Source organism: Shewanella scandinavica (assembly GCF_031932065.1).
Classification (GTDB): domain Bacteria; phylum Pseudomonadota; class Gammaproteobacteria; order Enterobacterales; family Shewanellaceae; genus Shewanella; species Shewanella baltica.
Map to the genome: position 1 here is coordinate 115,344 of NZ_JAUOES010000002.1, position 115,343 is coordinate 230,686.

96 protein-coding genes (2 of these 96 cut by a window edge) are annotated in these 115,343 nt (G+C 46.6%); 54 read left to right on the plus strand and 42 right to left on the minus strand.

Annotated elements, in window-relative coordinates; all coding sequences use genetic code 11:
* The 5 genes from Q4Q50_RS02015 to Q4Q50_RS02035 all read left to right on the plus strand — a co-directional run.
* Nucleotides 1-357: the final stretch of a DEAD/DEAH box helicase gene (locus tag Q4Q50_RS02015; protein WP_311898108.1), read on the plus strand. 927 nt of this gene lie to the left of the window's left edge; the window shows 357 of its 1,284 coding nt (coding positions 928-1,284); its start codon lies off the left edge, out of view; it ends in the stop codon at nucleotides 355-357.
* Nucleotides 358-429: 72 nt separating this feature from the next.
* The gene (locus Q4Q50_RS02020) at nucleotides 430-900 is read left to right on the plus strand and encodes a phosphatase domain-containing protein (RefSeq protein ID WP_311898110.1); all 471 of its coding nucleotides are present in this window, start codon (nucleotides 430-432) and stop codon (nucleotides 898-900) included.
* A 140-nt stretch (nucleotides 901-1,040) separates the two neighbouring features.
* Nucleotides 1,041-1,937: a chemotaxis protein CheV gene (locus Q4Q50_RS02025; protein WP_106650974.1), complete on the plus strand. Its 897-nt coding sequence runs from the start codon at nucleotides 1,041-1,043 to the stop codon at nucleotides 1,935-1,937.
* Nucleotides 1,938-2,111: 174 nt separating this feature from the next.
* Nucleotides 2,112-3,338, plus strand: coding sequence for a serine/threonine transporter SstT (gene sstT / locus Q4Q50_RS02030; protein WP_006082286.1), 1,227 nt, complete (start codon nucleotides 2,112-2,114; stop codon nucleotides 3,336-3,338).
* Between the two features lie 75 nt (nucleotides 3,339-3,413).
* On the plus strand, nucleotides 3,414-3,938 hold the full coding sequence (locus Q4Q50_RS02035; protein ID WP_311898128.1) for a CIA30 family protein: 525 nt from the start codon (nucleotides 3,414-3,416) through the stop codon (nucleotides 3,936-3,938).
* A gap of 207 nt (nucleotides 3,939-4,145) precedes the next feature.
* Here Q4Q50_RS02035 and Q4Q50_RS02040 read toward each other — a convergent pair whose 3' ends face one another.
* Entirely contained in the window at nucleotides 4,146-5,525 is a 1,380-nt protein-coding gene (locus tag Q4Q50_RS02040) for a Gfo/Idh/MocA family oxidoreductase (protein WP_311898129.1), read from the minus strand.
* 586 nt (nucleotides 5,526-6,111) lie between these two features.
* Here Q4Q50_RS02040 and Q4Q50_RS02045 point away from each other — a divergent pair.
* The 3 genes from Q4Q50_RS02045 to Q4Q50_RS02055 all read left to right on the plus strand — a co-directional run bounded on the left by Q4Q50_RS02045 (nucleotide 6,112) and on the right by Q4Q50_RS02055 (nucleotide 8,048).
* Nucleotides 6,112-6,606 (plus strand): DUF4279 domain-containing protein, encoded by a 495-nt coding sequence (locus Q4Q50_RS02045; RefSeq protein WP_311898132.1) that lies wholly within the window; start codon nucleotides 6,112-6,114, stop codon nucleotides 6,604-6,606.
* A 143-nt stretch (nucleotides 6,607-6,749) separates the two neighbouring features.
* Nucleotides 6,750-7,217 carry a DUF3617 domain-containing protein gene (locus Q4Q50_RS02050; protein ID WP_311898134.1) on the plus strand — a complete coding sequence of 156 codons (468 nt, stop codon included), beginning with the start codon at nucleotides 6,750-6,752 and terminating at the stop codon, nucleotides 7,215-7,217.
* Nucleotides 7,218-7,607: 390 nt separating this feature from the next.
* Entirely contained in the window at nucleotides 7,608-8,048 is a 441-nt protein-coding gene (locus tag Q4Q50_RS02055; RefSeq protein ID WP_106650969.1) for a hypothetical protein, read from the plus strand.
* 98 nt (nucleotides 8,049-8,146) lie between these two features.
* Here the strand turns inward: Q4Q50_RS02055 and Q4Q50_RS02060 are convergent, their stop codons facing one another.
* Together Q4Q50_RS02060 and Q4Q50_RS02065 are read right to left on the minus strand one after the other, a co-directional pair.
* Complete coding sequence (locus Q4Q50_RS02060; RefSeq protein ID WP_006085500.1) at nucleotides 8,147-8,818, minus strand: RluA family pseudouridine synthase; 672 nt, start codon at nucleotides 8,816-8,818, stop codon at nucleotides 8,147-8,149.
* A gap of 75 nt (nucleotides 8,819-8,893) precedes the next feature.
* On the minus strand, nucleotides 8,894-9,517 hold the full coding sequence (locus Q4Q50_RS02065) for an acyl carrier protein phosphodiesterase (protein ID WP_311898137.1): 624 nt from the start codon (nucleotides 9,515-9,517) through the stop codon (nucleotides 8,894-8,896).
* Between the two features lie 106 nt (nucleotides 9,518-9,623).
* Here Q4Q50_RS02065 and Q4Q50_RS02070 point away from each other — a divergent pair, with 106 nt between their 5' ends.
* From Q4Q50_RS02070 to Q4Q50_RS02115, 10 genes are all read left to right on the plus strand, one after another.
* Nucleotides 9,624-9,848: a hypothetical protein gene (locus tag Q4Q50_RS02070; protein WP_106650967.1), complete on the plus strand. Its 225-nt coding sequence runs from the start codon at nucleotides 9,624-9,626 to the stop codon at nucleotides 9,846-9,848.
* A gap of 63 nt (nucleotides 9,849-9,911) precedes the next feature.
* A complete protein-coding gene (gene queA / locus Q4Q50_RS02075) occupies nucleotides 9,912-10,949 on the plus strand; it encodes a tRNA preQ1(34) S-adenosylmethionine ribosyltransferase-isomerase QueA (RefSeq protein WP_311890726.1) in 1,038 nt (345 codons plus the stop codon).
* A gap of 162 nt (nucleotides 10,950-11,111) precedes the next feature.
* Nucleotides 11,112-12,236, plus strand: a complete 1,125-nt coding sequence (tgt, locus tag Q4Q50_RS02080; protein ID WP_106650965.1) for a tRNA guanosine(34) transglycosylase Tgt — start codon at nucleotides 11,112-11,114, stop codon at nucleotides 12,234-12,236.
* Between the two features lie 26 nt (nucleotides 12,237-12,262).
* Nucleotides 12,263-12,595: a preprotein translocase subunit YajC gene (gene yajC / locus Q4Q50_RS02085; protein WP_311898139.1), complete on the plus strand. Its 333-nt coding sequence runs from the start codon at nucleotides 12,263-12,265 to the stop codon at nucleotides 12,593-12,595.
* Nucleotides 12,596-12,612: 17 nt separating this feature from the next.
* Nucleotides 12,613-14,463 (plus strand): protein translocase subunit SecD, encoded by a 1,851-nt coding sequence (gene secD / locus Q4Q50_RS02090; RefSeq protein WP_311890727.1) that lies wholly within the window; start codon nucleotides 12,613-12,615, stop codon nucleotides 14,461-14,463.
* Nucleotides 14,464-14,475: 12 nt separating this feature from the next.
* A complete protein-coding gene (gene secF / locus Q4Q50_RS02095) occupies nucleotides 14,476-15,423 on the plus strand; it encodes a protein translocase subunit SecF (RefSeq protein ID WP_012587306.1) in 948 nt (315 codons plus the stop codon).
* Between the two features lie 234 nt (nucleotides 15,424-15,657).
* A complete protein-coding gene (locus Q4Q50_RS02100) occupies nucleotides 15,658-15,975 on the plus strand; it encodes a putative signal transducing protein (protein ID WP_006082273.1) in 318 nt (105 codons plus the stop codon).
* Nucleotides 15,976-16,103: 128 nt separating this feature from the next.
* On the plus strand, nucleotides 16,104-16,463 hold the full coding sequence (locus Q4Q50_RS02105) for a rhodanese-like domain-containing protein (protein ID WP_107404231.1): 360 nt from the start codon (nucleotides 16,104-16,106) through the stop codon (nucleotides 16,461-16,463).
* Nucleotides 16,464-16,482: 19 nt separating this feature from the next.
* Nucleotides 16,483-17,394 carry a precorrin-2 dehydrogenase/sirohydrochlorin ferrochelatase family protein gene (locus Q4Q50_RS02110; protein WP_311898143.1) on the plus strand — a complete coding sequence of 304 codons (912 nt, stop codon included), beginning with the start codon at nucleotides 16,483-16,485 and terminating at the stop codon, nucleotides 17,392-17,394.
* A 159-nt stretch (nucleotides 17,395-17,553) separates the two neighbouring features.
* Entirely contained in the window at nucleotides 17,554-18,096 is a 543-nt protein-coding gene (locus tag Q4Q50_RS02115; RefSeq protein ID WP_311898145.1) for a YaeQ family protein, read from the plus strand.
* 83 nt (nucleotides 18,097-18,179) lie between these two features.
* On the opposite strand, the gene Q4Q50_RS02120 is transcribed toward Q4Q50_RS02115, so the two are convergent.
* Nucleotides 18,180-20,639, minus strand: coding sequence for a S8 family serine peptidase (locus Q4Q50_RS02120; protein WP_311898147.1), 2,460 nt, complete (start codon nucleotides 20,637-20,639; stop codon nucleotides 18,180-18,182).
* Nucleotides 20,640-21,653: 1,014 nt separating this feature from the next.
* Between Q4Q50_RS02120 and Q4Q50_RS02125 the strand changes: the two genes are divergently transcribed.
* Nucleotides 21,654-22,145 (plus strand): GNAT family N-acetyltransferase, encoded by a 492-nt coding sequence (locus tag Q4Q50_RS02125; RefSeq protein ID WP_311898149.1) that lies wholly within the window; start codon nucleotides 21,654-21,656, stop codon nucleotides 22,143-22,145.
* A gap of 339 nt (nucleotides 22,146-22,484) precedes the next feature.
* Here the strand turns inward: Q4Q50_RS02125 and Q4Q50_RS02130 are convergent, their stop codons facing one another.
* The 16 genes from Q4Q50_RS02130 to Q4Q50_RS02205 all read right to left on the minus strand — a co-directional run bounded on the left by Q4Q50_RS02130 (nucleotide 22,485) and on the right by Q4Q50_RS02205 (nucleotide 41,073).
* Complete coding sequence (locus tag Q4Q50_RS02130; RefSeq protein WP_012089611.1) at nucleotides 22,485-22,901, minus strand: rhodanese-like domain-containing protein; 417 nt, start codon at nucleotides 22,899-22,901, stop codon at nucleotides 22,485-22,487.
* Nucleotides 22,902-23,005: 104 nt separating this feature from the next.
* The gene (locus tag Q4Q50_RS02135) at nucleotides 23,006-23,218 is read right to left on the minus strand and encodes a YgaP family membrane protein (RefSeq protein WP_006082265.1); all 213 of its coding nucleotides are present in this window, start codon (nucleotides 23,216-23,218) and stop codon (nucleotides 23,006-23,008) included.
* A gap of 43 nt (nucleotides 23,219-23,261) precedes the next feature.
* Entirely contained in the window at nucleotides 23,262-26,510 is a 3,249-nt protein-coding gene (locus tag Q4Q50_RS02140) for an efflux RND transporter permease subunit (RefSeq protein WP_311898151.1), read from the minus strand.
* A gap of 35 nt (nucleotides 26,511-26,545) precedes the next feature.
* Nucleotides 26,546-27,559 carry an efflux RND transporter periplasmic adaptor subunit gene (locus Q4Q50_RS02145; protein WP_311898153.1) on the minus strand — a complete coding sequence of 338 codons (1,014 nt, stop codon included), beginning with the start codon at nucleotides 27,557-27,559 and terminating at the stop codon, nucleotides 26,546-26,548.
* A 171-nt stretch (nucleotides 27,560-27,730) separates the two neighbouring features.
* Nucleotides 27,731-28,447, minus strand: coding sequence for an SIMPL domain-containing protein (locus tag Q4Q50_RS02150; RefSeq protein ID WP_006082262.1), 717 nt, complete (start codon nucleotides 28,445-28,447; stop codon nucleotides 27,731-27,733).
* Nucleotides 28,448-28,593: 146 nt separating this feature from the next.
* Nucleotides 28,594-28,980 (minus strand): VOC family protein, encoded by a 387-nt coding sequence (locus tag Q4Q50_RS02155; protein ID WP_006082260.1) that lies wholly within the window; start codon nucleotides 28,978-28,980, stop codon nucleotides 28,594-28,596.
* Between the two features lie 102 nt (nucleotides 28,981-29,082).
* The gene (locus Q4Q50_RS02160; protein WP_311898156.1) at nucleotides 29,083-30,378 is read right to left on the minus strand and encodes an OmpP1/FadL family transporter; all 1,296 of its coding nucleotides are present in this window, start codon (nucleotides 30,376-30,378) and stop codon (nucleotides 29,083-29,085) included.
* A gap of 353 nt (nucleotides 30,379-30,731) precedes the next feature.
* Nucleotides 30,732-32,183: a sodium/proline symporter PutP gene (gene putP / locus Q4Q50_RS02165; protein ID WP_011847196.1), complete on the minus strand. Its 1,452-nt coding sequence runs from the start codon at nucleotides 32,181-32,183 to the stop codon at nucleotides 30,732-30,734.
* A gap of 157 nt (nucleotides 32,184-32,340) precedes the next feature.
* Nucleotides 32,341-33,045, minus strand: coding sequence for a DUF3379 domain-containing protein (locus Q4Q50_RS02170; protein ID WP_311898158.1), 705 nt, complete (start codon nucleotides 33,043-33,045; stop codon nucleotides 32,341-32,343).
* The gene (locus Q4Q50_RS02175; protein ID WP_006085483.1) at nucleotides 33,038-33,601 is read right to left on the minus strand and encodes a sigma-70 family RNA polymerase sigma factor; all 564 of its coding nucleotides are present in this window, start codon (nucleotides 33,599-33,601) and stop codon (nucleotides 33,038-33,040) included. The genes Q4Q50_RS02170 and Q4Q50_RS02175 overlap by 8 nt, the downstream gene beginning before the upstream one ends.
* A gap of 72 nt (nucleotides 33,602-33,673) precedes the next feature.
* On the minus strand, nucleotides 33,674-35,383 hold the full coding sequence (locus Q4Q50_RS02180) for a BatD family protein (protein ID WP_311898160.1): 1,710 nt from the start codon (nucleotides 35,381-35,383) through the stop codon (nucleotides 33,674-33,676).
* Nucleotides 35,377-37,467: a vWA domain-containing protein gene (locus Q4Q50_RS02185; RefSeq protein ID WP_311898162.1), complete on the minus strand. Its 2,091-nt coding sequence runs from the start codon at nucleotides 37,465-37,467 to the stop codon at nucleotides 35,377-35,379. The genes Q4Q50_RS02180 and Q4Q50_RS02185 overlap by 7 nt, the downstream gene beginning before the upstream one ends.
* The gene (locus Q4Q50_RS02190; protein ID WP_259480894.1) at nucleotides 37,464-38,486 is read right to left on the minus strand and encodes a vWA domain-containing protein; all 1,023 of its coding nucleotides are present in this window, start codon (nucleotides 38,484-38,486) and stop codon (nucleotides 37,464-37,466) included. Before Q4Q50_RS02190 ends, Q4Q50_RS02185 begins: the two co-directional genes overlap by 4 nt.
* Nucleotides 38,480-39,136, minus strand: coding sequence for a DUF4381 domain-containing protein (locus Q4Q50_RS02195; RefSeq protein WP_311898165.1), 657 nt, complete (start codon nucleotides 39,134-39,136; stop codon nucleotides 38,480-38,482). Before Q4Q50_RS02195 ends, Q4Q50_RS02190 begins: the two co-directional genes overlap by 7 nt.
* Before the next feature lie 2 nt (nucleotides 39,137-39,138).
* Entirely contained in the window at nucleotides 39,139-40,092 is a 954-nt protein-coding gene (locus tag Q4Q50_RS02200) for a DUF58 domain-containing protein (RefSeq protein WP_006085478.1), read from the minus strand.
* 24 nt (nucleotides 40,093-40,116) lie between these two features.
* Nucleotides 40,117-41,073 (minus strand): AAA family ATPase, encoded by a 957-nt coding sequence (locus Q4Q50_RS02205; protein ID WP_006082248.1) that lies wholly within the window; start codon nucleotides 41,071-41,073, stop codon nucleotides 40,117-40,119.
* A 262-nt stretch (nucleotides 41,074-41,335) separates the two neighbouring features.
* Here Q4Q50_RS02205 and fadI point away from each other — a divergent pair, with 262 nt between their 5' ends.
* The 3 genes from fadI to Q4Q50_RS02220 all read left to right on the plus strand — a co-directional run bounded on the left by fadI (nucleotide 41,336) and on the right by Q4Q50_RS02220 (nucleotide 45,424).
* A complete protein-coding gene (gene fadI, locus Q4Q50_RS02210) occupies nucleotides 41,336-42,646 on the plus strand; it encodes an acetyl-CoA C-acyltransferase FadI (protein WP_311898168.1) in 1,311 nt (436 codons plus the stop codon).
* Between the two features lie 5 nt (nucleotides 42,647-42,651).
* Nucleotides 42,652-44,772 carry a fatty acid oxidation complex subunit alpha FadJ gene (fadJ, locus tag Q4Q50_RS02215; RefSeq protein WP_311898170.1) on the plus strand — a complete coding sequence of 707 codons (2,121 nt, stop codon included), beginning with the start codon at nucleotides 42,652-42,654 and terminating at the stop codon, nucleotides 44,770-44,772.
* A gap of 451 nt (nucleotides 44,773-45,223) precedes the next feature.
* Nucleotides 45,224-45,424, plus strand: coding sequence for a hypothetical protein (locus tag Q4Q50_RS02220; RefSeq protein WP_311898172.1), 201 nt, complete (start codon nucleotides 45,224-45,226; stop codon nucleotides 45,422-45,424).
* Between the two features lie 282 nt (nucleotides 45,425-45,706).
* Here the strand turns inward: Q4Q50_RS02220 and Q4Q50_RS02225 are convergent, their stop codons facing one another.
* The 3 genes from Q4Q50_RS02225 to Q4Q50_RS02235 all read right to left on the minus strand — a co-directional run bounded on the left by Q4Q50_RS02225 (nucleotide 45,707) and on the right by Q4Q50_RS02235 (nucleotide 53,724).
* Nucleotides 45,707-46,309: a hypothetical protein gene (locus Q4Q50_RS02225; protein ID WP_311898174.1), complete on the minus strand. Its 603-nt coding sequence runs from the start codon at nucleotides 46,307-46,309 to the stop codon at nucleotides 45,707-45,709.
* Between the two features lie 109 nt (nucleotides 46,310-46,418).
* Nucleotides 46,419-50,651, minus strand: coding sequence for an EAL domain-containing protein (locus Q4Q50_RS02230; RefSeq protein ID WP_311898175.1), 4,233 nt, complete (start codon nucleotides 50,649-50,651; stop codon nucleotides 46,419-46,421).
* Between the two features lie 283 nt (nucleotides 50,652-50,934).
* Nucleotides 50,935-53,724: an insulinase family protein gene (locus tag Q4Q50_RS02235; protein ID WP_311898177.1), complete on the minus strand. Its 2,790-nt coding sequence runs from the start codon at nucleotides 53,722-53,724 to the stop codon at nucleotides 50,935-50,937.
* Between the two features lie 169 nt (nucleotides 53,725-53,893).
* On the opposite strand from Q4Q50_RS02235, the gene sixA reads away from it, so the two are divergent.
* Nucleotides 53,894-54,364 carry a phosphohistidine phosphatase SixA gene (gene sixA, locus Q4Q50_RS02240; RefSeq protein ID WP_006082236.1) on the plus strand — a complete coding sequence of 157 codons (471 nt, stop codon included), beginning with the start codon at nucleotides 53,894-53,896 and terminating at the stop codon, nucleotides 54,362-54,364.
* Between the two features lie 114 nt (nucleotides 54,365-54,478).
* On the opposite strand, the gene smrB is transcribed toward sixA, so the two are convergent.
* Complete coding sequence (gene smrB, locus Q4Q50_RS02245; protein ID WP_261272875.1) at nucleotides 54,479-55,009, minus strand: endonuclease SmrB; 531 nt, start codon at nucleotides 55,007-55,009, stop codon at nucleotides 54,479-54,481.
* A gap of 80 nt (nucleotides 55,010-55,089) precedes the next feature.
* On the opposite strand from smrB, the gene prmB reads away from it, so the two are divergent.
* The 6 genes from prmB to Q4Q50_RS02275 all read left to right on the plus strand — a co-directional run bounded on the left by prmB (nucleotide 55,090) and on the right by Q4Q50_RS02275 (nucleotide 60,837).
* Nucleotides 55,090-56,034: a 50S ribosomal protein L3 N(5)-glutamine methyltransferase gene (gene prmB, locus Q4Q50_RS02250; RefSeq protein ID WP_006082234.1), complete on the plus strand. Its 945-nt coding sequence runs from the start codon at nucleotides 55,090-55,092 to the stop codon at nucleotides 56,032-56,034.
* A 124-nt stretch (nucleotides 56,035-56,158) separates the two neighbouring features.
* The gene (gene aroC / locus Q4Q50_RS02255) at nucleotides 56,159-57,253 is read left to right on the plus strand and encodes a chorismate synthase (RefSeq protein ID WP_006082233.1); all 1,095 of its coding nucleotides are present in this window, start codon (nucleotides 56,159-56,161) and stop codon (nucleotides 57,251-57,253) included.
* 104 nt (nucleotides 57,254-57,357) lie between these two features.
* Nucleotides 57,358-58,533: an MFS transporter gene (locus Q4Q50_RS02260; protein WP_311898183.1), complete on the plus strand. Its 1,176-nt coding sequence runs from the start codon at nucleotides 57,358-57,360 to the stop codon at nucleotides 58,531-58,533.
* 99 nt (nucleotides 58,534-58,632) lie between these two features.
* Complete coding sequence (locus Q4Q50_RS02265) at nucleotides 58,633-59,811, plus strand: ATP-NAD kinase family protein (RefSeq protein WP_311898184.1); 1,179 nt, start codon at nucleotides 58,633-58,635, stop codon at nucleotides 59,809-59,811.
* Between the two features lie 5 nt (nucleotides 59,812-59,816).
* Nucleotides 59,817-60,101, plus strand: coding sequence for a YfcL family protein (locus Q4Q50_RS02270; protein WP_311898186.1), 285 nt, complete (start codon nucleotides 59,817-59,819; stop codon nucleotides 60,099-60,101).
* Nucleotides 60,091-60,837 carry an RNA methyltransferase gene (locus Q4Q50_RS02275; RefSeq protein WP_311898188.1) on the plus strand — a complete coding sequence of 249 codons (747 nt, stop codon included), beginning with the start codon at nucleotides 60,091-60,093 and terminating at the stop codon, nucleotides 60,835-60,837. Before Q4Q50_RS02270 ends, Q4Q50_RS02275 begins: the two co-directional genes overlap by 11 nt.
* 78 nt (nucleotides 60,838-60,915) lie before the next feature.
* Here Q4Q50_RS02275 and mnmC1 read toward each other — a convergent pair whose 3' ends face one another.
* Nucleotides 60,916-62,967 carry an FAD-dependent 5-carboxymethylaminomethyl-2-thiouridine(34) oxidoreductase MnmC1 gene (gene mnmC1 / locus Q4Q50_RS02280; RefSeq protein WP_311898190.1) on the minus strand — a complete coding sequence of 684 codons (2,052 nt, stop codon included), beginning with the start codon at nucleotides 62,965-62,967 and terminating at the stop codon, nucleotides 60,916-60,918.
* Nucleotides 62,968-63,105: 138 nt separating this feature from the next.
* On the opposite strand from mnmC1, the gene fabB reads away from it, so the two are divergent.
* From fabB to purF, 9 genes are all read left to right on the plus strand, one after another.
* Nucleotides 63,106-64,317 carry a beta-ketoacyl-ACP synthase I gene (fabB, locus tag Q4Q50_RS02285; RefSeq protein ID WP_037391053.1) on the plus strand — a complete coding sequence of 404 codons (1,212 nt, stop codon included), beginning with the start codon at nucleotides 63,106-63,108 and terminating at the stop codon, nucleotides 64,315-64,317.
* Nucleotides 64,318-64,477: 160 nt separating this feature from the next.
* On the plus strand, nucleotides 64,478-65,608 hold the full coding sequence (locus Q4Q50_RS02290; RefSeq protein WP_071939567.1) for a 4-phosphoerythronate dehydrogenase: 1,131 nt from the start codon (nucleotides 64,478-64,480) through the stop codon (nucleotides 65,606-65,608).
* Nucleotides 65,609-65,610: 2 nt separating this feature from the next.
* Nucleotides 65,611-66,627, plus strand: a complete 1,017-nt coding sequence (locus Q4Q50_RS02295; protein WP_006085463.1) for an aspartate-semialdehyde dehydrogenase — start codon at nucleotides 65,611-65,613, stop codon at nucleotides 66,625-66,627.
* A gap of 178 nt (nucleotides 66,628-66,805) precedes the next feature.
* Nucleotides 66,806-70,258 carry a FimV/HubP family polar landmark protein gene (locus Q4Q50_RS02300; protein ID WP_311898194.1) on the plus strand — a complete coding sequence of 1,151 codons (3,453 nt, stop codon included), beginning with the start codon at nucleotides 66,806-66,808 and terminating at the stop codon, nucleotides 70,256-70,258.
* A gap of 102 nt (nucleotides 70,259-70,360) precedes the next feature.
* Nucleotides 70,361-71,146, plus strand: a complete 786-nt coding sequence (gene truA / locus Q4Q50_RS02305; protein WP_006085461.1) for a tRNA pseudouridine(38-40) synthase TruA — start codon at nucleotides 70,361-70,363, stop codon at nucleotides 71,144-71,146.
* Nucleotides 71,147-71,359: 213 nt separating this feature from the next.
* Nucleotides 71,360-72,631, plus strand: a complete 1,272-nt coding sequence (gene folC, locus Q4Q50_RS02310; protein WP_311898195.1) for a bifunctional tetrahydrofolate synthase/dihydrofolate synthase — start codon at nucleotides 71,360-71,362, stop codon at nucleotides 72,629-72,631.
* Nucleotides 72,624-73,391: a cell division protein DedD gene (gene dedD, locus Q4Q50_RS02315; protein ID WP_311898196.1), complete on the plus strand. Its 768-nt coding sequence runs from the start codon at nucleotides 72,624-72,626 to the stop codon at nucleotides 73,389-73,391. Before folC ends, dedD begins: the two co-directional genes overlap by 8 nt.
* Nucleotides 73,392-73,506: 115 nt before the next feature.
* Nucleotides 73,507-73,995 carry a CvpA family protein gene (locus Q4Q50_RS02320; protein WP_006082220.1) on the plus strand — a complete coding sequence of 163 codons (489 nt, stop codon included), beginning with the start codon at nucleotides 73,507-73,509 and terminating at the stop codon, nucleotides 73,993-73,995.
* A 57-nt stretch (nucleotides 73,996-74,052) separates the two neighbouring features.
* The gene (gene purF, locus Q4Q50_RS02325; protein ID WP_006085457.1) at nucleotides 74,053-75,567 is read left to right on the plus strand and encodes an amidophosphoribosyltransferase; all 1,515 of its coding nucleotides are present in this window, start codon (nucleotides 74,053-74,055) and stop codon (nucleotides 75,565-75,567) included.
* A gap of 208 nt (nucleotides 75,568-75,775) precedes the next feature.
* On the opposite strand, the gene Q4Q50_RS02330 is transcribed toward purF, so the two are convergent.
* The gene (locus Q4Q50_RS02330; RefSeq protein WP_311898198.1) at nucleotides 75,776-76,063 is read right to left on the minus strand and encodes a hypothetical protein; all 288 of its coding nucleotides are present in this window, start codon (nucleotides 76,061-76,063) and stop codon (nucleotides 75,776-75,778) included.
* Nucleotides 76,064-76,229: 166 nt separating this feature from the next.
* Between Q4Q50_RS02330 and Q4Q50_RS02335 the strand changes: the two genes are divergently transcribed.
* Nucleotides 76,230-78,356 carry a DNA topoisomerase III gene (locus Q4Q50_RS02335; RefSeq protein ID WP_311898199.1) on the plus strand — a complete coding sequence of 709 codons (2,127 nt, stop codon included), beginning with the start codon at nucleotides 76,230-76,232 and terminating at the stop codon, nucleotides 78,354-78,356.
* Between the two features lie 248 nt (nucleotides 78,357-78,604).
* Nucleotides 78,605-79,774, plus strand: coding sequence for a porin (locus Q4Q50_RS02340; RefSeq protein ID WP_311890754.1), 1,170 nt, complete (start codon nucleotides 78,605-78,607; stop codon nucleotides 79,772-79,774).
* A 114-nt stretch (nucleotides 79,775-79,888) separates the two neighbouring features.
* Here Q4Q50_RS02340 and Q4Q50_RS02345 read toward each other — a convergent pair whose 3' ends face one another.
* Nucleotides 79,889-81,415: a sigma-54 interaction domain-containing protein gene (locus tag Q4Q50_RS02345; protein WP_311898200.1), complete on the minus strand. Its 1,527-nt coding sequence runs from the start codon at nucleotides 81,413-81,415 to the stop codon at nucleotides 79,889-79,891.
* A gap of 165 nt (nucleotides 81,416-81,580) precedes the next feature.
* Here Q4Q50_RS02345 and Q4Q50_RS02350 point away from each other — a divergent pair, with 165 nt between their 5' ends.
* Genes Q4Q50_RS02350 through Q4Q50_RS02360 form a run of 3 tightly spaced genes read left to right on the plus strand, consistent with a single transcriptional unit; the run spans nucleotide 81,581 to nucleotide 85,238 of the window.
* A complete protein-coding gene (locus tag Q4Q50_RS02350; RefSeq protein WP_311898201.1) occupies nucleotides 81,581-83,134 on the plus strand; it encodes a flavocytochrome c in 1,554 nt (517 codons plus the stop codon).
* A 40-nt stretch (nucleotides 83,135-83,174) separates the two neighbouring features.
* Nucleotides 83,175-84,812, plus strand: coding sequence for an HAL/PAL/TAL family ammonia-lyase (locus tag Q4Q50_RS02355; RefSeq protein WP_261272891.1), 1,638 nt, complete (start codon nucleotides 83,175-83,177; stop codon nucleotides 84,810-84,812).
* Nucleotides 84,813-84,854: 42 nt separating this feature from the next.
* Complete coding sequence (locus Q4Q50_RS02360; RefSeq protein WP_311898203.1) at nucleotides 84,855-85,238, plus strand: cytochrome c3 family protein; 384 nt, start codon at nucleotides 84,855-84,857, stop codon at nucleotides 85,236-85,238.
* Between the two features lie 214 nt (nucleotides 85,239-85,452).
* On the opposite strand, the gene Q4Q50_RS02365 is transcribed toward Q4Q50_RS02360, so the two are convergent.
* Nucleotides 85,453-86,742: an alpha/beta fold hydrolase gene (locus Q4Q50_RS02365; protein ID WP_259212802.1), complete on the minus strand. Its 1,290-nt coding sequence runs from the start codon at nucleotides 86,740-86,742 to the stop codon at nucleotides 85,453-85,455.
* 255 nt (nucleotides 86,743-86,997) lie between these two features.
* Between Q4Q50_RS02365 and Q4Q50_RS02370 the strand changes: the two genes are divergently transcribed.
* The 11 genes from Q4Q50_RS02370 (at nucleotide 86,998) to Q4Q50_RS02420 (ending at nucleotide 99,007) form a co-directional block, all read left to right on the plus strand.
* A complete protein-coding gene (locus Q4Q50_RS02370) occupies nucleotides 86,998-87,642 on the plus strand; it encodes an MBL fold metallo-hydrolase (RefSeq protein WP_311898205.1) in 645 nt (214 codons plus the stop codon).
* A gap of 146 nt (nucleotides 87,643-87,788) precedes the next feature.
* Nucleotides 87,789-89,528, plus strand: coding sequence for a methyl-accepting chemotaxis protein (locus Q4Q50_RS02375; RefSeq protein ID WP_311898207.1), 1,740 nt, complete (start codon nucleotides 87,789-87,791; stop codon nucleotides 89,526-89,528).
* A 387-nt stretch (nucleotides 89,529-89,915) separates the two neighbouring features.
* Nucleotides 89,916-90,932: an XdhC family protein gene (locus tag Q4Q50_RS02380; RefSeq protein WP_107948164.1), complete on the plus strand. Its 1,017-nt coding sequence runs from the start codon at nucleotides 89,916-89,918 to the stop codon at nucleotides 90,930-90,932.
* Nucleotides 90,932-91,684 carry a nucleotidyltransferase family protein gene (locus Q4Q50_RS02385; protein ID WP_311898210.1) on the plus strand — a complete coding sequence of 251 codons (753 nt, stop codon included), beginning with the start codon at nucleotides 90,932-90,934 and terminating at the stop codon, nucleotides 91,682-91,684. Before Q4Q50_RS02380 ends, Q4Q50_RS02385 begins: the two co-directional genes overlap by 1 nt.
* A 3-nt stretch (nucleotides 91,685-91,687) precedes the next feature.
* Complete coding sequence (locus Q4Q50_RS02390) at nucleotides 91,688-92,206, plus strand: (2Fe-2S)-binding protein (protein ID WP_107948160.1); 519 nt, start codon at nucleotides 91,688-91,690, stop codon at nucleotides 92,204-92,206.
* Between the two features lies 1 nt (nucleotide 92,207).
* Complete coding sequence (locus Q4Q50_RS02395; RefSeq protein ID WP_311898212.1) at nucleotides 92,208-94,454, plus strand: xanthine dehydrogenase family protein molybdopterin-binding subunit; 2,247 nt, start codon at nucleotides 92,208-92,210, stop codon at nucleotides 94,452-94,454.
* Between the two features lie 211 nt (nucleotides 94,455-94,665).
* Nucleotides 94,666-95,157 carry a DUF1097 domain-containing protein gene (locus tag Q4Q50_RS02400; protein WP_126491661.1) on the plus strand — a complete coding sequence of 164 codons (492 nt, stop codon included), beginning with the start codon at nucleotides 94,666-94,668 and terminating at the stop codon, nucleotides 95,155-95,157.
* A 104-nt stretch (nucleotides 95,158-95,261) separates the two neighbouring features.
* Nucleotides 95,262-96,716, plus strand: coding sequence for a methyl-accepting chemotaxis protein (locus Q4Q50_RS02405; RefSeq protein WP_311898215.1), 1,455 nt, complete (start codon nucleotides 95,262-95,264; stop codon nucleotides 96,714-96,716).
* A gap of 777 nt (nucleotides 96,717-97,493) precedes the next feature.
* Nucleotides 97,494-97,850, plus strand: coding sequence for a DUF2750 domain-containing protein (locus tag Q4Q50_RS02410; RefSeq protein ID WP_259583333.1), 357 nt, complete (start codon nucleotides 97,494-97,496; stop codon nucleotides 97,848-97,850).
* Nucleotides 97,851-97,960: 110 nt separating this feature from the next.
* Entirely contained in the window at nucleotides 97,961-98,332 is a 372-nt protein-coding gene (locus tag Q4Q50_RS02415; RefSeq protein WP_259583334.1) for a nuclear transport factor 2 family protein, read from the plus strand.
* Nucleotides 98,333-98,434: 102 nt separating this feature from the next.
* The gene (locus Q4Q50_RS02420; RefSeq protein WP_311898218.1) at nucleotides 98,435-99,007 is read left to right on the plus strand and encodes a hypothetical protein; all 573 of its coding nucleotides are present in this window, start codon (nucleotides 98,435-98,437) and stop codon (nucleotides 99,005-99,007) included.
* 649 nt (nucleotides 99,008-99,656) lie between these two features.
* On the opposite strand, the gene xthA is transcribed toward Q4Q50_RS02420, so the two are convergent.
* The 14 genes from xthA to trpD form a co-directional block, all read right to left on the minus strand.
* Nucleotides 99,657-100,469, minus strand: a complete 813-nt coding sequence (gene xthA / locus Q4Q50_RS02425) for an exodeoxyribonuclease III (RefSeq protein WP_006085442.1) — start codon at nucleotides 100,467-100,469, stop codon at nucleotides 99,657-99,659.
* Nucleotides 100,469-100,768, minus strand: a complete 300-nt coding sequence (locus Q4Q50_RS02430; protein ID WP_006082200.1) for a YciI family protein — start codon at nucleotides 100,766-100,768, stop codon at nucleotides 100,469-100,471. Before Q4Q50_RS02430 ends, xthA begins: the two co-directional genes overlap by 1 nt.
* Nucleotides 100,768-101,313, minus strand: coding sequence for a septation protein A (locus Q4Q50_RS02435; RefSeq protein WP_259579262.1), 546 nt, complete (start codon nucleotides 101,311-101,313; stop codon nucleotides 100,768-100,770). The genes Q4Q50_RS02430 and Q4Q50_RS02435 overlap by 1 nt, the downstream gene beginning before the upstream one ends.
* A 120-nt stretch (nucleotides 101,314-101,433) precedes the next feature.
* On the minus strand, nucleotides 101,434-102,576 hold the full coding sequence (locus tag Q4Q50_RS02440) for an IucA/IucC family C-terminal-domain containing protein (RefSeq protein ID WP_311898220.1): 1,143 nt from the start codon (nucleotides 102,574-102,576) through the stop codon (nucleotides 101,434-101,436).
* Between the two features lie 141 nt (nucleotides 102,577-102,717).
* Nucleotides 102,718-104,961: a TonB-dependent siderophore receptor gene (locus Q4Q50_RS02445; protein ID WP_311898222.1), complete on the minus strand. Its 2,244-nt coding sequence runs from the start codon at nucleotides 104,959-104,961 to the stop codon at nucleotides 102,718-102,720.
* A gap of 78 nt (nucleotides 104,962-105,039) precedes the next feature.
* Entirely contained in the window at nucleotides 105,040-106,965 is a 1,926-nt protein-coding gene (locus tag Q4Q50_RS02450; RefSeq protein WP_311898223.1) for an IucA/IucC family protein, read from the minus strand.
* Between the two features lie 9 nt (nucleotides 106,966-106,974).
* Nucleotides 106,975-107,640: a GNAT family N-acetyltransferase gene (locus Q4Q50_RS02455; RefSeq protein ID WP_311898225.1), complete on the minus strand. Its 666-nt coding sequence runs from the start codon at nucleotides 107,638-107,640 to the stop codon at nucleotides 106,975-106,977.
* On the minus strand, nucleotides 107,640-109,145 hold the full coding sequence (locus Q4Q50_RS02460) for a lysine N(6)-hydroxylase/L-ornithine N(5)-oxygenase family protein (protein WP_259583340.1): 1,506 nt from the start codon (nucleotides 109,143-109,145) through the stop codon (nucleotides 107,640-107,642). Before Q4Q50_RS02460 ends, Q4Q50_RS02455 begins: the two co-directional genes overlap by 1 nt.
* An 829-nt stretch (nucleotides 109,146-109,974) precedes the next feature.
* Nucleotides 109,975-110,259, minus strand: coding sequence for a DUF2798 domain-containing protein (locus Q4Q50_RS02465; RefSeq protein ID WP_006082193.1), 285 nt, complete (start codon nucleotides 110,257-110,259; stop codon nucleotides 109,975-109,977).
* Nucleotides 110,260-110,495: 236 nt separating this feature from the next.
* On the minus strand, nucleotides 110,496-110,906 hold the full coding sequence (locus Q4Q50_RS02470; RefSeq protein ID WP_311898226.1) for a glycerate kinase: 411 nt from the start codon (nucleotides 110,904-110,906) through the stop codon (nucleotides 110,496-110,498).
* A gap of 366 nt (nucleotides 110,907-111,272) precedes the next feature.
* The gene (gene trpA / locus Q4Q50_RS02475; protein ID WP_115334332.1) at nucleotides 111,273-112,109 is read right to left on the minus strand and encodes a tryptophan synthase subunit alpha; all 837 of its coding nucleotides are present in this window, start codon (nucleotides 112,107-112,109) and stop codon (nucleotides 111,273-111,275) included.
* Between the two features lie 5 nt (nucleotides 112,110-112,114).
* Complete coding sequence (gene trpB / locus Q4Q50_RS02480; protein WP_012089560.1) at nucleotides 112,115-113,305, minus strand: tryptophan synthase subunit beta; 1,191 nt, start codon at nucleotides 113,303-113,305, stop codon at nucleotides 112,115-112,117.
* 196 nt (nucleotides 113,306-113,501) lie between these two features.
* The gene (trpCF, locus tag Q4Q50_RS02485) at nucleotides 113,502-114,989 is read right to left on the minus strand and encodes a bifunctional indole-3-glycerol-phosphate synthase TrpC/phosphoribosylanthranilate isomerase TrpF (RefSeq protein WP_311898229.1); all 1,488 of its coding nucleotides are present in this window, start codon (nucleotides 114,987-114,989) and stop codon (nucleotides 113,502-113,504) included.
* A 4-nt stretch (nucleotides 114,990-114,993) separates the two neighbouring features.
* On the minus strand, nucleotides 114,994-115,343 hold the end of the coding sequence (gene trpD / locus Q4Q50_RS02490; RefSeq protein WP_311898231.1) for an anthranilate phosphoribosyltransferase. It continues 724 nt past the right edge of the window; 350 of the gene's 1,074 nt are visible here — the last part of the coding sequence; its start codon lies beyond the right edge, outside the window; it ends in the stop codon at nucleotides 114,994-114,996.

Consider the following 115,343-nt stretch of genomic DNA (forward strand, 5'->3'; position numbering starts at 1 on the left):
ACTGACATTGCCGCCCGTGGTATCGATATCGATAAACTGCCTGTGGTGATCAACTTTGATTTACCAAGAAGCCCTGCGGATTATATGCATCGTATTGGCCGTAGTGGCCGCGCCGGTGAAGCAGGCTTAGCTGTGACCTTGATTTCCCATGAGGATTATCACCACTTTGGCGTGATAGAGAAAAAGAACAAGCTTAAGTTAGTGCGTGAGCAAATTGTCGGTTTTGAAGCCGATGATGAAATGCCAGTCGAACTGTTAGAACAAGCTAAACCTGTCGCCAAGCCCGAAGGTATGGGTAAAAAAAAGCGTAAACAGTTGCCGGCTGCCAATGCTGAATTTTGGGGCAAAAAATCTTAAGTTGTTGGAAACAAGCTATTCTTAGCTTATCTCTGGCGTTCCTTGTCATCTCACTTGTCGTAGGTAAGGTTTATGCAACACTTATTCTGGTTAGTTGAAGGTAAAGTCGCAGGGCGCAGTGGTCCCAATAAAGATCCTTGGGATTTGCAGGTGCTTAAAGAGGCCGGTATTGGTGCTATTTTGTCGGTCAATGGGGGCGAAGGCTGTGAGCCTAGCACCTTTAAAAAGCTCGATTTACGTTACGAATGTATTCCCTTTTCGCGCAATGTGCCGCCCCAAGATGGGGATGTGGCGATTTGTGTCGCTCAATTGCCCAAGGCATTAGCTTTTATCCAACAGTGTGAAGCCGATGGCTTACCTGTGGTGATCCATTGCCGTTCTGGTAAGGATCGCACCAGTCTTATCATGGCCTATTACTTAATGGTCAATGGTGCTGCGCCATTACACGCTGTCAGCCAAGTACGCAGTATTCGCGATATCGCCTTTACTGCCGATGGCTGGGATCAATTCGCCTTTGACGTTTTGTACGCATTACAAGAATAAGCCTTTTTTAGGCGACTTAGAGTCGAACCTATTCATTAATAGGCATAATAGTTTCATTCGTTTGACCTTAGTCATCAAATTTTTACTGTGTTAAGGTTAAGCTATCCGCAGGTTGGTTTTAGTGAGTTATCTATCTAATTATGAAAAGTAAGGCAAGTCAGTCACAGGGATTACTACTGTTTCGGTTATCACAGACTCAAGTGTTTGCCTTAGGCACGTTGAAAGTGCGTGAGCTGGTGCCGTACACACGCCTCAGCAAAATCCCCCAATCTCATCCGACGATTCTGGGGGCTTCAACTATCCGTGGTCATACGATTCCTATCATAGATATGGCGGCGGCGATTGGTTATCGGCCGATTGCTCCTGAAGAGCGGGAAAAGTGCTACATCATCATCACGGATTGTCAGCGGATGATCATTGGTTTCTTGGTGCGCGGTATCGATAAGATTATTGAATGTAACTGGCGTGATATTGAAGCTCCTTCGTCTAGTTTAGGGAAAAATGCCTATTTAACGGGCGTGACACGTTTTGAGGACCAACTGGTACAGTTACTTGACGTTGAACTGTTATTGTCGAAAATCTTCCCCGATGATCCACAGACGAATCGGGCTATTTTGACTGACGTACAACGTGAAAAACTTAAACCTATGAATATCCTTTTAGTGGATGATTCTAAGGTGGCGCGTAAGCAGTTATCCGACGCCCTTGATATGATTAACATTCCTTATCGAGTCACCGCCGACGGTAAAGAAGCGCTAGTTATGATGGAGCAAGCGGCATTGGAACATCACCCGATAGATATTTTGGTGAGTGATATCGAGATGCCGGGACTGGATGGTTACGAATTGGCTTTTGAAGTGCGTGATAATCCACTGACTGCCAAGGCCTACATCATTTTACACACTTCTTTATCCAGCGAAATTAGCGTGAGTCAGGCCCATCAAGTTGGGGCGAATGAAGCACTAACTAAGTTCGATGCCCACGAGTTAATCGACGCTATGTTACGGGGCGCCGATCTCGCCTTAGACAAGCGCTAATCTGGCGCTTGTTAGTTTTTTGTATGCTTTTTGCGGGGCTAGGGTAATTTAGTTAGCTTATTTCCCCGCAAAACTAGACAAGTCCAGTCACATCCTATAAAAACCTTATTGGCCTCATTTCCGAAGGTGCGCGTTGGGGATCTCAACCGAAATATAATAACGATAGGTTAAACCATGAAACAAGAATCATCATTGTTAGCTAAGTTGGCTAATGGCAGTCTCGTAATACAAATCTTTTTGGGGATCATTGCTGGTGTGGTCTTAGCCAGTTTTTCACCGAGTAGCGCGAAAGATATCGCCTTCTTAGGCAGTTTATTCGTTGGGGCATTGAAAGCGATCGCTCCCATCTTAGTATTTATCTTAGTGGCGTCATCGATCGCCAACCAAAAGAAGAATACCCAAACCAATATGCGTCCCATTGTGGTGCTGTACTTATTCGGCACTTTTGCGGCCGCATTAACCGCAGTGCTCCTGAGTTCGATTTTCCCGACTAATTTAGTCTTAGTTGCCGGCGTGGAAGGCACCAGCCCACCACAGGGCATTGGTGAAGTCATCCATACCTTGTTATTCAAACTGGTTGATAATCCGGTGAATGCGTTAATGACGGGCAACTATATTGGTATTCTCGCTTGGGGTGTGGGCTTAGGTTTAGCCTTACATCATGCTACCGATTCGACTAAACAAGTGTTTGCCGATATGAGCCACGGTATTTCACAAATGGTGCGCTTTATTATCCGTTTAGCGCCTATCGGTATTTTTGGTCTCGTTGCGGCGACATTTGCCGAAACCGGTTTTGCGGCGATTGCAGGCTATGCCCAGTTATTGGCCGTGCTATTAGGTGCGATGGCTATTATTGCTTTAGTCGTTAATCCATTGATTGTGTACGTGAAGATTAAACGTAATCCGTATCCGCTGGTATTTCAATGCTTGCGTGAAAGTGGTGTGACGGCGTTTTTTACTCGCTCGAGCGCGGCAAACATTCCGGTGAATATGGCGCTGTGTGAAAAGTTAAAGCTGCATGAAGACACTTATTCCGTTTCTATTCCCTTAGGTGCCACCATCAACATGGGCGGCGCGGCGATCACTATTACCGTATTGACCTTAGCTGCGGCGCATACCTTAGGCATTCAAGTCGATTTACTGACCGCATTACTACTGAGTGTTGTTGCTGCTGTTTCAGCTTGCGGCGCATCGGGTGTGGCGGGTGGTTCATTATTATTGATCCCACTGGCTTGTAGTTTGTTTGGTATTTCTAACGATGTTGCCATGCAAGTGGTCGCTGTTGGCTTTATTATTGGTGTGGTTCAAGATGCAGCCGAAACCGCATTAAATAGTTCAACCGACGTTATCTTTACCGCTGCCGCTTGTGAAGCCGCTGAGAATAAAGCTAAACTGAGTTAACGAGTGCTGTTATTCGTATCGAAAAGTATTATGGAAGCAGTCACTTAGGTGGCTGCTTTTTTTATGGGAGTCGTTATGATCTTTTTTGATTTTAGCCTGCTAGATGCTGCAAAGCCCTGGTATGGAATAAATGACACTGTGATGGGCGGTTTGTCCCGCAGTAAAATGACGGTTTCACCTTTAGGTTATGGTGAGTTTAGTGGCCATGTGTCGCTGGCAAATGGCGGCGGGTTTGCCTCAGTGCGCTGTGAGTTTAGCCCCATAGATGTCAGTGAATTTACTGGGATTTACCTCGAACTCGATGGCGACCGAACTAAAGACTATAAAGTGAATTTAAAGGATGTCGACACACCGCAAAGTACGGTATATCAAGCGCCTATGCCCACGCCAACTCACCAAACCTTTGGTGTGAGTAGTGCCAGAGTATTGAATTGGCAGCGGATTGAAATTCCCTTCAGTGATTTCAAGCCCCAATGTCGGGGTAAACCCATTTCCCGTCCGAATATAGTATTGAGTCAGTTGTGCAGCTTAGGGTTAGTGATTGGTGCCCAGCAAAGTGGCGACTTTTCATTGAAAATCAGAGAAATCGGCTACTACTAGCGTTTGTAGTGAGTTTCTTATGGTGAATTTATTGTCGCGAGTTTCTTACCGCTAAGTGCTTATGGTAGATGGCTTGTTGCTAATGGCGCGGGTCATCTCAAGGCTTAATTGAATAAGAATAAGAAAAAGAAAAAGAAAAAGGATAAGGCCGAGGCACTTATCCTTATGGTGGCGGTGCCAAATAGTGAACTTGGCGAAAGCCGCTGCTTAAGCGCCGACAATCCCTAATGGTTTGGCGGTTTGCCACGCGCCGCGGGTAAAATCAGGGAAGGTGACTGAGTTACTGCGGTCATTGAGTGAATGTTCACTTAAGATATTCACCACCGACCAAGATGCACCATCGTACACATCCTGATCTAAAGCTTCACCATTGCGTAGGCAATAAATCATGCGCCATAGCATCACAAAGTCCATGCCGCCGTGGCCGCCGTTAATTTCAGCCTCTTTGCCTATGCGCTGCCACAATGGGTGATCGTATTTGTCGTACCACTTTTGCATATCCATATCCCACTCGTGATAACTTTGACCAAAGCCACCATTTTCGACGGCGATCCGGTTCGGAAAGCCGGCAAACACGCCATTCGTCCCTTGGATCAAATTATGGCGACTGTAAGGTCTTGGGGTTGTCGTGTCATGCTGGACCATGATGGTTCGGCCCTTAACGGTTTTAATCAGACTAGTGTTGATATCCCCATTGATGTACTTGAGCTGATTACGCTCATGATCGGCGGGAAATTCACGTTTAGCATAGAGCGCACGGCCAAGAGCAGGGGAACTCATCGAGGTTAGATAATCGAATCGGTCACCGCGGTTAATGTTCATATACTGGGATACAGGCCCTAAACCGTGGGTTGGGTATAAGTTGCCGTTACGTTTGGTATGCCAGTAAGTGCGCCATGAGCCTGTCTTATGATCGATCTCCTTCATCTGCCAGCGTAGCTCATGGATATAAGCGGCTTCGCCGTGAAGTAGCTCACCAAATACGCCTTGGCGCACCATGTTGAGCACCATCAGTTCTTCGCGGCCGTAGTTGACGTTCTCCATCATCATGCAGTTTTTCTGAGTGCGCTCAGCGGTATCGACAACTTGCCAGCACTCCTCAACCGTGAGCGCCATTGGCACCTCAACAAAGGCATGTTTGCCGCTCTCCATGGTTTCGATTGCCATAGGCGCGTGCCATTCCCACGGGGTCGAAATAATCACAATATCGATATCATCACGGCTCAGCAGATCGCGATAGCTCAGATCATTACCTGTATAGATAGCCGGTGTTGGTCGATTTTGTTTAACGATATGATCCACGGCCCTGTCGACTACCGCTTGATGGGTATCACAAATGGCTTTGAGTTCAACGCCCTCTAGATGACAGAATTGCTCGACATGGCTAAAACCCCGCTCGCCAACACCGATAAAGCCGACTCGAACCACGTCCATCTTAGGTGCTATGAGTCCGATAACGGATTTACCCACTTGCGGTTTAGGGGCGACGCTACTGGCGTAGGCATTGAGAGCAATATTGGCAGTAACGAGTCCTGCAGTAGCGGCACCTGCGGCCTTAAGAAAATTACGACGATGAATGTTATGCATAGCGCTTCCTGCTTTATTTTTGTTTTGTAGGGATATTGAAATATCACTTGGTCTTATTTGTACGGTAATTCATTTATGGGTTATATCAGAAACCCCATTCAAATTGGCAATAAAGATGTAACAAGCTCCTATAAGTCCATTTAGTATGAAACGCGTAACATTGTTGGCTTGATGTAAAATTAAAAAAAAACAATTGCTTGAGTTATTTTTGTTGCGAGTTCATCAATATGATCAAAGCAAACTAAAAAACGAAATTGGACAATATGTGGAGCATATTCATACCAAAGGATTGAGTTTTAGATTTGTAGAAATAACGCTACATCCCCCCTTGTGCTTAACTCTTCATCAAGAGTCGTAGAAACTGGAAGAGATACAATCGTATCTAAATTGCTTGTTAGTGCTTTCTGTCAATACACGTGCGTGTTATCTCAAACATCTAAATCTAAAAATATTTAAAATTAAACACTGAGAGGTTACCGTTTTAGGATAATAGGTCTGGAAAACGCGCATGCGTGTCTTTCTGATGGATTCTTGTATATGAAAAGCGGTATAAAGCTGATAACTTCCAGTTAATACAGGTAGTTAAGTGTGCACGTTTTTATTTTTCTATGGACGCCAACGCTACGCTGCATTGGTGTTTTTTAGCTCAGCATTAGGGCCTTTTATGGGTGCATTTGAATATTCACAAGCCACTCTTCGGATCTTCGGGGATGATTTGATACCTGAAGACGTATCAAATTTACTTGGTGGTACAGCAACTAAAAGTAAAAAGAAAGGTGATGAAGATGTCAGCAAAATCAGCGGAAAAGTGCGGATTGCCAAAACGGGTAGCTGGGATTTTCAGGCTAAAAAGAGAGAGCCAGAAGACCTAAACGCGCAGATTGAAGCAATTTTATCCCAGCTAACAAGTGACTTAGCGATATGGGAAAAGCTTTACCAAAGCTACAAAGTTGACATGTTCTGCGGCTTGTTTATGGGCAATTGGAATGATGGTTTGAGCTTGTCACCTGAAATCATGCTGGCACTTGGTCAACGTGGAATTGTTTTAAGTTTAGATGTTTATAGTGGGTCGGACTATTAAGATGGTTGTCGCCTCTAAAAACAAATGTTAACGCCAGCAAAAGTGCTGGCTGCGACGTCAACCCGCTGCACGGCTTTGCGTGCTAAATTTGGGCGCTAGGCACTAAAACCTTACTTGTTTTTCATTAATTAAAGGAATAATAAATGACCCACCTAATTACTAAAGTGATGTTAACTGGACTCATAGTGGCATCAACTCATCTTCACGCTGAAAACTACGACTTCAAACCGGGTTTATGGGAAACCATTTGGAAATCCGAAATAGTAGAAATAGACGCACCTCCTGAAATGGAGAAAATGATGCGGAGCATGTCCAAAAGGCCTGATTACACGGAAACTGAATGCATAAATGACATCGCCTCTGCATTTGATTTGGAGCCTGAAGAAAATGAAGGCGAAGAATGTCAAACCAACAGCAATTGGATCAGTGCTAACAAAATGGTGTTTGAAACATCATGCACTAGTCCTGATGGTGCATCTAAAACAGTGGGTGAAATGCATTTCAATGGGAAAACGTCCACTTCTAAGCTTGAAGTGACAATCTCTGAAGAGGCAATGAAAATCAAGTCGAAACTCGTTGGCAATGGAAAATATATTGGCGCTTGTGACTAAGTGCCATACAAGCTCTTCAACTTAACGCATAACGGTTAATAAGGATATTATGAGGACTGTTAGTAATATAAAAGGGATTTATTGAACTTTCGCTGGCATTGCCAGTTGGTCTGTATTGTGTATGGCTGCCGTTCCATTGTATCGACGTTTAAACAGCGTGGCGCTCTCATTCAACTCGCTAGATAAGTCTTTTAGCTGCCTTTACTTTAGCGATAAGTAAATAGTGATAAAGATCGCGTTTTTATTTGTAGATTGAGCTACACTGCCGATTAATTAGTCAAAGGTATTTATCTTTTATATTTTAAACATTTAGCAAATTTAAGTTAACCATAAAGTTACATTTGACGGGCGGTTTGAAGTAATTTGCTGTAGTGGGGAGTAAAGCGTTAAATGGGTTCTATGCTTAATGTACTACCACAACTGACATTCACTTTAGGTGATTGGGTATTGCATAAGGATATCAGGATGTCTGGGATTGAAAAACGCCGTCGCCTTCATTGGCGGGAGACAGATATGCAAAATCGTGAAATTATTGGTCGTTGGTTAGATGGGCGTCCTTTATTGGGTGACAAAATTACCCTCTATAAAGAAGACGGAAAATATTTTTTAGAAACTTGGTTTAGCGATGGCTGCCATAGTTTAGATGAAGTCTATATGTCGCCAACCGCTGAAGGCCATAAGCTGGAAGATGTGGGCGGTAATTTCTTTGGTGAATTCTTTATCGTGACACAGTCGCAGCAATTACAATTTTGTAATGAGCAGGGCTGTTATTTCCAAGCGGATAAATTAGCCGCCGATGCCGATTTTGCGCAAGGCATACGCGTCGCCTAAAAGGCAACAATCGAATCCGTAAATAACTAAGGTCGCATTTTAGCTCAGTGCTAAGTCGCGACCTTTTGCTTTTATGGGGTTGCAGCTATTGGATTGAGTTATTCGCTAAAGGGATGTTTGCTGCTAAAAAACAGCGGTTTAGCCGAATAGGGATGAGTCAGACTTAAGCTTTGTGCATGTAAGCATAAACGCGGCGCGGCTTTGATAACCTCGGCATCACCGTAAAACTCATCACCTAAAATCGCATGTCCTAGGGCGAGCATATGCACACGTAATTGATGAGTACGGCCGGTTTCTGGCGAAAGCTCGACTAAGGTGCTGTTTTCTCTGCGTTCTAGTACACGGTAGTAGGTGAGTGCGCTTTTACCGCCAGTTTCTCCTGCTTGCAGTGTCTTTTGATAGGGTGGATGCTCAGTGTCTGGTGCAATCGCGAGGTCAATCATGCCCTGTTCCTGCGGCACATGTCCCATCACTTCGGCAATATAGACTTTCTTACTCTGCCTATCTTGAAACTGCGTTTTTAAATGCGACTCGGCTTTTTTATTACGGGCGAACACCATAATGCCCGAGGTTGCGCAGTCGAGCCGATGCACTAAAATCGTTTCTGGATAAAGGGTTTGTAAGCGGGTTAATGCGCAATCGAAGGTGTGAGCCGCTCGACCCGGATTCGACAATAAGCCCGAAGGTTTATTGATGATAATCAGATCTCTATCTTTATAGCGGATGTCTAGCCAAGGAACTGCTGGGGGCTGGTAATCAAATATCTGCATTTTGTCCTCATTTTTGCGCGGCCATACTAGCAAAATTTACGCAGGCACACAGCATAATCTCATGCTCGCTTATTCCTAGAGGGAGGAAGGCAAATATTCTGCAGGTGTTTTACGGCTCAAGATACGGGTATAAGCCATCAGCTGCGGATAAAAAGTGCGGAATGCGGTTTCGATTTCGATCTGCATTTTATTGACGACTTTATGGGCATCTTTAAACAGTGCGGCTTGCGGATGCTGTTTTGCCACTTGTGCTAAGGCGTGTTGTAAGCCTTTTTCTGTGGTGTAGCTGCCGAGCCAATCGGCGCTGCGCATGGCGGGCAAGAGCTTAGCAAGTGCTTCTGGATGGTACGGGTCTAAACCTTGGACGGCGAAAGTATCTAACGCATCATAGGCCTTGCGGCTGAATTCATCTAAAGGTTGGTGATGATATTCTTCCCAATAATAAGCTAAATAGTGATCGAAACTCACGGCCATGAGTTCTGCTGCTATGCTTCTTAAAGGCGCAGGGAAAGCTTCCATTAATTCAATTGTGAGTTCGTGGCTGCTGCAGAGATTATTAATCTCTTGGTTTAACCATAGCGCTTGGCGTAACTCAATTGGAGCTTGTGCAATTGGCGCTTGAATATAGTTACCCGCCACATTGGCGGCAAGATGCGTTTTACTGATGTCGGCGAGATGTAAGTGTGTAAGAAAGTTCATATTTTGTACTTGGTTAACCACGTCGGTTCACGGTATCATGCGCAAGCGCGCTTAGGAAAGCACGGAAGCTAAAAATGCAGTATTTTTTCACTTTTTAGGATCATGGATGATGTGGAACTGGTTTATAAAGATGCTTGGTCGAGACGAGCAGCCCAAACGTAAAAAAGTGTTAGTGGATATTCCCTTCGAACAACACCGCTTTAGCATGGATGATTTCAGCCGTTCGCGGCTTAAATTCGATGCCGATGACAATTTGCCCCAAGATGGCGTTAAACCTATTAGCGTCAAACCTATGGTTCCTGAGCAAGAAGTGGACGCTGGCAATAAGTAATCTTGATATTCTTGGCCTCTAACCATAGACTAGCCGCCGTTCTAAGCTACCTAGAGGCCAATCATGCGCGTTGCAGACTTTTCTTTCGATCTCCCCGATGAGCTGATCGCTCGTTATCCTATGGCGCAGCGTAATGCATCACGTCTGTTAACCTTAGACGGCAATTCTGGCGCCTTAGGCGACAAACAATTTACCGATCTGCTGGGGATGATTAATCCCGGCGATTTAATGGTGTTCAACAATACCCGAGTGATCCCCGCGCGTATGTTTGGCCAAAAGGCCAGCGGCGGTAAGTTAGAAATTTTAGTTGAGCGTATGCTCGATGATAAGCGCATCCTCGCCCACGTTCGCAGCTCTAAATCGCCGAAAGTCGATTCGTTAATTCTGCTCGACGGTGGCTATCAAATGAAGATGGTCGCCCGTCACGATACCTTATTTGAACTCGAGTTGTTATCCGAGTTGACCATTCTAGAGGTGCTCGAAGCCGTAGGGCATATGCCGCTACCGCCTTATATCGACAGACCCGATGAAGATGCCGACAAAGAGCGTTATCAAACCGTGTATAACCAAAACCCAGGCGCCGTTGCCGCGCCAACGGCGGGGTTACATTTTGACGATGCCATGCTCGATGCATTAAAGGCCAAGGGTGTGAATGTCGCGTTTGTGACTTTGCATGTAGGCGCGGGCACCTTTCAACCCGTGCGCGTCGATACCATTCTTGAGCACAAGATGCATTCAGAGTGGGCCAATGTGCCGCAGGATGTGGTTGATTTAATCGCGCAAACCAAAGCGGCGGGTAAACGTGTCGTGGCCGTCGGCACAACATCTGTACGTTCCTTAGAAAGTGCGGCGCGCGCCAGCCAAGGTGAACTCAAAGCCTTTAGCGGCGATACCGATATCTTTATTTATCCTGGTTATCAATTCCAAGTGGTCGATGCCATGGTGACGAACTTTCATCTGCCCGAATCGACTCTCATCATGTTAGTCAGCGCATTTGCCGGTTTTGATCATGTTATGGCGGCGTATCAACATGCTATCGCGCAAAAATATCGCTTTTTTAGCTATGGTGATGCCATGTTTGTGACGAAAAAAGCCCACTAGACCAAGATTTTGTTTTAAAATAGCCGCCCAAAGTGAGTATGGGCGGCAACTTTTTTTCGTCAAAAGGTTGAACCTTTTAACGCTGTCCCCATCTCTATTGTTAATCAAAATGGCATTAGCCATTAAAAATGTAGTCAGACTGTTTATCTGGCGAGGTGAATTATGAAATTTGAATTAGACACTACCGACGGCCGTGCGCGCCGTGGTCGGTTGATTTTTGACCGTGGCACAGTAGAAACCCCCGCATTTATGCCTGTTGGAACCTACGGCACAGTTAAAGGTATGACGCCAGAAGAAGTACGTGCTACAGGCGCGGACATTTTGCTCGGTAACACTTTCCATTTATGGTTGCGCCCAGGCGAAGAAATCATGCGAAAGCACGGTGACTTGCATGATTTTATGAACTGGCAGCGTCCGATTTTAACGGATTCGGGTGGTTTCCAAGTATTCAGTCTTGGCGATATCCGTAAGATCACCGAAGAAGGTGTGCATTTCCGTTCACCAATCAATGGCGAGAAAATCTTCTTAGATCCTGAAAAATCAATGCAAATCCAAGATGCATTGGGCAGCGATGTGGTGATGATTTTTGACGAATGTACGCCGTATCCCGCGACTGAAGATGAAGCGCGTAAGTCAATGCAGATGTCGCTGCGTTGGGCCAAACGTTCGCGTGATGAATTTGACCGTTTAGAGAACCCTAACTCTCTATTCGGCATTATTCAGGGCGGTGTGTATGAAGATTTACGCGACGAAAGCTTAAAAGGCTTAGTCGATATCGGTTTCGACGGTTATGCCGTCGGTGGTTTGGCCGTAGGAGAGCCTAAAGCAGATATGCATCGTATTCTTGAGCATATTTGCCCGCAAATACCTGCTGACAAACCTCGCTATCTGATGGGGGTCGGTAAACCAGAAGATTTAGTTGAAGGGGTACGTCGTGGTGTTGACATGTTTGACTGTGTAATGCCAACCCGTAATGCCCGCAACGGTCATCTGTTTACGAGTGAAGGTGTGATCAAAATACGCAATGCGCGTCATAGAGATGACACGTCACCACTCGATACTAAGTGTGATTGTTATACCTGTAAAAATTATTCACGGGCGTACCTTTACCACTTAGATCGTTGTAATGAGATTCTGGGTGCGCGTTTAAACACCATTCACAACTTGAGATACTATCAAATGTTAATGGAAGGTTTGCGCGGTGCGATTGAGACGGGTACATTAGACGCCTTTGTGGCGGACTTCTATACCAGTCAAGGTCGCGAAGTACCAGAGTTAGTCGATTGATTTTTTGCTAATAAGAAGAGAAAACTATGTTTATTTCAAATGCATATGCAAGCGCTGCCGGCGCACCACAAGGTGGCGGCACGATGGAACTGATTTTCATGCTGGCGATTTTCGGCCTGATTTTCTATTTCATGATTTTCCGTCCGCAATCAAAACGCGTTAAAGAGCACAAAAATCTGATGTATTCACTTGGCAAAGGTGATGAAGTGCTGACCAGTGGTGGGATTTTAGGCAAGATTGCAAAAATCAGCGACGAAAGCGATTACGTGTTACTGAGCTTAAACGACACAACACAAATCACGATCAAAAAAGACTATATTGCAGCTGTATTGCCTAAGGGCTCTATCCAGTCGTTGTAAGCCAAGAGGGCTCAGGCGTGTTAAATAAATACCCAATGTGGAAAAACATTATGGTGATGCTCGTCATTGCCATAGGTTGTTTCTATGCCGTACCGAACCTATTTGGTGAAGATCATGCGGTGCAAGTGGTGGCGACTCGAGGTGCTGAAGTCACGGCATCAACCCAAGCCAGTGTGAACGAGCTGTTAGCCAGTAAGGGCATTGCGGTAAAGCGCTCTGAGCTTGAAAAAGGTCAGTTGTTGGTCCGTGTGCAAAATGCGGATCAACAGCTACTTGCGAAAGAAGTGATTGCTGACAGCTTAGGCGACAAGTTTACTGTGGCGCTCAACTTAGCCCCAGCGACACCTAAGTGGCTTGAGTCAATGGGCGGTAGCCCAATGAAACTCGGTCTTGACCTTCGCGGCGGTGTGCATTTCTTGATGGAAGTGGACATGGGCGAAGCGATTCGCAAAATGGAAGAGGCTAAAATTGCCGATTTCCGTTCGCAATTACGTGAAGAAAAAATCCGTTACGCGGGCATTCGCAATAATGCTCAAGGAATCGAGATTAAATTCCGTGATGGCGAAAGTTTAGCCAGTGCCGAACGTTTCCTAAAATCTCGCAGCAACGATATGGTGTTCACCGATGTGAGCAAGGGCGAAGATTTTGCCCTGCAAGCTGTGATGAGTGACGTGTATCTTAAGCAGATTAAAGAAGAAGCACTGCAACAAAACATTACTACCATTCGTAACCGTGTAAACGAGTTAGGTGTGGCAGAGCCTGTAGTACAACGTCAAGGCGCCGAGCGCATTATCGTTGAGCTGCCAGGTGTGCAAGATACGGCTCGCGCCAAGGAAATCTTAGGTGCAACCGCATCGATTGAATTCCACATGGTCGATGACAAAGCCGATCCTAATGCTGCGCAATCTGGCCGTTTACCAGCGGGTTCTGAAGTGTACCAGCGCCGCGAAGGTGGCACTGTGATATTGAAGAAAGAAGTGATGTTGACCGGTGATCATATCACGGGCGCACAACCTAGCTTTGACCAGTACAGTCGTCCACAAGTTAGCATCAACCTTGATGCGAAAGGCGGCACCATTTTCTCTGACGTGACCAAAGACAACATAGGCAAGCCTATGGCGACATTGTTCATCGAATATAAAGACAGTGGTGAGCGCAATGCCGACGGCAGCGTTAAGATGCAGAAAATCCAAGAAGTGATTTCTGTTGCGACCATTCAAGCGCGTTTAGGCCGTAACTTTGTGATCACTGGCTTAAGCCATGGTGAAGCACAAAACCTCGCGCTATTACTGCGTGCTGGTGCCTTGATTGCCCCAGTGTCGATTGTTGAAGAACGTACCATTGGTCCAAGCTTAGGTGCTGAGAATATTCAAAACGGTGTGCAAGCTATGGTCTGGGGTATGGCGGTTGTCTTACTCTTTATGCTGGTTTACTACCGTGGCTTTGGTCTTATCGCCAACATAGCGCTAACCGCAAACTTAGTCATGGTGGTGGGCGTAATGTCTATGATCCCTGGCGCAGTGTTAACCCTACCGGGTATTGCCGGTATGGTGTTGACTGTGGGTATGGCTGTTGACGGTAACGTGCTGATCTATGAGCGTATCCGTGAAGAATTACGTGCGGGCCGTAGCGTCCAGCAGGCCATCCATGAAGGCTATGGCAATGCATTCTCCACCATCGCCGATGCGAACATCACCACTTTCCTAACGGCGCTGATTTTGTTTGCCGTAGGTACAGGCGCTGTTAAAGGCTTCGCGGTGACCTTGATGATAGGTATTGCGACTTCCATGTTTACCGCAATCGTGGGTACTCGCTCAATCGTTAACGCGATTTGGGGTGGTAAGCGCGTGAAGACTCTGTCTATCTAAGGGGAAGTGACAATGCTTGAAATTTTATCTTTAAAACATACGGTAAACTTCCTCCGTCATGCACTGCCTATCAGTATTATGTCGGCTGTATTGGTGCTGGGCTCGCTGGTTTCGCTCGCGACCAATGGCATCAACTGGGGTCTTGATTTCACTGGCGGTACCGTCGTTGAAATGGAGTTCACTAATCCGGTCGATTTAAACGCTCTGCGGGTGCAACTGACGACGCCTGATTCTGAAGGCGCGATTGTGCAAAACTTCGGTTCTAGCCGTGACGTATTAGTACGTTTACAGGTAAAAGAAGGCGTTAAGAGTGACGTGCAAGTTAAGTCTGTCATGGAAGCTGCGCAGAAAGTTGATCCACAGGTTCAGCAGAAGCGTGTTGAGTTCGTTGGCCCACAAGTGGGTAAAGAACTGGCTGAGCAAGGCGGTTTAGCAGTATTAGTTGCGCTTATCTGTATCATGATTTATGTGTCATTCCGTTTCGAATGGCGCCTAGCATTTGGTTCAGTGGCGGCACTGGCGCATGACGTGATCGTGACTTTAGGCGTGTTTTCGGTATTCCAATTGGAATTTGACTTGACCGTACTGGCGGGTCTATTGACTGTTGTGGGTTACTCACTCAACGATACTATCGTGGTATTTGACCGTATCCGTGAAAACTTCCTTAAGATGCGTAAAAGCGACCCTGAAGAAGTGGTTAACGTTTCCATTACTCAAACCATGAGCCGTACAATCATCACTACAGGTACAACCTTAGTGGTGGTCGTGGCCTTGTTCCTTAAGGGCGGCACTATGATCCATGGCTTTGCGACTGCATTGCTGATGGGTATTTTTGTGGGTACTTATTCTTCTATCTATGTGGCGAGTTTCTTGGCCATTAAACTGGGTATCAATCGTGAACACATGATGCCAGTTGAGATTGAGAAAGAAGGCGCAGACCAACCTCCTATGATGCCTTAAAGGTTACATTCGAGTTAAAAAGCCACCGACGAGGTGGCTTTTTTTTACCTCATTTTTGAGGTGGATCTGACATTCTGCTAGCAAACTCACAAAGTTATAGTCAGTTATGCTGTAAAAATGGAATGTTAATTAAATTAACAACTGGTGTAAAAATCAGCGCTCGACAGGCTCGGCTATTTAGCAGTAGGATGTCGGCAACCCATATTCCAGAGAGTTGTAGCCGTAGGATGTCGCATGGAAGAACGTAAAGTGTTAGTTGCTGGTGGTAATTTATTGCAAGCCCACACATGGAAAGGTTTATTAGAGGCCTGTGGTATTCATGTTGAGCTCAGAGGTGAAGCGCTATTGGGCGGGATTGGTGAGCTTCCTACAGGGATGCAAAACGTCGAGTTATGGGTGGGCGAGTCCCAACATGCGTCGGCGCAAGTGCAACTGAATGCGTTGGATGTCGAAAGCCCACAGTGGCAATGTGTGCAGTGCCATGAAACCAATGAAGGCAGTTTTGAGCTGTGCTGGCAATGCAGCTCTGAGCGCAGCGAAAGCCACAATTAGCCTTGGATAGGCAATCACCTTCGCTTTGTGCTGTGGCTGAAAGATTGCGTCTACTGGATGAGAAGATTACACTTTGCTGATAAGCTGACATTCATCATGTCATTCAATATCTTATCTAGGAGTCAGTGATGCCGCATCCCAGTGCTTTTTCCGCCCTTGTTGACGCAATTCTGCCTAACATCACCGAAGTGACCATTGAAGCCTATCAGGCTGATGATAGCTGGCATCTTGTGGATGTGCGTGAGGATCGCGAGTGGCTGCAGGATCATTTACCCCAAGCGAAACATTTAAGTCGGGGTATTTTAGAGCGTGATATCGAAGCACGTTTCCCCGATAAACATACCCCCATATTACTCTATTGCGCAGGTGGTGCGCGCTCAGCCTTGGCGGCCCATAATCTGCAACTCATGGGTTACACCTGCGTTGCCTCTTTGATTGGTGGCTATAAAGGCTGGGTACAGCGTCAACTGCCAGTCGTGCAGGATTAAGCGTTCAGGATCTCATCTAATGCAATATTTCCCCTTGTTTGTCGATACGGTTAACTTAAATGTCTTGCTGGTGGGGGCGGGTGATGTGGCGAGCCGTAAGCTGGCGCTGCTAACACGTACCGAAGCCAGTATCCATGTGATAGCCCCTGAGGTGAATCCTGAAGTGCAGCGTTATGCCGATACGGGTCGTATTCTGCTATCCCAGCGTGAAGTGGTCCACGCCGATATTCAAAATTATGATCTGGTGTATTTAGCCACGGCAAACGACAGTCTTAATGCCGAGTTGGCGACTCTAGCCACCGCGCGTGGTATTTGGGTTAATGCCGTTGATAATCCGGCATTTTGCCGTTTTATCACCCCTTCGATTGTCGATAGAGGCCGTTTAGTGGTCGCGATCAGCACTGCGGGCGCGGCACCGGTATTTGCACGCACGATTCGCTCGCGCTTAGAATCCAGCCTACCGCAATCACTCAAGCCTTTATTCGACTTTGTCGCCGATAGACGCGTCGAAGTGCAAGACAAGCTCGATTCAACCTCGAAACGTCGCTTATTTTGGGAGCGTTTTTTCGATACCAATGGCGACCGTTTCGATAGTCGTACCGCCGAGCATTACCATAATGCGTTTAATCATTTAGTTAGCCGCGGCGAAATCCTTTTGCTGGATGATGCAACCTCTGTGGACTTACTGCCGCTCGCTGCCATGCCGTTACTGCAGCGCCTCGATTGGATCTATAGCCAAGGGGAGTTGAGCGACGAATTGGCAGAATTAGTGCGTCGAGACGCCAATCGTGGTGAGTTACCCGCACTCAGTGAATTGAGCCAGCAGTACGAGCAGGGCACTCGCATGTTGCTAGTGGCTGATACGCAAAAAATCAGTCAGTTGAAGGCGCATTTCCCCATGGCTAAGCATCTGCGACCCGGCGCGATTTAATTTCTTATCGATTCAGCCTTCTGTCCGATTGCACTTTCTGTTCGATTTGATGGACGTATCTTATTGTTCGTTTGAGCTAATGCCGAGTCTCAGGTAGACTCGGCAGCCTTATTTTAGGATTTCGCTGTTTCAGGATTTCACTCTGCATTTAGGATGACTATGGCCCTCAAAGCGACCGTGTTTAAGGTCAATTTACAGATAGCCGATATGGATCGGAATTATTACCAAGACCATCAATTGACGCTTGCCCAGCATCCTTCCGAAACCGATGGCCGCATGATGGTGCGTTTACTGGCGTTTATTGTGAATGCCAGCGAAACCTTAAGTTTCAGTAAAGGTTTGTGCGTCGATGACGAGCCAGAGCTGTGGGACAAAACCCTATCAGGCGAAATTGATCTGTGGGTTGAGTTTGGTCAGGCCGATGAGAAATGGCTGCGAAAGGCCAGTGGCCGTGCCAAAGTTGTGCAGTTATTTACCTATGGTGGCCGCAGTGTACCCATTTGGTGGAAACAGAATCAGCAGGCGTTAGAGCGTTACCAGAATTTAACCGTGTGGAATATTGCCGAAGAGTCGGTCACGGCGATGGAAGCCTTTGTTGGGCGCAATATGGCATTGCAGATTTCTATCAGCGAAGGCCAAATTTGGCTATCGGATAATGAGACCAGCGTGTTGATCGAACCTGAAATCCTCAAAGATATTTAACGTATCTTGTAAAAAAAGAGCCTGCGATTGCAGGCTCTTTTCATTTATTACTTTCATTTCTCAGTAAGCGTATCGATTTGGATTTATTGGAAGCTCAGCTCCCAGCTATCAATATAACCCACATCACCACGGCCACTGTCTACGGCTTTCAACTTCCATATGCCGTTCGAATTCGCACCCGTCATATCAGCGGTATAGCTCTTGTTGATATTGGCAGCACCTGCCCCTGTGTTGCTATGCAATGTAACTGTTTTACCAGAAGGGCTGATCAGCTGTACTTTCAAGTCACCAATGTAAGGGTGGACTATGTTCACTACCGCAGTCACAGTGCCTGAATCACCGGTGCGAGTGACTGTGATTGGGCTAGTGATCCCTGCTGCTTTGTTATCAGGGATGTTGTAGTTATCAGTGTTGCTATAGCTTGCAGGCGTAGTCGGTGGAGTACCGCCGCTAGATGCTGTGTAGCTTGCTGTTAATGACACACCAGTGAAGGCCGAGTAGCCTTTCAGCATGGCGTAGTAAGTGCCTGATTGGATATTGGTGATTGGGCAAGACTCGCTATTGCCACTTTTATACGGACGGCAATCATAGTTAGCTGTAGTTGGCGCTGCACCATATTGCACATACAAGTCCGCATCACCTGTACCACCGTTCATTACAAAGCCTAAGTTAGTTGCGCCTTGTGGTACGTCAAAGGAGAAGTGCAGTTCTTCACTCGCTGCGCCGCCTAAGCCTGTTTTAGCCACACCGTTAACTAACACGCCATCGGTTGGTGTTGGATCAACCGGACCCGTTGGGCCAGTACAAGAGGCATCTAAGAAGGTTTTCGCGGCAACTGCATTGACTAAACCGTAACCATAGTAGTTGTCACGACCCGCAGTACCAAGATCTTCTGCGGTCATTTTCAATGCGTTACGAACTTGCGCGGCACTACACTCTGGGTGATAGCTCCAGACTAAGGTTGCAACACCTGACACATGTGGCGTCGCCATCGAAGTACCGTTGTAGTACTCGTAATCTTTATTGCCTTGGTTGCTGACTGTTGCTGTCGCGCCCAATTGATTACGCAGTGCTAAACCTGTTGCGCGATCCACAGACACGGAAACCATATTGATTTCACTGTTTGCATCGACAAGGAAGGGGTTTTGTAAGCCCGGTAATGCCGCGTTACTGTAAACAATCGCCGCACTGGCACCGGCATTTTTACAGGCTTTAGCCGCATTGATTTCTGGGTAACTTGTGCCTTGATTGCCAACACGTTCCACTAAACAGATTTTATTGGTCATGTTGCCGCAGTTGAAGCTAGTTCCGCTGACGCTACATTCGGCAAGTGTGGCTGTCGCTGTGCCATTGTATGGCGCAGGCACATAGCTGCCGCCCGATGAAATGAGGCGATTATGTGGCACGACACCTGAATCAAAGTAAGACTGACCACCGATAGTGATATCGGCTAAACGGCCTTCGCCACGGGTAACCGTCGACAGAATCGCTTCACCTGGGCCAGATATTTCCACTTGGTTGGTGTATTGGGAAAATGCCGAGTGATCTTTATGATTATCCACAGAGGCGACTGACATCACGCCATCGTAGGATGCTGGATAGCTGTGAGCACTATTGCCATCGTTACCTGCAGCGGCAATCAAGAGCACACCATTGTTATAATGTGCAGCCAGAGCGTTACGCTCAGTGGTGCTGGAACCCGCGCCACCTAAACTCATAGTGACAACGTTAGCGCCGTTGGCAACACAAGTATCTACTGCGGCCACTAAGGATGAAGAGTAACCCCAGCCCGATTCGTTAAACACTTTTACGACATGAATATTGGCAGTTTGATTTGGCATTACGCCGATCACGCCGTCATTGTTAGCAATCGCCGCAATCGTGCCAGCAACGTGAGTGCCGTGGGCGTTGTTGTTGCCCGGCTCAAACCAGTTGCCTGTACCTGAGTTATTGGTACCCGTGACATTGTTGCCACCCAATTCGCTGTGGCTACGGTCGTAGCCAGAATCGATAATACAAATCGTGCGGTTGCCCGCTTGGCTATCGCTTAACTGAGTCGCCCCCACAAAGGTTTGGCCCCAGGGAGTGCTTTCACTCAGTAAGTGACGCGGCATGTCTTCTTCAACATATTCCACATCGGCGCGTTTCTTTAAGGTATTGATGCCGTTAGCATCGAGTTTGACCGAGTAGCTGTTACTGCGGCCGATACGCTTCATTTCTTTCGCTTGCACTTTATTCAATGCAGTGTGCTGTGAACTGATTTCCGCCATTTGTGGCTGATAATTCATCGTGCTTGGCAGCGTATCAGTTGTCGCGTCACTCGCTTGCTGATCACTCATTGATTGCACATTACTGGCCGACATAATGGCCGCTGCATCGGCGTTTTTAAATTTCACAATGTAACGCTTTGGCAGTGGAGAGGTTTGTGCTTGTAATTCTGCGGCAAAACCTGGGGCTTGTGGTGCTGCTTGTACACCGGCTGAGATCGCAATAGCTAAGCTTGAAAGGCTTAACGCTATTTTAGTGGTTCTGTTGATTGTCATGTTCTTCTTCCATGGTCAATTTAGTGTTAATCATTATTATTTTATGTTTCATAAGAATAACTACGACTCAGATGCTACTCGGTTAGTGAATTTATCTGCGACTAAAGTATTTGTAAATCAATTGTTAATGGTATGGCTGCTTGTAAAAATCTAGATTTTATAAGCAGTTAATGTGAATATAAATTCAAAATGTAACGAGTTGTAACCAAATTCTATTCAAATTTTTGTTTTTTTATGTGGTAAAAATGAATAAGCAAATGCGAATTTACGGTCAATATGAGTACTTTATATTGATTTGTTTGTTTCCATGGTATTGAAATTTATACATATATTTTTTTGTGATTACAAATAACTAAATTTAGCTTTAAAGTTTAAGGATAATAATGAGATTTTCTCAAGTGATTGATTATGCGAAATTGTTGCAAAATCCTGTCAAGGGAGTGGCGGTTGCCAATTCATTGACGACGGTTAAGCCATTCACGCTAATTTGTTGACGTGTTTTTTGAAGGGGAATGTGAGCGGCAAAACGAGAAGTGAAAGCATGCGATGTGGCTGATAACGGAAAATACTGAGTGTTACATTATCCAAAATAGCGGTTCAGGATATGAGCTACCATTGCGAACTCGTACATGCTTCAATTATGTTTGTGAGGCTAATTATGTCGGTAACTTTCAATTAAAAATTTTAAATAATCTTATTTATTTTTCATCGTTAGAACAGTCTAAAAATATATTCATTTAAATAATCATAACGCCCATTAGTGTGGCGCTTTACTTCTAATAATCTGCATGTATAAGCTTGAATTTTTAGCATTTTTATAAAATTTAACATATAAGCATTTTGCCTAATAGCGTGTCTATTGGATGGGTGGTAAGTTAAATTAATTCATGAGGTTAAGTGTTTTCTTGTGGCATGGTTTAAGCGAGTGAGTGCACGAATTTAAGGCTGTGCACTATAAATCCTAAATTGGAGTAAATAAAAATTATAAAAAATATAACATCTAAGCGGATCGTATTGATATCTTCTTCAGCTGATCATCTTCATATAGAGCTTGAAACACCACAGTTACTTGCGGAAAAATTAAATGCAATTGTTTCAAATGCTTGGCCTAGTGGTGAATACGATTGTGATGCAATGGCGTTTTTCCTTGCTTGCTATGAAAATGGCGGTGAAGCAGCAAAAGGTTGGTATGGCTGGTATGCAGTTGATATTAATCCTGTGTCAGGAGAGAGAACGCTAGTTGGCTCTGGTGGTTACTTTGGACCTCCAGATAGTCATGGTATGGTTGAAATTGGTTATTCAGTGCTACCTGAGTGGCAGCGTCGTGGCTATGCTACTGAAATTGTTAATACACTCGTTTCCCATGCTTACTCTTTTGAAAAAACAAAGAACATTATTGCTCATACTTTAGCGGAAAATGAAGCATCAAAAAGGGTTTTGATTTCCAATGGTTTTAGTGAGACTGGCGTTAATGAAGGTCATCTACGTTTTGAACATGTTAGATAGTTAATTTTTTGCTATACATCGGCTCATTTATGTTACTTGTGTAGCAGCGAAAACGATTATTAATTTTTATCTGAATCGATTTACGCTAATAAGACACTTCAATATCTCGCCATTCACCCGCTATCTTAGAAGTCTAATGTTGGGGTGGATAAAAAGCTTTTTATATAAAGCAATGTTGATTGATAGGCTATTGCTTAAAGTAAGCTTATTCACTTAGACAATAAAAAAGCGCCTTAGGGCGCTTTTAGCCGTTAAACCTTGAATGACTAGAGCGAGGTGACAGTGCTTAAGTGATTAACGCTTGCTTCCCCGCACTAGAGCCTATTCGATGGCTGTGAATTACTTAGCGGGCGTTTTTTGCGCTTCAACTAAGGTGGAGTAACCGCCACCATTATAGGTTTGAGTGTATCCAGCAGCGACTAAGGCTTCGGTTGCGACACTGCTACGGCGACCACTGCGGCAATACAAGACAACAGGGGCATCTTTGGCGATGCCGCGCTTAGCAAACTCCTCTGCCACTTGCTCAAAGGGAATATTTACCGCATTGGCTAGATGACCTTCGGCAAACTCCTCAGGCGTTCTGACATCGAGCACCATAGCGCCAGCGGCAATTTTATCCCATGCGATTACAGGATCTTGGTTGGTGGCGCTGGCCATCATGGGCATTAGTAGCAGTGGCATGAGTACCAGCGACTGCAGGCTTAACAGGGCTAAGCGCATTAGGCTTTGGCCACGGATTACTAGGTTGTGGGTCACTTTATCTCTCCTTGACGATCTTTTGGGCAAGCTTGTTTTAGCCAAGCGGTTACTTGCTTACCTAACTCTTAAGTCTTAACTATTAAGTAGTGACTTTGTGTGGCTTAGCTTTGCTTGGCAATTTCAGCCTCTGATTTTACACCCAATTTGCGTAAAACCATGGCGGCAGGGCAAAAACCAGTAAAAGCACTTTGGAACAGGTTAGCGCCAACAAATGCGGTTAACCACAGAAAGTTGTGGTGCACATAGGCGGTTAACACCAGTGACAGTAACACCATAAATCCGGCAAAAGCCATAATGCTGCGTTCTAATGACATACCTTACTCCTTGAGGCAGCCTAGGCGACTGCCTTTGTTGTGGTTAGTTTTGTGTTTGTGTCTGTATCTGAATAGTATTCATGCGGTTTTTCATTGCTGTGTAGTACAGCACTGGGATAACAACTAAGGTCAGTATGGTCGAGATAAAAATACCAAAGATAAGACTGATCGCTAAGCCATTGAAAATCGGATCATCAAGGATAAACAGCGCCCCTATCATGGCCGCTAATGCGGTGAGCATAATGGGTTTGGCCCGCACGGCACCCGAGTGGATCACTGCCCGCTCAAAGGGCACGCCGGATGCAGTTTCTTGATTGATAAAATCGACCAATAATATCGAGTTACGCACAATAATCCCCGCCAGCGCTATCATGCCTATCATGGACGTCGCGGTGAATTGCGCTCCGAGCAGGGCATGGCCTGGCATTACACCAATCACAGTTAATGGGATTGGCGCCATGATGATGAGCGGCACGAGATACGATCTAAACTGCGCCACTACCAAGAGATAAATGGCGATCATGCCGACCGCATAGGCGATGCCCATGTCTCTAAAGGTTTCGTAGGTGATTTTCCACTCGCCATCCCACAACACGGCGACCGAGTCTAGCCCTGTGGGTTGGTGAATATAATGTTGATCAAACCCTAAGCCATCGGCGCCATCAATTTTGCCCGCCATGTCGAACATGCCGTAGAGTGGGCTGTCCAGTGGCCCCGACATATCGGCGACGACCATGATCATAGGGATCATATTCTTATGGATAATCGGTGCATCGATTTTGCCGCGTTTGATGGTAACTAGCTCAGAGACAGGCACAGATTGCCCCGTTTGGCTCAGTAACTTCATATTCAGCACTTGCTCTAAATCGACTTTCGCACCTTCGTTTAATTGCAGGCGGATCGGTATCGGTTGTTTTTGCTGGGCTTGATGTAAATAACTCACATCTTTGCCGCCAACGGAGGTGGCAATCAAGTCGACAATATTGCTGTAGGGCACGGCCATCAGGCTGGCTTTACTGCGGTCGATCATCACTTGCCATTTTTGCTGGGCAGCGGGCAAGAAAATATCGATATCGACCACATCTTTGGTTTCATGGAACAGCGCCTGCATCTCGTAAGCGGCTTGCTCGCGGATTGCGGGGCTTGGGCCATACACTTCGGCAACCAGCGGCGACCACACTGGCGGTCCAGGTGGCACTTCAACTACTTTGATATTGGCTTGATATTGCTCGCCAATTTGCTGCAGATCGTCTCGCACCGATACCGCTATGCTGTGGCTGTCGCGTTTGCGGTGTTTTTTATCGACTAGGTTCACTTGAATGTCGCCAAGCTCTTGGCTGTGACGCAGGAAGTAGTGGCGCACTAAGCCGTTAAAGTTCATAGGCGCGTTAGTGCCCGCATACAATTGCAGATGATCGACTTCAGGGACGGTTGTTAGGTAGCGACTCAAATCCTGCAATACTCTTTGTGTTTGCTCTACGGGAGTGCCTTCTGGCATGTCAACCATCACTTGAAACTCGGACTTATTATCGAAGGGCAGCATTTTAAGCACCACGAGCTGACCCACGGGGAGCGCGACGGCGATACCGATCAACACAAATACGCCGGCAGCCAGTCCCACTCTTGCCTTGCGGGAATTTTTACCCAGCAGGAAAGGACCAATTAAGTGAGTAAAGAGGCGCACCATCTTAGTTTCAGCTTCATCCTCGTGTGAGGCTTGGGCGCTATCGTGCTTGTCATTGTGTTTCAGCAGTTTACGACTGAGCCAAGGAGTGACCACAAATGCCACTACGAGGGAAATTAACATGCCCATACTGGCGTTGATGGGAATCGGGCTCATGTAAGGCCCCATTAAGCCTGACACAAAGGCCATCGGCAGCAGTGCCGCGATAACAGTGAACGTCGCCAGAATCGTCGGGCCACCGACTTCATCGACCGCCACAGGGATAAGCTCACTAAAGGACTTTTTGCCGAGCGCCATGTGCCGGTGGATGTTTTCAACCACGACTATGGCATCGTCGACCAAGATGCCGATAGAGAAAATCAAGGCGAACAAGGACACGCGGTTTAGGGTAAATCCCCACGCCCAAGAGGCGAAAAGGGTGATCGCCAGCGTGATAATAATGGCCACACCTACGACTAAGGATTCGCGTGCGCCCATGGTTAAAAAGACCAGTACGACTACGGCGCTGGTGGCAAAAATCAGTTTTAAAATAAGGGTGTTAGATTTATCCGCCGCGGTTTCGCCATAGTTACGTGACACTGTGACTTCGACATTCGCGGGGATCAATACATTGTCGACCTTAGCAATCCGCTCAATCACACTGTCGGCGATATCGACGGCATTTTGTCCCGCTTGTTTACCGATAGCGATAGTGACGGCGGGATAAATATCGGTTTTATCTGCGTGCCAAACGCTCTGTTTAGGAATATCACTCTTCAAGCTGATTTCGGCAATATCCGCCAAATAAATCGGAATATGCTTGCCTTGTTTATCTTGATAGACACTGACAACTAGTTGTTTGAGATCGTCTATGGATTGTAAAAATTGCCCAGCCTGAACTTTAATCTCTTGATTACCTTGCACTAAGGATGCAGGCATAGAGACCATATTATTGTCATTTAGACTCTGTCTTAACTTGTCGTAGGTCAGATTAAAGCTGTTCATCTTGGCGGGATCGATACGTATGTTGGCCACCATGTCGTGCTGACCTACGGTATAGATTTCGCGGGTACCGGGAATGCGCTTAATTTCGGTTTCTAATCCAAGGGCGACATGGGTCAGTTGCTCGGCAGAGACTTGTCTGTCCTTTGACCACAAGGTCAAACTGACAATGGGCACATCATCGATGCCGCGGGGTTTAATTAGCGGATCGCCCACCCCTGCGCCTCTTGGCAATTTATCCATATTGGAATAAATCTGGTTGTACAGGCTGACGATGGCATCATTGCGCGCGACGCCGACCTTAAAGATGACGATAATCAGCGCGCCATCGGGTTGGGAGAACGAGTACAGAGTATCTATGCCTTTGATTTCGGAGATCACTTGTTCCGCTGGCAAGGTGACTAAGTTTTCAACTTCGGTAGGTGTCGCGCCGGGAAAAGGAATAAACACGTCGGCAAAGGTGACATCAATCTGTGGCTCTTCTTCCTTTGGCGTCACCAAAATAGCAAATAAGCCGAGTAAGAGTCCGAGAAGCGCTAATAGCGGCGTGATGGCGCTATTTTGGAAGGCGGCGGCAATTCGTCCGGAAATCCCAAGTGTGGTTTGTGGTACTGGAGCATGTTTCATAAAACAACCTCGACAAAGCTTAAGTCGCTGGGAATTTATTGCTTTTTGCTGAGCAACACTTGGTAGGCATCAAGGGCAACCTTGTCACCCGACTTCAGGCCCGCCAGCACTTCGACCTCGCCATCTATGGGACTAGCGACACGGACTTGGGTGAGTACAAATTCTTCGCCTTTTTTAAGGTAAACGCTGCTCAGTTCGTTCATTGTCAGTAGCGCTGAGGTGGGCAATTGAATTTTTTCTCGCTCGCCATTTTTAAATGAAGCCTTTGCCCAACTGCCGGGTTGAAGATTGGCTTCATTTTCTGGCAGATTAATGCGTACTTGATAACTGTGGCTGACGGGATCGGCGAAACTAAAAATCGTGAGGTCGGTTGAGGTTAACTCACGGCCATCACTTAAACGGACGAGAAATTCAGGGGCATTTTTAAGTTGGTTAATGTAACGCTGTGGCACTTGGGTAATGGCGCGCATTTGACTCGCGGAAAACCCTGAAAGTAGCGCTTGTCCTGGGCTCACGGTTTCGCCCAGTTCGACAAAACGCTCTGTGACTACACCACTAAAAGGCGCTGAAACGACAGTGTATTTTAAGGATTCGCTGGCTTTGATAACGCGGGCTTGTGCTGCACTGACGGCCTGTTCTGTTGCTTTAGCATTGGCGGTGGCTTCATCCATCGCGCCCTTAGAAATCGCGCCTTGGGGGAATAATTCTTTATAACGTTTATATTGCGCCTGTGCTTCGACATTCAAGGCTTTGGCTTTAGCTAAATCGGCCTCAAAGCTCGCCAGTTCAGCGCCTTGCTCTTTACTGGTGATCTCCAGTAGCGCAGCTCCCTCTGGGACAACATCGTTAACATCGTAGTTGAGTTTGACAATACGGCCAGAGGTTTGCGCTGACACAGTCGCCGCTTTTACTGCTTCTATGGTGGCATCTAAGTTGACCCAGTTGGCGTAGGGTTTAGTTAAGACTTCGATGGTTTCGACTGAGGCAGCCTGAACTTGAGTACTGGCAAGCGCCAGCAGTAAGAAAAGAACGCGAGAAATTGACGTCATAATTTATATCATCCCAGATGCAATTCATGAGTAAATTCTAATGGAGTTGTTTTCAATAGGCAATCAATATTTATTAGAAAAATTTAATATAGTGTATTTTCCTAATTTAGGAATAAGGCCCATAAGTGCCTTATTCCCATAGTTTCAGTGAGTTCCGACTAAGCCTAATATTTAGTCATTTAAATAGTAGGTGAGTGTGGACACAATGCGAATTTGTTTAATGTAAGGCGTGCTGTTATCGCGATCCGAAATAGTAAACTGGCCTTGACTGGCGGTTTTAATTTTTCCGAGGCGAGAATCTGAATCCTTAGCAAATTTTTCCGCCACTTCACGGGCATTTTGAGTGGCTTCTTGCACCATCACAGGCTTGACTGAGTTGAGATCGGTAAACAGGAATTCGGTGCGATTATCATACTCTTGGCTGGCGATCGCTATGCCTTCCTTCACTAAGCTAATCATCTGCTTACGGGTATTGAGCATTAAATCAATTTGCGGGGTATAAACCGACAAATTCACCTTTGCCGAGTAACGGTATCTGACATTGGGATCGACATAACCTTGGGCTTGGCGATCTTCAATTGAAGGTAATGAAATCGTAATTTCGCTATCGCTAAAGCCTTGTTCCTTTAAAAACGCCACAACGCGGTCGGTTTTTTGCTGAACCGTCTCGTAGAGTTTAGGCAGATTATTATCGACCTCAGTGAAATTGATTGGCCAAATCGCTACATTGGCTTTGACTTCTTTTTCCGCTAAGCCCTTGACTGTCACTGTGCGTTCCATAGCTTTCATCTGCAATAACGCTGTGCTCGCTGTCTGACCAACATACACAAGCCCAGCACAAAGGAAACCGCCCAGCAGCAGGGCAGGAAGGATGTTATTTTTTTCCATAAAAAGAATCTCTTGATTAGATAAACTCAGCCTACGATACCCAATAAACCTAAGTCATGCACTGGGTTTATTCGGGATAGATACCGCTTAAGATTTGAGGGAGACAAGTTGGCGATATCAGCTTGATGTCGCTTTATTGAGACGGGCTATTTTTCCGGAGGAATAACACTTGGCTGCCATAATTCGACTTTATTGCCGTCGGGATCGATAAACCAACCAAAGCGGCCAAACTCTGAATCTTCAATGCCACCCACGAGCTGACCGCCACCTTGTTCGACCTGCATGAGCGCCTGCGCCAGATCATCAACGATAAAATTGAACATAAAGCTCTTATCTGAAGGCTCAAAATAGTCAGTGCTATGGGCGAAGGGCGTCCAAACATGGTAGCCGAGTGTCGCTTTATCTGTGTGATAAAACGCGGCGCCGCCCCAGTTTTCAATGGGGACCTGAAGATGGGTTTTATACCAAGTTGCCAAGGTAACGGGATCTGCACTTTTAAAGAAAATTCCACCGAGTCCAATGACTTTAGCCATAGCCGTAGCTGCGTTTACAGGAGTATGAATTAACTTTAGGCAATAAATGCTTAAGATACAAAAAAGCCGCAAAAAATGCGGCTTTTGGGTTAAGCGTTTAGCTTAGAACTGGTAGCTGTATTGAACTGAGTAGTACATACCACTTGACTCAGTAATTGCATTAACAGGACCTGTGATAGCACTGTTTTCGATCAGGTGAACTTTTTCACCTTTAATATAAGCGATACCAAAGTCAACGGTGTTTTGTGGGTTGATGTGGTAGCTCATACCCGCTGTATACCAGTTACGGTCAGAGTCAGGGAATGAAATTGAGCTAATTTCGTCCACAACACCTTGGTCATGCATATAACCTGCACGAACGGTGAATTGTTCGTTGATAGTATAAGTACCACCTAGGCTGAATAACCATGAATCTTTCCATTGGTATTCTTTCAGAGCAACATCACCTACGGCTTGAGTCACTCCAACAGCTGCAATCGTGGCTGTACCATCTTTAGCCGTGATTTGATCAAAGTTGCCCCACTGTGTGTGCTGCGCAGTATAGTGCAGAGCAAACTTAGGGGTGATTTGATGGAAACCTGCAACTTGGAAGATATCCGCTAGTGGAACATCTAAGCTATCAAAATTGGTCGCAACCGGAACAGTACCTACACCAGGAATGGTTGTCATCGAGACGGTATTGATATCACCTTCAACATTCACTGTCGGGCTGAAACGATAGCTGATACCGAAACGGTTATCTTTATCTAGCTCAATAGTGGCACCCACTATACCACCGAAGGCCCAGCCGTCAGCGTCGACGTCAACCAAAGGCGTAGTGCCCATGTTACGGGTTAAACGACCTTCACCGTAGATGGCATCCACACCCGCACCGATACTGAACATTTCATTAATACGGTATGAAAGGCTGGCGTTAAAGTTAACCGTTGTGACTTCTGTTTCGCCGAGTAAATCATAAGGTGCTGGTGAGTTTGCAGGTAAACTCTTTGAAAGTGAGCTGGCATCGGTACCGGTACCAAAGTTAGAAAACGCAGCAAAGCCCACGGCGAACTTATCGTCGATTGGGTGGATGTAGAAAATATTAGGGATAATTTTAGAGCTACCCGCATCATCGATGCTGCCTAAGTCAACGGCACCACCGGCAAAGTTAACGTCTTTAACATCAACAGTAATATCGGCATAAGTTAAGCCGAATGAGATCGCATCTTTATCGAATAATGCCATAGCAGCAGGGTTACGTGATAACACAGAAGCGTTATCGGCAATAACCGCATCACCAGCAAATGCACGGCCCATACCTGTGGCTGATTGACTGTTGAGTTGAAAACCTGAAGCTAAGGTTTGAGTACTTGCTAATGCGACAGAAACGGCAATGAGTGTCTTGTTGAATGTTTTCATTATAATTCTCTCTATTTTTTATAAGTATTGGATTTTTATTCGGTCCTAGTCAGCCGAAAGTATTTAAATCCATTTATTAGTATTCGGCATCTTATGGACTGAATCTACCCTCAACAAGTCCGACCAGATGTGAAAATTGTTAATTTTCAGTTAATTAAAAACCTTTAAAACAGAGGTTGAACTTTAGTACGCTTGAATGGTCTGGCCAGATGCTTGATATGAAGGGCTTTGGGTTTAACGATAGGTTTCAATTGACGTTAACGGTTTGTAATTGTGTGTTGAGTATTTAAAAGGATACAAAATGTAAAAAGCGCACAAGTGTGCGCTTTTTAAGTTATACAAGCGTGTCGAAACTAAAGTGCAGACTTAAATTGTTCGAACTCTGTTGTTACATTTTCACTCGGTGCAGACAATTTGCTCACCAAAATACCGGCAAATGTGGCGAATACAAATCCTGGCAGGATTTCGTATAGTTCGAAAATACCCCCCGTCAGTTGCTTCCAAATTACGACCGTTAATGCGCCGACAATAATAGTAGCAATGGCGCCATTACGGCTGTATTGCTTCCAAAATAGCGATAACAAGACCACAGGACCAAAGGCCGCACCAAAGCCAGCCCATGCATAACTCACAAGGCTTAATACACTGCTTTCAGGATTAAGGGCAATGATGCCTGCGATCACGGCAATCGCCAGCACGCCCATGCGACCGACCATCATCAACTCGCGGTCATCCGCTTGTGGGCGTAACCATTTACGGTAAAAATCTTCAGTGATAACACTTGAGCACACCAGTAACTGTGAATCTATAGTGCTCATGATGGCCGACAAAATGGCCGCGATGAGTAGACCACCAATCCAAGGATTAAACGCGGCTTGGGCTAAATGAATAAATACCGTTTCTGAATTCGCTAGTGGGGCGTTAGCGAAATACAGAGAACCAGCAATACCTGTGGCTAATGCGCCAATTAAAGATAAGACCATCCAGCTCATGGCAATACGGCGCGATAAGGGCAGGGCATCGGCACTGCCTATCGCCATAAAGCGCGACAAAATATGCGGCTGACCAAAATAGCCAAGACCCCATGCGAGTAAAGACAACATGCCTATCACTGTGGTTTTGTCGCTGACCAAGGCCAACATCGCAGGATCGATAGTTTCAATTCCGGCGTGGCTTTCAGGGTGAGAGAAAACGGCAAAGGGGACGATTAAGAGGGCGACAAGCATCAAACAGCCTTGAAAGAAGTCTGTCCAACACACAGCAAAGAAGCCACCAATAAAGGTGTAACCGACTATGATGGCTGAGCCAATCACCAGCGCCACTGTGTAATCGAGACCAAAGACCTTTTCAAATAGAATCGCGCCACCGACCATGCCTGAGGAAGCATAGAAAGTGAAAAACACTAAAATAGTGATTGCGGAGACGAGCTTGAGATAGCCCTGGGTATCGTGGAAACGTTTCTCGAAGAAATCCGGTAAGGTGAGGGCGTTATCGGCGAGTTGAGTGTAAATACGCAGTCGTCTGGCGACAAATAGCCAGTTTAGCCAAGCGCCAAAAATTAATCCTATGCCAATCCAAGCTTCACCTAAGCCGCCTAAGTAAACCGCGCCGGGTAAACCCAGTAACAGCCAACCTGACATATCGGATGCACCCACACTGAGTGCGGTCACAGCGGGGCCCATTTTGCGGCCACCTAAAATATAATCATCAACAGTATCGGTAGCACGGTAAGCCCAAAAACCTATGCCCATCATCAATACTAAGTAACCAACAAATGTGATTAAAATCGGGGTTTCAATCGTCATCTTGCCTTTTCCCATCTTGTTATTATTAAAAGTGGCAAGCATGCTACCAGATGTTTGAACAATCGCCCATTAGCAGATAGAAGTGTGATTAAAATCTAACCTCCGATCGCGTGAAAATATCGGAGGTTAATTTAAAAATAGCCGAGATAAGATGGGGTTAGATGAAGGTGTTCTTGATTTCGTCTTTTACATAGCTAAGGTCTGCTTTATCTTCACCTATAAGTAAAATAAACGCATCGGGTGTTTCAAAGCCCATTCCTTGGTATTTGCCATCGGCGAAGGTTTGGTCTAACACCATACGTTTTTCGAGTGGCACGATAAAGAGTGTGACCTTGCTTTGCTCGCCCTGTAGCACTAAGTGCAGGCTTTTCACCCCTTGAAAATCGCAATAGGAGGTGTAATACACTTTGCCCGGTTGTTGGGTGAACTTGGCATTGCCAAAGTCTTTCATCGACGCGAGCTGCGCATTGACCTGATTAAAGTTGACGTTTTGATCCACCTGTAAAGCAACACCTTCATGGTAGACATGGGCCAGTGCATGTTCGGCTAAATCGATTGGCCCTAAACGCAATAGACTAAAACTGATCCCCACCACAAATGCCACCGAGGCCGCCATCGCCACTAAAAAGCCCGTCTGACGGCGGTGTTTATGGTGTTGTTGTAACTGCTGACGCAAAATCAGTTTATCGGCGAGATCGTCCGCCACCTCTACTTTCAATGCATTTGTCAGTTTGGCATCAAGGTTTTTGAGCTCATTGATTAAGGCTTGGTTTTCTGGCTTAGCATTAATTTGCGCCAGAAAATCAGCATCTTGATTATGAGGATCTTCATAAGCTTGACGTCTAAATTTAAGCTCATCCATTGGATTGACCTCTCACATCATTCTTCTCAAGTAATTCTTTCAATTGGCTCCTCGCCCGAAATAAACGCGTCATTACGGTGTTGCGATTGAGCTCCATCAGCTCGGCAATTTCATCGCCGCTAAAGCCACCAATCAGTTGGAGTAAGAGTGGCTCGCGGTATTCGATATCCAGCTTGCCAATTTGCCGACGGATCAGATATTGCTCGGTCTGCTCTTCACTGCTATTGGAGATATTGTCCTCTAAGGTATCTTGCTCAACGTCGGAATAATCGAACTGTTTACGCTCGAAACGCCGTGCATTCTCACGCCTAAGAATCGTGATCAGCCATGCCTTCGCCGCTTTATCATCCTTGAGGGAATCCAAAGAGCGCCACGCCCGCAAGAAGGTTTCTTGGGTAATGTCTTCAGCCACGTGTTTATCGCCGCATAACCAGTAGGCGTAACGGAAGATGTCTGCATGTAGCGCCTTGACTAGGCTGTTGTATCGTCGTTGTTTACTTAGCATGTCAGAAGAGACCGCGGGCTCGACGGATTTCTTACGCCAGTTAGCAAACATTTTTATTTTTTCGGCTTGTTGGCTGAATGTTTAGCATAGTTGAGCTCGCTTCTTTGTCATTAACCCCATAATTTACTTAGGATTCAGTGGGCTTAATGGCGCCGATTTTGGGTTTGAATGTTTATGCTCACAGGCCTTAACCGCGTTAAGCAACGCGGCGCACTCTACGGTCAGCTTGTTATTATCCGCACTGTTAGTATTCGCACTGTCAGTATGGCTGTTGGCATCGGCCTTCGCACTATAGGCGGCAATTTGCAGTTGCTGTATCGCCTGTGCGAGTTGCGGTGACTGCTCTGCAATTTTATCGAGTGTCATAGGCACTTGCTGTAACTCGCTGAAGTAGCGCTGTAACTGCAACATAATGCGGCTCACATCGCCACTGGCACAGGCTTGTTCCAATCCTTGTAGCCCAGCAATATTCGCTGATTGCGCTGAACTCATTGAAGTGTTAATTGCTGTCGGGGCGGCCGATGGTTTTTTTAAAGCGCGGCGCCAAGCGATTAAAGTGATGATCCAAGCGACGAGAGTGATCAGCCATAGCGCAGCAAACACCTTAATCATCCAGGAGTCATTGTTATCGGCCGCTGAATTTGCTTGCCAAGAGGCTTGGGCGGGCGCATCTGTGACGGCACCGCCAGTTACCACTATGGTGCGTGCGGGGAGCGTCGCGGTTTCTTGACGTTTAAGGTGTGGATTCCACCAAGGCACTTTGACTTCGGGCAGGGTAAATGTTCCCGCTTTGCTGGGAACAATTGCCGACGTAATACTGTACTGGGAGACAATTTGTGCATCGCGCACAAAGGTTTGTCGCTGAGGTTTCTCTGGGTATGACTTCAGTTCATTAGGCAGGGTTTGCACTATATCTGGCAGGCTATTTTCATCGGCATTGGAAGCCAATAAAGTCATAGTGCGAGTAATAGGGCTACCGACGGTAAATTCTTTAATATCCTCAGGGAAGTTCTCTTTTAACACTACTAAATCGGCAACCAGCCATTGGCCTTGGAAACTTGTCGGTGCAGGATTCACTTGCACTGTGAGTGAGGGCGCGCCTGCTTGCATTGGGCGGCTTTCATTAAAGCCAAACATGCCGCCGCGGCGTTGGGATTCAACTAACACATCGCCTGCAAAGGTTGCACCTTTGATGTTCACTTGGCCGGGTAAGTCGGGAATAATGCCATAGGTGCGTTCAATCACGCGGTAACGGCGGCCATCGACTATCTCTGAGCCATCCTTATCTTCGCCGATTTGTTTGATCTGTGCGCCTTCGATGACCGGTGCGCTCAATACGCCCCTTTGTAATTCTACCGCCAGATAGAGTTTGACCTTGTAGGTAATGAGCTGCCCGACATAGGCCTCGTCAGTTGACACTTTGGCATCGATAAATAGGTTATTCATCTGTGCGGGCTGGCTACCCGTTTCGACCACTTTGAGTGGGATCGGTGCCGAGCTGATGCCATCAATAGTAAAGGCTGGAATGGTTAACTGGCCTTTTTGTTTTGGCGCGAGCAACACTTGCCAGCGAGTCTCTTTGACCGCATCGAAGTTCATGATCTGTGTGCTGCGACTCACGCTGGTGCGGCCAACAATAAAGTCTTTCAGTAGGGCGGACGTGTCTAGCTTACCGGTATCGATTTCATCATCGACGCTGATGTTGAGCACAAAGTATTCGCCCTCCATCACAGGATTACGATCGACCGATGCCTCAATTTTGCTGAGTGCAAAGGCGGGATGGGCCACTCCTATGGCAAGGAGTAGCAGGATAAAAAATTGTCTGATCACCACTGTTCGTTATCCTTTGATATTTGGCCATTTTGACGGCGTTTTTGATATTCCAACTGCATTTTATTGCGAAGTAACACTTGGGGGTCTTCACTCACGCCCCTCAGTGCTCGCTGCATTTCTGCGGGAAGCGGTTCGCTATTAGTTGGCGGCGCTTCGACCGATTCACTCATAGCGGCTTCTCGTTTATCTTGCGCATCTTTCTCAGGAGCTTCCTTGGCGCCAACGCTTTGCTTTGCTTGCTCAGCTGATTTTTGCTCCTCGGCATCGGTGTTAGCCTGCGCTTGCATCTTAGCTTCATTATCCGCTGGTGAATCGTCTACAGGCTCATTTTCCTTTGCATCCTGCTCGGCATTTTGCTGCTTGGCTTGTTGATCCTGTTGCGCTTTATCTTTCGCGGGATCTTGCTGATCTTCATCCTGCTTGTCCTGAGCATAGCCATTTTGCTTATCCTGCTCAGACTGTTGCTCATCCGCTTTTTGCTGCTCAGAGCTTTGATCAGAACTTTGCTCAGGATTGGCATTGTCCTGTTGATCCTGAGACTCTTGTCCCGCTTGATCTTGCTTATCTTTCTGAGCGCTATCTTGGTCAGATTGTTGTTTATCCTGCGACTGCTGATTACCGGATTGTTGGTCGCCTGAATTGGAATCACCGGACTGCTGATCGCCTTGTTGATCTTGGTTCTTATCCTGTTGATCGTTTTTACCTTGCTGCTTTTGCTGCTCTTTCAATTGCTTTTCAGCCAGTTCAAGGTTGGCCTTTGCCGCAGGAAAATCGGCTTGTTTTTCAAGTGCAGCTTGATAGCGCTCCTTTGCCTTATCGGGTTTACCGAGTTGCATTAGCGCATTGCCTTGATTGTAGAGGCCTTGGGCAGAGCTATCTTGCTCGAAGGTTTTCAGCGCTTGCTCATAATCACCGGCCTTATATTGGGCGCTGCCACGCCACTGGGGTGACTCAAACTGCTTAGCGGCGTTGGCATAATCTTGGGATTGATAGGCCTGCATCGCTTGCTGATCTGGCGTTTTCCACGCATTGTCCCACACACTGGCATGGGCAGGCTGAGGCGCGGCCGCGAGCAGTAAGCCGCCAATGAGAGTGGCAAATCCAACGCTTGCCACGATTCCCTGTCTAAAACTGAAAAGGGCGGGCAGCAGTAATAGCAGGGCGAGATAAGGGCCAAGATCCTGCCAGGTTTCACCGTCAAGATCTGTGGCTTTGGCATCGCCCATATCACTTAACCAATGTTGTAATTGGGCCAGATCATTGCCGTCGGTGCGATTTTGGATTAACACGCCTTTATTATCCGCTGCCAGTTTTTGCAGCAGGCCAAAGTCAGTGCTGGCCACAACGACTTCGTTGCTGCTGTCGCGCTGCAATTGTCCGTCGGGTAGACGAATTGGCGCGCCTTGGCTGGTCCCAAAAGCGACGACCGCAAGACGATATTGCGTGCCACTTAATGCCGAGTTAGCGTCATCAAATTGGGCAGCAGTTATGCCATCTGTCATCAGGATAATATCACCGCGAATATGCCCACCCTGAGCCAGTAGCGTTTTAGCTTGGGTTAAACCTGCTGCTAAGTTGGAGCCACGAACGGGCATGATTTCAGGGCTTAAGGTCGGCAATAAATTGAGTAGCGTGCCGGTATCGCGCGTTAACGGGCTGATAGTAAAGGCATCGCCGGCAAAGGCGACTAAACCTGTTTCACCTTCTTTAAGATTACGCAGCAGATCCGTAGCCCTAAATTTAGCTTGGGTTAAACGGTTCGGCGCAAGATCGGTAGCGAACATAGACACAGACATGTCCATCACCAGTACGCGGCCTTGCTCGGCGGCAAACACAGGTAAGGACTGTTTATTAACGGCAGGTCCGGCGAGCGCAAAAGTTGCAATCAGCCAAGTGAAAGCTAATAAATGCAACGGACGGCGGGATTTCTTGCTGCCTTGGGTGACCAATATTTTGGCTAAGTGCGGCGCAATATACCGATTCCACGCGCTGTGGCTCTCGTGTTGTCGCCATAAACTCAACAACACTAAAGCCAGTGGCACTAGGGCGAGTAGCCATTCTGGGCGAATAAAATGTAGGCTCATGATTTAATGTTCCCCTGTGAAGTGGTTGCGACAGAGGGTTTAACGCGGCGCGCTGCAAAGAATGGTAATTGACCTAAGGCAATCCACAGGCTCGTCAGTAACGCCAGTGCCAGTGGCCAATAGAACAAATCTGCCTGCGGACGATAGCTTAACTGATCGCGACTTACAGGTTCGAGTTTATCGATTTCTTGGTAAATCTGGTCTAGCTCTTGACTGTTGCGGGCGCGGAAATAACGACCGTGGGTGACTTCGGCGATATGCTTAAGCTGGTTTTCATCCAGATCCATCGAGGGATTAACCCGCTCGCGGCCAAAGAGTGTGCGGCGCTCCATCACATCGGCACCGACACCGACAGTGTAAATGGTAACTTTACGATTAGCGGCAATTTGTGCCGCCTGCTCCGGCTCGATGTTGCCCGCGTTGTTAGAGCCGTCGGTCAATAAAATCAACACTCTGTTACTCTCGTCCATTTTATCGAAACGTTTTACCGCCAGCGCTATGGCTTCACCTATGGCGGTTTGTTTACCGACTAAGCCGATTTGTGCTTCTTTTAAAAACTGCGCCACTGAACGTCTATCTTGGGTGAGCGGCGCCTGCAAATAGGCGTGATCGGCAAAGAGAATTAAACCGATACGGTCGCCTTTGCGGCGCTCGATAAAGTCACTGACAACGTGCTGAATTAAAGTGAAACGGTCGACGGTTTTACCATTTACCACCATGTCTTCAATCTGCATACTGCCGGATAAATCCACCGCCATCATCAGATCGCGGCCTTGGCTCGGCAGTTCGATAGGTTCGCCAAGCCATTGCGGACGGGCGATAGCGAGCACTAATAGGCACCACATCAGCCAGTAGCGTTTGCGACTCTGGCGCGTGTTGGCCGCTAAGCTTTGTTTGCCTGTTTGGCTTATTCCGGGGAGTTGCAGCCGGCCACCATCCACTTGTACGGTTTGTTGGCGCCAAAAAATCAAAGGCAAAGGCAGTAATATCAATAGCCAAGGCCATGCAATTGTTAACATCGTGCCTCCGGTTGTTTGGTGTCAGCTGGCTGGATTGGCGCTTGGCTTTTAGCTTGAGCGTTGCCACTAGCTTGAACGTAGCCCTTCGCTTGAACAAGATTCTGCTCAGGCGCACTCAGTTTTACTTTCGATGCCAACCAAGCTTGTGCGAGTTCATGTAATTCATTGGCTTCAGCTAAGGTCAACGGCGTTGGCTGATGACGTTTGGCCAACAAGTGGCCGATACGTTGGCGTTTAGGCGCGGGTAAATAGCTGTCTAGCCACGTCGCCCAAGCTTCACCATCTAAGGAGGCTATTGCTTCTCTGCTGAGGTAACTCATGGCGGTTCGCTTTAATAGGCTATTAACGTCAGAGACATAGGACGGCGCTCGTCTATCAAGCTGACTGAGTAACTGTTTCGCGGCTTTTTTCGGCGCGAAGTCACGGGCGCGTTTTCTTAGCCAGATAACTAAGAGTGTGATGAGAGCAATCACTAGCCCGAGGACTAGCCAATAACCGATTGCCCAAGGCCAAGCGCCGATTGGATCGGGATGAATGATATCCTGCAGATCCGCCAGCGCTGGGTTTGGCGCTGTAGCCATAGGGACTGCAGCCTGTGGATTTGCTATCACTGGTGTCACTATTTCTGAATTCACTGTTGCTGGATCCATAGTTAACGCAATAATTCCAATTGATGGGCTAGGGGAGCACCCGCATCGATGAGCTGGGTGCGCACGCGCAGTTGCTGCATCATGGCGATAAAGTCCCTTTGCTGACGCAGCTGAATGTCGAGCCATGCCTGATAACTGTGGCGGGTGAGCACTAAGTCCTCATCCCCATCCCGTACTGGCAAACTAAAGTTGTGTGGTAACGGCAGTGTCCCTTGGCGCAGGGGATCGGTAATCAGGTAGGCGCCCACATCACAATGACGTTTAAGCTCGGTTAATGGCGCGATACATTGGGGGCTAAAATGGCTGCCATCGGTCACTATCCAAACCAAGGAGCCGGGTTTGGCGATGCGTTGTAATCGCTGACAAGCGCGCAGAATATGATCAGGATCGCGCTGGCCACTGCCAACATGATTGAGTTGATTCTCATGCACGCGGCGCAGGCCCGAGATCAATTGCAATATGCCCTGACGACGGCTGCGGGGTTTGAGCTCTAAATGCTCAGACTCGCACGCGATCAAGGCGCCGAGTCTATCGCCATGGTTAATGGCATTCCAACCTAAGGTGGTCGCAAGGTGTCCTGCTTGCACCGATTGCAGCAATAAACTTGAGCCAAAATAGAGACTTTGGCTCAAGTCGATTAACAACAGAATAGGGCGCTCACGTTCTTCGACAAATAACTTAGTGTGGGTTTTGCCCGTGCGAGCGGTGACGCGCCAATCAATGGTGCGCACATCGTCGCCCTGTTGATAGTGGCGCACCTCGGCAAACTCCATCCCGCGGCCTTTGATTAAGCTGCTGCGATGGCCCGCTAAGTTAGCGCGGGCACGGCTGTAACGCTCCGGCATAGCGCGGGCGATATTTTGGCACGCCAGCAGCTCTTGCTCGGTTAAATGCAAGCCATCGGCAAACAGCGGCAAGCCATCGGCCGAGGCTGAGAGTCGCGCAGTGTCACTCATCTTATTTCACCTTTATCTTCACCGTTAAGGTACTGCTACTTGACTCAAGATGTGATTGATCACCTGATCGCGGCTGACGCCTTCGGCTTGTGCCTGATAGCTGAGTAATAATCTGTGTCTTAACACATTCGGTGCAACGGCTTGAATGTCTTCCGGTGAAACAAAGTCTCGCTCGTGCAGCCAAGCGCGGGCGCGGGCGCAGCGTTCTAACGAAATAGTGGCGCGTGGGCTGACACCGTACTCAAGCCATTTCGCTAAGTCTTCGCTGTAACGCAAAGGCTCGCGGGTCGCCATAACGATTTCGACTATGTATTTTTCGAGTGGCTCGGCGAGATAGATTTCCATGGCTTCGTCACGGGCGGCAAACACATCGGCTTGTGCAATCGGCTCAGTGGTCGGCAATTCGTGGGTGAGTGCTTCTTTACGGGATTGGCGCAGAATTTCGATTTCAGTCTCGCCGCTCGGGTAATCAAGATTCAAGTGCATTAAAAAACGGTCAAGCTGTGCTTCGGGCAGGGGATAAGTGCCTTCGTTTTCTAATGGATTTTGGGTTGCCATCACTAAAAACAGCGGTGGCAGCTTATAACTGTGCTTACCGACGGTGACTTGACCTTCGGCCATAGCTTCTAATAAGGCCGATTGTACTTTGGCGGGGGCGCGGTTAATTTCGTCTGCCAAGATCAAATTGTGGAAAATCGGTCCGGCTTCAAACTCGAAGGTGCCAGTTTGCGAGCGATAAATATCTGTGCCGGTTAAATCGGCAGGCAGCAGATCTGGGGTAAATTGAATGCGGTGGAAATCGCCCTCAACCCCGTCACATAAGGCTTTCACCGCACGGGTCTTGGCCAGTCCCGGTGGACCTTCAACTAATAAGTGGCCATTGGCAATTAAGGCAATGAGCAGATTTTCGGTCAATACTGGCTGCCCTAAAACAACCTTATTTAGGTAAGTGCGTAATGCATGGAAGCGACTCAAAGGCATGATGCTACTCGTTTTATTATGTTGAAAATGCGTGTGTGGGCTATAGACAACGGATATGGTAAAGAATTCCCTTAGGGTTTGGCTAGTGTTAAAAAAACAAACAAGTGTTTAAAACTTGCTGACAAGAAGTTAGAATCAGATCACACTTTAATGGTCAGACCTGTTATTAGGCGTTTTTCGCCGTAAAACAATGGGTCAAACACGGAAATAGCTAGCGCCGCCTGAAATCTCTCAGCGATTGCGCACATAAAGAGGGTGACAAATGAGTGATAGACAACAGGTTACGAACTCCAAGGGCGAGCGTATCGCAATTGTAGCGGGTTTAAGAACGCCATTTGCAAAACAAGCCACGGCATTTCACGGTGTATCGGCGCTCGATATGGGCAAAATGGTGGTCAATGAATTATTGGCGCGCTCTGAACTCGATCCTAAGCTGATTGAGCAATTAGTGTATGGACAAGTGGTGCAAATGCCCGCTGCACCTAACATTGCTCGTGAAATCGTACTCGGTACTGGCATGAATGTGTCGACCGATGCCTATAGTGTCACTCGTGCCTGTGCAACTAGCTTTCAATCTGCCGTCAACGTGGCCGAATCTATCATGACGGGCAATATCGAAATCGGTATTGCGGGCGGCGCCGACTCTTCTTCTGTCTTGCCTATCGGCGTGTCGAAAAAATTAGCCCATGCGTTAGTCGATCTGAATAAAGCCCGTAGCTTTGGGCAAAAGTTACAAATTTTCCGTCGTTTAGGCATTAAAGATTTATTACCTGTGCCGCCTGCGGTAGCTGAGTACTCAACGGGCTTGTCTATGGGACAAACCGCCGAGCAAATGGCAAAAACCTACAATATTAGCCGCGCCGATCAAGATGCCTTAGCGCACCGCTCGCACACCTTAGCGAGTGAAACTTGGGCTTCGGGCCATCTTCGTGACGAAGTGATGGTTGCCCATGTGCCGCCGTATAAACAGTTTATCGATCGCGATAACAATATCCGCGAAAACTCGGTACTTGAGTCATACGCTAAGCTGCGTCCTGCATTCGATAAACAACATGGTACTGTGACGGCGGCCAACAGTACGCCACTGACTGACGGTGCCTCAGCGATTATCCTGATGAGCGAAGGTCGAGCTAAAGCCTTAGGTTATCAACCAATTGGTTACATTAAGAGCTACGCTTTTAGCGCCATTGATGTGTGGCAAGACATGCTGATGGGACCCTCTTACGCGACGCCACTGGCGCTGAAACGTGCTGGAATGGAGCTAGAAGATCTTACCCTGATTGAAATGCACGAAGCCTTTGCGGCGCAGACATTAGCGAATATGCAGATGTTTGCTTCGAAAAAATTTGCCGAAGAAAAACTTGGCCGTAACCGCGCGATTGGTGAAATCGACATGAGCAAGTTTAACGTGCTCGGCGGCTCGCTTGCCTACGGTCATCCTTTTGCTGCAACGGGAACCCGTTTGATCACGCAAGTGTGTCGTGAGCTTAAGCGCCGTGGTGGTGGAACTGGCCTAACAACGGCCTGTGCGGCTGGTGGTTTGGGCGTGGCTATGATAGTGGAAGTGGAGTAATCGGCATGGAAATGACCTTTAATTTAACCCGCCGCGACGACGGCATTGCTATTTTGACTATGGATGTTCCTGGCGAAACCATGAACACCCTAAAAGCGCAGTTTGGCCCTGAAATCAGTGAGATTCTGGCCGAGATCAAAAGTGATTCGAGCATTCGCGGTTTAGTACTGATCTCAGGCAAAAAAGATTCTTTTGTCGCGGGCGCAGATATTTCTATGCTCGATGCTTGTAAAACGGCGAGCGATGCCAAAGCCTTATCCCAACAAGGTCATGTAGTTTTCAATGAGCTAGAAGCCTTAACTATTCCTGTGGTTGCCGCAATCCATGGTGCCTGTTTAGGCGGTGGTTTAGAGTTAGCCTTAGCCTGTCATCAAAGGGTATGTAGCGATGATGGCAAGACTATGCTCGGCGTTCCGGAAGTCCAACTTGGCTTATTGCCAGGTGGCGGCGGGACTCAACGTTTGCCACGTTTAGTCGGCATTACGACGGCCTTAGACATGATGCTGACCGGTAAACAAATCCGCCCTAAACAAGCCTTGAAAATGGGCTTAGTGAATGATGTTGTGCCGCAGACGATTCTGTTACAAACCGCAGTTGAGATGGCGCTTGCGGGTAAACGTGCACCGAAACCAGTTAAAAAGTCACTCGTTAATCAAGTGCTTGAAGGCACGAGTTTCGGCCGTAACATTATTTTCGATCAAGCGACTAAGCAGGTCGAAAAGAAAACCCAAGGTAATTATCCTGCGCCTGCCAAGATCATTGACTGCGTGCGTCAAGGGATTGCTAAGGGTATGCAAAAAGGGCTAGAAGTCGAAGCCAGTCATTTTGCCGAATTAGTGGTATCGAAAGAATCTGAAGCGCTGCGCAGTATTTTTTTCGCGACCACAGAAATGAAGAAAGAAACCGGCGCTGAAGGTGCGAGCCCGCGTAAAGTGAAAAAAGCGGTGATCTTAGGTGGCGGTTTAATGGGTGGCGGTATCGCATCTGTCACAACGACCAAGGCTAAAATCCCCGTTCGTGTCAAAGACATCAGCGAAAAAGGTTTAAGTAATGCATTAGCTTACGCCTACAAGCTTTTGGATAAAGGGGTTAAGCGCCGTCATATGACGCCTGCAGCTCGTGACAACCTAATGGCACTGATGACCACAACGACTGAATATAAAGGCGTTAAAGATGCCGACATCGTTGTGGAAGCGGTATTTGAAGACTTAGCGCTTAAGCATCAAATGGTGAAAGACATTGAGCGTGAGTGTGGTGAGCACACCATTTTTGCGTCAAACACCTCATCTTTGCCTATTAGCCAAATCGCCGAAGCGGCAACGCGTCCTGAGAACGTGATAGGTCTGCATTATTTCTCGCCAGTAGAAAAAATGCCGCTGGTGGAAGTGATTGCCCATGCTAAAACGTCGCCAGAAACCATTGCGACCACGGTCGCATTTGCCCGTAAGCAAGGTAAAACACCGATAGTGGTACAAGACGGCGCGGGTTTCTACGTGAACCGTATTCTTGCGCTGTACATGAATGAGGCCGCGCAATTATTACTTGAAGGCCAAAGTGTTGAACATCTTGATAAAGCGCTGGTTAAGTTTGGTTTCCCTGTGGGCCCCATTACTTTACTCGACGAAGTGGGTATAGATGTGGGCGCTAAGATTTCACCAATCCTCGAAAAAGAATTGGGTGAACGTTTTAAAGCGCCAGCGGCTTTTGACAAGCTTTTGGGTGACGATCGTAAAGGCCGTAAAAATGGCAAAGGTTTCTATCAATACGGCGCATCGAGCAAGAAAGCCAAAGCTGTCGATGAGAGTGTTTATGGCGTGTTAGGCATTAAACCTGGCACCAATAAAGACGCAAAAGCGGTTGCCGAGCGTTGTGTCGTACAAATGCTCAACGAAGCGGTGCGTTGTTTAGAAGACGGTATTATCGCATCGCCAAGAGATGGTGATATTGGCGCCATTTTCGGTATTGGCTTCCCGCCATTCCTCGGTGGCCCATTCCACTATATTGACACTTTGGGTGCTGCGAACTTAGTGCGAATTCTTGAAGGTTATCAAAGCCAATTGGGTAGCAGATTCGAACCTTGTGAGCGCTTAAAAACCATGGCTCAAGAAAACGCGCACTTTTTCTAAGTTTCAGTGAATCTAAGTCATAGTTAATCTAGGTCTTAGTCAATCAGGGTTGAACAAAAAACGGCAGATTATTGCCGTTTTTTTTATTGCCATAAGGCATGTTTTTGCCTAAAAAATGTTCATAACTTAGATGTGGATCTTGTATAATCCAAGCCCTTGATCGAGAGTGTTGTGCTCAGTGCTCAGTGCTCAGTGCTCAGTGCTCAGTGCTCAGTGCTCAGTGCTCAGTGCTCAGTGCTCAGTGCTCAGTGCTCAGTGCTCAGTGCTGAGAGCGTAGCGATGAATGAGTGCTGCTCGTTTCTGCACTGTGCGGAGTACATTTATCCTGCTGTTAAAACGGCGTATTTAACATGTGCATCAATCAGCAATACTACGCGAGGAGCATCCGCATTTTGATGGGGATTAATTTCCCTATATTTATGATTTTTGTTATTTTTTAAAGAGGTGGTTTGTGGCTTTGCTGGTTATCTTTATCGCATTAATCTCTGCTTGGTACTTCGGCTTAGCTGCATTTACCGCAGGCCTTTGTGTTATGCATTGGGTATTACTGGGTTTTGTGCTCGGGCCTCTGGCTTATCCGCTCTTTACGACACACCGCCATTTAGCTTTGAGGAAAATCCGTTGTAGTGGGGAAGGGATATTAAATAGCTAATCTATCAATATGTAATGTCCTATCTTTTCACACTTTTCATATTCATATAAAACTAAAGGGAGCTAGTGCTCCCTTTATTGTTTCTAGCCTAATTTTCCATCACAGTGCACGAGTTAGACTCATGGCTACAGGACTTAAATTAGTTCCACCAACCTTTCGCAGAAATCACTTCAAGGTGGTTTAAGCCTTCTGGCAACTTAACTTTTTTACGCGCTGGCTTGGATAAACCGAGTGCTTTTTTGATTGAATTTAGCATGTTAGCTCCTTAATAAAAAATTTCTATTAAGCAAAAGTTGTTTCGGTAAAACGAACATTTGGTACGGCAGCAACTTCAATATGCTTGAAGCGAACATTTGGAACGGCAGCAACTTCAATATGCTTGAAGCGAACATTTGGCACGGCAGCAACTTCAATATGCTTGAAGCGAACATTTGGCACGGCTGCAACTTCAGTTTGTTTGAAGCGAACATTTGGCACGGCTGCAACTTCAGTTTGTTTGAAGCGAACATTTGGAACGGCAGCAACTTCAGATTGTTTGAAGCGAACATTTGGCACGGCTGCAACTTCAGTTTGTTTGAAGCGAACATTTGGAACGGCAGCAACTTCAGATTGTTTGAAGCGAACATTTGGTACAGCAGCAACTTCAATATGCTTGAAGCGAACGTTTGGCACGGCAGTAACTTCAGTTTGTTTGAAGCGAACATTTGGAACGGCAGCAATTTCAGATTGTTTGACGCGAACGTTTGGTACGGCAGTAAATTCTATAGATTTAAAACGTACATTAGGTACTGCTGAGAAGGTATCTAAGCTATCTAAGGAGGTAAGATTACTTACAGCAGCAAGCGATGATGTTAATGCTACAACAGTGAATATTCCTTTAATCATTCTAATTATCTCTCAGGGTAGTTGATATTGATTTATTATTGACACTGATAGTGCTAATGCACTTGTTGTGCCAATGTTTTAAATGCTAATCAAATGGAGAGCTAAATGATCAATTAATGTTGCTTTTGGTGTTTGGCTTTATCATGTCTTCTTGGAGTAGCAGGGTAAACTCGGTCTCTTTGATAGCCTTACTAAAAATATAGCCTTGAATTTCTTCACAGTTGAGTGCTCGTAAAATGTTTAATTGCGCAGTCTGTTCTACTCCTTCACCCACAACAGAAAGCCCCATGTTATGGGCGATAGTGATAATAGAATCGACCATTTTGAGATCGCGATCAGACTTATCAATATCGTCAACAAAAGCTTTATCAATTTTTAAAGTATGAATCGGAAAACGTTTTAAGTATGAAAGGGACGAGTAGCCAGTGCCAAAATCATCGAGTGCCAAACTAACGCCCATTTTAGCCAGTTGCTGCATGACAATAATCGCCGTTTCCGGCTGCTTAATGACAGTACCTTCAGTTATTTCTAATTCAAGGTGACAAGCGGGGAGTTTGGTGAGTCTTAAAATTGACTCTATTCGTTGTTGGATATCGGGGAGTGCAAATTGACGTGACGATAAATTGACGGCGACTCTGCCGCTGAATATTCCTTGTTCACGCCATTTCTGCGCTGCGAAACAGGCTTTGCGTAAGACGATTTCACCAATTTCAACAATTAAACCGTTTTCTTCAGCAAGTGGAATAAAATCATTTGGGGGTATCAAGCCATGTACTGGATGATTTAATCTGACTAAAGCCTCCATGCCTGCAATTTTACCGCGCTTAAGATCAACCTTAGGCTGATAATAAACTTCAAATAGATCATCTTTTAAGCCTTCACGGATGAGATTCTCTATTTCTAACTGCCTAATCGCATGTTGATTTAATGACTCTGAATAAAACTGATAGCAATTACCTCCTGCTGACTTTGCATGGTACATAGCAATGTCAGCTTTCCTCAGTAATGCCTGCTCACTTTGCTCATCTTCTGGAAATAGTACTATACCAATACTTAATCCTAGGACTAGTTGTTCATTACTCACTTCAAAAGCGGGTTTTAACCCTTCGATAATACGGTTAGCAATCGCAGCGCTGGCGCTTATATCTGAGCCTTTATCTAATACAATGGCGAATTCATCTCCGCCTAGACGGTAAATACTGGTACTTTTAGGAAGTAAGGACTTAATGCGAGCAGCAACGAGCTTTAATAATGTATCTCCAATCTGGTGACCCAAGGAATCATTTATACGTTTAAAATTATCAAGATCAAGTACCATTAACGCATGGGCTATTTCTCGATTCACGAGGTTACTTAAGGTCACTTGTAAGTTGGAGCGATTTGGGAGTCCGGTTAAGAGATCATTATTGGTTAGTTTTCTAAGTTCTTCTTCTTGCTGCTTACGTCTAGAAATATCTGAAAAAACACCGACATAGTGTGACAATTCGCCTAATTCATCATAGATAGCATCGATAGTGAGCTCCATATGGAAGTGACTTTTATCTCCTCTTGCGGCTTCCACTTCATTTGCCCAGCGGCCTTGTTGCTTCAGCATGGTTCTGATTTGGGTGGAGAAGGTTTCAGGATATAAATCAAATGTGAGTAAGTTACCAATAAAATCAGTTCGGTTACGTAATGAAATCTTACAGCAAGCTTCATTGACTTCGACAAAGCGGTATTCGCTGTCGAGGATAAACATGCCTTCAGAAATATTTTCAATGGCTTTTTCGAAGAGTTTTAGTTGCTCTTCTTTTTGTTTAAATTGACTAATATTTTTAATCGTACCTGTCATACGCAGGGCATTATCTTTGTCATCCCGTTCTACAATTTTGGCGCGGTCTAAGATCCATACCCAATTATCATCTTTACCTTTTACTCGGTATGCGGCTTCAAAATGATCTGTTTCACCATAAAAATGTTTATTGAGCGCTTCTCGAACACGCTCTTGATCCATTGGATGTATATTACTCTCTTCATCTGATTTACCAGAACGGTGTCCATCGCGCGGAAACTCAAGTGCACCCCAGATATTGGAACGGAAAATGTTGCCGGTTTCTATATCCCAGTCCCACATTTCATCACCACTTCCCCATAGGGAAAGTTTTAATCTTTCTTCACTGAGCGCTATTTGGCGTTGCACTTCTCTTTTTCGTAACACAGCTTTTATAATAAAAAAAGCCACGAGCAACACAGTTATGAAATAAATTAATTTTGCCCAATAAGATAGCCACCACGGAGGGGATATATAAATATTAAGAGAATTTACTGGACCTTTTACTCCGGTGACAGGGTTCTCACCAAATACATTAAAAATATAATGACCAGGTGAGAGGTTTGTGTAGGTTGCAGAGTTTGTGCCTTTTGCAGTAATCCATGTATCAGATAGACCATTTAGGTTATAAAAATATTCAATATGTTTATGGCTTGACTTAGGAGAGTTGAACTTCAATGTAAATGGATAGTCTGAATATTTTAACTCAATCGCTTTTGATTTTGATATACTTTTTCCTAGTGGCTTATCGCCTATATTAACAGTTTTGTTAAATACTAAAAGCTCACTGATATTAGTGTTTATAACATTGTTTTCAATATATGATATTGCATTAACTTTATTTATTGCACTGACGCCAGATATTCCACCAAAAAAGAAAATGCCATTCCAGAATATTCCACTCTGATTATTGTATTCTTCTTGACTACCATAGTCAGTCGTTAGTGTGAGTAGTTTTCCATTTCTGCTTAAAATCAACTCATTTATAGAAGATGCCATAAAGTCATTGCTATCATCAATTGCGATTGAGTAGATTGGTTTGTTTGAGTTATAAACCATATTAGTTTTTAACGTTTCTTTTTTAGTCGAATAGATTGAAGTTCTTGTTCCAAAAAGATATTCACTTGGTGTCTCAGTTACGCAATAAACAAAGTCATCATCAAAAATTGTTTTTTCGTTGCCGTTAGCATCTATACTTATCAAGCCACCTTGAGTAGCAAGTAGAAGTGTGCCATCAAAGGTCTGTTGGATTTGGAAGATTGGGTGTTTATTTTTTAGTGATAGTTTTCGAATTTTTTTTCTATCTAGTAGATCAATTATGTAGATGTCTGAATTTTTTGTTCCAACAATTAATTCGGTTCTTTTGGGGTTTTTAAATAGAGTGACAATGCTATCGCTTAATATTGTCTTTTTTAAATCCCCATAAAACTCATAAAGACCATTGTTCCCCCCAATAATTAAAGAGTCATTGTTTCTTATGATATACTTAGGCCCTGATATTCCTGTGTTTATTTCATCTTCGAGGATAAAGTTTGAATTATATACTTCCACTTCGCTACTATCATCAGAAGTCACAATGTGTTCATTGTCTAACAAGCTTATTGACCAGATATTTCCGATAGGATTTATTAGGGACTTTACAACATTGCTACTATCTCTGATTAGAATAAATCCCATATTCAATGAAGGTATTATTGTATAGTTATTCGTTCTGTAGGCTTGAACCTGATTCGTAATTTCTTTCTTTTCTAATACATAACCTTCTGATGTTACCTCTGATGATTCAAGGTTTGTTTGTATTACTTGACCATCAATCACGGCAAGAGCTGTATACTCACCAGCAAGAGACTTCGGTATGTCTTCAGATATTTTTCTATAAATACCATCTGATGTTAATATGTAAATTCCACTTCTGCCTTTTACTATGTCTACAGATTGTAGGGATAAAATAGTAGTTGTTGAATCTTCGCGATAATGAATGATCTTACCATCATGATTTCTTATAATATAGCCGTTGTTGGTCTTTATTGCTTTTTTTATGAAGCTAAAGCTTTCATCTTGATATGTTTTTATTATGTCTAAATTATCTTTTCTAACATCAATTATCTTGTTTTTAGTACCTATTGTATAAACTTCACCATTGTCATTTATAGACCATATGGCTTCATTTATTTTTTCCTGTTTTTTGAAGGATTCAAGTTCTGAGTCGTAAAAATTTAAACCATTGTCAGTTCCAACTAACATTGTTTTATTGTCAAATAATAGGCTTTGAATAAATGAACTAGATAGACCTGAGTGATCATGTGCAAAAAAATGTTTAAATTCTTCACCGTCGAATCGATTTAATCCGTTCAAAGTACCAATCCAGATGTAACCATCATCATCTTCAATGACCGATGTGACTGTACTTTGGGATAGGCCTTCTGGAACGCCATAGGACTCAGTTTTTAAAGCTATTGGTAATTGTTGCGCTTCTGCAGTTGATAGGAAAATAGCTAGAAGAAAAATAATTTTAAAGAGTGCTTTAGGCATAGTGTTTGTTCTTATTATCCGAGGATGCCATGAAACAATTGTGTTACATCACTTTTCCAGAAAGTGCGGGGTTTGTCAAAGCGGTATCGGTAAAAAATCCTTTTAACAGCATGTAGATGCAGTAAAATTGTGCGTTGTAGAAGGGGGAGAACATGGACTAGCCATGTTTTACATTAGTATTACGTCCAACCGTGATAGATACAACTATAGTTGGGGCAATTTGTAGCGGTTTTGTTTGTTTGTCCAACTTTGTGAACAAATGTGTGTGTAAAAGTGTTTTTGTTTAGAAATTAAACTTCTCTGCCGTTTGCTTAAACGTTTTGAGATCTGTGATCATCTTTTCTGACAGCAACGCTGCCTGAGTTCTGTGCTGTTCACCCGTGCTAAATAAGACTAAGCGGTCACTGTGTTTGGTGCGCATTTTACGCATCATGAATTTGAGTAAATCAGTGCGGGTGAGCTTAGTGATTTCGTCTACGACGAGTTCTCTTTGGTTAAATTGATAATCTCTATTGCCGACACTGACCCAATAACGTTGACTGCGAGTTTTGAGGTTCGCGTCGTGCTCCATGATTTGATTAATCAGACCTACCTTTGTGCTTTCCCATTCTTCGTTGGTGATTTGCATCACTGCATAATTAAAGTCGGCAATAAACTCGTCGATGGCTTCTAATAAATGCAGTGGCCCAGTTGTGGGTGACTGAATATAGAAAATAAGTCCAGGATGACGATTGAGCGGCAGATAACCTGTGCCTACCATATAGCCCAACTGTTTTTCAGTACGCAGCTCATGGAAGAAGGTGGACGACATAGTGTGATTCAGTAAGCTAAATAGCGCCATTTTTTCGGGTGTTGCCACGGCAGATTGGTAATACACAATAATTGCGCTATCTTGATGATCTATTGCGAGTTCTCTAAGTAAGGTGCCTTGGCCCGTTAAATTGACTAATTCTCTGGTGGACTCGGCGCTTGGCGTCGAAACCAAGGATAAAATGTGCTCTAAGCGTTTACCGAGAGCTTGTGCTTCAGAGACTAACCAATCCCCGTAGACTAACCCTTCAAGATAGATCTTCTCGTAAAAGGCACGTACATGGTTATGCAAATCTTCAAGGCTTATGTTTTCGAGCATTTGAGCCATGCGGGCAGGCTCATAACTGCTTTTTTGTAGCGTGACAGTCAGACTAGTAAACAATTGTGAAATAGGTTTCGCCTGCGCTAGATTCTGCCAACTGCGCAGTAGTTGAGATTTAATTAGGGCAAAACGTTCTTCAGTAAAATTACGCTCTCTGGCTTTGTGAATTAACAAGGCCAACAGGGTTTCTTGATTACCGGTAAAGCCCGATAAATGCAGGGTAATGCCACCTTGATGCGGATAAATATTGTAACTTAAGCCTGCAACTTCGGCCTGATAGGTTGGCTCGGTTAGATAATCGAGTAGCATTTCAACATACAAGCGGGTGAGGGCGGCATGCCTTGGTGTTTTACTTGCCTGCTCTGAATCTAGCGATAAATACATGTGACCTTTTGGCACATTAAACTCATCATCTTTCTTATGCCAAATGCGGTATCCAGTTGATTCAGCAACTATCACTGGCACGTCAACATCGCTCTTATCCGGACGGGCAATTGAGTCGGCGACAATAAAAGGATTTGCAGCTGGTAGCTGTAATTCAGGGCGAATATTGTTCACTTGCCAACGAGCTAGGGACTGTGGTGCAATTGGGCAGACTTTGTATGGCGTGTGATACCAGTTAGCTTTACGATCCGTTTTAACCGACTGGGCTATAAGCTGCAGGCGCATATTCTGTGGCACCATGAGCTCAAGTAGCTCAATGGTTTCAGGGATATCCAGCCCATCCATCCGATAATCGCCAAAGACCAAGTCTTCGACCTCATAGTGATGCATATTAATGCTGAGATGGCTGGCTAAATCGAGTGATTTAACTTGCTCTTGATAACGAAACGCCATTTTGAGCAGGTTTGCACGCTCCAAATAACGCCATTCATCTAAGCCTTGGGTTTTGATAAGTTCAATATACTCAAAACAGCAGCTGATAATTTCATCGAGATTACCTAGCCCTTTATCGGTTAACTGTAAACCGATACTGTAATCCTTGAAGTTATAACCATTTACACCGCCGCCCGCAGACAAGTTGTTCACTAATCCTTGTTCTTTTAGATACGACAACAGACTGCCATGACTCTCATTGCCTAAAATATGGCTGATATAAGTCAAAGGCTTACGTTTGTAGTAGTGATCAATTCCTGGGAAATTAAAACTGATGCTTAAGCGTTTTTGCTCCTTAAGCGGCACTATATCGATTTGCCTCAACAGTTCTTTTTCTGAAAATAGTGGTACTTGAGGATAGTTTTTCACTAAGTTCAAGTTTCGGATCCCACTAAAATAGTGACAGGCTAAATCTTGTAATTCATCAAGGGAAAGCGGAGCGACTAAGCACAAGGTCATTAAGTTGGCGCTGTAATGGCTTTGATAGAAATCGAGTAATTCACTACGTACCTGTGCCTGTTCTCCGCCTAAGGTGACTAAGTTACCCACGGAAAATTTCGAAAATGGATGCAGTGGGTTGACTGTCTCTTTGAGTACTTGATAGGTTCGACGGATATCATCTTTTAGTTTTAAACTAAATTCAGATTCAATGGCTTGGCGTTCTCTATCGACTAAATCTAAATCAAATTTTGGGGCGATAAAAAATTGGCTGAATCTGTCTAAGGAGTCGGCAAACACGTCTTCATTGATGGTGAAAAAGAAGTTAGTGTGCTCTGTGCCCGTCCAAGCGTTATTGCTGCCGCCATGTTGGTTGATAAAGGCGTGGTACTCGCCTGAGTCGGGAAATTTTTCGGTACCAAGAAAGAGCATATGCTCTAAAAAATGCGCCATGCCGGGTCTATCTGCGGGATCATCAAAATGACCCACGCCTACAGCCATAGATGCGGCCGCTTGGCTGGCATCTTGATCTTCAACCAATAACACCCTAAGCGCGTTATCTAACACAAGATAACGATACTGACGGTGATCGTTTGGACTTTTATAAATGGACTGAGAGGCTTGCAAAGAGACACTCCGATAACGATAGCTTGTTATATATTGATAGTCTTAATGGTTTTTAGCAAATATCTCTTGTGTTTATCGACTAAAGATTAAGTCTTACAAGGTTTGTTGAAATGGATTTTAGGGCTACAATTGGGATAAAACAAAAACAAGTTTGAGTCGCGAGAGAAGTATGCAGCTATTTTTGATGAGACATGGTGACGCCGGATTTAATGCTCAGTCTGATAGAGACAGAACACTGACCGATGTAGGAAGGCACCATACTGTGTTGATGAGTAACTGGTTGGCTCGCAGTGTGACTGATTTCGATCTTGTTTTGGTGAGTCCTTACTTACGTGCGCAGCAAACGTGGCAGGAGCTGAGTCAGCATTTTCCTGAGCCGCGTAAGTGGTTAGTCGCTGATGATCTCGTTCCTTCAGGCGATCCCGCCAATGTAGCCGCGTTAGTTGTAGCCTATGCTGAGTTATACAAGGCGGATAAAGTGCTAGTGATTGCTCACATGCCGTTATTGGGCTATTTGGTCAGTGAGTTAGTGGCAGGTGTTGAACCGCCGTTATTTGCCACCTCGGGCATTACGCTCATTGATAAACATGCCGAGCAAGCTTCAATCGTATGGCAGCATGCGCCACACAGCATTAGCTAGCTTAGATTTATATCCCATTTACAGAACAAACGGCCCACATTATGTGGGCCGTTTGTTTTGCTAAATCTCTAAATTGCCAAATCTGAAACGTTAATCTCTGAAGCCGATAGCGAGTTAACGTCTATGCGGCTGCTCTCCAATATCAATCAGCACTAATAATGCCGCATCGCCACCCCATTCTTTAGGCGCTTGATGGAAAGCCTTCACCATAGGATGCTGCACTAACCACATGGGAACTTGTTGTTTCAATATGCCACTGCCGTAGCCGTGCATAATGCAGCAGCACAGGCTTTGTTGTTTGACGCAGGCTTGGATCAGTGCCGCTAACTCAAGTTTGGCTTCCGATTGGCGATAGCCGTGTAAATCCAGCAGTAAATCTGGCTGGTAATCTCCACGTCGCAGGCGTTTGAGTTCTATGCTATCAACCCCTTCCGCCAACCAACGCATCGGCCCTTGTACTGGCAGTAGCGGCTGATAAGTATCTGAGAAATAACTGTTAGCATGCAGTTGCTGCTCTTTCAGTTCTATTTCCTGTTTGGTTTTTAAGGGCGTGCGAAAGTGTCGCTTATTTTGCGTGATGGGTTTAATACCATCGATAAGCGCTGAGAACATCGCCAAGCCTTCTTTGTCGTCGTCTTTATTCATGGCGGGTATTCTATTGAATCCTATGGTTTCTGAATAGAGTTCAGTTACAATGTTCGCGAACAAACTAGCGGGAGCACGTTTTGGATAAGATCTTTGTAGATGAAGCTGTGACAGAATTACGCACTATTGGCGATATGTTACGTTGGGCCGTGAGCCGTTTTAACGACGCCAATGTGTATTATGGTCATGGTACTGATAACGCGTGGGATGAAGCCATCGCCTTAGTTTTCCATGCTTTACACTTACCCGAAGAAATCGGCCAGCAAGTGATTTTAAGCAACTTGACCAGCAGTGAAAAGCATAAAATTGTCGAGTTGATTATTCGCCGTGTCAGAGAGCGCCTACCTGTGCCTTATCTGACCAACAAAGCGCGTTTTGCCGGACTTGAATTTTACGTCGATGAGCGCGTGTTAGTGCCTCGTTCACCGATTGCTGAAATGATCGCCAACCGTTTTAGTCCTTGGTTATACGGCAAACCGGTAACACGTATTTTAGATTTATGTACTGGCAGCGCTTGTATCGCGATTGCCTGTGCCTACGAATTTGAAGACGCCGAAGTTGATGCGCTGGATATCAGCGAAGATGCCTTAGATGTGGCGCAAATCAATATCGAAACCTTAGGCGTGATGGACCGAGTATTCCCGATGCAATCGGATTTGTTCTCGGCAATCCCAGAAGGTCCACAGTATGATTTGATTGTCTCAAACCCACCTTATGTTGATGCCGAAGACATTGGCGACATGCCAGATGAATATCATCATGAGCCAGCCATTGGTTTAGCCTCAGGTCGCGACGGCTTAGATTTAACCAAACGCATACTGGCCAATGCCGCGCAATACCTCACACCAACGGGTTTGCTCGTAGTCGAAGTGGGCAATTCTATGGTGCATTTGATTGAGCAATTCCCAGAAGTGCCATTCACTTGGATTAACTTTGAAAATGGCGGCGATGGCGTATTTGTATTGACCCGCGATCAATTGGTCGAAAATCAGTCAGTGTTCGGCATTTATCGCGACGCAGAATAACCTAAGATAGCAAATTAGGTTGAGACTTTTCCCGCTGCCAGTTAGGCTTGCAGCGGGAAAATAAATTGTCCAGTGGTCGCTGGACACGGAGCGATGAACAAATAACCTAAGGTGTACAAAGCGGATGTCTGGAAACAGTATTGGTCAAAATTTTGTAGTGACGACGTTTGGTGAGAGTCACGGTGTTGCACTGGGTTGCATTATTGATGGTTGCCCACCAGGGCTTGAATTAACCGAAGCCGATATGCAGCATGATCTTGACCGCCGTCGCCCAGGGACATCCCGATATACCACGGCCCGCCGTGAGCCAGACGAAGTGCGGATTTTATCCGGCGTTTTCGAAGGTAAAACCACGGGTACCTCAATTGGACTCTTGATCGAAAATACCGATCAACGTAGTCAAGATTACTCTAATATCAAAGATTTATTCCGCCCTGGACACGCCGATTATACCTACCAGCAAAAGTACGGCATGCGTGATTACCGAGGTGGTGGCCGCTCGTCTGCCCGTGAAACCGCGATGCGCGTTGCGGCGGGTGCGGTGGCTAAAAAGTATTTGAAGCAAGTTCACGGTATCGAGATCTATGGGTTTATGTCACAGCTGGGTCCTATTTGTGCGCAGACTATTGATCTTGACCAAATTGAGCAAAATGCCTTTTTCTTCCCCGATGCCAGCAAGCTTGAAGCGCTCGATGAATACATGCGTGAGCTGAAAAAGTCCGGTGACTCCATTGGTGCGAAAATCTCCGTTATCGCGACAGGTGTGCCAGTGGGTTTAGGTGAGCCAGTATTTGATCGATTGGATGCCGATATTGCCCACGCGCTGATGGGCATCAATGCTGTCAAAGGTGTTGAGATTGGTGATGGTTTTGGCGTAGTGACTCAAAAGGGCTCCGAAGGTCGTGACTTAATGTCACCTCAGGGCTTTGAATCCAACCATGCGGGTGGTGTGCTCGGTGGAATTTCATCGGGCCAGCCGATCATTGCTCATATTGCGTTAAAACCTACATCAAGCATCAGTGTGCCGGGCCAAAGTATGACGGCGCAGGGTGAAATGGCCGAAGTCGTCACTAAAGGTCGTCACGATCCTTGCGTTGGGATCCGCGCGGTACCGATTGCCGAAGCTATGCTTGCCATTGTGTTGATGGATCACTTATTAAGACACAGAGCGCAAAATCAAGATGTGCGCAGTCATACACCCGTTCTCGGAATGAGATAGGGGTATGCGATAGGAGCATGAGACTGGGGTATGAGATAGGCGCATGTGATAGATGGTATGCGATAACGATACAACAAGTGGCATGAGATAAAGGGAATGCGTTAATGTCAACTTCTTCTAGCACAAGCCGGCAATTACGCTGGCTTTGTGCCTGCTATTTTTTCTTCTTTTCTATTCTTGGTACTATGGTCCCTTATCTTGGGGTCTTCTTCGAAAATCGCGGTTTTAATCCTCAAGAAATTGGCTTTTTACTCGCCATCCTGATGGCGACGCGCATCGTTGCCCCGAATGTGTGGGCCAAAGTGGCTGACCGAACCGGGATGCGTGCCGAGCTTATCAAAATGGGGGCGGGAGCCGCCGCGCTGGCGTATTTGAGTTTTTTCTACCATGGCGGTTTTGTGTATATGGCGCTGAGTCTGGCCCTCTATACTTTCTTTTGGAACGCAATCCTTGCCCAGCTTGAAGTGATCACCTTAGAAACCTTAGGCGAGAATGCCAGTCGCTACGGTCAAATTCGCAGTTGGGGCAGTGTCGGTTATATCTGCCTAGTTGTCGGTGCGGGCTTTGCGATTGGCCAGTGGGGCACAGAAGTGCTGCCTTATATTGGTTTTTCATTGTTTATCGGCATGTTAGCTAGTGCGTTGCCATTACCAGCAAATCGTTTAGTGCGTGACACCAGTCAAGTGCGGCCGCCATTACAATGGAATCGGGCGATTATTTGGTTCTTACTCTCGGCGATGTTGCTGCAAATGAGTGCGGGGCCTTTCTACGGCTTCTTCGTCTTATATTTAAAACAAGCGGGTTACTCAGAATCATCAGCGGGGATATTTGTCGCCCTTGGCGCTATGGCCGAGATTGTGATGTTTATGTTCGCGCCGCGTTTACTGGGCCGCTATGGTGTTAATACCCTATTAATTGTCAGTATCGGCATGACTTGCTTGCGTTGGTTGTTGGTCGCCTTTGGGGTAGATAGCGTGTTGTGGCTAGGTGTTAGTCAATTATTGCATGCCTTTACCTTTGGTTTAACACACGCGGCATCGATTCAATTTGTGCACAGGCATTTCGATGCGAGTCACAGAAGCCAAGGTCAAGCCCTTTATGCCAGCTTAAGTTTTGGAGTTGGCGGTGCGCTCGGCACTTGGATTTGCGGCTATATTTGGGGCGATGGTAGTGGGGCGGTTTGGTCTTGGGTATTTGCTGCTGGATGCGCCTTTGCCGCTATGCTGGCGGTATTCTTTATTCCTAGGGATAAACCTGGCGTTGCCGCCCATGCGGCCTAATAATGTCAATCTAGCAATATCAATCACGATTAAAATTATCAATTAAGATACTAAAATATAAAGATAAAAATACCAAGATTGCGTTAAGTGAGGTAAAAGGTGATTCGGTTTCGTTTAGGGTTAGTGATCAATCCATTGGCTGGCTTAGGTGGCAGTGTTGGCCTTAAGGGCAGCGATGGCGTTGCCGAAGAGGCACTTGCCTTAGGCGCAGAACCGAAAGCCGCTTTGCGTATGATGCAGGCACTTGAGGTTATCCGTGATTATGCTGATGACATCGAGGTTATTACCGCATCGGGCATCATGGGTGAAGATGCGGCTAAGTCACTGGGTTTTACCACGCGAGTGGTGTATCAAACCCCGGATAAAACACGGGCAGTGGATACGCAGGCCGTTGTGCGCGCGCTGCTGGATGAACCGCTGGATTTACTGCTTTTTGCCGGTGGTGACGGCACTGCTCGCGACGTTTATTCCGTGTTTGAACAAGCCACTATCGATGACAAATTACCCGTGCTTGGTGTGCCCGCTGGCGTGAAAATTCATTCCGGCGTTTACGGTATTACGCCCCATGCCTCTGGCATGGTGGTCAAAATGTTGCTCGATGGTGAACTTGTTAGTTTGATGTCCGCCGATGTGATGGATATCGACGAAGTGGCTTTTCGCCAAGGCACAGTGCGCGCCAAACGATTTGGTGAACTTTTAGTGCCCGCTGAGCCGCGTTATGTGCAAGCGGTGAAGATGGGCGGTAAGGAAGTCGATGAACTCGTGCTGGCCGATATCGCCGCCGATGTGATCAATCAAATGGAAGATGAGCTGTACATCATGGGCTCTGGCAGTACGGTTGCCTTTGTGATGGAAGAGTTAGCTCTGGACAATACCCTGTTAGGTGTTGATCTCATTCAAGATAAAAACCTTGTTGGCAGTGACTTAACCGCGAATGAATTGCTTGAACTGACCCAAGATAAGCCAACTAAGTTGGTGATCACTCTGATTGGCGGTCAAGGCCATATCTTAGGACGCGGCAATCAACAGTTGTCGCCCGAGCTCATTCGGCGCATCGGAAAAGACAATATTATTATCCTCGCCACAAAAACTAAGCTAAAAGCACTTGATGGACGACCACTAATTGTGGATAGTGGCGACCCTAAATTAGATAGCGAGCTTGTCGGCTATTATAAAGTGACGACGGGCTACCATGATTACGTCATGTATCAGGTGGCCAATCCAGATTTATTGGTCGCAGCAGATGTGTCGGCCAATCCAGTATTAATGGAGAGTTAGACCCAATGTTAGAGCATTACGAAGACGCATTAGAACAGTGGATCGACAGTGTAGTCAGCCATGGTGATGACGATGCTTTATTTGCCTGTGGCTACTTACAGGGTCATGTCGCCGTTGTTTTATCGCAACTTGAAGCACAGGGTGAAACCGATCTTGATGCTTTAATGCTAAAAATGACCGACTGTTTAGCACTCGCGCGCCAAGAATTAAACGATGCCGATTATGCCTTGGTTGAACAGGCATGGGCACAGCTGCAGGCAAAGATTATAGGCGAATTAGATGTTGCCTAGGGTTATGCCTATGATTGACGATGAGCAAGTGACTAATACCGAAGTGGCTAACACTGAATTAGCCAGTGAGCAAACGCTCGATGCCAGCGCGGTATTTATCGGCTTAGTGAATCCTAAAACGCCCGTTAACGTCGGTGGCATTATGCGCGCATCGGGTTGTTATGGCGTCGATGGCGTATTTTATACCGGCAGGCGCTACGAGTTAGCCGCGCGTTCGGGTGCGGCGCAATATCATGTCGATACTAAAGATGCTGGCGAGCGCATTCCGCTCACGGGCGTCACTTCATTACTCGCCGCGATTCCGGCGGACACTAAGCTTATCTGTGTGGATTTGGTGGTTGGCGCGACGCCGCTGCCGGATTTTGTCCATCCCGCGAAGGCCTTTTATGTGTTTGGTCCTGAAGATGGCACTATTGGCCAAGAGATTATCGATAAAGCCGATGCCGTAGTGTATGTGCCTACGGTAGGGTGTATGAATCTTGCTGCGTCGGTCAATGTGTTGTTATACGACAGATTGGCGAAATCTCACCGTGAGGCTGCAAGCCTGACATCGAGCCTAGTACCCAGTCTTAGCGGTGATGCGCTTATTCGTCAGAGTCGCGATAACAACAATCGTACTCGGGTAAAAGTGCCCAGAGCGCCGCGAAAACCTCGACATGCTGAAGCTAGTAGTCTTAAGTCTAGCAAAGTAGAGCCTAGCAGCAGTGATAGCTCTATCGTCATCACAGCCGCTTAAGTGGTTTACTGAAAACATGTAAAAAAGGGATTAAGCCATAACTTAATCCCTTTTTTATTTGCACAGGCGATGGCAAAGCTAGAGGGATTTTCCCTTGAGTAACTTTCGCAGCCACATGCGATTGGGGTTGAGTTTACACAGGGTTGCTTTATCGAGCGGTATTGGTTCGCCGCAAAGTTGCGCGGCGAGACATTCGGCGGCCAGTGGTCCAGAACTTAACCCCCGCGAGCCTAACCCACCAAGAATATACAGTCCTTGATGCACTGGCGCTGGCGTGGTTTGCCAGTAGTGGCGACTCTCTTTAGTGAGTTGATGTTGCTCATAATCCTCAAGGATTTTGGCCACATCGGGCGCGCAGCCCATCATAGGGAAATGATCCCGCGTCACCATTCGTACGCCAACACGGGCATTGTTGCCACTCATGTCGATATCTTTAAGCCAGCTTTGCTTCGGATAACTCTCGTGCATTTTGGCGAGGTTTTCCTGTTGCTCCTGCGGGCAAAAATCTAAATGCCTAGGTTCTTTAACGTAACTCGCGCCTAGGCAGTGGAGCCCTTGGTGACTCGGCGTTAAATAACCGTTGGCGCACAGCACAGTTGCGAGATGACTCAATTGAAATTGTGTGGGCACATGGCTGACTTGGCCGCGAAAGGGGCTAATTTGTAATTTGTTGCTGGCATCAAATTGTGTCAATTCTGCGCCATTGGCGAGTACAAGTTGCGCAAAGGGCCCGAGACGTTCCTTTTCAGTCAACAAAACCCAGCCATCGCTTTGGCGTTCAATGGCAAGGATGTCAGTATTGAGCGAGACGCTGACATCGGCCAGTTGCATCGCTTTTTGTATCGTAGCTTCGGCATATTCAAATGGACAAACCCAGCCACCTAAGGGATAGAAAAAACCTGATTTGTCGATATTAATGTTCGCAAGAGAATTGGCTTGCTGCGCACCGACTCGATAGGCAATTTCACTTGGCCAAGATTGGCCTTGAATGATTTTATCGAGTCGAAATTGGCTGCGTTCATCGTGAGCAGTTTGCAATACGCCGCAAAAATCATGCGAAATCGGCGTTTGATTTGGTGCGGGCGCAGACTTCAGCGCCTGCACTCGACGTCGACTAAATAAAAATGCCTGTTGGAAGAAGCGGCTAAGCTCGTCATTTTCCGGTGTCAGCAGTGGATAAATCGCCCCTTGACGATTGCCCGAGGCGCCTTGGCCAAGCTTGGGATCTTTACAAAACAGCTGCGTGTCTTGGCCTCGCTCGGCCAAAGACAGCGCCAAATGCGCCGAGGCTAACCCGCCGCCTATGATGGCAATCGAGCTGGACGTGTCCGAGGGTAAGATTGCAGCCATAGGATTAAAGGCATAGGCTTTGGCATCTTGCTGGCGTAAGACGTGGCGCTCGTGTAACAAAATGGCATCAGGCTGATGGTTTGTCTGTATTTCAGCGCAGGTAAAATCCCTCACCTCAAAGCCACAGGCTTGGAAACGATTGATTGTTGTTTCGTTTAATCCGCATGATTCGCTTGATTCAATAGTGGCAATAGTGGCAATGGTCGCGCTATCGTCACTGAGTTTTGCCATCTGCCAATGGTTTTGCTGATTCAACCCATTTTGCAGATGGGGCAATACCAGCCAGTGCTGAACGGGGTGAAGCGGAGAATGGATGAGTGAACTTAGCTGGGATTGAATATCACCAAAGTGCAGGTCGATTGTGAAACGACCGTCATCAAAAATTAATCTCTGGCAACCTATAATAGCCGCAGGCTCTGCATGAAGTAAGCGTTGGGCAAGTGGCTCAAGTTCAGGCTCTTTGGTTAAACAGGTGGATTGATCCCAAAGTGATTTAAGTTCGTACGCATTAATCGGATTGGGTTCGAACACCTTAAGGAGTAAACGTTGGCTAGGATTCGCCTGAGTGCGCCACCAAGATAAGAGTTCAAGCCCGTTACCTAAACCAATTTGGCCTAATACTAAGAGTTTTTGCTGTGAATGAGCCTCAAATACCCGCTGCTGATAAATGCTCAACTTGCTGAGATAGTGTGCATCAGTGTCAGCTGTTGCGGGATAAAGGTTGATTAATTGCTGGTAATCACGCTTAATTTGGCAAGGTTTATTGGGCTCTGCAGTCAAAGAAATTTACTCTCGGTCTCATAATTGGCATTATTTTACTCGCCTTTATGGAAAGCTGACCACTTAATTGAGTCAAAACAGATACTATTGGCTCAGCGAAAAGTAGGTACTGACATGTACACAATGGATAGCAATAAAATGAAAAGAGTCGTGATCACCGGAATGGGTGTTGTTTCAAGTATCGGTAATAACAAGCAAGAAGTGACCGAGTCACTGAAAGCGGGCCGCAGTGGTATTACGCATTCAGCTCAGTTTGAAGAGATGCAGTTACGTAGCCACGTATGGGGTGACATCAAGTTAAACCCTGCTGAGCATATCGATCGTAAAGCGCTACGCTTCATGGGCGATGCCGCTGCCTATGCTTACATTGCGATGCAAGAAGCCGTTAGCGATGCCAATTTAACTGAAGAGCAGTATTCAGATCCGCGCGTCGGTTTGATTGTCGGTACAGGCGGCGCATCATCGTCTAACCAAGTGCAATCTGCCGATACACTGCGTGAAAAAGGCGTCAAACGTGTTGGTCCGTATATTGTGCCTCGCATCATGTCGAGCACGGCCAGCGCTTGTTTAGCAACGCCATTTAAAATTAAAGGCATGAACTATTCTATCAGTTCAGCCTGTGCAACCAGCGCCCACTGTATTGGTCACGCCGTTGAACTTATCCAAATGGGTAAGCAAGACATGGTGTTTGCCGGTGGTGCAGAAGAAGTGGATTGGACGCTGACCATGGGCTTTGATGCTATGGGCGCACTGTCAACTAAGTACAATGCCACACCAGAAAAAGCCTCTCGTACCTATGATGCAGACCGTGATGGTTTTGTGATCTCTGGCGGCGGCGGTATTTTGGTGGTTGAAGAGTTAGAGCATGCTCTGGCTCGCGGCGCAAAAATTTACGCAGAAGTGATTGGTTATGGCGCGTCTTCAGACGGTTATGACATGGTAGCGCCATCTGGCGAAGGCGCAGTGCGTTGTATGCAAATGGCGATGATGGATGTCGATACCCCAATCGATTACATCAACACTCATGGCACTTCAACGCCAGTGGGCGACGTACGTGAATTAGAAGCGCTACGTGAAGTATTCAAAGACAAGTGCCCACCGATTGCATCGACTAAGTCTATGACAGGTCATGCATTAGGCGCCGCAGGCGTACATGAAGCGATTTACAGCTTAATCATGATGGAAAACAGCTTTATTGCCCCAAGCATCAATATCGAAAATCTGGACGACGCGGCGAAAGACATGCCTATCGTTCGTGAATATCGCGATGCTGAGCTGAATACAGTCATGAGTAACAGCTTTGGTTTTGGCGGTACAAACGCCACGCTAGTGATGCGTAAATTCAAATAAGTTTGTTTATCAAACGCGATAGAAGGGAAGCTTAGGCTTCCCTTTTTTATGGGCGTTTTATGTGAACCTGTTGCATAGGCAGGGATTTATCCCATTAGTCTTGTTAGAATACCGAGCATCTTGATGCCTTCCATTCCCACTTTTATCCGATCAGGTGCCCATGAAGATTTTAGTCGATGAAAATATGCCCTATGTTGAACCGCTATTTGGCGATCTCGGGGACATTATTCCTGTTAACGGCCGTACGTTAACCGCAGAGCAAGTGCGCGAGGCTGATGTGCTATTAGTGCGCTCGGTCACCAAAGTGAATGCCGAGTTGCTCTCAGGCAATAACAAGCTGAAATTTGTCGGCAGTGCCACCATAGGCACAGATCATGTGGATTTAGCCTATCTTGCTGAGCGTAATATTCCCTTCTCTAATGCACCAGGTTGCAATGCGACTGCGGTCGGAGAGTTTGCTTTTATCGCTATGCTGGAGCTAGCGCAGCGCTTTAATTCGCCACTTAAGGGCAAGGTCGTCGGCATAGTGGGCGCGGGCAACACTGGCACTGCGACGGCAAAATGTTTGCAAGCCTATGGTATTAAAGTACTGCTTAACGATCCCATCAAAGCTGCAGAGGGCGATCCGCGCAGTTTTGTGAGCTTAGAAACCATCATGGCGCAGGCCGATATCATCAGTTTACATGTGCCCATCACACGCACTGGCGAGCATAAAACCAAGCATTTGTTCGATGAGGCGCGCTTAAAGGCACTCAAACCCAATACATGGTTAGTGAATTGCTGCCGCGGTGATGTGATAGATAATCAGGCGCTTATTAAAGTGAAGCAGCAACGTGACGATCTTAAATTAGTGCTCGATGTGTGGGAAGGCGAGCCAACACCGCTGCCCGAGTTGGTACCATTGGCAGAGTTTGCTACGCCGCATATCGCAGGTTACAGTTTAGAAGGTAAGGCGCGCGGCACTTTTATGCTCTACCAAAACCTGTGTCAGTTGTTGAATATTACTGCCGATAAAAGCCTGCTGGATCTCTTGCCAACCTTTAACATTAAGGCGGTCGAACTTGCGACCGCGCCGAATGAAAAAGCGTTATTGCAGCTCGCGCGTTTTGTCTATGATTTGCGCGATGATGACAAGATGTTTAGAAATACATTCTTAAATGAGAATGGCTTCGACACTATGAGAAAAAATCACCAACATAGACGCGAATTTAGTGCATTGGCGCTGGCTTATGACGGTCAATCTGAGGTAGATTGGTTGTCTAATTTAGGTTTTTCAGGAGTCGGTCAGTAGCTATGTCACAGGAATTTAATGTTGTCGTTTTAGGTGCATCGGGCGCAGTGGGTCAAACAATGATAGAGATCCTCGAAGAGCGTAATTTCCCGGTTGCCAATTTGTACCCTTTAGCCAGTAGCCGCAGCGCCGGTGAAACGGTCAGCTTTCATGGCAAACAAATTACCATTCTCGACGTAGAAACCTTCGATTGGACCCAAGCTCAAATTGGTTTCTTCTCAGCAGGGGGTGATGTTTCCGCCAAATGGGCACCGATTGCGGCAGAAGCGGGTTGTGTTGTTATCGATAACACCTCGCACTTTAGATACGACATCGATATTCCTTTGGTCGTACCCGAAGTGAATCCGCATGCTATCGCCGATTTCCGTAATCGCAATATCATCGCTAATCCAAATTGCTCAACCATTCAAATGCTAGTGGCGCTTAAGCCTATTTATGATGCCTATGGTATCAGCCGCATTAATGTGGCAACGTACCAGTCGGTTTCGGGTACAGGTAAAAAAGCCATTGAAGAGTTAGCGCATCAGTGTACTAAACTGCTGCAAGGTTTGCCTGCTGAAGCCGAAGTTTATCCAAAGCAAATTGCTTTTAACGTATTGCCGCAAATCGATAAATTTATGGATAACGGCTATACCAAAGAAGAAATGAAAATGGTCTGGGAAACCCAGAAGATTTTCGGTGACGATGAGATTTTAGTGAATGCAACCGCCGTACGTGTACCTGTGTTTTATGGTCACTCGGAAGCCATTAATATCGAAACTCGTCAGCCTGTCGATGCAGAAGACGTTAAAGCTTTACTGCGTAATGCCGAAGGAGTGGTATTGTTTGAGTCAGATGATGACTATCCAACGGCTGTAACCGATGGTGCTGGTACCGATCCGGTTTATGTTGGCCGCATTCGTAAGGATATCTCTCATTCTCACGGGATTAACCTGTGGGTGGTGTCAGACAATATTCGTAAGGGCGCAGCCTTGAACAGTGTGCAAATTGCCGAGATCTTAGTGAGAGATTATTACTAAGCACGAGATTGCATTTCATGCCCATTGAAAAAGCCTGCTGTCAGCAGGCTTTTTTTGTTTTACAATTGTGAACAGTAGCAGGGCAGGGATTTCTGGTTTATAGTAATCTCAATAAATACAATTGCCTAAAGCCTGTTATCAGCGAGATAACTTTATAGCGCTTCAAAGGGAAGGATTGATGAAATTTCGCACTTCGTATCTTGTGGGTCTAATGGCCACTGTTTTAGCTGTTTCTTCTACCGCTTATTTTATTGATCCCGCCGTTGCAGCAGATACGCCAAGATTAAAACCCTTAAAAATCATGGGGCCAGACGGACAGATCCGTCAAGTTAATCATCAATATGGCCCAACGACATCCAGAGACACTTTTTGGAGCATAGCGCAAAAAGTCCGTCCCGATGCCAGTGTCAGCGTCTATCAAGTGATGGCCGCGCTATATGATGCTAACCCCCATGCGTTTAACTCTTCCAGCTACAACAGTTTAGAACGTGGCATGATCCTGCTGATCCCGTCTAAAGAAGTCATGCTGTCGATTCCCAATAGTATGGCGATAGCAAGAGCAGAGCAAAGCGACAGACAATCCCGTGCGCCAGCGAAAGCGGTGCAGAAACCTGCTGCTAAAGTCACCACGCAAGCCCCTGTTACTGCTCCTGTCGTGATTGCTGAAACCAAAGTTATCACTGAAACCAAAGTGACGCCGCCTAAAGTGCCAGTGGTAGAAACGCCGGCGCCAGACAAGCCTAAGATGCTGAGCTCTGATGTAACGTCGCGCTTAGAAGCAGCTGAAAGTAAAAATCTGTCATTAACCGATGAATTAGCTCGCACCCAAGATCAACTCACTGTCCGCACTTCAGATGTTGAAGCGCTAAAAGTGAAAGTTGAAGAATTGAATCAACGCATTGCCGTGCTAGAAGAAACCCTGCAAGCCAGCAAACTGCAAAATCAAGCTTTGAAAGCTGAAGTTGAAGCTGCCCAAACGCCAGAGATGGCAACGGGAACGGCTGAAGCTGAGACTCAGGCTCCCGCTGAGCCCGATGATTTATGGCGTAATATCCTTAATAGTCCAGTGTTAATGATTGCTGCCGCTGTGATCCCTGCCTTGTTCTTGTTACTGGCGGTGTTCTGGTTGCTGCGCCGTAAGCGTAATAAAGAACGTCGTGAAATGCAGGCGCAAGAAGCGGTTATGGCCGCGGGTGCTGCTGGCGTTGCCGGTACTGCCATCATGGACATGGATGATGACGACTTAGATGATATGGCGGTGCATTTAGATACCGACCATGCCGACTCTATCGATAGCCTACTTGATATGGGCAGCGTCGATTTACAGCCTGAGCAAGATTTGACTGACTCAAACGATCAGATGGATATGGCGTCTGAAATGTTTGTCGATCCGGGTCTCTCTGCCGAACCTGAGGTTGAAGACGAAGGGCAATCTCTTGATGACCTGTGGGCCGAAGCCATGGGCGATCAGGAAGAGGATATTGTTGAGGAGAAACCTAAATCTGACAATATTCTTGAGGAAGCCGATCTCGATGCGCTATTAGCGGGCCTAGGTTCAGAAGACAGCACTGAAGCTGAAGACGATTTAAGTGAATTAGAACGAAACTTTGCTAGCGATTTAGCTGAAGAAGACGTTGAAGTAGAAGATACTCAACCTGCCAATGAAGCCGTCGCCGATGACGATGATCTTGATGCCTTACTTGCCGAGTTTAGTGTTCCTGCTGAAGATCCAGAAACGGCAAAAGAACCTGCAACAGCATCTATTGAGTCTGACGATGAAGATCTCAGTGCCGCCATCGCCGCAGAACTCGATGATGAGCTAGATGATGAACTGGGCGGCGAAGAGGTTGATGATATCGATGCCCTATTGGCCGATTTCGATAAACCAACGCCAGCCGCTGAACCTGAAGTCGAATCTGATCTTGGCGCTGAAATTGCCGCCGAGTTAGACGCCGAGCTTAATGAGCTGGGCGTAGAAGATACCGACGACATCGATGCCTTGTTAGCAGATTTCGATAAACCAGCAGAACCTGAAGTTGAGCCTGATCTTGGCGCTGAAATTGCCGCCGAGTTAGACACAGAGCTGGATGAACTGGGCGTAGAAGACACTGATGATATCGATGCGCTGTTAGCGGATTTTGATAAACCAGCAGAGCCCGAAGTCGAGCCTGATCTGGGGGCTGAGATTGCCGCCGAGTTAGATGCTGAGCTTGATGAGCTTGGCGTCGAAGACACTGACGATATCGATGCGCTGTTAGCCGATTTCGATAAACCAGTAGAACCCAAAGCTGAACTCGATCTTGGCGCTGAAATCGCCGCCGAGTTAGACGATGAACTGGATGAATTAGGCGTAGATGAATCCGATGATATCGATTCGTTGCTGGCGAGTTTTGATGCTGAGCCTGAAATCAAAGTTGATGCTGAAGACAATGCCGAAGACGATGCACAAAACGATACCGAAGATGATGCGATCAGTGCAGAAATTGCCGCAGAGCTAGAAGCTTCGTTACCGGAAGATATCAAGGGCGAAGCGTCAGGCGATGAAGATTTAGATGCGCTTTTAGCTGAATTTGATGTGCCAGAGCAACTCGATGCCGATGAAGATGAATTCGACTTCGATATGGAAACGGCGCAGCTTGATGCGGACGATAACGCCACAGATGAAGACAATTTACTCAAAGGTATTGGTGCGTCTCACTCGATTGATGGCACTGATGATACTTTCTCGTTAGTTGAAGAGTTGGGTGAAGATGATGATTCTGACGCCCTGACTACGGCAGCAGCCACTTTGGCAGCCGCTACCGCGGCAGCGAGTGTTAAGGAAAAAGAGTCTTCTTTCTTTAATGATTTAAAAGCCAATAAGAGCAAAGATCCCCACGTGCTTGATTGGGACTCAGAGCTTGATTTTGCGCCTAAGGCCAAACCTGCTGCGACGCCAGCCGATGCCGCCGCTGAAACGGATGTCGATGATGTCGAGCCTAATGCCGATGCTTCGCTAGCTGATACGCCTACTCCGGATGATGCGACTCAAGAGAAGCCGATTAAGGCGACGCGTAACGATGTTGATTTTAGTGAAGATTTTAAACTCGATACCCAAGACGATGCTGACGATTCTGAGCAAGGCCTCGATTTAAGCGACGATAATGTACTCGCTGCTTTCACGGCCAATACCGATTTTGATGACGATGAAGATGTACTGACGTCGGAAGACAGTTTTTCACTCGTCGATGATCTCACTGTCGATGAAGCGTTAGCTGCACTCGATGCTCAAGAGTCGCGTAAAGCACAGAAGAAGTTTGTTCCTGAGCATGATTTAACGAATTTCCAAAATGAAAACGGCTTTATCGACATCGACAAGTTGTTGAATGATGCCGATGAAGACGGCACTGATACCGATTTGTATTCGGAAGTCGACGTGGAAATGAGTGATGTCGGAGCCTTAATTGGCGATGCCGCTATGATTGATGTCGATGATGAAGAAAACTCAGTCAACGCTAAGCTGGATTTAGCCCGCGCTTATATCGAAATTGACGACAGCGACAGCGCCAAAGCCCTGCTCAAAGAAGTGCAAATTGACGGTAATGAGCGCCAGCAAGATGAAGCCGGACGTTTACTCAAAGAGATGAGTTAATCCCGATTGAGAGAGTTTCAACCTAACGGCGCCTTCAGCGCCGTTTTTTTTATGGGCTGCTGTGATAAAATGCGCCGCTAAATCAATTGTGAGGAAAAGTGGATGCGGATTGCATTAGGTATTGAATATGACGGCAATGGTTATTTTGGCTGGCAACGTCAGGCCGAAGTCGATTCAGTACAAGCGCAATTAGAACGGGCGTTATCGATAGTGGCCAACGAGCCTATCGGCGTCTTCTGCGCTGGCCGTACCGATGCGGGCGTGCATGCCACGGGCCAAGTGGTTCATTTTGAAACCAATGCCATTCGTAATGAAGGCGCATGGACCTTAGGGGTAAATGCCAATTTACCCGACAATATTGCCGTGCGTTGGGTTAAAGAAGTCGACGACAGTTTTCACGCGCGCTTTTCGGCCACCGCCAGACGCTACCGTTATGTGATTTATAATCACAGTTTTCGCCCTGGGATTTTACGCCATGGTGTCAGCCATTATCACGGTGATATCGATGCTGACAGAATGCACCAAGCGGCGCAGGCACTCTTAGGTGAGCAAGATTTTACCAGCTTTCGCGCAGTCCAGTGCCAGTCAAAAACGCCGTTTCGTAATGTACATTGCGTCAATGTTACGCGCCAAGGCATGTATGTGATTGTCGATATCGCCGCCAACGCCTTTTTACACCACATGGTGCGCAATATCGTCGGTTCATTATTAGAAATCGGTTTAGGCAATCAGCCGCTGACGTGGATGGGTGATTTGCTCGCGTTAAAAGACAGAAACCAAGCCGCAGCGACGGCTAAACCCCATGGGCTTTATTTAGTTGATGTGACTTATCCAGAACAATATCAATTGCCTAAACTCGCCCTTGGGCCATTATTTATGTTGGACTAGAAAAGTTGTTGGATTAGCAAGAGCGGTTGGATGAGCAGAATTGTTGGATTAAAAAGCTGCTGAATGAAACATTAGCACAGCTTTATTTATCTCGCGTGAACTTCGCTTGAACATTGAGTTTAGTATGGCGCGGCAGTCTGCTAAAGACTGTCCGCAAAACGCCAATAGTGTAGTTAAACGATTAAATGGCATCGAATACGAGGATGTACGGACATGCTAACAGCGCCAGCGTCAAATGCAGCATTGGAACAGTGGTTGGATTATTTGTTATCCATACATCCAACCGAAATCGATATGGGATTAACCCGTGTTTCTAAGGTCGCGAAAACCCTTGGCCTATTAGATTTAGGCCAAAGCAAGATAGTCACAGTCGCTGGCACAAATGGTAAAGGTACAACTTGCGCCATGCTGGAAAATATTCTGCGATTATCGGGTTTGACTGTGGGCGTATACAGCTCGCCGCACATGCTGAAATACAACGAGCGAGTGCGTATTAATGGCAGCGACGCCAGTGATAGCGCCTTTGTCGCCGCCTTTGAGCAAATTGAAGCGGCGCGCGCCGAGATTTCCCTGACCTTTTTTGAATACGCCACGCTTGCGGGCCTGATACTGTTTAAAGCCGCTAAGCTGGATGTAGTCATCTTAGAAGTCGGTTTAGGTGGACGGTTAGATGCCACCAATATTATCGATGCCGATATCAGCGTGGTGACCTCGGTCGATTTAGATCATGAAAGTTATCTGGGGAATACCCGTGAACTCGTCGGCCGTGAAAAGGCGGGTATTTTCCGTCACGGTAAAGCTGCGATTGTCGGCGAGCCCAACTTGCCGCATACCGTCAATGATGTTGCCAATGACGTTGGTGCCATCTTGTATCGCGTCGGCAACGAATTCAGTTATCAAGTCCATGGCAATCTGTGGGACTTTCAAGGCCAAGTGCTCAAACTGCACGATTTAGCGTTACCGACCTTGCCGCTACCTAATGCGGCCACGGTATTGGCCGTAATTGAACAGGGTTGGCCGGATATCGCGCCCGCTATTATTGCCCAGGGCATTAGCACTGCTCGGTTAACCGGTCGATTAGAGCGGGTGAATGAGCAGCCGTTAGTGCTACTCGATGTGGCGCATAATCCCCATGCGGCGCGGTTTTTGGTGCAGCAATTAGCGCCAATGGTTGTAGGTAAGCGGGTGTTTGCCCTTTGTGGCATGTTGAAGGATAAAGATATTGCGGGCGTGTTGCCTGTGCTTCATCCTCTGGTCGACACTTGGTATTTAGTGAGTCTTCATGGGGAGCGTGGCGCGAGTTCTGCCATGCTACGCAAAACCTTAGCACCCGAGGCCAGCGCATTTGAGTTTGAGGGCATAGTTGAGGCATGGTCGGCATTAAAAGCGCAAATTAACCCAGATGATGTGGTAATTGTGTTTGGCTCCTTTTACACTGTGGCAGGTTTTAAGTCTCAATTTATGCAGGAAGTCCGTTTTGTCTAGCCAGTTTCATAATCGTTTAGTCGGCACTGTGGTGCTGGTTGCGCTTGGAGTGATTTTTTTGCCGGATATTTTGGATGGCAAAAAAGATCGCCAAGAAGAGCAATTTTCTGAAATACCTTTGCGTCCGACTGTGATTGAGCAGCAACAAGCCGACGATGATATGTTTGAAGTCTTGTCGGCCGAAGATGCTGCTGCGCTGAGTGGGGCAGATGTTGCCTTAGCTGAGACAGGCAATAATGCAGACAGTGACAAGTCAGCTACCATCGCTAAGCAAGACGTTAAGGCGGACGTTAAACCTGAAGTGAAGAAGCCAGAGGTTAAGCAAGCAGAAGTTAAAAAGCCGGAAGCGAAACCAGAACCTAAAAAAGAGCCACCTAAGACGACGGTAAAAACGGAGCCCGCTAAAAAAGCTGAGACTAAAGCGCCAACCGTCGCTAAGACTGAAAAGCCCAAAGCAGAAACGCCCAAAGCAGAAAAGCCTAAAGCCAGTGCTGCCAGCCGTGACAGCTTAAAAAGTGGCTTTACCTTGCAGCTTGGCAGTTTTAACAATGCAACCAATGTTAAAGCCTTGATTGCACAGCTACGTAAGAGTGGTTTTAAAGCGTACACTATCCCTGAAAATCCTAAAGATGGCGTATTAACCAAAGTGTTTGTCGGGCCAGATGTGTCTGAGGCAAAGCTGAAGAAAATACAAATTGAGGTGGAAAACCTCACGCGTCTTAAGGGCTGGATTGTTCCTTTTAATCCCTTAGAATCTTAATGGTGATATAAGATCAGCGACTGAAAATGATTTATTTACCTCTCTAGGGGTGAGAATCGTTTCAGTCTCTGGTAGAATCGCGCCGTCTTAAAGCCCATGTCGGAAAGCCATCTCAATGGTTTGGATTGATTACGCTATCATATTCGTCATCGGATTATCGACTCTCATCAGTCTAATCCGCGGATTCGCCAAAGAAGCCATGTCCTTAGTGGTATGGTTCGCGGCTTTCTTTGTTGCCAGCCAATTTTACCAAGATCTTGCCGTTCACTTAACTCAAATGAACGATGAGATGCTGCGTAATGGCGTTTCTATTGCCATCCTCTTTATTACCACTTTGGTACTCGGCGCTTTAGTTAACTATATTCTCGGACAACTTGTTGTCAAAACCGGATTATCTGGCACTGATAGGCTCTTGGGCCTGTGTTTCGGTGCTATTCGAGGCGCGCTAATTGTGAGCGCCTTGCTGTTTTTTATGGATGCTTTCACAGGTTCACCCAACACCCAATGGTGGAAGGACTCTGTGCTAGTGCCCGAATTTGGCGTTGTCATTCAATGGTTTTTTGACTATTTGGAAAACACCTCCAGCTTTGTACCCAAACTATAAGAAAGAAAATTAATTAATCCTAAGTGATAGAACATCTTACAATGAGGAAGCTTACCCATGTGTGGTATCGTCGGAATAGTTGGCCAATCATCGGTTAATCAGACCATTTATGATGCACTGACAGTGTTGCAGCACAGAGGTCAGGATGCGGCAGGTATTGTGACCATTGATCGTGGTGCTTTCAGACTGCGTAAAGCCAATGGTCTGGTCAAAGACGTTTTTGAAGTCAAACACATGCAACGCCTACAAGGTAATGCAGGTATTGGGCATGTGCGTTATCCAACTGCGGGCAGTTCAAGCGCATCTGAAGCGCAGCCTTTCTATGTTAACTCGCCATTTGGGATCTCTTTAGCCCACAACGGCAACTTAACCAATACAGTCGAATTAGCCGAAGGGCTGATCAAAAAACGTCGCCATGTGAACACCACTTCGGATTCTGAAGTGTTGCTGAACCTGTTGGCCGACGAACTGCAAAAAACCACTAGTTTGACCCTGACGTCGGAAGAAGTGTTCGATGCGGTCGCTAACGTACACCAGCAAGCTCGTGGTGCCTATGCGGTTGTGGCTATGATTATCGGTCAAGGCCTAGTCGCGTTCCGTGACCCATTTGGTATTCGTCCTCTGGTGTTAGGTAAGCACGAAACGCCAACGGGTACTGAATATATGGTCGCTTCTGAAAGCGTGGCACTCGATGCCGTCGGTTTTGAAGTGATGCGTGATGTGGCGCCAGGTGAAGCGATTTACGTTTCAATTGATGGTCAGCTGTATACCCGTCAATGTGCAGCAGAACCTAGCTATGCCCCTTGTATCTTCGAATTCGTTTATTTTGCCCGTCCAGATTCGACTATCGATAAAGTGTCTGTTTATGCCAGTCGCGTAAACATGGGTGCTAAGCTTGGCGAGAAGATTAAGAAAGAATGGTACGATCACGATATCGATGTGGTGATCCCTATTCCTGAAACTTCTTGCGATATCGCGCTAGAAATTGCCCGTTGCATGGACTTACCGTACCGCCAAGGTTTTGTGAAAAACCGTTATATTGGCCGTACTTTTATCATGCCGGGTCAACAGGAACGTAAGAAGTCAGTGCGTCGCAAGTTGAATGCGATTAACACTGAATTCAAAGGCAAAAATGTCTTGCTGGTGGACGACTCTATCGTTCGCGGTACGACGTCTGAGCAAATCATCGAAATGGCCCGTGAAGCGGGTGCCAAGAAAGTGTATTTTGCCTCTGCCGCGCCGGAAATTCGTTTCCCGAACGTATATGGTATCGACATGCCAACGTCAAACGAGTTGATCGCCCATGGCCGTGATGCCGATGAAATCGCCAAGTTAATTGGTGCAGATGGCATTATTTTCCAAGACTTACCTGATTTAATCGAAGCGGTAAGAATGGAAAATCCAGCGATTAAGCGTTTCGAAACCTCTGTTTTCGATGGTCATTACATCACTAACGATGTAGATCAAGCGTATTTAGATCACTTGACGCAACTGCGTAATGACGATGCTAAAGCGGATCGTAACAAAGATATCGGTACTAACTTAGAGCTGCATAACGTCTGTCACCCATAAGGTGAAACGTTAGGCGGATAAAAAGCCAGTGATAATGTCATTGGCTTTTTTTATGGCTTTTTTATGGAGTGTTAACAGCTACTTGGGAAAGGTATCTCGATTGGGCGAGGGGGAACTTCTATGAGTGTTTGTTCTCGACATCCGAGTACTCAATCCATTGTTGGAGCAGCGAGGCTGCTGATCTTTTCCGCCATAGGTTTTGTCGTGTTTATCCCCAGATCCACAGCAGCATCCACACCCCGAATAAGCTGCTTAAGCTATGGCGGGTGACTTGATGTTTGAGCAGTAGCGATAAACTCACCGCAATGGGTATTACTAACATGAATCCCCATGCTAAAGGCATGTTGATGATTTTCATTTGTCCCAGCCAAGTGCTGGTGAGCATGCTTATCGCGAGTAACATCAGGCTATGAAATAGCAGTAACTGATTAAATCTTAGTATCAATGCCGGACTGATTGTCATCGCCTGCCGCGCATTTATTGCAAACTGTCTCATAGCCACTCCTCTAAAATTTAGTGCATTCTAGTTGTTGTTGAGAACTATTCGCAATTGAATTTACACTTTAGCTTTGGTATTTAAGCTCGGTTTGTCACAGAAATTTGCACTCAACGGGCGTTTGGGCTAAATTATACTGTAATTATATCCAGTGCTTGGTGTTTGTATGATCCTCTATATCGCTGAAAAACCTAGCCTAGGGCGGGCCATTGCCGATGTATTGCCTAAACCCCATAAAAAAGGCGATGGATTTATCGAAGCCGCCAATGGCGATTGCGTGTCTTGGTGCGTAGGTCACTTGCTCGAACAAGCAGAACCCGATGCCTATAATCCCGAATTTAAGTCGTGGAAATTCGAGCACTTGCCAATAGTTCCAGACAAGTGGCAACTAAAACCTAAGGCCGCAACCCGCAGTCAACTCACAGTGCTAAAACGATTAGTCAAACAAGCCAACACGCTGGTCAATGCGGGCGATCCCGACCGTGAAGGGCAGTTGCTTGTGGATGAAGTGATTGCCTATCTTGGCGTGACGGGTGATAAGCTACACCAAACCCAGCGTTTACTGATCAGCGACTTAAACCCACAAGCCGTAAAACGGGCGCTAACGCAGCTGCGCAGTAATCGCGAGTTTATTCCTTTGTCCACATCGGCTTTAGCCCGTAGCCGCGCCGATTGGCTCTACGGCATGAATATGACCCGCGCGTACACTATCCAAGGTAAAAAGGTTGGTTATCAAGGCGTATTGTCCGTCGGGCGAGTGCAAACGCCTTTACTCGGGCTAGTGGTGCGCCGTGATGAAGAGATTGCTAATTTTCAATCTAAACCTTTCTATGAAGTGCTAGCGCATTTGGCGACCGAAAAGCAGGAAAACTTCAGCGCTAAGTGGCAACCCAGCGAAGCTTGTCAGCCCTATATGGACGAAGAAGGGCGAGTACTAGCCAGAGGATTAGCGCAAAATGTGGTGAGTCGCATCAGTGATAAACCTGCCTTAGTGACTCAATTAGTGGCTAAGGACAAGAAACAGAATCCGCCATTGCCCTACAGCTTATCCGCGTTGCAGATTGATGCGGCAAAACGGTTTGGAATGAGTGCTAAGGATGTGCTCGATACCTGCCAGAGTTTGTATGAACGCCATAAACTCATTACCTATCCCCGTTCCGACAGCCGTTATTTGCCCGTCGAGCAACATAGCCTAGCGCCGTCGGTTCTTAAGGCGATTAGCAGCGGTGCCGCTGAGTTACTGCAAGGCGCCGATGCCCCCGATCCACGGCTTAAATCTAAGGCATGGGATGATAAAAAAGTGGATGCCCACCACGCCATCGTTCCTACCGAGAAAACGGCTAACTTATCCAGCTTAAGTCAGCGTGAGAGGCAGTTATATCTTCATGTTGCCCGCCAATACTTAGCCCAGTTTTATCCGGCCTATTGTTACAGTGAAACCACAGTACAAGTGACAATTGAGGGCGGCTTATTTAATACCAAGGCGCGTCAGGATAAATCTCTTGGCTGGAAGCAGCTCTTTGCCCGCCAAGAGCCAAATGGCAGTAAGGCGAGTGGTAACAAGTCGACGGAAGAAAGCGCGGGTAAGGATGATGAGGAGAATGACGAGTTTATCGGCCAATTACCGCCTTTGAAACTAGGGCAGGCTTTGCATTGTACTCGAGGCGAGTTACTTGAGAAAAATACTCAGCCGCCAAAGGCCTTTACCGATGCCACTTTACTCGGTGCTATGACGGGGATTAGCCGTTACGTAACCGACCCTGAGATCCGTAAAATTCTCAAAGAAACTGATGGCTTAGGAACTGAAGCCACCCGTGCCGGTATTATTGAACTACTGTTTAAACGCGGTTTTTTACAACGCTTAGGTAAATCTATCGTTTCGACGGATGTGGGTAAGGGATTAATTAACAGCTTACCCGCGAGTGCAACAACGCCGGACATGACAGCCCTTTGGGAAGCTAGCTTGAACGGTATTTGTCATAAAGAAACCTCCTATCAAGCCTTTATGCAACCGCTGCTCGGTACTTTATCCACGCTTATTCAAAACGCAGGAGCACAACTGCCCACCGCGCTTAATGGTTTAAAAGGCCAAGGTTATCGTAAAACGGCTGGGAATAAATCTGGTTATCGCAAGTCGTATTCTAAAAAATCAAGTTCAGCGAAAGGCATCGGCACAACAAAAAACGATGGTTCCAACAACTATGGTTCCAAAAATACCAGTTCTAAAAGTTCGGTAACTCGATCAACTAGTCGTTTAGCTTCTAATAGCCGCAAATCTACAACAGCAGTGTAATGACACAGTTGTAGCATACATGTCGTTATTGTCTGTTGATGTAATGACGACATTTAATTTATTTAACGGTATTTAACAACCGACAATCACGATATATCAAGATTGCCTGATCCGTATCTAAAAAACACCTTGATTTTCAGCTTTCCCTGCCTGTGGCATATAACCTGCTTACTATTAGTTGGGGAAAATAATATATCAAATAAATCATGTGATTATATGTGATTTCGCTGAATTAAAAGGTAGATGAAATGAAAAAGACATTGCTTGCTTTGATGATCCCAAGCTTATTGTTAACGGGAGCTGCTCAGGCAGCTGAGCTGTATAATGACCAGACGAACAGCGTTAATATGATAGGCTGGTTAGGATTTGCTGCGTTGAATGATGGTCATGAAACTTCCGTGATCGATAATTTTTCTCGTGTTGGTTTTCGTTTTGACCGCCATGAAAAAAACGGCTGGAACTCCTTTGCCCATACCGAATGGGGTATTAACATGGTGACCAGTGATGACGGTCTTATATACACAGAAGGCCAAGGTGGTGGTCAGTTATCGGCATCTAAAAATTCAGATTTTCTTTTCAATCGACTGGGTTATGTTGGGATGTCCCATGCGAAATGGGGGACCATAACTTTTGGGAAGCAGTGGGGGGCTTATTATGATGTGGCTTACACAACAGATGTGCTCAATGCATTTACGGGATGGTCTGTGGGTGCTTATACCTTTGGTGACGGTGGCTTAACAGGGGCGGGACGTGCCGATGCGGCACTGCAATATCGTAATACTTTCGGTAATCTACATGTCGCAGTGCAGTATGCTTCAAAACAAAACAGCGATGTTGCCTTGTATGATAGTCAAGGGCATTCGTTGAGTGATGGTTCAGAATTGAGTTTTGATCCTAGTTATGGTGCCAGTTTGACATATCAATTTACTGATAAATTTAAAGTATTAGCTGGACTTAATCGTGGCGATTTTACTGGGAATCTTGCGGGTAAAGAGGTTGATAACACAAACCAAATTATTGGTATTGGTGCACAATACGGTAGTTTCTATCAATATTCTCCTGGTCGCGATGCAGACGGTTTATATGTAGGTTTTAACGCCCATAAAAGTGAGCAAAACGAATTAGTGGGTGGAGATTTATATGACTCAACTGGAGCAGAGTTTATTGTTGCTTACCAGTATGATAATGGTTTCGTTCCGAGTGTATTACTGACATATCAAGATCTTGATACTGATGAAGATACAGCGATCCAAGGAAAATGGACACGCCAATTTGCTGTGTTAGGTCTGCACTATCGTTATAGCCGCGATACCATTATGTATGTCGAGGCAAAAATTGATTTCAGCAGCATGGATGATAAAGCCTATGAAGATCTGCAAGATAACAACTATGCAGTGGGTATTCGTTACTTCTTCTAGATTCTATTGTTAGCCATTGAGTTTTCAAAGGTCACTTATGTGACCTTTGTTATTTGTGTACCGCGTTAACCGACGTCTTCTTTTTGTTATAGAGTCATCGTTGCCGATGAAAGATTACACAATACCCAGTTTCTTCATCTTGCTGCGCAGGGTATTAGCATTGATGTCCAATAACTCAGCCGCACCTCCTGGACCATAGAGTTTTCCACCTGTAATTCGCAGTGCATGACTAATATATTTTCTGGTCATAACATCAAGGGGCACAAGTTTATCGCTCGCATAGTTTGGATCTATGATAACGGTTTGATTTGCTTGGGTCGTAATTTCCTCACCCTGATGTGGAGCAAGGAAGCCAAAATCTAACGGTCCTGAAGGTTGTTGTATTATCGCCCGTTCGAGCACGTTAATGAGTTCTCGGACATTTCCTGGCCAAGCGTATTGATTCAGAATATTCAATTGTTCCGGTGTAACTCTTGGCAATTGAGGCAGGTTAAACTTTGCACTTAGTTGCTCAATAAAGTGCTGTACTAGTAAAGGAATATCTGTACGTCTTTGCCTTAATGACGGAATTTCAATAGGGAAAATAGCTAAGCGATACCAAAGATCTTCCCGAAACACTTCTCTGTGTATCATAGCTTGTAAATTTCTGTGGGTGGCAGCCACTATACGAATATCAAGCTGCACAGCATCATGTCCCCCCACACGGGTGATACAGCTATTTTGAAGTACACGGAGTAATCGCACCTGTGCGGATAATGGTAGCTCACCAATTTCATCGAGGAAGATAGTGCCGCCATTGGCTTGTTCGAAGTAGCCAATTTTACGGGACTCAGCCCCAGTGAATGCCCCTTTTTCATAACCAAAGAGTTCGGAGTCAATCAAAGTATCTGGAATGGCGCCGCAGTTGACCTTGATAAAGGGCTTGTCCGAACGTTCAGAAAGTTCGTGAATAGCATTGGCTATCACTTCTTTACCACACCCCGTTTCACCCAGCATTAGGACGGTCGTATTAATCTTGGCAATAGATTGCACTTGCTGCATGACGTGTTTCAAGCCTGAATTGGCTCCCACTACGCCATTTTGGACATCCAGTGTTCTGCGAAGATTCACATTCTGCTTTGAGAGTGCTTCATTTTCTTTAAGTAAGTTACGCCCGCGTAAATTGAGTGCAGTGATTAAGGCTAATGCATGCATATGCGGAGCAATTAAATCAGCATGACGAGGGCGAAAAACGCCTGTCGTTTTGGCATAAAATCCGACTATCCCAAGGTGGGTATTTTCGATAGACATTCTCAAAATGATCAGCGAATGAATACCACTGATCACCTTAGGCGCAACTAAAGCTGTGATTGGGTCGTGCTCAATATCATTAACAATTCTCACGCGTGGGCGTTGAGGATCATCTAAGCACTTAGCCAGTTCTTCAGGGATAGATATTTGCCTATCTAAGGTACATGATTGATTAGCATTGACATGAGCAATAAATTGTATGTCATTAAATTGTTTGCGAAAAATATTAATAAATAGCCCATCAATAGGCAGTTCATCCCGAATAAACTCGAAGTAACTTTGCAGGGACTTTTCGAGTTGTAGGCTACTGCATAATCTCAGTGTCGATTCGTGATAAAAGTGTTTTTCCATTGATATTTCATGTTAATCATTAAGTATCGTGATTGTAGATCTTTATATTTCGTGATTCCGTGCCTCCAATCAAAGTTCCCCACTTAATTACCTCTTTTTAGGTGCTTGGCACAGCGCATGCACTTCCATGCTGACAAGTTCCAGCCATTATTGAAGGAAGTAAGCATGAGTAAAACTCAAGATATTGATACGGGCCGTCGGCAGTTGCTAAAAGGTGGGGCTGTGATGGCTGCGGGCTTTGGGGCTGCAATAGCCTTACCTGCAACAGCAAGTTGCGATGCTGTTCCTGAAGCATTCGACGAGATTGTAGATGTGCTGGTCGTCGGCAGCGGCTTTGCTGGGATGTCTGCGGCACTGCAAGCGAGGGAGGCGGGTGTCAGCGTTATGGTGGTGGACAAGATGCCTGTCTTTGGTGGTAACTCAACTATCAATGGCGGTGCCATGGCTGTGGCGGGGTCTGAGTTGCAAAAACAGGCCGGAATCAAAGACTCTGTCGATGCCATGGTTGCAGATATGTTAAGTGCAGGGCGGGGCATGAACGATGTTGAGATGTTAAAACTTGTTTGTAATGGTACGGCTGAATCCTGTCAGTGGTTGATTGATTATGGGGTTAATTGGAAACCTTTCGTTCAACATTTTGGTGGCCACTCAGTACAGCGAGTCTTGCAAACGGTTGAAAGTTCTGGCGCGGGTATTATCAGACCATTGATTAAAGCTGCAAGAGATAAGGGCGTGGTGATGAGAAATCAGACCAAGCTCGAAGGCTTTGTGAAAGATCTCGATGGTCGTGTGATTGGGGTCGAAGTTCGTGAAGGTTTTTATTTCCCTAATGAGCGAACCGGTAAAATACGTCGCATAGGCGCGCGTTGTGGTGTTGTCATGGCAACGGGTGGTTTTGGCCGTGATATTGAATATCGCATGATGCAGTTACCTGAGTTAAATAATGACTTAGATTCAACCAATCATGCAGGCGCAACCTCAGAAGCGCTAAAGCAAATGATGCTCCTGGGCGCTAACCCCATTCATTTAGACCAAATTCAACTCGGCCCATGGGCATCTCCCGATGAAAAGGGCTTTGGTACCGCATCCCAGTTCAACACGATTGCGACCTATCCCCACGGTATTGTGGTGGATGTGCGCACTGGTGAACGTTTCTTCAATGAACTTGCAGATCGTAAAGCTAGAGCTGACGCCATCATGACTCGCCGTGATGAACATGGTCAGCCTGTTTATCCTATTGGTTTCACTAATGCAGAAGGGGCTAGTAAGGCGCAAACCTTAGATTGGGGACTGAAATATAAGGTGATTAGTAAAGCAGACACCTTAGAGGAACTTGCGACTATCTATGGAATGCCAGTGAACGCACTAAAGGCGCAAGTCGCCCGTTGGAATGAGGCGGTAAAAAGTGGCTCAGACAAAGAGTTCGCGCGTCCAATGCAAGAGGCCATAGTGCTAGATAAAGGACCTTGGTATGCCGTCCGTATGTGGCCAAAAGTTCACTATTGCATGGGCGGCGTTAAAGTGAATACCCGATCAGAAGTACTGCATTTAGTCACCAACCAAGCCATTCCAGGGCTGTATGCGGCAGGCGAAGCTACGGGTGGGATCCATGGTGCTAGCCGTTTAGGTGCTTGTGCTGTTGCTGAGGGGGTTGTCACAGGGCGTAACGCAGGCCGAAATTGTGCAGCGGCAAAAGCGATAGTGCTTAAGCAAGAATAATTAAATTTTATTATAAATAACAATATATTGGAGAATGATGATGAATAAATCTGTTTTGATGGCATCGTTTACTTTGAGCCTACTCTCAGGGAGTGCTTTAGCGATGGAGCAAGTCGTCCTTGATGGCAAACATCTAACGCAAGAACAAGCATGGGCGATTGCCGATGGCGCTAAAGTTAAAATAGCATCCCAAGCTAAAACTCAACTTGTTAAGGCTAATGGCTTATTGATGGAAGCTGCTCGTTTAGGTAAGCCAGTTTATGGTCTAACAGTGGGCGTTGGTTTGAACAAAGACCACAAGTTATTTGATGCCAATGGCAAGCTGAGTGATGCAGTACTAGAGGCATCTCGAAACTTTAACTACAGTACCTTTCGTGCCCATAGTGCAGGAGTCGGTGATGCAGCACCTATCCGTTTAACACGATTAGCCTTAGCGGTGCGCTTAAATACTATGCTCGCAGGGCAAACTGGGGTTCAACCTCTTGTTGCTGAACTTTATGAGGCTTATCTCAATAAGGGATTAACGCCTGTCATTCCTGTAAATGGCACTGTAGGTGAAGCGGATATTTTGCTCTCATCCCATGTCGGGTTGGCTATGGTTGGTGAGTGGGAAGTATTCTATAAGGGACAACGTGTTAGCAGTAAGGATGCTATGGCGGATGCCGGAATTACACCACTTGTGCCTATGGGTAAAGATGCGCTATCTATTCTGTCTAACAACGCTTTTGCCGTAGCTTATGCAATGCAAGGGCAGCAAGCGGCAAAACAGCTATTATCCGTATCCCCGACATTGTTTGGATTAAGCCTTGAAGGATTAAACGGTAATGTTGCTCCATTTTTACCACAAACCAATGATATTCGTCCTTTCCCTTATATCAAAGCCACTACTAGTGACATTCTAAAACAGTTAGATGGTAGCTATTTATGGCAGCTTAATGATGAACGTCCGCTGCAGGACCCTCTAAGTTATAGAACGACAGCTTATACTTTAGCGAGCGCTGAGCATGCTTTGGCTGAGCTGAATGATGTGATCAATATTCAAATAAATCATTCGGATGATAATCCTGCCGTTATTGTTGGTGCATCCAATGAATATGCGAAATTTCCACAGGTTGCTAAGTACATGGTCGAAGGTCAAGGTGGCGTGTTCCCAACCACTAACTTTGAACCTCTACCTGTCGCACTAGCAGTACAAAATTTGAGTGTGGCACTAACACATGTATCCCATAACAGTGTCATGCGCACTGTCCATTTATCCGATGATCACTTTACTAAACTGCCACGCTTTTTGAGTGCTCCAGGAAATAATGGGCATGCTTTTGGCGCGATTCAAAAAGCATTTGTAGATATGCAGGTTCGTAATAAACAGTTGGCGACCCCAGTGTCATTTGATGGGATTTCCATTGCGGGGGGCATTGAAGATACTTTCACTAACCTTAAGTTTGCCGCTGACAATTTGATTCAGATTGTCGATAACACCCGTGTGATTTACGGTTTAGAGCTGCTGCATTCAAGTCAAGCGATTGATCTACGCAAGTTGTCCAATCCAGATCTTCATTTAGGTAAAGCTACCGAAGCCATGTACAAGGCATATCGTGAAAAAGTGCCATTTGTAGTAAAAGATCGTCCATTCACGCCTGATATCCAAGCCTCAACTGAATTTATCGCTAATTATTAATATGTTATGCGGGGCAGTTTGCCCCGCCATAGGAAGAGTCTGATGTTAAAACCCTTATATACACTTTTACTTGGTTGCATGTTCATGCTGCCAATAACAACAAATGCGATGAATATTAAGGATTATCATAAGGATGTGATGATAAGTGAGAATAGTCAGGCCGACTGTACTACCTGTCATGGTGATTTAAAGCGTAAGAGCATACCTGATGCAGCAGTCTGCGCTAACTGTCATGGCTCTCCTCAGGATGTGGCTAAGCTGACTAAGCGACCTGAAGGCGCCGGACATTCGGTCGAGCCCAATCCGCATGATAGTTTACATTATGGTACTGATTTACCTTGTACTTACTGTCATCAGGAGCATAAAGAAAGTAAAGTTTATTGCAATCAATGCCATGAATTTACTTACCCGAAGATGAAGCGATAGTTCTAAGACTGTTACACGTTACTTCCCTGTCTATTTGACTATTTTGGTCAATGCACTCGCCTAAGGTGAGTGCATTTTTTTGCAAAAAAAAAGAGTAAACCAAAACGGTTTACTCATACGGAAATAGGTCGTTGAAACTTGCCAAAATCACTCAATAGATGAGGAGCAGGTTTATAATGTCAGCGTTAACTTAATTAGCCCTTAAAATTAACTTTTATCTTAAGGTGTCGCCTCGGTTTAAGCTGATGAGCTTATCCAGTATGTGCTCACCATCCATGCGAATGCCGTTGTGTTCATATTCTGACGTTAGCCAATACTTTAGCCTGCCGACCTGTTGCGCGGTTTCTAGGCTGTATTGCATCTCGACAAACATATCTTCACTGTAAATGGCTGCGGCAACGGGGACGCGGTTTTGCGCCAGTTGTTCAAGACTATACAGTGCAGGCCAGTCTGATTTATAGGCTAGGATTTCTGCCGCGGCTTTAAGCGGTACTAAGTGACTGAATTGGTCAAACATCCAAGGGTAAATCATCTCGCCAGTGAATAAAAACGGCTTACCTTGCTGATAGTTAAAGGCGGGGAATTGTTGTCTCACTCTGTGCGCCGCCCACTGTGAAGCTGAGTGCTGGCAGTAGATCGCCTCATGCAGCAGGGCAAATATCGGGTTAGTGTTGTAGTCGAGCATTTGACCGAAATGATTTAAAAATAACGGGTTCACGACTGTCCCAGAAGCCGTGTTGATTAAGGCTTGTTCAAGTAAATAGTAAACCGATTCAGGCCCTTGCTCCATTCCTATATTAATACCCAGCAGCTGCAACATTTCAACCGTGAGGCGTTCTCCCGTTGCTAAATACACTTCATTTTCAAGCAAATGTTTTGCTAAGCGAGTGACTAAATGTTGGGCATCGTGGAAGCGTTGGAAAAATTGTTTATTCTTCGCCAGCACGCGTTGATAAGTTGCAAGGTAGACGTCATCAGCGCTGCGGGTTAATGACGGTATGCCACCTGTAATATAGGCTTCGCTGACACCTTGAGGGGCGGCGCTTAAATAATGTAATACGCAAAATCCCCCGAAACTTTGGCCAAGAATCGCCCATTTATCGGCGGGGCAAAGTTGGGCGCGAATCGTCTCTGCATCACGAATGATATTGTCAGCCCTGAAATGGCTCAGATACTCAGCTTGAGCTGCGGGCTCTAAGTGTTGCAGGCTTTGATAATTAATTGGTGTTGATAAGCCTGTGCCGCGTTGATCGAGTAATAACACCCGATATTCTTTTAATGCGCGGCGGATCCAGCCGCTGTTGCTGGCGGGGCGCATGGCCGCAAATCCGGGGCCGCCTTGGAAAAACACGATATAAGGTAGCTTTTTATCTTTGTTTTCTGGGCTACAGAGTTCTCTGGCAAACACTTGGATTTGCTCTGCAATCGGATTTTGATAGTTGAGGGGCAAGGTAAAAGTATGTTTCTTCGCCAGCACTCCGGCGAGAATAATATCGGGTTTCATCAAACAACCTTAATGGCAGAGGATCATGTTATTGTGATTGGCAGATTGTATACCCAAATAACCTGAAGATGCAGCAACCTAGGCTAGTTGAAACTCGTATCTTCAACTACCTTGGGTATAGACCAAATAGTTTATGCAGCAGGCTAGGATTATTTGATTAGCTTTTGGTGAAGATCAATTTTTCCATTTTAAATTTGAGCCATGATGAGTTTCTTAGCGTAATCTATCGCTTATGGATAACACGAGATTGAAGCTATGAAGTATCAGATTATTCCAGTGACACCTTTTCAGCAAAATTGCAGCTTGATCTGGTGTGAAAAAACCAAGCGAGCTGCGGTCGTGGATCCTGGTGGAAACATTGACAGGATCCAAAACGAAGTGACGAAACTTGGACTCGTCCTCGACAAAATTATTCTTACCCATGGGCATATCGATCATGTCGGTGGGGCAAAAGCCTTAGCGCAAGCCGCCAATGTGCCGATTATTGGCCCGCATATCGCCGATAAATTCTGGATTGAAAACTTACCTAAGCAAAGCCAAAACTTCGGTTTTCCCCATTGCGATGCCTTTGAACCGGATCAATACCTGCAGGACGGCGATAACGTGCAAGTGGGTGAGCAAAGCTTGTCTGTGCTGCATTGCCCTGGGCATACGCCGGGACACATTGCCCTTTTCTCTGCCCAATCTAAGTTAGCGTGGGTGGGGGATATTTTGTTTAGAAGTTCAATCGGTCGCACCGATTTTCCTCAATCAAATCATCAGGATTTAATTCACTCGATCACCGAAAAACTGTGGGCCTTAGGCGTCGACGTCGAATTTATTCCGGGGCATGGTCCTATATCGACCTTTGGTGAAGAGCGCGAGCATAATCCCTTTGTCGCGGACCAACTTTTACTCTAAGTGTCACGTCATTAAGAACTGTTTGATTTGTGAGCGATAATCACTCGCAAATCAAATGATTATTTCCATTGATTGTCCCACTTTTACCGATGTTTTCTGATTTTCCTTCTAGACTTAAAGCAGTTCTTCCGTCTATTGGGGTAAGTATGAAAACAAAAACCATGATGAGTGTGGTATTTTCGACCATAGTCGCGAGTGCCGTGATTTCTGCAGCACTGAGCTTCAATGTGAAGTCTAAAATCGATCTCTTTAATGATGCCGCCAGCATCCGATATCAGTCCTATCAACTTGCCGATGAATTAAGGCAAGGTTCCGATGACTTAACACGTCTCGCCCGTACCTACGCCGTCACAGGCGATGAAAAATACGAAAAAATGTATATGGATATTTTAGCTATCCGTAATGGTGAGAAATCCAGGCCCGAAAAGTACCATCAGATTTATTGGGATTTAGTGCTGAGTTATGGCGATAAACCTAAGCCAGACGGTGCGAGAGTTGCAATTAAAGCACAAATGCAGTCCCTCGGTTTTTCCGATGAAGAATTTCATTATCTTGAACAAGCTCAGCAAAACTCAGATGCGTTAGTCGCCCTCGAAGTGAAAGCCATGAATGCCGTTAAAGGTATTTTTATGGACCCCAACACCCAAACCTACACGATCAAAGGTGAGCCTAACTTAACCATGGCGAGGGAGTTATTACATAGCGACCAATACCACAGAGAAAAAGCTAAGATCATGCAGCCGATTGATGAGTTTTTTACAGCATTGGATAAACGTACCGATGCTGAGGTGAATAACCGACTCGAGTCATTGCATGCGGCATTAAACTGGTCACAGTTCGTGTTATTCATCGTGATTTTAGCGGCCGTTGGTGGATTCATTATCGTTAAGAGTCGGATTGTAACGCCCTTAGTGCAGACCTGTCGTGAGCTGCTTGATATCCAGCGTACTAAAAATCTTGCGCGGCGGATTTCTGTTACCACCGAGGGAGAGATTGGCGAAATCGTTAATCAAATCAACTTGTTTATCTCTTCCCTTGCCAGTTCCTTATCGACAACGGATGGCATTGCTAAAGAGGTGGCTGATTTAGCTAAGCAAACTAAAGCATCCATTCAAGTTTCGCGTGAAAGCTCCAATCGAGTGGCCAGAGAACTGGATGCCAGTGCCAGTGCGATGGAAGAAATGACCACGACGTTGGTGCATGTAAGTGAGAGTACGTCAAACGCTGAAAGTCGCGCCGCCGAAAATGAAGCGCATGTCACTGTAGGTAAACAGACGGTATCGGAAGCGTTGAAAGCCATGTCGGTTTTAGAAACTGAGTTTACCAACACTCAAGATTCTATGTCGCATCTAGTGAACGAAAGCACCCAAGTCAGTAATGTGTTAAGTGTGATTAAGGCGATTGCAGAGCAGACGAATTTGCTGGCACTGAACGCCGCGATTGAAGCCGCACGGGCCGGTGAGCAAGGGCGAGGTTTCGCTGTGGTGGCCGATGAGGTTAGATCATTAGCCCAGCGAACCCAAGATTCCACTAAAGAAATCGATGATATTGTCGCAAGCCTTCAGAGTCGTACAAATCAAGTGGGCACATCTGTGACTCAAGCCGCGACGCTTATGCAAAAGGCGGGAGTAGAGCTGCAACGTATCGTGGCTGTATTTGAGGATATTCGTCACAGTACGGAAGCGATTCATGGGATCAATACTCAGGTTGCCGCTTCAACTGAGGAACAGTCTTTGGTTTCTAAAGAAATCGCTTCGAGTATGATGGTGATCCGCGATAATTCCCGTGAAGTATCACAGATTATCGAGCAGATAGAATCGACCTCTATTAGCCTAGATAATCAATCCCAGATACTGCGCACTAAGGCGGGGGAATATCAGTTTTAGATGAGATGTGGTTGATTTACGAACGAACGCCACTCAAGACATGGACGTCAATCCTTCCTCTTCGAATCCTCTCCTGAACATATTTTCTGCTTCGACACTTTTTGACATCTATTACTCCTTTCAATACGTACACGCCTTTGCTAACTTGGTTGCCCAAGTGTTTAATACCGAGCGTTTGGCGATGCTTTTTTATCGACAAATGAAACTCGCATCAAACCTTGATACCAAAATAGACGTCGATAGCTGTGATATTCATCAGCGATCTTAACCGGCGATTTTTTAGTTTTGACAGTTTGTAGTTTCGACGGTTATTTGTTTCGATAGTGTCGACAGTAAAAAGTGCATTAAGTCTTTTCAAATATCCCTAACCCAATGGAGTCCTTGCGGATGGATCACCAAATCGAAGATTTACTAGAGCATTGGTTACCGCTGGCGGATGACGCTTGGGTGCTTGCGGTGATCACCCAAATTCAAGGCTCGGCCTATCGCAAACCCGGCGCCATGATGTTGTTTCATGAGTTCGGTCAAGGCGTGGGGATGTTAAGTGGTGGCTGCTTAGAAGCCGATCTCCGCCGCCATGCCCAAAAGGCCATGCAGACAAAGCAAGTCACGTGCGTGACCTATGATGCAAGCGATGAGTCCGATGCCAGTTATCGACTCGGCTGTGGCGGCATAGTGGATATCATGTTGATCCCACTTTTAAAAGAGAATCATGATCTTGGTTTGGTTGAGCTAGTACAGGCATTTCGCCACGGTCGGTCGGGTTTTTATCAACTGCCATTAGTCAAAGCGGGGACGGATGCGCGCCAATATCAAGCCGCTTTCTACCCCGAAGCGTTGACACCGTTCCCCGCCAGCGATTTTGTCCGCACAGGCGTCTTCACCCAAGAGGCGGGAGAATCGCTGATTATTCCGCTGAGACCGAGATTCCATCTTGGGATTTTTGGCGGAGGCATCGACGCTAAGCCTATTGCCGCCATGGCTGATACCTTAGGCTGGCAAGTGACGGTTTTTGATGGTCGTACCGCCTATGCCAGAGCGGCGGATTTCCCCCATGCCCATGTAGTGAAACTTGCCGCAGGGGAATTAACCGCGAATCATATCGCTCAATTGGATTGTGCCGTAGTGATGAACCATAACTTGGGCTTAGATGCTGCGGCATTGAAGGTTATTCAAGCCCATCCACTCGCCTATGTTGCCTTACTTGGCCCTGCTCACAGACGGGATAAAGTGCTGGGGATGGCTGGGCTGAGCACTGAATCTTTTTCTGGAGTGTTTTCTGCTCCCGCAGGGCTTGCCCTTGGCGGCGAGTTACCGGGCGCAGTGGCCTTAAGTATTTTGGCCCAGTGCCACGGCGTGCTCCATGGCGCGACCTTAAAACATCTCGATGAGATAATGCGTTGATGACATTGTCGCCCGCGCAAAAGTCTGCTGCGCTAACATCCACAGAGCAAACGTTAGCAGAGCAAGCGCCATGCTCATCCAAGCGTCTGCTGATTGTGGTACTTGCGGCCGGCGAGAGTAAGCGCTTTGAGGGGGTCAAGTTAGCGCAACTTATACCATCGCTTAGCGCGACTGGGATCAGCGAACAAGCCATCATCAGCACCCATGTTGAACGTTTACAACAACTTTATTGCCAAGATTTAGATTTGGAGCGCCAAGAAACTCCTTCGCTTCAACATGCGTCTTTATTAATCATACTCGGTGCTCATCAGCCTATACTGCAACCATTATTAGCCGAGCTTCATTCCCGCCAACCCTTTGATATTTTAGTTAATCCACAGTGGCAAACGGGCCTTGCCTCCTCTGTGAGTTTGGCGGCAAGTTATGTTAAGGAACAGGGCTTTGATGCCATGCTGCTAACGCTCGCTGATCAAGTGGCTCTGAGCGTCGAGGATTATCGACAGCTTATTCTTATGTGGCATAAAACCGGTAAAGAGGTTGCCGCCCATTATTTGGATGATTTAGGCGTACCTGCTATTTTTAATGCCTCTACATTGCCTTTGTTCACTCACTTGAGTGGTGATCGCGGGGCTAAATCTATTTTAAAACAACAAGCACAGCAGGGAGCGTTAGTCGCTATAACACTACCCAGCGCCGCAATTGATATTGATACCCAAGCCGATCTTGCGTCGTGGTTGGCACTTAAGGAGTGAGTTATGGCAGAAGTTTTATCAACCAAAGCCGTCGGCAAGGAAGCGAATACCGCCGCTTCCACCCAGACATTTTCTACCCAAACGCTTTCCATCAACGGTAAGTCATTTACCTTAGATGCCGATCCTAAAATGCCCATCCTGTGGGCACTACGGGATATTTTAGGGCTCACGGGCACTAAATATGGCTGCGGTGCAGGGCTATGCGGTGCTTGCACTGTGCATTTAGACGGCCAACCCGTACGCGCCTGTTTAACCAGTTTGGGGCAGGCACAGGGAAAACAACTAACAACAATTGAAGGCCTTGATAATCAAAAGCTTAAAAATGCATGGGCCGAACATAACGTGCCCCAGTGCGGCTATTGTCAGGCGGGACAACTGATGTCGGCTGCGGCGTTAGTGGCGCAGCATCCGAAACCTTCTGAAGAACAAATCAACTCGGCTATGTCGGGCAATATCTGCCGCTGCGGTACATACCCGCGGATTAAAGCGGCACTGCAAAACTATGCCAAACAGGAGGGCTAATATGAGTACTTTTACTGCCGTAGAAAATATCAGCCGCCGCGATGTGTTAAAACTGTTTGGCGCAGTGGGTGGCGGATTAGCATTAGGGGCGAGTGGATTAACTTGGAGCCCCATGGCGCTGGCGCAGGATAAAGAAGCGCGGCTGAATCTGTTTATTGCCATTGGTGAAGACGATAAAGTGTACCTCACTTGCCATCGCTCCGAGATGGGACAAGGGATCAGAACCGGTATTCTGCAAGTCTTAGCCGAAGAGTTAGAAGCGGATTGGGATAAAATCGTCCCCATTCAAGGCTTAGCCGATAAACGTTATGCCAGCCAAAACACTGACGGTAGCCGCAGTATTCGCGAAAATTACGACCGTATGCGTCAGATGGGGGCAATGGCAAGAACCATGCTAGAGCAAGCCGCCGCTGCGCGCTGGAAAGTCCCCGTGAGCGAGGTGCATACCGCCGACCATAAAGTGTTGCATGCGAAATCTGGCCGCTCGGCCAAGTTCGGCGAGTTAGCGTTAGCCGCATCAAAGCAGCCCGTCCCCGCTGTTGAGTCGTTAACCTTTAAAGAGGTTAAAGATTTCAAGCAGATTGGCGCATCACGCCAAATTGTTGATATGGACGCCATGTTAAGCGGCAGCGCGATTTATGGTTACGATATCAAACTCGATGGCATGCTCTACGCCAGCATTATGCGTCCGCCTGTGCTTGGGAGCGATGTGGCAAGCTTGGACGATACCGCGGCGCGTAAAGTGGCCGGGGTAGTGGGTGTGTATCGTTTGCCCGCCGCTAAGGGCGCACCCGCGTTTCAGGCTTTGGGCGGCGTTGCTGTTATCGCCACAAACACTTGGAGTGCCCTCGAAGGCCGCAAAGCCTTAAAAGTCACTTGGACTCAGGCCGACAACAGTCAGCATGATTCAAGTCTTTATTTAAAGGAGCTTGTCGAGCGGGTACAGCAAAGCGGTAACGTTGTGCGCCAAGCTGGTGATGAAATCAAAAACTGGCCCGAGGCGAATACGTTAAAGGCGGTTTATACCGTACCTTATTTAATTCATTCTTCTATCGAGCCGCCCGTTGCCACCGCCCATGTGACTGAAAAGGGCTGTGAAATCTGGGCATCGACCCAAACGCCGCAAAGCACACAGCAAAATGTGGCCGCTGCGCTGGGTATGGAAGAAGATACGATTAAAGTGAATGTTACCCTATTGGGTGGTGGTTTTGGGCGTAAATCTAAACCTGATTTTAGCGTTGAAGCCGCGCTGTTATCGAAGCAATTCAAGCGTCCAATTAAAGTGAGTTGGAGCCGCGAGGATGAGATCCAAAACGGTTACTACCATGCTATCAGCGCCCAGTCCTATCAGGCGTTGTTCGATGCTAACAATAAACCGACCGCGCTTTTAGCCCGTACGGGATTCCCATCGATCAGTTCAACCTTTGCCGAAGGGGTGGAATATCCCTCTGGCGGTGAGTTGGATTTAGGCTTTGTAGATGTGCCCTTTGCTTTGCCGAATTTAAGATACGAAGCGGTAAAAGCGCAGGCGCATAGCCGCATTGGTTGGATGCGCTCTGTGTGTAACATTCAGCACGGTTTTAGTGTCGGCAGTTTTGTCGATGAAATGGCTCATCGTTCTCAGGTTTCTTGCCCTGCAATGTGGCGTAGCCTGTTAGGTGAAGCAAGGCGTGAGACCTTTACCGACCAACAGTTTAAATATGGCAACTATGGCGAAGATCTTGATCGTCATCCCGTGGACGTGAGCCGCTATTTTGGGGTAATTGACGCGGTCGAAAAAGCCCAAGCTATGGCGCCCAAGGCAGGTAAAAATCAGGGCTGGGGTTTTGCCGTGCATCGTAGTTTTGTCAGTTATGTCGCCGTGGCCATGCTGGTGGAGGTGAGCGAGGATAAACAGCTTAAAGTGCTGAATGCCATCGCTGCTATTGACGCGGGCACGATCGTTAACCCCGATAGGGTAAAAGCGCAGACTGAAGGCGCAATTGTGTTTGGCCTGAGTTTAGCCTTGATGGGTGAAATCACTTACAAAGAGGGCAAAGTGCAGCAATCGAATTTCCACGATTATCCCTTGCTGCGGCTTCCCCAAACACCCGATATTGAGGTAGTCATTATCGAGTCCGATGCAGCGCCAGCAGGCGTTGGTGAGCCGGGTGTACCGCCCGTGGCGCCGAGTTTAACCAATGCGATTTTTGCGGCGACGGGGCAGAGGATCCGCGACCTTCCCGTGAGTAAATTATTGCGAGTGTAAGTGACGGCAAGAGGGTTAACTGAATGCTGTTTGAACAAAAAAGCGCCTAACAAGCGCTTTTTTCGTTTTTTTACCACAAAAAATTTGCTTGTTAGCGATTTTACGGGCATTAATGCCGAAAATTAGCAATAGATCAGGTTTTTGTTACCAGAATAGAGGTAATTTAACTAACAGATAAACTTCCGTGAATAGAATTATAAAGGGGTCATCCATGGAAAATCGTTGGCAAGTCGCTATTTCAGCCGGCCTATTGGCGGCTATTTGGTGTGGTGTCGCAGATGCCTTTCATCTGGTCACTTGGATTGGCTTTTTAGGTTGCAGCACTTTTTTTGCTCAGCCTAAGGCTGGTTTTCAAGGCGTGATGATGGCGTGGTGCACGAATCTGTCCGGTGTATTTTGGGCGTGGCTCATTATCTCTGGCAGCAGTTTTTTTGTGTCGCCCGTATTTGGGTATATTTTTACCGGCATAGCCACATCGGCTATGTGTTTACAGGCAAGTTATCAAAAGCTTAGCTTTATTCCCGGCGCATTTATTGGCTGTTGCACTACCTTTGCCATGGCGGGTGATGTGGCCAATGTCGTGCCGTCGTTGATCATTGGTGGCTTATTAGGTTTTAGCATGAGCCTGTTAACGGGGCAGTTGGTTAGCTTGACACAAAAGTGGTCTGCCGCCACGCGTAGTCAAGTGGCTAGCGCGGATTAGCATAATACCTGCTCAGATCTTATGACTGACACAACTGTCTTAGCGATCTGGGCTATAATGCTGATTTAGTGCCAAATAGCATTTTGTTCTTAGGAATTATCAAGATGAAACAAATCCAGTTTCGCACCATTGATGCCATATTGATCAAGTTCAGTCTCAACGGAAAGTTTTGGGTAGTGTGCTCTATGGTGGCGTTGATCACGGCCGCCGTGGCGCTCGTCAACTATCAACATGCGCACCGAAACGTCGAGCAAGCTTCTATTGCCCGCGTTCAAGCGAGCGTCGATACCTTAGCGCAAGTTGCCACGGCGCAAAAGCTAGAGGCTGATGCTCTGTCACAATTTGCCAGTCAATACGGTTTAACTGTGACCTCAAGGCAAAGTGAAGCGCAGCGTCAAGGGGATAAAGTGACGGCCAGCGCCAGCGTGTCAGGCATGCAAGCCTTACAACTGACGCAGAATGTTCATCAGTGGGAAGTCGATGCGCGCAGCGATGCTAACTTTATGTTCTGGTTAGCATTAGTGGGCTTGTTGCCCTTATTCCAACTGAGTTACTGGATTTCGACCTCACTCGGCGGTGGCTTGTGGGACATGTACTTAGCCATCAAACGCTTAGCTGATGGTGATTTGAGCTTTAGATTAAACTTCTTTGGCACTGACGATTTCAGTTTGATTGCCCGCGAAATTGACCGCTGCGCCGATAACATGAGTGAAATGGTGTCGGCCATTGGTAAAAATGCACAAACCTTGTCATTAGCATCCGATGAATTTAATCAACAGGCGGCCACCAGTGATGAGCTGATTGGTTTCCAACATCAATTCCTCGATTCCGTTGCCGTGGCGATGGCGCAAATGACTTCAGCGATTGAAGAAGTTTCTATCAACGCGAGCAACACTTCGCTGCAGACCAAAGAAAACTCAACCCAAATGTCGACCAGTCGTGGGCGCATTAGCCAGACAGTTGAAAGTATTGGCTTACTTTCAACTAAGATTGGCGCAGCGTTTTCATCGGTGGAACAATTGTCTAAGGATGCGGCGAGTATCGATGCCGTGGTTACGACGATTAACAGTATTTCGCAGCAAACCAACTTGTTAGCCCTAAATGCGGCCATTGAAGCGGCGCGTGCCGGTGAGCAGGGGCGTGGTTTTGCCGTAGTCGCCGATGAAGTGCGTACCTTAGCGGGTCGAACTCAACAGGCCACGGTAGAAATTCAGTCTATGATTGAAGGCTTACAGTCTGGCACGAGTCGTTTATCTAGCATTACCATGGAGATAGTCGATCAGGCCGATGAAGGCCGCAGCGCGATCATCGCCGTCGGTGACGATGTTCAAGGTATGGCGCAATCGGTGAATGCGGTATTTGATATGAGCAGCCAAATTGCCGCCTCGGCGGAAGAGCAGAGTGTCGCCGCGCGCGACATTGCCGGACAATTGAATGAAATCCGCCATCAGTCGGAAACCATCAAACAAACGGCCCAGCGCAGTGTGACCTTAGCCAATGATCTGCACCATGCCTCGGTCGAGTTAGATGGCATTTTAAAGCAGTACCGCACGAGCTAATGTGTCACCTTTAATGTGAGTCGTCGGCATGGGTTGTTGAGTAATAACGCCCGATACTGAGTCTCATGTTAAGTCGTAACGTATCATCCGACAATGGCGGAAATCGTAGATTTCCGCCATTTCATTATCGAAATATCTCAAAGCAGATAACTGAGTTGCTTAGCATTAATTGTCACTATTTCCCCAAAGCAAGTTAACTTTGTTGTCAGTTTGCAGCATGAATTGTCATTGTTTCCCCTGTGACTCGCCATCCCTTTATTCAACAAGAAGTATCCCTGAGGGCTCTACTAAAACATCCTGTTTTAGTCGGTCACAGTTGCAACAATGCCAATCTTAACTAACACTTCTGCTGTTCGTTTAGCTAAAAAAATATTGCCCCTAAGCTGGCTAGCATTCATTTAGTGAATTGAAAACTGACGAATGAATTGCCCTGCAAAATCTCATCTATTTACCAAATGTTTGGCCCTACCGTAAAGCGACTAACAATATATGGGTATACAGTCGTATTTAAATTTAGATGATGTTGAGTGTTTTTAAACTCATTAGTTTGCGCGTTTATATAGCCTAAAATTTATAAAACCCTTAAAAATCATCCGTATAAGCTTTCCCAAAATTAGTTAATATGTTTGGAAAACGCGCATGCGCGTTTTTCCGGATGGTGTATTTGATTAAAAGCTGATAAGTTCTTTGCATACAAATAGTTAACTGTACGCGTTTTCACTGGTCTAACGTGATAAAAGCGTAGCGCATAAGTAGTAAGACGTTAGGAGACAAAGGATGTCATCCGGAGTACCACAAGCTAATAAGTTTTATGAGGAAGTTGCTGAAACCAAAGTTGTCTGGTTCGGAGTTCTGCCTGGTGAAATACTGCTGGAATTCGATTTGAAGGATAAGAAGGTCTCTTTCCCTGTCTGGTCTTCTAAATCTCGGATAGAGCGCTTAAAGAAACTCAATCCAGAATTGCTTGGTAAGGTTGAACCGAGAAGTGTGGTTTGGGGGCAATTCAAGGAGCACTTTTTGCCAATCCTTCCACCTGAAACGAAGGTCGTAGGTGTCAATCTCAGTGGCAAAAAACTAACAGGTATCGATATTCCCGCGCCACTTTTGGTTAAGCAATTGGAGGCATTCTGGTAATGTCTCCTAACAAACAAATATTATCGCCAGCAAAAAGCGCTGGCTGCGACGTCAACCCGCTGCGCGGCTTTCCGCGCTAAATTTGGGCGTTAGGGAATTTTGGAGGTTCCATGGAGGATTTGGAGAGAATATTAATTGAGTTGGAGGAGCGTCTTTTCCAGCCTGATGTTCGAAATTCTTCAAATGAACTCGCTCAGCTAATTTCTGATGATTTTATTGAAATTGGTGCTTCCGGGTTGCGATTTGGGAAGGCAAATGTATTGGAGCGTTTACCAACTGAGGTTGCGCCTGAAATAACCGCAAGTAATTACGAGTTACGTATGTTTGGCCCGGATTGTGCTCAGTTGTTATACAAAGCGAAGATGTCAAAAATTGATCATCCATCGCCAATTTATTCGCATAGATGTTCAGTCTGGCGACAGAACAATAACGCTCAATGGCAAATGATTTACCATCAAGGGACAACATGTGCACCGTTTTAACCTGCAGCCATAACAAGCGCGTTAAACAATGCGGCCTTCGGCCGCTGGACTCGCAACAAGTTGCTCGCCGTTTAGGCGATAGTTAAGCCTCTAGGCGTACACATGAAATATCTTTTAGGAATTCTAATAATGATTTGGAGTGTTTTCTCTTCCGCTAAAGACTATCCAGAAGTAATTGTGGGTGAGGAAGATGGTTTTGTTGATCTTACCTTTACGATCTCAAATTCAAAAAAACTCGAATCTGGCTCATATCAGGTTGTCGTAAAAGGCAACCTGAAGGGCTATAAGGTTGGGTTTGCAATAGAGCTTTTGCCCTCTTGGAACCCGAAAGCGGTGGAAGGCATTGACGATGCCTTCTATTGGGGGGAGGCATTCTTCAGAAGCACTGGTTCTGAATCTGAAAATTTTATAAAGTCACTGGCTACTTTATACGGCGCAACTGTAAACGATGTATCTGTTCCGGAAAAGGTATATGCCCAAGTTGTTGGGCTTGCCTGTAATCCCGAAAAGATTGATGAATTGCCATGCAAAATGAAGTTCTTTTTTAATCCCGACGGTGAGGAAGATCTTTACTCTGAGGTTTTTATAAACATTGATACTGTTGCAAAAGAGCTAGAGTTCAACGAGAAAGACAATGATTATCGTGCACCATTATTACGTTCGTTGTTGCAATAAAGGCTTAACAAGCGGCTCCATTCCGCTGTCACTTTTTTGCGTGGCAAAAAGCCGCCATCAAAAATTTGCTCAGTGAGCCGGGCGTTTGCCCATAGAAATTTTAATTTGAAACTTACTAATTTGGGCTAAGGGTCTAACTCGGAATTGTCCAAAAGCTTGCTACGTATTTCTTCAAAACAAACAGGCTTCGCCGATGCTAAACAGGTGAACCATGGTGATTTGCGAGACGACCGTCTGCCCCATGGCCGCTCTTTGGCGTCCATGCCATCGCGGCATTTGTGAATCCTTTCACATCAGATGGGGCGGCCCTGCATCCACCGATGGACTTGAACAACGTCCCTGTTTAACTGCCAGTTCGCCATCTGATAGGCAGGACGCCTGAATGTCGTGCAATGCAGGGATGCATGAGAACGACCATGGCTCTCGTTCATAAGCTCAGAAACCCTAGATTTCTATTCACCGCGTCGATGAGTGAATGCCATGGCTCACGATTAATCTGTGGCTGAAGCTAAGCTCACAACTTTTCTGCGATGTATGCTGTTCATTTTTAACTTACTTGTGCCAATCTCATTCTGCTTAAGTCACTCTCAAACAAAAACATCGGCATATGCCGATGTTTTTATGTCTATGAGATGGTTAACCCTGCGGATTAGGCCTCTTTGAACGTGCTCCAAATGGGCGCGTGGTCTGAGGGTTTATCTATGCCGCGAAGATCGTAATCGACATCGGATTCGACTAAACGTGCTGCCAGTGAAGGTGTTGCTAAAATCACATCAATACGCAGGCCGCGGTTGTCATCGAAACCTTTGCTGCGGTAATCGAACCAAGAATAACGTTCGATGCGCTCTGGGTGTAATTGACGGAAAGTGTCGACTAAACCCCAGTCTTGCAAGGTTTTTAACCACTCACGCTCTTCCGGTTGGAAGCTACATTTACCCGTTTTCAGCCATCGCTTACGATTGACTTCACCAATACCTATATCTAAATCGGTCGGCGAAATATTGATATCACCTATGATGGCGATATCTTCATCGTTGCTGTGGTTTGTCTGCAAGTAGTGCATTAAGTCCTGATAAAACTTACGTTTAGCAGGATATTTTGTTGGGTGGTCTATGCTTTCGCCCTGGGGGAAATAGCCGTTGAATACGGTTAACGGACGACCATTCGCTTGGGCAAAAGTGCCGATAATCATGCGGCGCTGGGCATCTTCGTCATCGGTTGGAAAACCTTTTTGCAGCTTTTCTGGCGCGACTTTAGACAACATAGCAACGCCATAGTGGGCCTTGCCGCCGTGGTAATGCACTTGGTACCCCATGGCTTCGACTTCGGCTAATGGAAACGCTTCGTCGTGTACTTTGGTTTCTTGCAGGCCGATAATGTCGGGCTGGTGGCTGTCGATCAAGGCTTGTAATTGATGCAAGCGCGCGCGCAGACCATTGATGTTAAAGGACACTATTTTCATTAGGGCAGGACTCGTTTGAAAGGTTTAACGACCACGCTTTTATACACGCCCGCTTCGATATAAGGATCGGCATCGGCCCAGTGTTTTGCTGCCACTAAGGATTCAAAATCGGCGACAACCAGTGAACCACTAAAGCCAGCATCACCTGGGTTTTCGCTGTCAATGGCTGGATGTGGGCCAGCGATCAGTAAACGACCTTCATCGGCGAGGGCTTGCAGCCGAGCTAAATGGGCAGGGCGAGCGGCTAAACGTTTTTCTAAACTGTTCTCAAAATCTTGAGCTGAAATCATATACCACATTATTTGAGTTCCTTGCGTTGATCTTCGGGAAGGTGTTTATAAAGATAAAATACGGTCAGGACAGTATTAATTAAGGTTAAAGCGGTTAAACCAAACACTTTAAAATTGACCCAAGTTTCTAATGGCAAACTAAAGGCGACATAGATATTGACTAGGCCACAGCTGGCGAAGAAGAAGACCCAATACCAAGTTACGCGAGCCCAAATCTTGTCTTCTACTTGCATTTCTTTGCCTAACATCGACTTTAATATCGATTTATTGAGCAATTGGCTGACACCTAAGGCGATGGCAAACAAGCTGTAGATGATGGTCACTTTCCACTTAATAAAAGAATCATCGTGGAACACTAAAGTGAGTGTGCCAAACACTGTCACCATAGCAAAGGTAATCAAGTGCATCTTTTCAAGTTTCTTATATAGCGCATAGGTCACGATCAATTGAAGCGCGGTAGCTGCGATCAATGCGCCGCTGGCGATATAAATATCGAAAAATTTATAGACAGCAAAAAAGATGACGAGGGGCAGGAAATCAAGCAGTTGTTTCATAATTAATCGTGTTAAAGAGACATGGGCTTGAGTGTAGCATGTGCAACATAAGGGCAAAAGCATCATGGGCCTAGGATTGCGATCTTGCCCGTTAAACCGATTTAATCTTATAAGCTCGCCTCACGTTGGCTTGGCGGCGTTGACGTTAACCTTTGCACGACTTAACAGCGGGCAATCGTGGCATTGGCCAGTGTTGGCGAGTTGATACCTTAAGCAGCAAGTACGGCGAATACAGTGGATTTTTGGGCTCGGTTTTGAGCTCAATGTTGCGCTCTTTTTTACGCTTGAGTCTTTGCTCGAATCTGCACTGCTTTGCTCAGGTTCGATAAGTAAGTTAATGCTGTTATACAGCGGATTGGTGCTGCCATCTAAAAAGGTCGTGCGGCGAAACAGGGCTTGTTTCAATTGCTGGCTGTGCTGCTCAGTGAGTCCCAGCTCCCCAAGATACCAGTGGATTAGATAGCCTAAATGACTCCAATATAATTTAACGGGCACGGGGCTCAGAGTGAGCAGGCGCTCCACACTCGGCTGCAGTAAGTTTAAGATAAGGCCTTGTAGGGCGAGTTCTTTATCAACTGGCGGCTTATATAAGGTTAATGGCGAGTGTACCTCAATGTCTATCTTGAAACTTGGCTTAGTGTTGGTTTGGGAAAGTGGCTCGATGCCGTGGTATTTTTTAAAGGTCAAAGCGGTATTTGGCTGGTGTTTTGCGATGTTACATTCAAATTTGACCACTCGGCCACTGGGGTGTACCTGCATAAAAATGGACTGTGGCTGCCAGTGGATGGATTCTAAGTCAGTTTGTGGGGCATTGAAAATCCATTCCATCATAGGCGGGACTAAGAGGCCGAAATACCATTGGCCCCAAAGTGAATGCAGCGCTTTACGAGTGTCTTTTCGATTGGCCGCAGCGTTTTTACTGACCAAAGCGCTTTTACTGGCGAAAGCAGGCGTTCGGCTGTTTGCAGCTGTTTTATCTGTCTCGAGTTCAGTCTCGGTTTGAATCTGAGTTTCGGTCTGAGTTTCGGCGCTAGGATGTGCGATGGCAAAACGCGCGAGCAGTGTTTGATAAGTATCAGTGCTGCTCCATTCATCGAAACTGAGTCCCGTGGGTGAGGTCGTTGCGCTAAGGTGCTCGCCATAGAAGGGCGCCCGCTCATGTAACAGCTGATTGAGTGTCAAAATGGTGTGATTAAGATCGTCGTGGCTTGGCGAGATCTCGCGTAATAGTTGCAGTCTGGTGTCTCCCCGTTGGCTTGCCATAATGACTCCTTAATGGCTGTGCTTGATTGTCGCTGTGATTGATAAGCCCCGCTATTATTGATAAGTCCAATAGATGAGGACCTTGTGAGCCCAAGATTTAGGCTCACAAGGGTTTTCGAACTATCTCAATAAAAGTCTGACTTAGAAGCGATAGTCCAAGGTTAAGCTGGCACTGCGTGGTGTACCGTATTGGAACTGGCTGTATTGACCGACTTGGCTGTAATAGGTTTTATCTAAGGCGTTGTGCAGGTTGGCGCTGAGCTTAAGTTGCTCGGTGAAGGCGTAACTTGCCATCAAACTTGCCAGTGCATAGGAGCCTTGCTCGACTTCGACTCTAATCTTGTCTATACCATTGCCTACCGGTTTATCAGCCTCTTGGTAGACGCGGCTCTGCCAGTTAACCCCTGCACCAATTTGCAATTTATGCCAATCACCACCAAAGGTATAAGTGGTGAAGAGTTTTAACTGCTGACGTGGTGATGTGGTATTGATGCGTTTGCCCTTAGGATCTTCGGTGGTGAACTGGGTGTAGCCTAAGTAAACATTCCAGTCATCAGTGATTTTACCCGTTGACTCAAATTCGAATCCCTGTGTTTTTGTACCGTTTACGCCTTCATACACTTGTGTTGTGGTACCAGGGATCACATCGCCAGTGCTGATTCCAAGATTGTCTTGCCTGATCTCAAACACCGATAGCGACATATCTAAAGCCTCATCGAACAGGCTCGCCTTAATCCCACCTTCGTAGTTTTTCCCTTTGACCGGATCTAAATAGCTTTTATCGATTCTTTGTTTAGTTTGCGGCGCAAAAATGTCGGTATAGCTGGCATAAAGCGAATATTGCTCGGTCAGAGCGTATGTGAGGCCGAAGTAAGTAGTGAGTTCGTTGCTGATGTTGAAATTGTATAGGCTTTTAAAGTTATCTTGGTCGGTTTCCCACTCATTGAGGCGTAATCCGACGAGGACTGCTAAAGCGTCGCTGAGATTGAGCTGCGTCGCCACATAGGCGGCACTCTGCTTGGTTTCGCCAGATGAGCCAATGTCTGAGGTATCTTGCCATTGAGGTTTAGGGTACTGGAAGTTCGGATCGCGAAAATCTCCCAGTGGTGGCGCCTTTACTGTGGGATTATAGTAGGGATTGGCGAACTCTTGGCGTTGGCCATTCCAGCCAAACATCAATTGATGTTCCTGACCAAAGAGCTGGAATTGTCCTTCGGCGCGCAAATCCACATTGTGTTGGGTGCGACTGCCGTCGACATAGGCGATAGAGCCTGCAGTTGCGCCGATATTGGTTACAGGATCGGGATAGCCCGTGGCCCATAGCACATCGAACTTCAACGAGTTGTCTCCATAAGTGTAAGTCCCTTTTAGGTTCCAGCCATTATCAAATCTGTGTTCTAGACTGGCAAAGGTGTTGAGGCCTTGGGTATGCGCCGAGCCCCAATCGGGCGCTGTTGAAGTGGCGCGATCATAGTTAGTGCGGCTGCCATCACTGTAAAATAGTGGTAAGCCGCCCGACATAGTGCCGCTCGGTGTGGCATCTTGGTAATCAACCCCTAGGGTGAACAAGGTGCTATCGCCAATATCGGTTTCGACTATGCCGTATAAGGTGGTGCGCTGCTGCTCATATCTGTCTTGGAATGAATCTTTATCCTGATAGGCGGCCACCACGCGACCGCGCACAGAACCCGAATCATTTAAGCCGCTGGAAACATCGACCATACCGCGCACATTATTCCATGAGCCCACACTTACCGATGTGCTGCCCATAAACTCTTGAGTTGGGCGCTTACGGATAAGGTTAATGGCCGCCGATGGATTACCGGCTCCCGTCATGAGTCCCGTCGCGCCGCGTACCACTTCAACTCGTTCATAGATGGCGGTGTCGATGAGATTATCGCCATAGTTGAAGCGAGTGTCGTAGGTGGTTGGCACGCCATCGTACAAAATGCTGGTCACGGCAATGCCGCGGGCACTAATGCTGTATCTGTCGTTATCCATAGGGCGGGCATTGATCCCAGCGACACTGGTCATAGCATCAATCACGCTATTAAGCTGTTGATCGTTCATCATTTGACGGGTGATAGACGTGACCGATTGCGGCGTTTCTAAATAGGATAAATCGAGCCCAGTTGCCGTGTTCATCGCTTGGGTTTTATAACGATTGTCGTGTAAATCCTTAGCGCCAATGACATTGATGACTTCAATTTCTTTCTGGTGTTTCTTAGTCTTACTATCCGCATCGACAGTGTCAGCTGTGGCATGGGGAACCGTGGCTAATATGGCTGAACACAGCAATAGCTTCGGGTTAACGAGGGCTTGCCGACAGACGAGTGCGATGCTGGAGAGAGGAAAAGTCTTCATAATGGTGATCTTTAATTCCATTTAGGTTGGGTTTAAATAAAGTGGGCCAATAAGTAGCCCACACAAACGTTTCGTAAAGTTTCAGGTCTGAGCTGCGTGTTAACGTGTTTTCGGCTCAGCGCTGCCAAGTTTGGGACGCTTAAAGGCATGGCTTTGCCTAAAGGCCGCCAAGGGATTGTCGATACCGCCGGCGAAGCGTAGGTTTTTCTCCCTGTCGGCGAGGTCTATCATTTGTTGGTTGTTATTCAATTGGATACGATTAAGGCAGGTGCGTACAAAGTTGTCCTTAAACAGATCGTATTGGGCAAACTTGGCGGCCAAATGCGGATGCTGAGCTTGGTAATCACGTATATTGTCCGCCACTAACTCCCAGAATTGGCTTTCACTGACGCTGGTTTGCTCATCGAGCAGCGGTGCTAAATAGCGGAAAATACAGTCAAAAATATCCAGTAAGATGTAGTTAAGCTTCATCTCTTCTTCAAGGCTTACCGCCAGACGTTTTACATCTTCAGGTAGCGGCTTCGCGCCATTGAGTACCGCGACTTCTTCGCCTATGTCTTTCATTAAAATCTTGACTGGCACATATTCATCGAGCACTAAGATCAGGTTTTCCCCGTGCGGCATAAAGACCAGATCGTAGGCAAAAAACGCATGCAATAAGGGCGATAAATACAGGTTGAGGTAACGGCTCAACCAGTCTTTGGCTGGCAAGCCTGAGGCCGTTATCAAGGCTGCAATCAGCGCTTTATCTTCATGATCCGTATGCAGCAGGGCTGCCATGGTCATCAGATTTTGCTTAGGCTCAATGTGCGGCAGTGGGCTTTCGCGCCACAGGGCCGAGAGCATTTTTTTGTAGGCGCTGTCTTGGGTGAGCGCCTGCTCGTAATAATGGTGGTGGTAACCTATGGCGGCAATTTCTTTAAGGATCACAAACCCTTGCTGAGTAAAGTAAGGGTCGCTCTCTACCAAGTTCGCCACCCACGCATTAATTTGCGGTGTGCAGCTCATGTAAAGGGGCGATAGGCCGCGCATAAAGCCCATGTTTAAGATGGAAAGCGCGGTTTTGACATAGCACTTTTGTGGTGATGCAAGATTGAAGAAAGTGCGTATCGATTGCTGCACTTGGTATTGTTCGCTGCCTTCACCAAGGTAAACCAGATCGCCACGGGCTATGTCGCTGGCAAAGACGCGGGCGATTTTTTCGCGCCACTGCCAAGGATGCACAGGCATAAAGTAGAAGTCCTGTGGATCGTGCTGCTGGTTTTTAAGATGCAGCTGAAAATCATCGAACTGCTGGCCAAGCTCAGCTTTTAGTAATGTGTCGTGACTCAAGCTTTCGAGGGCGGCAAACGTGGTTTTGTTTTTGCGGACTCCAAGCCAGACTAACTGCATCGGCATCGCGCTTTCTGGGGCAAATTGACGGTAATCCTGCATATCAAAACCAATCCGGCCATTATTGGCAATAAACACCGGATGACCTTCTGTCATACCCGCTTCTATGCTCTGATAATCGGCTCGCGCCAGCGTGGCGGCGGGGATCGCCTGATGCGCTAACTTGTACGCCTTGCTGTAGAGGGTGCTAGTGATTTCCTCTAAATACGTGGGCAGTAAGGTTTCGCTGATCCCTAAGTCATTTTTAAGGGAAATGATCAGCGACATCGCATCGAGAATTTGCTCTTGTCCTGCGACTGAAACGCGGATGGAATCTGCATCAATCGCGAGATGATCTAGCTGATAGTGCCGTGCACTAAAATAGTAAGTGCTGTCTTTGAGCCGCAGTTCATAGTGGTTAAGCCCCGCTTTTTGCCCGTATAGCGTCGGCGTAATGAGCTTCTCGTGGGTGAATTCGCAGAGGATTTTCTTCACTAAATGCCGATTAGCCGCTTGCCAATAGGCGGGAGTCAAATGCTCTGGCATAGAAGTCGAGGTTGACGACAGCGTTGGCTCGAGTTGAGCCGCTGCGTGAGTTGGATGATCCTGCGTTGTCAATGGATCCATTCGTAAGGCTTTTGTGGGTAAGTTCATCTAGTTCACCTAAAGAGTCGATAATGTCATGGGAGAGGTTACGGGCGCCGCGAGCGAGCTTGGCAGCGCTGAGCTTGTCTGGACTAAGCCCGTCGAAGAGGGCCCGTTTGATGCCTGCTGGCGTTCGGCCGCAGTGCAAAATCCGAGGTAAGCTGCTTTAGTGCTTAATTGAATCGCTTTTTCATAGCGAATGCCCACTCGGCTATTTAAGCGATGAATTTTGCTATTGAGTTGATCGGGTTCAACCACTAGGCGGTTAAAGGCCAATTTTTCAAGCACGAGCTGCGCTATCGCATCCATCACTTTGAAGGATAAGCCGTTGATTGGGCTGCCATCGGGCGGCGCGATAATCAGGTGCATACCGCAATCCCCCGGCGCAACACGATAGTGGTGACCGATTTCATCGTGGGCAGGATCGTAGAGCTCAACCATAAAGAGTGATTTGCCCTGCCACTCACCCATCAAGGCAAACTTATGCTGCGTGGTTGCCATAAGGTTCTCTATGGCGGCGAGATTCAAGCCCTGCATGCCCCAAAACTGCGCGTACTCTTGGTTAAACCAAGACTGCAGTGTTGGCAAGTCTTGCTTGAGATCTAACGCTCTGAACTGGAAACCATTGATGCTTGTAATAGCTGATAGCTGCGTTAAACAATGGCTGCTAAATAGACTCGCCATTATTGCGCCTCCTTGTTTGGCGCCATCAAGACCGACATATTGGTTCCCGCGCCTGCGCTCATACTCGAAGTCGGCGTTTGGGTTGGATAGAGATGCGGCGATGCATCAGTGCTATTGTTGTGCGGCGACGTCTTAGGGAAATGTTTAGGTTTAAGATTCAGTGTGTTAATCGCATTGGCGCCGCAGGGCTGATGCTTGGCAAGTTTGGCCGGATCGAAGGTTTGAAAGGCGATGTGTTCTTCAATATGGTAGGGCGCATAACCAAGCACGGCCTTTAAGATGATGCCGTTGCGATAACAGCCCATTCCCAGATCCGGGGAACTTATTCCATGGGTATGTAAACCGACATTTTGGACAAAAATATCCCCGCGAATATCTATGCTGTAGTCGCGTTGCACGCTAAGTTGTCCCGCATCATCGAACTCGATCTGTTGCTTTATATCTTTGATAAATTCAGGTAAACGGTAGTGATAGCCAGTGCCTAACACCACTGCGTTCGTGGTTTGGCTCAAAGGGGTATCTTGCTCTTGATGCTGGAAATGTAACTTGAGTGCATCTGGGTCAGTTTGAATACAGGTTAACGCCACATTGGTCATCAATTGGCACTGGAAATCCGCAATCAAGCGCTTTTGATATAACAAGTCATAGATGTCGTTGATAAGCTCTGCATTAATGCCCTTGTAGAGCGATTTTTGACTGGCGATCAAAGCACAGCGTTTTTCCGGTGCTAATTCGTGGAAGTAATCGACATAATCTGGCGAGGTCATCTCCAACGTCAGCTTAGTGTATTCCAAGGGATAGAAACGTGCTGAGCGCGTCATCCAATTCAGTTGATAGCCATAGGTATCAATGTCTTGCAGTAGATCGTAAAATACTTCCGCTGCACTTTGGCCACTGCCAATGACAGTGATGGCACTCTGACTCTGCAGGTAGGTTTTTTGCTGCATATAGCTAGCTGTATGCATGACCCGCGCATCTTGAATGGGGCAATCCTTTGGCAGATAAGGCTCTGTTCCTGTGCCTAACACTAGCTTTCGGCATTGATAGGTATGGGTTTTGCCACTGCGTCTATCAAAACCTGTGACTCGATAAATACTTTCACCGGCGTTGTAATCCACTTGAGTGACTTTAAAGCCAAATTTTAGATTGCTGAGTTGCTGGCTTACCCATTGGCAGTACAAGTTGTATTCGTGGCGAGGTAAAAAGAAATTCTCACGAATGTAAAAGGGATAAAGTCTACCCGTCTTTTTGGCAAAATTAAGGTAACTGTAACGGCTGGTGGGATCGGCCATAGTCACCAAATCTGACATAAAGGGGGTTTGCAGTCTTGAGGATTTGAGTAGCATGCCTGGATGCCAATCAAAGCTGGTTTTAGCATCTAAAAATAAGCAGTTAAAGCCGTCGATAGGTTCTGATAAGGCGGCGAGGCCAAGATTGAATGGGCCAATGCCGATGCCGAGTAGATCAAAGATTTCGCGATCCATTTCCCTTTGTTGAGTAGTCACTTACGCCTCCTTTGGCAGCATGCTGTTGCGTGTTGCCGATCCAGTAATCAGTTACCTAAGGACGCAAACCAAGTAAATGCGGCAGTCAAAATAGCCTGTTTGGCTATCTATCTTGCTGTGGTTAATTAGCTATGTTTAGCGCAGTCCTTAGGCCATTTTTCCTGCTGCCTCTGTCCCGACAACGGCGAGTAAATTAGCACGTGAAAATATTCAAATGCAAACCATTCTCATTTGGGTGGTGGTGAGTGTTAATACTTTTAACTTACGGATAAGCGGGCTAAGTACGGTTAATAACGTATGTGACGGCAAGATAATTGGCTGGCAAAAAGGCTAAACTTAAGGGGTGTATAATCGAGTTGATTACGAGTAATTTGACTTTTAAGGCTATAAATACAGTTGGTTATATCGATATTTGTGTTGGTTTATTAATCGAGGGGAATTGATTTAGATTGCGGTAATGTCGGCTGAGTCCAATGGGGATAGGTGCCGCTAAACAGTCAGTGTAAATCCATTGTAAAGCGCAGGCTGGAGCCTCGCTGAAGGCGCTGGGTAAATGAGTCGGGTGTGGGTTAAGTTTAAATGCATTGGCTCTGCTGAATGAGTTCAGAGGCATTACCCCCAGATGTATTCGCTTAGCTTGGTATTTTCTCAGAGAGCTATTCGCTTAAAACTGCTATTGGCTGGAGCTGTAAATAGGGCGGTTATCTCCGCATGGATAGCGGCAGTGCGCGTTTATTAAGGGCATGAACTTAAGCTAAAGCCGTACTAAGACGGCTTTGAAATGTGGCTGTTAACTCAGAATGCGAGTTCGAAAGGCTAAATCGTAAAGCTAGCGTAAATCGACAAAGTGTCCGGTAATTTTACGCACTAATGGCAACACCATCAGCAGTGTCGGGAAGGCGACCACCCATGAGATCAGCCAAGCACCGAGCCAGAGTTCGATAAACTGCGGTGAAGCGCCAACGCCATTGAAAGTACTGATCCCAGAAACGATACAACTCATTAGAATAGAAAGAAAAAAGGGCATTACAACCGTGGCGTACTTGGCTGGTAATTTAGGCGTGCCCAAAAAAGTACGAGGTTTGTCATCGGGCAAAGATTTAGAAATAGTCATCGGATCCTCTATTGGAAATTCATCAGGCGAATGATTTGTCACAGGCTAACACTGTCACTTCCGTTATCGACTTCATTTGCTTTCCCCATCGGGTTCAATAGCGGAAGCAAGGTATTTAAGCGATTGATGAAGTTTAGCCCGAGCGGCGACATTCTAGGTATTGCACCGATAAAGCGCAATCATTAAAGCCCAAGCTAGCCTATCTGTACGTTCACAGTTAGCTCAGGGATCAGCACTTAATTCATTCCATTTGTTACCCAAAGCTCGCCCGTTATATTGACCCAGTGACCGAGCGAAATAGGGGATTTGCCAAGTTCATTATCAAAGGGGAGTGCAAGGTTTGAGTGCGACAGGTAAATCGTATCTTCGGGTGTTTGGCTGATGTCGACGATTTGTCCTGAAGTTTCAACGTTCAATTGAATTGGTAGGCGTGGAGCTTGCTCAATGATGTCAACTTGAACACTTGCTAGTCGGCCGAGTAATTCAACCGTCACCCATTGGTTAACCGGAAAGCGCATTTTTGCCAGTTGATCGCTGCCTTGGTAATAAAACCAAATCGGCGCGCCATTGTCGCATTTGCCTGCGACTTCACCTTCAACACCATTGCCACATGGAGTTAGCTCGAGAATATAGATCCGATACTGCATATAAAGTCCATTTCATTTCGATACAGACATGCTACCGAGGAACTGTGACTAAATAACTGTGACTAAATAACCGCTAAGCTATCAGTTTGATTTCTTGTCACGGTAGGGGGGGGGAGGCGTGATTGTTGATAAAGATAAGAGCCGTAAGAGAACACCAACAGTGAGGTGAGCAAGGCAGGGTAAACATAGGAGTCGGTCAATCTAAAGCAAAATAAGTGAGGCGGCGAATGTGCCCCACTTATTCTGTTGATTTTTCTCTTTCATCGCGTCTTAAGCACTAGCGATTCAGGCTATCAATTTAAATCAGTGACTTAGTTTATCAATTTCAATCAGTAATTTATCTCAGAGATTGAAATCTTGATTAACTTAGGTCGCCGCTTTCATGGCGCGAGTAAAATCGCCAAGTGTCGCCAGTAGCTTAGCTTCATCGTGCTGGTGGGTTTCGATGATCTTCACAACGGCAGAGCCAGAAATGGCCCCTGCTGCGCCAGCTTTGATTGCGGCGGTTACTTGAGCGGGTTCGGCAATGCCAAAGCCGAGTAGCGGTGGCGGCGCGTTAAAAGTTTTCAATTTGGATAGAATTTCTTCCACCGGAACGCCAGCTTTAGTGTCTGTGCCTGTCACCCCTGCGCGGGATAAGAGATAGGTGTAACCTTCGCCGCTGGCGCTAACCAGTGCAAGGGTTTCACTGTCGGCATTGGGCGGCGCGATAAAAATTGGCGCAATACCATGGGCTTTAGCCGCTTCGCTAAAGGGCGCCGATTCTTCCACGGGTACGTCGGCAATAAGCACTGAATCCACACCCGCTTGCTGCGCTTTGGCGTAAAACGCATCTATGCCATTAGCAAACACCAAGTTCGCATACAGCAGCAAACCGATTGGCAGTTCAGGATATTTAGCACGCACTTGCGCCAGTAATTCAAAACACGCCGTTGGAGTCGTGCCCGCCGCTAAAGAACGCAGGTTAGCACCTTGGATCACAGGGCCATCGGCCAAGGGATCGGAAAACGGAAAGCCCAGTTCTAAGGCATCGGCACCGTTTTGCACTAAGGTATCGATAATTTTCAGCGATAACTCAGGGCTAGGATCACCAAGGGTGACGAAGGGGACAAAAGCACCACGGCCTTCGGCTTTGAGTTTGGCAAAGGTGGCTTGGTAACGGGCCGCTTGGTAAAGGCCTGGGTTAGTCAATGTATCACTCATGTTCGTTATACCTCTTTACCATTCAAAATGTCAGAAACGGTGAAAATATCTTTGTCGCCACGACCGGAAAGATTGACCACTAAAATGGTTTCCTTAGTGCACTCGCGCGCCATTTTCACGGCATAGGCGATAGCATGGGCCGATTCCAATGCGGGGATAATCCCTTCACAGCGAGCCAGTTGTTGGAAGGCTTCTAACGCTTCATCGTCGGTAGCCGATTCATAACGGGCGCGGCCTGTGGCATTAAGATGCGCATGCTGCGGGCCAACGGATGGGAAGTCCAATCCAGCTGAAATCGAATAGGATTCTTCGATTTGGCCTTCGCTATCTTGCATCAAAGGCGCTTTCATACCGAAGAAAATACCTGTCTTACCGTGTTTAAGCGGCGCGCCGTGCATTGGCGTGTCGATGCCTTTACCCGCAGGTTCGACGCCAATCAGTTCGACACTTGGCTCGTCGATAAAGTCAGCAAACATGCCGATGGCGTTGGAACCGCCGCCCACACAGGCGATAACCGCATCGGGCAGGCGACCTTCACGCTCTAGCATTTGCTTTTTGGTTTCTTCGCCAATAATGCGTTGAAATTCACGCACTATGGTTGGGAACGGATGTGGCCCCGCGGCCGTGCCGAGTAAATAGTGGGCCTTTTCGTAGCTGCCAGACCAGTCGCGCATCGCCTCGTTACAAGCATCTTTTAAGGTGGCAGAACCTGAGGTGACTGGAATCACTTCCGCGCCCATCAACCGCATTCTAAATACGTTCGGTGATTGGCGCGCAACGTCTTTAGCGCCCATATAGACTTTACATTTTAAGCCTAATAGCGCGCAGGCAAGGGCGGTGGCAACGCCGTGTTGTCCTGCACCGGTTTCTGCAATAATTTCCTTTTTGCCCATGCGTTTAGCAAGCAGAGCTTGGCCTAACACTTGGTTAGTTTTATGTGCGCCGCCGTGGAGTAAATCTTCTCGTTTGAGGTAGATTTTTACCATAGGATTGGGGCTTAAATTGCGGGTTAAGGTCAGTGCTGTAGGGCGACCCGCGTAGTTCTTTAGTAAATCGGTAAATTCGGCTTTAAAGTCGTCATCTTCCTGCGCTTCCACAAAGGCAGTTTCTAATTGCTTAAGGGCTGGCACTAAAATCTGTGGCACATACATGCCGCCGTATTCGCCGAAATAAGGGTTAAGCTTTAACTTTGACATACCTTTTTCCTTATCTTATCAATCAGTTTGTCAGTGGTTTGATGGTGCTAACAGCGTTTTGGTGTTAACCGTATAAATAGTGTTAACTGAGCCGTTATCTATTTGGTCACTGGCATTAATAGGTTCATATTTTTTGTCGAGCATCACGCTTGTCGAGCACCAACTGCATCTAGGGCTTCTTGCTTAGCGCGATAGGCTAAAGACGTAAATGGGTAAAAGCCGTTTGGATAAGTTGCGCCGATTTAATCCCTGCGGCGGTTTCTAGGCCTGAATTAAAATCTAAACCGTAAAATCCTTGGGCATTGGCACTTGCCGCATTGCCTGGATTGAGTCCGCCCGCCAACATGGCATGGGCCTTTTGCTGGCCTAAGGACTTCACATCAATATTTTGCCAATTAAAGGCTTGGCCCGAGCCGCCAAATTGGCCTGCCGTTTTACTATCAAAGAGATATCGCTGTGCTCCCTGAGGTATGTTACCAAGCTCACCCGTTTGCGCATCGACGCTCACGGCTTTCCAAATTTGGGTGGTGAGTCCCGCTTGCTCAAGTCGCTCGGCGAGCTGTGCGATTTCAAGTTCAGTTTCCGTGCCGTGCAGTTGTACGGCAGATAACTGCAAACTGGCGGCGATATCGGTGATGGTGCTTGGCGCGGCATTAACAAACACGCCGACAAATTCAATGGTGGGGGCAGCGGAGGCGCGATACGTCCTGAGCAGTTGTTCTGCGGCATCAAGGGTTAAGGCGCGCGGGGATTTTTCAGCAAAAATCAGTCCGCCATAGACAGCGCCTGCTGTTGCCGCGGCGCGAATATCTTCCACACGGGTGAGGCCGCAGACTTTATTGTGACCGAAGATCAATTTACGGCAGGCGAGGTCTATATCAGCTTCGGCCATTATCGAGCTGCCAACGAGAAAGCCATCAACCAGTGGACTCAGGCGGCGTACTTGCTCATTGTTGTAGATGCCTGATTCGCTGATCACCACTCGGTCGCTGCCAATGTGTGGCGCAAGCGCTTCTGTGGTGGCGAGATCGGTACTCAAATCCCTTAAGTTACGGTTGTTGATGCCGATAATCGGCGCATCTAATGCGATGGCGCGCTTAAGTTCTTCTTCGTTACTGACTTCGGTCAGCACATCGAGTTGATACTTAGCCGCTTCTTTCGCTAGACCTTGATATTGTTCATCATCAAGCACGGACAGCATCAACAGAATCGCATCGGCGCCTTGGTGGGCGGCGAGTTTGATTTGGTATTCGTCTACAAAAAAATCTTTGCACAGAATCGGTTGATTGACCCGAGCGCGCACCTTAGGGATATAGTCCATATCCCCTTGGAAAAACTGCTCGTCGGTTAATACCGAAATGCCCGCTGCATATTTGCCGTAAATATCGGCAATGGCTTCTACATCAAACACATCGCGGATAAGCCCTTTGGACGGACTGGCTTTTTTGCATTCTAAAATGTAACCCGCCTTGGGCGCCTTGAGTGCCGCAAACAAACTGCGGTCAGAGATTTTTGGCGACAGACTCGCCTCAGGGAAACGCAGCTTCAGGGCGGCAATATGGGCCGCTTTGGTATCGACGATACGGGTTAACACATTACTTTTTGGCATAGCGTTTGTGGCTGCCTCTGGCTGAGTACGCAGGTCTTGAGTCATTGCTGTTGGAGTCACTTCTACTTGAAACATTCGCTTATCTTCCTCTTTCTTGACCGTTGACTAGGGCTTCACCGCTGACTTTTGCGAGCTGGCTTAACAATTCAAAGGCTTTGCCGCTTTGAATGGTAGCGAGCGCAAGTAAGGTTCCGGCTTTGACTGAATCAGTAATTCCACAGACATATAAAGCACAGCCGGCATTGATGGCGACCGCATTGGCGTGTGCTTCATTGCCACGGCCTTTTAAAATCGCCTCGGTAATCAAGGCATTCTGCGCGGGCTCGCCCCCTTCTAAGTCTGATATTTGCGCTAAAGGCACGCCTAAATCGGCGGGCGTGAGTTGATACTCAATAATGTCGCCGTCTTTTAACTCAGCAACTTGGGTGT

Excerpts from the sequence above, each read along its gene's own strand:
- Q4Q50_RS02020 (WP_311898110.1), top strand. The coding sequence starts at position 430 with ATGCAACACTTATTCTGGTTAGTTGAAGGTAAAGTCGCAGGGCGCAGT.
- Q4Q50_RS02025 (WP_106650974.1), top strand. The coding sequence starts at position 1,041 with ATGAAAAGTAAGGCAAGTCAGTCACAGGGATTACTACTGTTTCGGTTA.
- sstT (WP_006082286.1), top strand. The coding sequence starts at position 2,112 with ATGAAACAAGAATCATCATTGTTAGCTAAGTTGGCTAATGGCAGTCTC.
- Q4Q50_RS02035 (WP_311898128.1), top strand. The coding sequence starts at position 3,414 with ATGATCTTTTTTGATTTTAGCCTGCTAGATGCTGCAAAGCCCTGGTAT.
- Q4Q50_RS02040 (WP_311898129.1), bottom strand. The coding sequence starts at position 5,525 with ATGCATAACATTCATCGTCGTAATTTTCTTAAGGCCGCAGGTGCCGCT.
- Q4Q50_RS02050 (WP_311898134.1), top strand. The coding sequence starts at position 6,750 with ATGACCCACCTAATTACTAAAGTGATGTTAACTGGACTCATAGTGGCA.
- Q4Q50_RS02055 (WP_106650969.1), top strand. The coding sequence starts at position 7,608 with ATGGGTTCTATGCTTAATGTACTACCACAACTGACATTCACTTTAGGT.
- Q4Q50_RS02060 (WP_006085500.1), bottom strand. The coding sequence starts at position 8,818 with ATGCAGATATTTGATTACCAGCCCCCAGCAGTTCCTTGGCTAGACATC.
- Q4Q50_RS02065 (WP_311898137.1), bottom strand. The coding sequence starts at position 9,517 with ATGAACTTTCTTACACACTTACATCTCGCCGACATCAGTAAAACGCAT.
- Q4Q50_RS02070 (WP_106650967.1), top strand. The coding sequence starts at position 9,624 with ATGATGTGGAACTGGTTTATAAAGATGCTTGGTCGAGACGAGCAGCCC.
- queA (WP_311890726.1), top strand. The coding sequence starts at position 9,912 with ATGCGCGTTGCAGACTTTTCTTTCGATCTCCCCGATGAGCTGATCGCT.
- tgt (WP_106650965.1), top strand. The coding sequence starts at position 11,112 with ATGAAATTTGAATTAGACACTACCGACGGCCGTGCGCGCCGTGGTCGG.
- yajC (WP_311898139.1), top strand. The coding sequence starts at position 12,263 with ATGTTTATTTCAAATGCATATGCAAGCGCTGCCGGCGCACCACAAGGT.
- secF (WP_012587306.1), top strand. The coding sequence starts at position 14,476 with ATGCTTGAAATTTTATCTTTAAAACATACGGTAAACTTCCTCCGTCAT.
- Q4Q50_RS02100 (WP_006082273.1), top strand. The coding sequence starts at position 15,658 with ATGGAAGAACGTAAAGTGTTAGTTGCTGGTGGTAATTTATTGCAAGCC.
- Q4Q50_RS02105 (WP_107404231.1), top strand. The coding sequence starts at position 16,104 with ATGCCGCATCCCAGTGCTTTTTCCGCCCTTGTTGACGCAATTCTGCCT.
- Q4Q50_RS02110 (WP_311898143.1), top strand. The coding sequence starts at position 16,483 with ATGCAATATTTCCCCTTGTTTGTCGATACGGTTAACTTAAATGTCTTG.
- Q4Q50_RS02115 (WP_311898145.1), top strand. The coding sequence starts at position 17,554 with ATGGCCCTCAAAGCGACCGTGTTTAAGGTCAATTTACAGATAGCCGAT.
- Q4Q50_RS02120 (WP_311898147.1), bottom strand. The coding sequence starts at position 20,639 with ATGACAATCAACAGAACCACTAAAATAGCGTTAAGCCTTTCAAGCTTA.
- Q4Q50_RS02135 (WP_006082265.1), bottom strand. The coding sequence starts at position 23,218 with ATGTCATTAGAACGCAGCATTATGGCTTTTGCCGGATTTATGGTGTTA.
- Q4Q50_RS02140 (WP_311898151.1), bottom strand. The coding sequence starts at position 26,510 with ATGAAACATGCTCCAGTACCACAAACCACACTTGGGATTTCCGGACGA.
- Q4Q50_RS02145 (WP_311898153.1), bottom strand. The coding sequence starts at position 27,559 with ATGACGTCAATTTCTCGCGTTCTTTTCTTACTGCTGGCGCTTGCCAGT.
- Q4Q50_RS02150 (WP_006082262.1), bottom strand. The coding sequence starts at position 28,447 with ATGGAAAAAAATAACATCCTTCCTGCCCTGCTGCTGGGCGGTTTCCTT.
- Q4Q50_RS02155 (WP_006082260.1), bottom strand. The coding sequence starts at position 28,980 with ATGGCTAAAGTCATTGGACTCGGTGGAATTTTCTTTAAAAGTGCAGAT.
- Q4Q50_RS02160 (WP_311898156.1), bottom strand. The coding sequence starts at position 30,378 with ATGAAAACATTCAACAAGACACTCATTGCCGTTTCTGTCGCATTAGCA.
- putP (WP_011847196.1), bottom strand. The coding sequence starts at position 32,183 with ATGACGATTGAAACCCCGATTTTAATCACATTTGTTGGTTACTTAGTA.
- Q4Q50_RS02170 (WP_311898158.1), bottom strand. The coding sequence starts at position 33,045 with ATGGATGAGCTTAAATTTAGACGTCAAGCTTATGAAGATCCTCATAAT.
- Q4Q50_RS02175 (WP_006085483.1), bottom strand. The coding sequence starts at position 33,601 with ATGTTTGCTAACTGGCGTAAGAAATCCGTCGAGCCCGCGGTCTCTTCT.
- Q4Q50_RS02185 (WP_311898162.1), bottom strand. The coding sequence starts at position 37,467 with ATGAGCCTACATTTTATTCGCCCAGAATGGCTACTCGCCCTAGTGCCA.
- Q4Q50_RS02190 (WP_259480894.1), bottom strand. The coding sequence starts at position 38,486 with ATGTTAACAATTGCATGGCCTTGGCTATTGATATTACTGCCTTTGCCT.
- Q4Q50_RS02195 (WP_311898165.1), bottom strand. The coding sequence starts at position 39,136 with ATGGATCCAGCAACAGTGAATTCAGAAATAGTGACACCAGTGATAGCA.
- Q4Q50_RS02200 (WP_006085478.1), bottom strand. The coding sequence starts at position 40,092 with ATGAGTGACACTGCGCGACTCTCAGCCTCGGCCGATGGCTTGCCGCTG.
- Q4Q50_RS02205 (WP_006082248.1), bottom strand. The coding sequence starts at position 41,073 with ATGCCTTTGAGTCGCTTCCATGCATTACGCACTTACCTAAATAAGGTT.
- fadI (WP_311898168.1), top strand. The coding sequence starts at position 41,336 with ATGAGTGATAGACAACAGGTTACGAACTCCAAGGGCGAGCGTATCGCA.
- fadJ (WP_311898170.1), top strand. The coding sequence starts at position 42,652 with ATGGAAATGACCTTTAATTTAACCCGCCGCGACGACGGCATTGCTATT.
- Q4Q50_RS02225 (WP_311898174.1), bottom strand. The coding sequence starts at position 46,309 with ATGATTAAAGGAATATTCACTGTTGTAGCATTAACATCATCGCTTGCT.
- Q4Q50_RS02230 (WP_311898175.1), bottom strand. The coding sequence starts at position 50,651 with ATGCCTAAAGCACTCTTTAAAATTATTTTTCTTCTAGCTATTTTCCTA.
- sixA (WP_006082236.1), top strand. The coding sequence starts at position 53,894 with ATGCAGCTATTTTTGATGAGACATGGTGACGCCGGATTTAATGCTCAG.
- smrB (WP_261272875.1), bottom strand. The coding sequence starts at position 55,009 with ATGAATAAAGACGACGACAAAGAAGGCTTGGCGATGTTCTCAGCGCTT.
- aroC (WP_006082233.1), top strand. The coding sequence starts at position 56,159 with ATGTCTGGAAACAGTATTGGTCAAAATTTTGTAGTGACGACGTTTGGT.
- Q4Q50_RS02260 (WP_311898183.1), top strand. The coding sequence starts at position 57,358 with ATGTCAACTTCTTCTAGCACAAGCCGGCAATTACGCTGGCTTTGTGCC.
- Q4Q50_RS02270 (WP_311898186.1), top strand. The coding sequence starts at position 59,817 with ATGTTAGAGCATTACGAAGACGCATTAGAACAGTGGATCGACAGTGTA.
- Q4Q50_RS02275 (WP_311898188.1), top strand. The coding sequence starts at position 60,091 with ATGTTGCCTAGGGTTATGCCTATGATTGACGATGAGCAAGTGACTAAT.
- fabB (WP_037391053.1), top strand. The coding sequence starts at position 63,106 with ATGAAAAGAGTCGTGATCACCGGAATGGGTGTTGTTTCAAGTATCGGT.
- Q4Q50_RS02290 (WP_071939567.1), top strand. The coding sequence starts at position 64,478 with ATGAAGATTTTAGTCGATGAAAATATGCCCTATGTTGAACCGCTATTT.
- Q4Q50_RS02295 (WP_006085463.1), top strand. The coding sequence starts at position 65,611 with ATGTCACAGGAATTTAATGTTGTCGTTTTAGGTGCATCGGGCGCAGTG.
- Q4Q50_RS02300 (WP_311898194.1), top strand. The coding sequence starts at position 66,806 with ATGAAATTTCGCACTTCGTATCTTGTGGGTCTAATGGCCACTGTTTTA.
- truA (WP_006085461.1), top strand. The coding sequence starts at position 70,361 with ATGCGGATTGCATTAGGTATTGAATATGACGGCAATGGTTATTTTGGC.
- folC (WP_311898195.1), top strand. The coding sequence starts at position 71,360 with ATGCTAACAGCGCCAGCGTCAAATGCAGCATTGGAACAGTGGTTGGAT.
- Q4Q50_RS02320 (WP_006082220.1), top strand. The coding sequence starts at position 73,507 with ATGGTTTGGATTGATTACGCTATCATATTCGTCATCGGATTATCGACT.
- purF (WP_006085457.1), top strand. The coding sequence starts at position 74,053 with ATGTGTGGTATCGTCGGAATAGTTGGCCAATCATCGGTTAATCAGACC.
- Q4Q50_RS02330 (WP_311898198.1), bottom strand. The coding sequence starts at position 76,063 with ATGAGACAGTTTGCAATAAATGCGCGGCAGGCGATGACAATCAGTCCG.
- Q4Q50_RS02335 (WP_311898199.1), top strand. The coding sequence starts at position 76,230 with ATGATCCTCTATATCGCTGAAAAACCTAGCCTAGGGCGGGCCATTGCC.
- Q4Q50_RS02340 (WP_311890754.1), top strand. The coding sequence starts at position 78,605 with ATGAAAAAGACATTGCTTGCTTTGATGATCCCAAGCTTATTGTTAACG.
- Q4Q50_RS02345 (WP_311898200.1), bottom strand. The coding sequence starts at position 81,415 with ATGGAAAAACACTTTTATCACGAATCGACACTGAGATTATGCAGTAGC.
- Q4Q50_RS02350 (WP_311898201.1), top strand. The coding sequence starts at position 81,581 with ATGAGTAAAACTCAAGATATTGATACGGGCCGTCGGCAGTTGCTAAAA.
- Q4Q50_RS02355 (WP_261272891.1), top strand. The coding sequence starts at position 83,175 with ATGAATAAATCTGTTTTGATGGCATCGTTTACTTTGAGCCTACTCTCA.
- Q4Q50_RS02360 (WP_311898203.1), top strand. The coding sequence starts at position 84,855 with ATGTTAAAACCCTTATATACACTTTTACTTGGTTGCATGTTCATGCTG.
- Q4Q50_RS02365 (WP_259212802.1), bottom strand. The coding sequence starts at position 86,742 with ATGAAACCCGATATTATTCTCGCCGGAGTGCTGGCGAAGAAACATACT.
- Q4Q50_RS02370 (WP_311898205.1), top strand. The coding sequence starts at position 86,998 with ATGAAGTATCAGATTATTCCAGTGACACCTTTTCAGCAAAATTGCAGC.
- Q4Q50_RS02375 (WP_311898207.1), top strand. The coding sequence starts at position 87,789 with ATGAAAACAAAAACCATGATGAGTGTGGTATTTTCGACCATAGTCGCG.
- Q4Q50_RS02380 (WP_107948164.1), top strand. The coding sequence starts at position 89,916 with ATGGATCACCAAATCGAAGATTTACTAGAGCATTGGTTACCGCTGGCG.
- Q4Q50_RS02385 (WP_311898210.1), top strand. The coding sequence starts at position 90,932 with ATGACATTGTCGCCCGCGCAAAAGTCTGCTGCGCTAACATCCACAGAG.
- Q4Q50_RS02390 (WP_107948160.1), top strand. The coding sequence starts at position 91,688 with ATGGCAGAAGTTTTATCAACCAAAGCCGTCGGCAAGGAAGCGAATACC.
- Q4Q50_RS02395 (WP_311898212.1), top strand. The coding sequence starts at position 92,208 with ATGAGTACTTTTACTGCCGTAGAAAATATCAGCCGCCGCGATGTGTTA.
- Q4Q50_RS02400 (WP_126491661.1), top strand. The coding sequence starts at position 94,666 with ATGGAAAATCGTTGGCAAGTCGCTATTTCAGCCGGCCTATTGGCGGCT.
- Q4Q50_RS02405 (WP_311898215.1), top strand. The coding sequence starts at position 95,262 with ATGAAACAAATCCAGTTTCGCACCATTGATGCCATATTGATCAAGTTC.
- Q4Q50_RS02410 (WP_259583333.1), top strand. The coding sequence starts at position 97,494 with ATGTCATCCGGAGTACCACAAGCTAATAAGTTTTATGAGGAAGTTGCT.
- Q4Q50_RS02415 (WP_259583334.1), top strand. The coding sequence starts at position 97,961 with ATGGAGGATTTGGAGAGAATATTAATTGAGTTGGAGGAGCGTCTTTTC.
- Q4Q50_RS02420 (WP_311898218.1), top strand. The coding sequence starts at position 98,435 with ATGAAATATCTTTTAGGAATTCTAATAATGATTTGGAGTGTTTTCTCT.
- xthA (WP_006085442.1), bottom strand. The coding sequence starts at position 100,469 with ATGAAAATAGTGTCCTTTAACATCAATGGTCTGCGCGCGCGCTTGCAT.
- Q4Q50_RS02430 (WP_006082200.1), bottom strand. The coding sequence starts at position 100,768 with ATGTGGTATATGATTTCAGCTCAAGATTTTGAGAACAGTTTAGAAAAA.
- Q4Q50_RS02435 (WP_259579262.1), bottom strand. The coding sequence starts at position 101,313 with ATGAAACAACTGCTTGATTTCCTGCCCCTCGTCATCTTTTTTGCTGTC.
- Q4Q50_RS02440 (WP_311898220.1), bottom strand. The coding sequence starts at position 102,576 with ATGGCAAGCCAACGGGGAGACACCAGACTGCAACTATTACGCGAGATC.
- Q4Q50_RS02445 (WP_311898222.1), bottom strand. The coding sequence starts at position 104,961 with ATGGAATTAAAGATCACCATTATGAAGACTTTTCCTCTCTCCAGCATC.
- Q4Q50_RS02450 (WP_311898223.1), bottom strand. The coding sequence starts at position 106,965 with ATGAACTTACCCACAAAAGCCTTACGAATGGATCCATTGACAACGCAG.
- Q4Q50_RS02455 (WP_311898225.1), bottom strand. The coding sequence starts at position 107,640 with ATGGCGAGTCTATTTAGCAGCCATTGTTTAACGCAGCTATCAGCTATT.
- Q4Q50_RS02465 (WP_006082193.1), bottom strand. The coding sequence starts at position 110,259 with ATGACTATTTCTAAATCTTTGCCCGATGACAAACCTCGTACTTTTTTG.
- Q4Q50_RS02470 (WP_311898226.1), bottom strand. The coding sequence starts at position 110,906 with ATGCAGTATCGGATCTATATTCTCGAGCTAACTCCATGTGGCAATGGT.
- trpA (WP_115334332.1), bottom strand. The coding sequence starts at position 112,109 with ATGAGTGATACATTGACTAACCCAGGCCTTTACCAAGCGGCCCGTTAC.
- trpB (WP_012089560.1), bottom strand. The coding sequence starts at position 113,305 with ATGTCAAAGTTAAAGCTTAACCCTTATTTCGGCGAATACGGCGGCATG.
- trpCF (WP_311898229.1), bottom strand. The coding sequence starts at position 114,989 with ATGTTTCAAGTAGAAGTGACTCCAACAGCAATGACTCAAGACCTGCGT.